Origin of the sequence: Nocardia salmonicida NBRC 13393, assembly GCF_001613085.1 — a bacterium.
GTDB classification, from domain to species: domain Bacteria; phylum Actinomycetota; class Actinomycetes; order Mycobacteriales; family Mycobacteriaceae; genus Nocardia; species Nocardia salmonicida.
Map to the genome: position 1 here is coordinate 111,726 of NZ_BDBR01000013.1, position 108,858 is coordinate 220,583.

Annotated in this window: 105 protein-coding genes (1 of these 105 cut by a window edge); 60 read left to right on the top strand and 45 right to left on the bottom strand. The window is 67.9% G+C overall.

The annotated features are described in order from the left end of the window. Positions 1-31, bottom strand: partial view of a VOC family protein gene (locus tag NS1_RS16235; protein ID WP_056824502.1) — the 5' end (the start) only. Its footprint begins 437 nt before the window's first position; 31 of the gene's 468 nt are visible here — the first part of the coding sequence; its start codon is at positions 29-31; its stop codon lies beyond the left edge, outside the window. Positions 32-93: 62 nt separating this feature from the next. On the opposite strand from NS1_RS16235, the gene NS1_RS16240 reads away from it, so the two are divergent. The 3 genes from NS1_RS16240 (at position 94) to NS1_RS16250 (ending at position 2,215) form a co-directional block, all read left to right on the top strand. Next, complete coding sequence (locus tag NS1_RS16240) at positions 94-933, top strand: helix-turn-helix domain-containing protein (RefSeq protein ID WP_062985532.1); 840 nt, start codon at positions 94-96, stop codon at positions 931-933. A 129-nt stretch (positions 934-1,062) separates the two neighbouring features. After that, positions 1,063-1,494 carry a hypothetical protein gene (locus NS1_RS16245; RefSeq protein WP_062985534.1) on the top strand — a complete coding sequence of 144 codons (432 nt, stop codon included), beginning with the start codon at positions 1,063-1,065 and terminating at the stop codon, positions 1,492-1,494. Between the two features lie 268 nt (positions 1,495-1,762). Continuing rightward, positions 1,763-2,215 carry a universal stress protein gene (locus NS1_RS16250; protein ID WP_062985536.1) on the top strand — a complete coding sequence of 151 codons (453 nt, stop codon included), beginning with the start codon at positions 1,763-1,765 and terminating at the stop codon, positions 2,213-2,215. Between the two features lie 76 nt (positions 2,216-2,291). Here the strand turns inward: NS1_RS16250 and NS1_RS16255 are convergent, their stop codons facing one another. Next, positions 2,292-2,672, bottom strand: coding sequence for a cupin domain-containing protein (locus NS1_RS16255; RefSeq protein WP_062985679.1), 381 nt, complete (start codon positions 2,670-2,672; stop codon positions 2,292-2,294). An 11-nt stretch (positions 2,673-2,683) separates the two neighbouring features. Then, on the bottom strand, positions 2,684-4,120 hold the full coding sequence (locus NS1_RS16260; RefSeq protein WP_062985538.1) for an MFS transporter: 1,437 nt from the start codon (positions 4,118-4,120) through the stop codon (positions 2,684-2,686). 66 nt (positions 4,121-4,186) lie between these two features. Here NS1_RS16260 and NS1_RS16265 point away from each other — a divergent pair, with 66 nt between their 5' ends. After that, on the top strand, positions 4,187-4,843 hold the full coding sequence (locus NS1_RS16265; RefSeq protein ID WP_062985539.1) for a TetR/AcrR family transcriptional regulator: 657 nt from the start codon (positions 4,187-4,189) through the stop codon (positions 4,841-4,843). A 20-nt stretch (positions 4,844-4,863) separates the two neighbouring features. Here NS1_RS16265 and NS1_RS16270 read toward each other — a convergent pair whose 3' ends face one another. From NS1_RS16270 to NS1_RS16280, 3 genes are read right to left on the bottom strand one after another with little or no spacing between them, the layout of a single operon-like run. After that, positions 4,864-7,149, bottom strand: a complete 2,286-nt coding sequence (locus NS1_RS16270) for a HelD family protein (protein ID WP_062985541.1) — start codon at positions 7,147-7,149, stop codon at positions 4,864-4,866. 44 nt (positions 7,150-7,193) lie between these two features. Continuing rightward, positions 7,194-7,529, bottom strand: a complete 336-nt coding sequence (locus NS1_RS16275; RefSeq protein ID WP_056824476.1) for an antibiotic biosynthesis monooxygenase family protein — start codon at positions 7,527-7,529, stop codon at positions 7,194-7,196. Between the two features lie 13 nt (positions 7,530-7,542). Continuing rightward, on the bottom strand, positions 7,543-8,919 hold the full coding sequence (locus tag NS1_RS16280; RefSeq protein WP_255284557.1) for a diguanylate cyclase domain-containing protein: 1,377 nt from the start codon (positions 8,917-8,919) through the stop codon (positions 7,543-7,545). Positions 8,920-8,967: 48 nt separating this feature from the next. Between NS1_RS16280 and NS1_RS16285 the strand changes: the two genes are divergently transcribed. Then, complete coding sequence (locus NS1_RS16285; protein WP_255284558.1) at positions 8,968-10,161, top strand: beta-ketoacyl synthase N-terminal-like domain-containing protein; 1,194 nt, start codon at positions 8,968-8,970, stop codon at positions 10,159-10,161. Between the two features lies 1 nt (position 10,162). Here the strand turns inward: NS1_RS16285 and NS1_RS16290 are convergent, their stop codons facing one another. Next, complete coding sequence (locus tag NS1_RS16290) at positions 10,163-11,986, bottom strand: sensor histidine kinase (protein ID WP_062985543.1); 1,824 nt, start codon at positions 11,984-11,986, stop codon at positions 10,163-10,165. Between the two features lie 139 nt (positions 11,987-12,125). On the opposite strand from NS1_RS16290, the gene NS1_RS16295 reads away from it, so the two are divergent. Next, positions 12,126-12,908 (top strand): sigma 54 modulation/S30EA ribosomal C-terminal domain-containing protein, encoded by a 783-nt coding sequence (locus NS1_RS16295; RefSeq protein ID WP_062985545.1) that lies wholly within the window; start codon positions 12,126-12,128, stop codon positions 12,906-12,908. Between the two features lie 4 nt (positions 12,909-12,912). On the opposite strand, the gene NS1_RS16300 is transcribed toward NS1_RS16295, so the two are convergent. Beyond that, entirely contained in the window at positions 12,913-13,545 is a 633-nt protein-coding gene (locus NS1_RS16300; protein WP_056824462.1) for a response regulator transcription factor, read from the bottom strand. A 320-nt stretch (positions 13,546-13,865) separates the two neighbouring features. Here NS1_RS16300 and uvrA point away from each other — a divergent pair, with 320 nt between their 5' ends. Beyond that, positions 13,866-16,856, top strand: a complete 2,991-nt coding sequence (gene uvrA, locus NS1_RS16305; protein ID WP_062985547.1) for an excinuclease ABC subunit UvrA — start codon at positions 13,866-13,868, stop codon at positions 16,854-16,856. Positions 16,857-17,319: 463 nt separating this feature from the next. Here the strand turns inward: uvrA and NS1_RS16310 are convergent, their stop codons facing one another. Then, a complete protein-coding gene (locus NS1_RS16310) occupies positions 17,320-17,661 on the bottom strand; it encodes a DUF1844 domain-containing protein (protein ID WP_056824843.1) in 342 nt (113 codons plus the stop codon). A gap of 335 nt (positions 17,662-17,996) precedes the next feature. Here NS1_RS16310 and infC point away from each other — a divergent pair, with 335 nt between their 5' ends. From infC to NS1_RS16330, 4 genes are all read left to right on the top strand, one after another. Then, entirely contained in the window at positions 17,997-18,728 is a 732-nt protein-coding gene (infC, locus tag NS1_RS16315) for a translation initiation factor IF-3 (RefSeq protein ID WP_062985683.1), read from the top strand. Between the two features lie 29 nt (positions 18,729-18,757). Continuing rightward, a complete protein-coding gene (gene rpmI / locus NS1_RS16320; protein WP_056824456.1) occupies positions 18,758-18,955 on the top strand; it encodes a 50S ribosomal protein L35 in 198 nt (65 codons plus the stop codon). Positions 18,956-19,070: 115 nt separating this feature from the next. Further along, positions 19,071-19,457 carry a 50S ribosomal protein L20 gene (gene rplT / locus NS1_RS16325; RefSeq protein WP_019046423.1) on the top strand — a complete coding sequence of 129 codons (387 nt, stop codon included), beginning with the start codon at positions 19,071-19,073 and terminating at the stop codon, positions 19,455-19,457. Positions 19,458-19,492: 35 nt separating this feature from the next. Beyond that, positions 19,493-20,290: a TrmH family RNA methyltransferase gene (locus NS1_RS16330; protein ID WP_062985684.1), complete on the top strand. Its 798-nt coding sequence runs from the start codon at positions 19,493-19,495 to the stop codon at positions 20,288-20,290. A 3-nt stretch (positions 20,291-20,293) separates the two neighbouring features. Here NS1_RS16330 and NS1_RS16335 read toward each other — a convergent pair whose 3' ends face one another. After that, entirely contained in the window at positions 20,294-20,782 is a 489-nt protein-coding gene (locus NS1_RS16335) for a MarR family winged helix-turn-helix transcriptional regulator (protein WP_218019930.1), read from the bottom strand. Between the two features lie 94 nt (positions 20,783-20,876). Between NS1_RS16335 and NS1_RS16340 the strand changes: the two genes are divergently transcribed. Next, positions 20,877-21,743 carry an NmrA/HSCARG family protein gene (locus tag NS1_RS16340; protein ID WP_062985685.1) on the top strand — a complete coding sequence of 289 codons (867 nt, stop codon included), beginning with the start codon at positions 20,877-20,879 and terminating at the stop codon, positions 21,741-21,743. A 13-nt stretch (positions 21,744-21,756) separates the two neighbouring features. On the opposite strand, the gene NS1_RS16345 is transcribed toward NS1_RS16340, so the two are convergent. Continuing rightward, complete coding sequence (locus NS1_RS16345; protein WP_062985551.1) at positions 21,757-22,329, bottom strand: TetR/AcrR family transcriptional regulator; 573 nt, start codon at positions 22,327-22,329, stop codon at positions 21,757-21,759. A gap of 98 nt (positions 22,330-22,427) precedes the next feature. On the opposite strand from NS1_RS16345, the gene NS1_RS16350 reads away from it, so the two are divergent. Then, the gene (locus NS1_RS16350; protein WP_062985553.1) at positions 22,428-23,861 is read left to right on the top strand and encodes a DHA2 family efflux MFS transporter permease subunit; all 1,434 of its coding nucleotides are present in this window, start codon (positions 22,428-22,430) and stop codon (positions 23,859-23,861) included. Here NS1_RS16350 and NS1_RS16355 read toward each other — a convergent pair. Further along, positions 23,840-24,310: a hypothetical protein gene (locus NS1_RS16355; RefSeq protein WP_218019931.1), complete on the bottom strand. Its 471-nt coding sequence runs from the start codon at positions 24,308-24,310 to the stop codon at positions 23,840-23,842. The genes NS1_RS16350 and NS1_RS16355 overlap by 22 nt on opposite strands. Positions 24,311-25,080: 770 nt before the next feature. Here NS1_RS16355 and pheS point away from each other — a divergent pair. The 10 genes from pheS (at position 25,081) to NS1_RS16405 (ending at position 37,187) form a co-directional block, all read left to right on the top strand. After that, positions 25,081-26,142, top strand: coding sequence for a phenylalanine--tRNA ligase subunit alpha (pheS, locus tag NS1_RS16360; protein WP_062985691.1), 1,062 nt, complete (start codon positions 25,081-25,083; stop codon positions 26,140-26,142). A 19-nt stretch (positions 26,143-26,161) separates the two neighbouring features. After that, on the top strand, positions 26,162-28,663 hold the full coding sequence (gene pheT, locus NS1_RS16365) for a phenylalanine--tRNA ligase subunit beta (protein ID WP_062985555.1): 2,502 nt from the start codon (positions 26,162-26,164) through the stop codon (positions 28,661-28,663). Positions 28,664-28,793: 130 nt separating this feature from the next. Continuing rightward, the gene (locus NS1_RS16370; protein ID WP_063816160.1) at positions 28,794-30,176 is read left to right on the top strand and encodes a TerD family protein; all 1,383 of its coding nucleotides are present in this window, start codon (positions 28,794-28,796) and stop codon (positions 30,174-30,176) included. After that, a complete protein-coding gene (locus NS1_RS16375; RefSeq protein ID WP_255284560.1) occupies positions 30,173-30,931 on the top strand; it encodes an alpha/beta hydrolase in 759 nt (252 codons plus the stop codon). Before NS1_RS16370 ends, NS1_RS16375 begins: the two co-directional genes overlap by 4 nt. Positions 30,932-30,970: 39 nt before the next feature. Then, a complete protein-coding gene (locus NS1_RS16380; RefSeq protein ID WP_062985559.1) occupies positions 30,971-31,471 on the top strand; it encodes a PspA/IM30 family protein in 501 nt (166 codons plus the stop codon). A 45-nt stretch (positions 31,472-31,516) separates the two neighbouring features. Further along, entirely contained in the window at positions 31,517-32,542 is a 1,026-nt protein-coding gene (locus NS1_RS16385) for a hypothetical protein (protein ID WP_062985561.1), read from the top strand. 376 nt (positions 32,543-32,918) lie between these two features. Next, on the top strand, positions 32,919-35,717 hold the full coding sequence (locus NS1_RS16390; protein WP_062985563.1) for a sensor histidine kinase: 2,799 nt from the start codon (positions 32,919-32,921) through the stop codon (positions 35,715-35,717). Positions 35,718-35,744: 27 nt separating this feature from the next. Continuing rightward, positions 35,745-36,173: a roadblock/LC7 domain-containing protein gene (locus tag NS1_RS16395; protein WP_056824424.1), complete on the top strand. Its 429-nt coding sequence runs from the start codon at positions 35,745-35,747 to the stop codon at positions 36,171-36,173. Then, a complete protein-coding gene (locus NS1_RS16400; RefSeq protein ID WP_056824421.1) occupies positions 36,170-36,610 on the top strand; it encodes a DUF742 domain-containing protein in 441 nt (146 codons plus the stop codon). The genes NS1_RS16395 and NS1_RS16400 overlap by 4 nt, the downstream gene beginning before the upstream one ends. A 10-nt stretch (positions 36,611-36,620) precedes the next feature. Next, positions 36,621-37,187 (top strand): GTP-binding protein, encoded by a 567-nt coding sequence (locus NS1_RS16405; protein ID WP_056824418.1) that lies wholly within the window; start codon positions 36,621-36,623, stop codon positions 37,185-37,187. A gap of 18 nt (positions 37,188-37,205) precedes the next feature. Here the strand turns inward: NS1_RS16405 and NS1_RS16410 are convergent, their stop codons facing one another. From NS1_RS16410 to NS1_RS16440, 7 genes are all read right to left on the bottom strand, one after another. Beyond that, complete coding sequence (locus NS1_RS16410) at positions 37,206-38,735, bottom strand: hypothetical protein (RefSeq protein ID WP_063816161.1); 1,530 nt, start codon at positions 38,733-38,735, stop codon at positions 37,206-37,208. Continuing rightward, positions 38,732-39,358 carry an AF_1327 family membrane protein gene (locus NS1_RS16415; RefSeq protein WP_062985567.1) on the bottom strand — a complete coding sequence of 209 codons (627 nt, stop codon included), beginning with the start codon at positions 39,356-39,358 and terminating at the stop codon, positions 38,732-38,734. Before NS1_RS16415 ends, NS1_RS16410 begins: the two co-directional genes overlap by 4 nt. A gap of 95 nt (positions 39,359-39,453) precedes the next feature. Further along, positions 39,454-40,833 (bottom strand): lipase family protein, encoded by a 1,380-nt coding sequence (locus tag NS1_RS16420; protein WP_062985569.1) that lies wholly within the window; start codon positions 40,831-40,833, stop codon positions 39,454-39,456. A gap of 79 nt (positions 40,834-40,912) precedes the next feature. After that, positions 40,913-41,554: a TetR/AcrR family transcriptional regulator gene (locus NS1_RS16425; protein WP_062985570.1), complete on the bottom strand. Its 642-nt coding sequence runs from the start codon at positions 41,552-41,554 to the stop codon at positions 40,913-40,915. A 16-nt stretch (positions 41,555-41,570) separates the two neighbouring features. Beyond that, positions 41,571-42,380 carry an ABC transporter ATP-binding protein gene (locus tag NS1_RS16430; RefSeq protein ID WP_062985571.1) on the bottom strand — a complete coding sequence of 270 codons (810 nt, stop codon included), beginning with the start codon at positions 42,378-42,380 and terminating at the stop codon, positions 41,571-41,573. Further along, positions 42,380-43,462, bottom strand: a complete 1,083-nt coding sequence (locus tag NS1_RS16435) for a FecCD family ABC transporter permease (RefSeq protein ID WP_062985572.1) — start codon at positions 43,460-43,462, stop codon at positions 42,380-42,382. Before NS1_RS16435 ends, NS1_RS16430 begins: the two co-directional genes overlap by 1 nt. Beyond that, on the bottom strand, positions 43,459-44,490 hold the full coding sequence (locus tag NS1_RS16440; RefSeq protein WP_157125231.1) for a FecCD family ABC transporter permease: 1,032 nt from the start codon (positions 44,488-44,490) through the stop codon (positions 43,459-43,461). Before NS1_RS16440 ends, NS1_RS16435 begins: the two co-directional genes overlap by 4 nt. 83 nt (positions 44,491-44,573) lie before the next feature. Between NS1_RS16440 and NS1_RS16445 the strand changes: the two genes are divergently transcribed. From NS1_RS16445 to ppc, 4 genes are all read left to right on the top strand, one after another. Next, positions 44,574-45,641 carry an ABC transporter substrate-binding protein gene (locus NS1_RS16445; RefSeq protein WP_062985574.1) on the top strand — a complete coding sequence of 356 codons (1,068 nt, stop codon included), beginning with the start codon at positions 44,574-44,576 and terminating at the stop codon, positions 45,639-45,641. 54 nt (positions 45,642-45,695) lie between these two features. Beyond that, entirely contained in the window at positions 45,696-46,253 is a 558-nt protein-coding gene (locus NS1_RS16450) for a sugar O-acetyltransferase (RefSeq protein ID WP_056824392.1), read from the top strand. Positions 46,254-46,329: 76 nt separating this feature from the next. Then, positions 46,330-46,752 (top strand): VOC family protein, encoded by a 423-nt coding sequence (locus NS1_RS16455; protein ID WP_062985575.1) that lies wholly within the window; start codon positions 46,330-46,332, stop codon positions 46,750-46,752. Between the two features lie 66 nt (positions 46,753-46,818). Beyond that, a complete protein-coding gene (gene ppc / locus NS1_RS16460; RefSeq protein ID WP_062985577.1) occupies positions 46,819-49,590 on the top strand; it encodes a phosphoenolpyruvate carboxylase in 2,772 nt (923 codons plus the stop codon). A gap of 3 nt (positions 49,591-49,593) precedes the next feature. Here ppc and NS1_RS40820 read toward each other — a convergent pair whose 3' ends face one another. From NS1_RS40820 to NS1_RS16475, 4 genes are all read right to left on the bottom strand, one after another. Then, on the bottom strand, positions 49,594-49,761 hold the full coding sequence (locus tag NS1_RS40820) for a hypothetical protein (RefSeq protein ID WP_165610252.1): 168 nt from the start codon (positions 49,759-49,761) through the stop codon (positions 49,594-49,596). Positions 49,762-49,866: 105 nt separating this feature from the next. Continuing rightward, a complete protein-coding gene (locus tag NS1_RS16465; RefSeq protein ID WP_062985579.1) occupies positions 49,867-50,274 on the bottom strand; it encodes a RidA family protein in 408 nt (135 codons plus the stop codon). A 5-nt stretch (positions 50,275-50,279) separates the two neighbouring features. Next, complete coding sequence (locus NS1_RS16470) at positions 50,280-51,050, bottom strand: IclR family transcriptional regulator (RefSeq protein WP_062985581.1); 771 nt, start codon at positions 51,048-51,050, stop codon at positions 50,280-50,282. Further along, on the bottom strand, positions 51,047-52,081 hold the full coding sequence (locus tag NS1_RS16475) for a sugar kinase (RefSeq protein ID WP_174562659.1): 1,035 nt from the start codon (positions 52,079-52,081) through the stop codon (positions 51,047-51,049). Before NS1_RS16475 ends, NS1_RS16470 begins: the two co-directional genes overlap by 4 nt. Before the next feature lie 158 nt (positions 52,082-52,239). Here NS1_RS16475 and NS1_RS16480 point away from each other — a divergent pair, with 158 nt between their 5' ends. Genes NS1_RS16480 through NS1_RS16495 form a run of 4 tightly spaced genes read left to right on the top strand, consistent with a single transcriptional unit; the run spans position 52,240 to position 57,232 of the window. Beyond that, complete coding sequence (locus NS1_RS16480) at positions 52,240-53,532, top strand: type III PLP-dependent enzyme domain-containing protein (RefSeq protein WP_444980730.1); 1,293 nt, start codon at positions 52,240-52,242, stop codon at positions 53,530-53,532. A gap of 9 nt (positions 53,533-53,541) precedes the next feature. Then, on the top strand, positions 53,542-55,155 hold the full coding sequence (locus tag NS1_RS16485) for an N-acyl-D-amino-acid deacylase family protein (protein ID WP_062985700.1): 1,614 nt from the start codon (positions 53,542-53,544) through the stop codon (positions 55,153-55,155). Beyond that, positions 55,152-55,793 (top strand): bifunctional 4-hydroxy-2-oxoglutarate aldolase/2-dehydro-3-deoxy-phosphogluconate aldolase, encoded by a 642-nt coding sequence (locus NS1_RS16490; RefSeq protein ID WP_084503767.1) that lies wholly within the window; start codon positions 55,152-55,154, stop codon positions 55,791-55,793. Before NS1_RS16485 ends, NS1_RS16490 begins: the two co-directional genes overlap by 4 nt. A gap of 11 nt (positions 55,794-55,804) precedes the next feature. Then, complete coding sequence (locus tag NS1_RS16495) at positions 55,805-57,232, top strand: GntP family permease (protein ID WP_062985587.1); 1,428 nt, start codon at positions 55,805-55,807, stop codon at positions 57,230-57,232. Positions 57,233-57,310: 78 nt separating this feature from the next. Here NS1_RS16495 and NS1_RS16500 read toward each other — a convergent pair whose 3' ends face one another. After that, positions 57,311-57,859 (bottom strand): TetR/AcrR family transcriptional regulator, encoded by a 549-nt coding sequence (locus tag NS1_RS16500; protein ID WP_062985589.1) that lies wholly within the window; start codon positions 57,857-57,859, stop codon positions 57,311-57,313. 99 nt (positions 57,860-57,958) lie between these two features. Here NS1_RS16500 and NS1_RS16505 point away from each other — a divergent pair, with 99 nt between their 5' ends. Next, complete coding sequence (locus tag NS1_RS16505) at positions 57,959-59,056, top strand: FAD-dependent monooxygenase (RefSeq protein ID WP_062985590.1); 1,098 nt, start codon at positions 57,959-57,961, stop codon at positions 59,054-59,056. A gap of 32 nt (positions 59,057-59,088) precedes the next feature. Here NS1_RS16505 and NS1_RS16510 read toward each other — a convergent pair whose 3' ends face one another. Next, a complete protein-coding gene (locus NS1_RS16510; protein ID WP_062985592.1) occupies positions 59,089-60,075 on the bottom strand; it encodes an MBL fold metallo-hydrolase in 987 nt (328 codons plus the stop codon). Positions 60,076-60,122: 47 nt separating this feature from the next. Between NS1_RS16510 and NS1_RS16515 the strand changes: the two genes are divergently transcribed. After that, complete coding sequence (locus NS1_RS16515) at positions 60,123-60,521, top strand: MerR family transcriptional regulator (RefSeq protein ID WP_062985594.1); 399 nt, start codon at positions 60,123-60,125, stop codon at positions 60,519-60,521. On the opposite strand, the gene NS1_RS16520 is transcribed toward NS1_RS16515, so the two are convergent. Further along, complete coding sequence (locus NS1_RS16520; RefSeq protein WP_062985596.1) at positions 60,499-61,497, bottom strand: helix-turn-helix transcriptional regulator; 999 nt, start codon at positions 61,495-61,497, stop codon at positions 60,499-60,501. The genes NS1_RS16515 and NS1_RS16520 overlap by 23 nt on opposite strands. Before the next feature lie 63 nt (positions 61,498-61,560). Here NS1_RS16520 and NS1_RS16525 point away from each other — a divergent pair, with 63 nt between their 5' ends. The 8 genes from NS1_RS16525 (at position 61,561) to NS1_RS16560 (ending at position 68,612) form a co-directional block, all read left to right on the top strand. Further along, on the top strand, positions 61,561-62,049 hold the full coding sequence (locus tag NS1_RS16525) for a pyridoxamine 5'-phosphate oxidase family protein (protein WP_062985603.1): 489 nt from the start codon (positions 61,561-61,563) through the stop codon (positions 62,047-62,049). A gap of 94 nt (positions 62,050-62,143) precedes the next feature. Then, a complete protein-coding gene (locus NS1_RS16530) occupies positions 62,144-62,656 on the top strand; it encodes a cation:proton antiporter domain-containing protein (protein WP_062985606.1) in 513 nt (170 codons plus the stop codon). A 17-nt stretch (positions 62,657-62,673) separates the two neighbouring features. After that, complete coding sequence (argC, locus tag NS1_RS16535) at positions 62,674-63,732, top strand: N-acetyl-gamma-glutamyl-phosphate reductase (RefSeq protein WP_062985608.1); 1,059 nt, start codon at positions 62,674-62,676, stop codon at positions 63,730-63,732. Beyond that, a complete protein-coding gene (gene argJ / locus NS1_RS16540) occupies positions 63,729-64,955 on the top strand; it encodes a bifunctional glutamate N-acetyltransferase/amino-acid acetyltransferase ArgJ (RefSeq protein WP_062985610.1) in 1,227 nt (408 codons plus the stop codon). Before argC ends, argJ begins: the two co-directional genes overlap by 4 nt. Then, positions 64,952-65,866 (top strand): acetylglutamate kinase, encoded by a 915-nt coding sequence (gene argB / locus NS1_RS16545; RefSeq protein ID WP_062985611.1) that lies wholly within the window; start codon positions 64,952-64,954, stop codon positions 65,864-65,866. The genes argJ and argB overlap by 4 nt, the downstream gene beginning before the upstream one ends. Further along, positions 65,863-67,065: an acetylornithine transaminase gene (locus NS1_RS16550; protein ID WP_062985613.1), complete on the top strand. Its 1,203-nt coding sequence runs from the start codon at positions 65,863-65,865 to the stop codon at positions 67,063-67,065. The genes argB and NS1_RS16550 overlap by 4 nt, the downstream gene beginning before the upstream one ends. Continuing rightward, positions 67,062-67,994: an ornithine carbamoyltransferase gene (gene argF, locus NS1_RS16555; RefSeq protein WP_056824336.1), complete on the top strand. Its 933-nt coding sequence runs from the start codon at positions 67,062-67,064 to the stop codon at positions 67,992-67,994. The genes NS1_RS16550 and argF overlap by 4 nt, the downstream gene beginning before the upstream one ends. Positions 67,995-68,108: 114 nt before the next feature. Further along, on the top strand, positions 68,109-68,612 hold the full coding sequence (locus tag NS1_RS16560; protein ID WP_056824335.1) for an arginine repressor: 504 nt from the start codon (positions 68,109-68,111) through the stop codon (positions 68,610-68,612). A 6-nt stretch (positions 68,613-68,618) separates the two neighbouring features. Here the strand turns inward: NS1_RS16560 and NS1_RS16565 are convergent, their stop codons facing one another. Further along, positions 68,619-69,182, bottom strand: coding sequence for a TetR/AcrR family transcriptional regulator (locus NS1_RS16565; protein WP_255284562.1), 564 nt, complete (start codon positions 69,180-69,182; stop codon positions 68,619-68,621). Between the two features lie 126 nt (positions 69,183-69,308). Between NS1_RS16565 and NS1_RS16570 the strand changes: the two genes are divergently transcribed. Next, positions 69,309-70,724, top strand: coding sequence for an MFS transporter (locus NS1_RS16570; protein ID WP_062985615.1), 1,416 nt, complete (start codon positions 69,309-69,311; stop codon positions 70,722-70,724). A 52-nt stretch (positions 70,725-70,776) separates the two neighbouring features. On the opposite strand, the gene NS1_RS16575 is transcribed toward NS1_RS16570, so the two are convergent. The 4 genes from NS1_RS16575 to NS1_RS40825 form a co-directional block, all read right to left on the bottom strand. Next, complete coding sequence (locus NS1_RS16575; protein WP_062985617.1) at positions 70,777-71,598, bottom strand: aldose epimerase family protein; 822 nt, start codon at positions 71,596-71,598, stop codon at positions 70,777-70,779. Positions 71,599-71,664: 66 nt separating this feature from the next. Next, entirely contained in the window at positions 71,665-71,820 is a 156-nt protein-coding gene (locus tag NS1_RS40055) for a hypothetical protein (protein ID WP_156677664.1), read from the bottom strand. A gap of 62 nt (positions 71,821-71,882) precedes the next feature. Continuing rightward, positions 71,883-72,014, bottom strand: a complete 132-nt coding sequence (locus NS1_RS41680; protein WP_255284563.1) for a hypothetical protein — start codon at positions 72,012-72,014, stop codon at positions 71,883-71,885. 30 nt (positions 72,015-72,044) lie between these two features. Beyond that, positions 72,045-72,185: a hypothetical protein gene (locus NS1_RS40825; RefSeq protein ID WP_165610251.1), complete on the bottom strand. Its 141-nt coding sequence runs from the start codon at positions 72,183-72,185 to the stop codon at positions 72,045-72,047. Between the two features lie 270 nt (positions 72,186-72,455). Here NS1_RS40825 and NS1_RS16580 point away from each other — a divergent pair, with 270 nt between their 5' ends. Both NS1_RS16580 and argH read left to right on the top strand, forming a co-directional pair. After that, entirely contained in the window at positions 72,456-73,658 is a 1,203-nt protein-coding gene (locus NS1_RS16580) for an argininosuccinate synthase (protein WP_056824327.1), read from the top strand. A gap of 105 nt (positions 73,659-73,763) precedes the next feature. Further along, positions 73,764-75,182: an argininosuccinate lyase gene (gene argH, locus NS1_RS16585; RefSeq protein ID WP_062985619.1), complete on the top strand. Its 1,419-nt coding sequence runs from the start codon at positions 73,764-73,766 to the stop codon at positions 75,180-75,182. Positions 75,183-75,204: 22 nt separating this feature from the next. Here argH and NS1_RS16590 read toward each other — a convergent pair whose 3' ends face one another. From NS1_RS16590 to NS1_RS16600, 3 genes are read right to left on the bottom strand one after another with little or no spacing between them, the layout of a single operon-like run. Further along, positions 75,205-77,580, bottom strand: a complete 2,376-nt coding sequence (locus NS1_RS16590; protein ID WP_062985621.1) for a PEP/pyruvate-binding domain-containing protein — start codon at positions 77,578-77,580, stop codon at positions 75,205-75,207. Continuing rightward, positions 77,571-78,563: a TIGR03617 family F420-dependent LLM class oxidoreductase gene (locus NS1_RS16595; protein WP_062985623.1), complete on the bottom strand. Its 993-nt coding sequence runs from the start codon at positions 78,561-78,563 to the stop codon at positions 77,571-77,573. Before NS1_RS16595 ends, NS1_RS16590 begins: the two co-directional genes overlap by 10 nt. 10 nt (positions 78,564-78,573) lie before the next feature. Next, entirely contained in the window at positions 78,574-79,689 is a 1,116-nt protein-coding gene (locus NS1_RS16600; RefSeq protein WP_062985625.1) for an Rv3169 family protein, read from the bottom strand. Between the two features lie 49 nt (positions 79,690-79,738). Between NS1_RS16600 and NS1_RS16605 the strand changes: the two genes are divergently transcribed. Beyond that, on the top strand, positions 79,739-80,362 hold the full coding sequence (locus tag NS1_RS16605; protein WP_062985703.1) for a TetR-like C-terminal domain-containing protein: 624 nt from the start codon (positions 79,739-79,741) through the stop codon (positions 80,360-80,362). 45 nt (positions 80,363-80,407) lie between these two features. Here the strand turns inward: NS1_RS16605 and ilvA are convergent, their stop codons facing one another. Beyond that, positions 80,408-81,631: a threonine ammonia-lyase gene (gene ilvA, locus NS1_RS16610; protein ID WP_062985627.1), complete on the bottom strand. Its 1,224-nt coding sequence runs from the start codon at positions 81,629-81,631 to the stop codon at positions 80,408-80,410. A 59-nt stretch (positions 81,632-81,690) separates the two neighbouring features. Further along, on the bottom strand, positions 81,691-82,869 hold the full coding sequence (locus NS1_RS16615) for a serine hydrolase domain-containing protein (RefSeq protein WP_062985629.1): 1,179 nt from the start codon (positions 82,867-82,869) through the stop codon (positions 81,691-81,693). 106 nt (positions 82,870-82,975) lie between these two features. On the opposite strand from NS1_RS16615, the gene NS1_RS16620 reads away from it, so the two are divergent. The 3 genes from NS1_RS16620 to NS1_RS16630 all read left to right on the top strand — a co-directional run bounded on the left by NS1_RS16620 (position 82,976) and on the right by NS1_RS16630 (position 85,998). After that, positions 82,976-83,698 carry a GntR family transcriptional regulator gene (locus tag NS1_RS16620; RefSeq protein WP_062985631.1) on the top strand — a complete coding sequence of 241 codons (723 nt, stop codon included), beginning with the start codon at positions 82,976-82,978 and terminating at the stop codon, positions 83,696-83,698. Positions 83,699-83,782: 84 nt separating this feature from the next. After that, positions 83,783-85,270 (top strand): NCS1 family nucleobase:cation symporter-1, encoded by a 1,488-nt coding sequence (locus tag NS1_RS16625; protein ID WP_062985633.1) that lies wholly within the window; start codon positions 83,783-83,785, stop codon positions 85,268-85,270. Beyond that, on the top strand, positions 85,270-85,998 hold the full coding sequence (locus NS1_RS16630; protein WP_062985635.1) for an aspartate/glutamate racemase family protein: 729 nt from the start codon (positions 85,270-85,272) through the stop codon (positions 85,996-85,998). The genes NS1_RS16625 and NS1_RS16630 overlap by 1 nt, the downstream gene beginning before the upstream one ends. Positions 85,999-86,006: 8 nt before the next feature. Here the strand turns inward: NS1_RS16630 and NS1_RS16635 are convergent, their stop codons facing one another. After that, positions 86,007-86,360 (bottom strand): hypothetical protein, encoded by a 354-nt coding sequence (locus tag NS1_RS16635; protein WP_062985637.1) that lies wholly within the window; start codon positions 86,358-86,360, stop codon positions 86,007-86,009. Positions 86,361-86,546: 186 nt separating this feature from the next. Further along, positions 86,547-87,107, bottom strand: a complete 561-nt coding sequence (gene idi, locus NS1_RS16640; RefSeq protein ID WP_235569911.1) for an isopentenyl-diphosphate Delta-isomerase — start codon at positions 87,105-87,107, stop codon at positions 86,547-86,549. 614 nt (positions 87,108-87,721) lie between these two features. On the opposite strand from idi, the gene NS1_RS16645 reads away from it, so the two are divergent. Beyond that, positions 87,722-90,679 carry an AMP-binding protein gene (locus NS1_RS16645; RefSeq protein WP_062985705.1) on the top strand — a complete coding sequence of 986 codons (2,958 nt, stop codon included), beginning with the start codon at positions 87,722-87,724 and terminating at the stop codon, positions 90,677-90,679. 89 nt (positions 90,680-90,768) lie between these two features. Here the strand turns inward: NS1_RS16645 and rffA are convergent, their stop codons facing one another. Together rffA and NS1_RS16655 are read right to left on the bottom strand one after the other, a co-directional pair. Continuing rightward, positions 90,769-91,905, bottom strand: a complete 1,137-nt coding sequence (rffA, locus tag NS1_RS16650) for a dTDP-4-amino-4,6-dideoxygalactose transaminase (RefSeq protein WP_056824291.1) — start codon at positions 91,903-91,905, stop codon at positions 90,769-90,771. Then, positions 91,902-92,942, bottom strand: a complete 1,041-nt coding sequence (locus tag NS1_RS16655) for a glycosyltransferase (RefSeq protein WP_218019935.1) — start codon at positions 92,940-92,942, stop codon at positions 91,902-91,904. The genes rffA and NS1_RS16655 overlap by 4 nt, the downstream gene beginning before the upstream one ends. A 260-nt stretch (positions 92,943-93,202) precedes the next feature. Between NS1_RS16655 and NS1_RS16660 the strand changes: the two genes are divergently transcribed. From NS1_RS16660 to NS1_RS16670, 3 genes are read left to right on the top strand one after another with little or no spacing between them, the layout of a single operon-like run. After that, a complete protein-coding gene (locus tag NS1_RS16660) occupies positions 93,203-95,446 on the top strand; it encodes a hypothetical protein (protein ID WP_062985640.1) in 2,244 nt (747 codons plus the stop codon). After that, positions 95,443-95,880 (top strand): GtrA family protein, encoded by a 438-nt coding sequence (locus NS1_RS16665; protein ID WP_062985652.1) that lies wholly within the window; start codon positions 95,443-95,445, stop codon positions 95,878-95,880. The genes NS1_RS16660 and NS1_RS16665 overlap by 4 nt, the downstream gene beginning before the upstream one ends. Positions 95,881-95,889: 9 nt before the next feature. Further along, positions 95,890-96,114, top strand: coding sequence for a Trm112 family protein (locus NS1_RS16670; protein ID WP_056824282.1), 225 nt, complete (start codon positions 95,890-95,892; stop codon positions 96,112-96,114). An 88-nt stretch (positions 96,115-96,202) separates the two neighbouring features. Here NS1_RS16670 and NS1_RS16675 read toward each other — a convergent pair whose 3' ends face one another. From NS1_RS16675 to NS1_RS16695, 5 genes are all read right to left on the bottom strand, one after another. Beyond that, a complete protein-coding gene (locus NS1_RS16675; protein WP_062985653.1) occupies positions 96,203-96,838 on the bottom strand; it encodes a TetR/AcrR family transcriptional regulator in 636 nt (211 codons plus the stop codon). Positions 96,839-96,872: 34 nt separating this feature from the next. Continuing rightward, positions 96,873-97,634 (bottom strand): ABC transporter permease, encoded by a 762-nt coding sequence (locus NS1_RS16680; RefSeq protein ID WP_062985654.1) that lies wholly within the window; start codon positions 97,632-97,634, stop codon positions 96,873-96,875. Further along, positions 97,631-98,365 carry an ABC transporter ATP-binding protein gene (locus tag NS1_RS16685; protein ID WP_062985655.1) on the bottom strand — a complete coding sequence of 245 codons (735 nt, stop codon included), beginning with the start codon at positions 98,363-98,365 and terminating at the stop codon, positions 97,631-97,633. Before NS1_RS16685 ends, NS1_RS16680 begins: the two co-directional genes overlap by 4 nt. A 72-nt stretch (positions 98,366-98,437) precedes the next feature. Then, positions 98,438-99,949 carry a multicopper oxidase family protein gene (locus NS1_RS16690; RefSeq protein ID WP_062985656.1) on the bottom strand — a complete coding sequence of 504 codons (1,512 nt, stop codon included), beginning with the start codon at positions 99,947-99,949 and terminating at the stop codon, positions 98,438-98,440. Between the two features lie 91 nt (positions 99,950-100,040). After that, positions 100,041-100,931 (bottom strand): oxidoreductase, encoded by an 891-nt coding sequence (locus tag NS1_RS16695; RefSeq protein ID WP_062985657.1) that lies wholly within the window; start codon positions 100,929-100,931, stop codon positions 100,041-100,043. 95 nt (positions 100,932-101,026) lie between these two features. Here NS1_RS16695 and NS1_RS16700 point away from each other — a divergent pair, with 95 nt between their 5' ends. From NS1_RS16700 to tyrS, 8 genes are all read left to right on the top strand, one after another. Next, entirely contained in the window at positions 101,027-101,584 is a 558-nt protein-coding gene (locus tag NS1_RS16700; protein WP_062985658.1) for a TetR/AcrR family transcriptional regulator, read from the top strand. Positions 101,585-101,674: 90 nt separating this feature from the next. Continuing rightward, positions 101,675-102,853: an NAD(P)/FAD-dependent oxidoreductase gene (locus NS1_RS16705; protein WP_062985659.1), complete on the top strand. Its 1,179-nt coding sequence runs from the start codon at positions 101,675-101,677 to the stop codon at positions 102,851-102,853. Between the two features lie 14 nt (positions 102,854-102,867). Beyond that, entirely contained in the window at positions 102,868-103,746 is an 879-nt protein-coding gene (locus tag NS1_RS16710) for an RNA polymerase sigma-70 factor (RefSeq protein WP_062985661.1), read from the top strand. 73 nt (positions 103,747-103,819) lie between these two features. Then, positions 103,820-104,965, top strand: coding sequence for a low temperature requirement protein A (locus tag NS1_RS16715; RefSeq protein ID WP_062985662.1), 1,146 nt, complete (start codon positions 103,820-103,822; stop codon positions 104,963-104,965). A gap of 43 nt (positions 104,966-105,008) precedes the next feature. After that, positions 105,009-105,623 carry a DNA-3-methyladenine glycosylase gene (locus tag NS1_RS16720; protein WP_062985707.1) on the top strand — a complete coding sequence of 205 codons (615 nt, stop codon included), beginning with the start codon at positions 105,009-105,011 and terminating at the stop codon, positions 105,621-105,623. Between the two features lie 107 nt (positions 105,624-105,730). Next, on the top strand, positions 105,731-106,153 hold the full coding sequence (locus NS1_RS16725) for a DoxX family protein (RefSeq protein WP_056824812.1): 423 nt from the start codon (positions 105,731-105,733) through the stop codon (positions 106,151-106,153). A 204-nt stretch (positions 106,154-106,357) separates the two neighbouring features. Further along, on the top strand, positions 106,358-107,206 hold the full coding sequence (locus NS1_RS16730; RefSeq protein ID WP_062985663.1) for an alpha/beta fold hydrolase: 849 nt from the start codon (positions 106,358-106,360) through the stop codon (positions 107,204-107,206). A gap of 28 nt (positions 107,207-107,234) precedes the next feature. Then, positions 107,235-108,521: a tyrosine--tRNA ligase gene (tyrS, locus tag NS1_RS16735; RefSeq protein WP_062985664.1), complete on the top strand. Its 1,287-nt coding sequence runs from the start codon at positions 107,235-107,237 to the stop codon at positions 108,519-108,521. The last annotated feature ends 337 nt before the right edge of the window (positions 108,522-108,858 follow it).

Sequence of the window (108,858 nt, forward strand, 5' to 3'; positions counted from 1 at the left end):
CCTCCGGAATGGGCGCAACGGGATTGGTCATGACTACGATCCTGCTCCGGCGCTGACGGCCCGTCTTGTAAGAACGCGACAGATCGGCCGGTGATGACGGCGGCGCCGGATCCCGGTGATGTGAAAGGAATTCTGCACCCCGAGGAGCAGGCCAGACACCGATCGCTGAACCGGCTCGGGGTCGGGCCCGCGCTGGCCGAGTTCGCGGACCGATATTGGGTGGTGCGCTGGGATCTGCGCGGGCAGCCCAGTTATTCGGCCGAGGTTCTGTCGTTTCCGTGTGTGAATGTCACCTTCGAGCGCAGCGCCACCCGCACCGGCGGCTTCGTCAACGGTGTGTGCACGACGAAATACGTGCGTGAACTCGCCGGGGAAGGTGAGACTTTCGGTATCCGGTTCGCCCCCGGCGGCTTCGGTGCCTTCACCGGCATGGATGTGGGAGCCCTGCGCGATGATTCGGCGCCGCTGGGCGCGGTGATACCCGAGGCGGCGGGGCTGGCCGAGCGGGTGCTGGCCGAACAGTCCGACGAGCGCAGACGGGTCATCGTCGAGGAATTCTTCGCGGGCCGCGGTCGCACCGATGATCCGCACTACGGGCTGGTGACGCGCATCGTCACGGCCATGGCCGAGGATCCGGAGCTGACCAGGGTCGACCAGGTCACCGATCGTTTCGCGATCCCGATCCGCACCCTGCAACGGCTGTTCCGCCGCTACGTCGGGGCAGGCCCGAAATGGGTGCTGTGCCGGTTCCGATTGCAAGACGCCGCAGACCTACTCGCGCGCGGCCGCCCTGATCTCGCGGTACTGGCCGCCGAGCTCGGCTATTTCGACCAGGCGCATTTCAGTCGCGAATTCACCGCCGAGATCGGGATGTCACCGATGGAATACGCCCGTAGCGCACAGGCGGTGAGCGTGGTCCCCACCGCGCGGTGATCGTGCGTACAGACCCCAGAAGTAGGGGGTCTGAAATATTGGCATTCCAACTAAAGACGGCGGCGTTCGTCGATAGTGTCTGCGCATTCGCAGCGGCAGTTGCTGCGTGGAGAAGTCAGGACATCAACAGTGACAACATCTTTCGAACGGATCTCGCGTTTCGGCGCCGCTCTCGCGACCGCATCGGCCGCCATGGCCTTGCTCGCACCGGGCGCGCACGCCGATATCTCGGACGGCCAATGGGTCAGCGTATCGAGCTCCGATCCGCAGGTCGGCTGTTCCTACACCCTGGTCGCGGTCAACGTCGTCGGCTACAGCTCCGGCAATACCGGCGCCCCGGTGACCTTCTATGACAACGGCGTGGTGATCGGCACCGTCGAGGTCCCGACGATCGGCCAGACCAAGACCGCGTGGCGTCCTACCGCCGCCGGCGCGCACGAGGTGACGGCGAAGGTCGACAGTTATAACCGGTCCTGGTGGCTCACCCCCGCCTCGGTGACCGTCGCCCCGAATACCGGTACCGGAAGCGCCGCCTGCGGGCTCCCGAGTTTCTCCGGCTGATGTGATCAAAGTCCCAGGCGCACTGCGGTGTTGATTGTGTTGTGATAGGCCACAATTTCCTCGACCTGCGGTCTTATTGCCGCAGGTCGATCTTCTCCACTGTCGCGAAGGCCACCGTGACCACGGGTAGTGGCGTCAACACTCCCGGTGTGATCTGTTGCGATTTCTGATAAATCGGCCTGATTTGGCGTTAGGGTCGAGCCAATTGCCGCGCTGACGCTCGATTCCCGAGTGGTTCGGTGCTGGCACCGACCAAGTTGGAGGAGAGATGACCGCCTACCGGACCATTGTCGTCGGTACTGATGGCTCGGATTCGTCGTACGTGGCGGTGGAGAAGGCCGCGGCGCTCGCCGGGGACGCGGGGGCAACTCTCGTGCTGGCCTGCGCCTTCTTCCCGACCGATGATCGCGACGTCGCCGCTGCCGCCGATGTGCTCAAGGACGAGGCCTACCAGGTCCGTGGCTCGGCCCCGACCAACGAGATCCTGCTTGTCGCCCGGGAGAAGGCCGTGGCCGCCGGTGCGAAGAACATCGTCGATCGCGCGATCGTCGGTGAGCCGGTGGATTCGCTGCTCGACCTCGTCAACGAGGTGGACGCGGACCTGCTCGTCGTCGGCAACCGAGGCCTCAACACCCTCACCGGGCGCCTGCTCGGCTCCGTCCCCTCGGACGTAGCCCGCAAGTCCCGTTCGGACGTGCTGATCGTGCACACCGTCCGCTAGTTCGCAGTCGGTACCGCACAAGGTCGAGGGCGCCGGGAAACCGGCGCCCTCGACCTTTTTCGGCGGTAGCCACCGGTCAGCCTGCGACGGGCTCCTGCCGGGTACCGCCGCGCAGCCCGATCGACATGATGTCGGACGGCTCGTCGAGTTCGATTCTGTGCCAGCGGTTGCGCGGCACGAGGAACGCGGTTCCCGCCGTGAGTCGCACCGCGGTTTCCGTCTCGCCCGGACTTTCCGGTCGCAGGTAGAGCCGCAGCGAACCGGCGAGGCAGCACACCGCTTCCTCGCTGGATGGGTGCATCTCCCACTGGTCGGCGTGGACGTCGGCGTCGGTGTCGACATGGAAGGTGGCCAGTTGCCAGCCGCCCGACTCGGCGGCCATCCGGCGCGGGCCCGATCGCACCGCGCCCTCCGGCTGGAAGTGCAGGGCGCGGGCGAACAGATCGATGGGTGTCATCGGAGTTCCTTTCACGGGGTCACCGCGGGAATGTCCTCGCGGACCGGGTTTTCGGTGCGGTCGAGCCGGGTGGGTAGGACGGTGGCCGCGACAAGCGCGGCGGCGGCGAACAGCACAGCGGCGATCGCCAACGCGAAGGCGTAGCCGTTGTTGAGCGCGACCGGATCGGCGCTCGCGCCGGTACGACCCGCCGCGAGGGTGGCCAGTACGGCGACGCCGACGCTGCCGCCGAGTTGGCGGGCGCTGTTGAAGGCGCCGGAGGCCATCCCGGCTTCACCGGGTGCCACGCCGCTGACGGCTGCCACCGCGACGGGCGCGAGGCAGAGTCCGAGCCCGAAGCCGCCGACGATCGATGGGCCGAGGACATCGGTGAGGAATCCGCCGTCGGGGCTGATCAGTGCGAACCAGCCGATGCCGACGGCGGCCAGTAGACCGCCCCCGACCAGCAGTGGCTTGGGGGAGAAGTGGACGGCCATGCGGGTCGCGGCGAGGGTGCCCACGATGACGCACAGCGAGAACGGGATGAAAGCGGCCCCGGTGGCTCCCGCGCTCATGTGCAGCACCCGCTGCATATACAGCGACACCAGGTAGAAGGCGGAGAACTGGCCCGCGGCGGCGCAGAAGACGAACAAGTTGGCACCGCTCACCCAGCGGTTGGTGAAAAGACCCAGCCGCAACAGCGGGTTCGCCGGGCGTGTCTCGGCCACGAGGAAACCCGCGAGGAGCGCTGCCGCTACGGCGAGGGTCACGCCTGTCTCGGGAGACGCCCAGCCGTAGTGATCGGTGCGGATCACGCCGGTGACGAGTAGTCCGATACCGCTTGTCGCCAGCACCGCGCCGGCGATATCGAGCGGGGCCCGCGTACCCGTCGGTGCGTCGGCGGGTACGCCCCGGACCAAGGCGAGCAGCGCGATCGCGACGATCGGGATATTGACCAGCATCACCCAGCGCCAATTCGCGTACTCCGTGAGTAGTCCGCCGACGAGCACGCCGAGCGCGCCACCCGCGGCGTTGACCCCACCCCAGACGCCGAGCGCTCGGACGCGGGCGGGCCCTTCGGGAAAGGTCGTGGTGAGCGTGGCGAGTGCGGCCGGTGCGATGGCCGCGGCCCCGATGCCCTGCGCGGTGCGCGCGGCCACCAGCTGCCATGGCTCCTGCGCGAATCCGCCTGCGAGCGAAGCGATCGCGAAGACGAGCAGTCCGCCCGTGAACAGCCTGCGCCGCCCGTACAGGTCACACGCCTTGCCGCCGAGCAGCAGGAAACCGCCGAAGGTCAGGGCGTAGATGTGCACCACCCAGGACAGGTCGAGCGGTGCGAAGCCGAGCGCTTCGCCGATCGACGGAAGCGCCACATTCACGACCGCCATATCGAGGGCGATCACGAACTGTGCGATGGCGACCGCGGTCAGCGCGGTGCCCGGATGAGGGGGAAAAGTGTTTTTATACACGTATAAAAACTAACGTCGCCGCGGCCCCTTGTCCATACCCCGCCTTCGCATGGGCAAGATGGGGCCATGCCCACCTCGCAGTCGGATCAACCAGCGCGTACCGGCAGACCCGCGCGCATGTCCCGCGCGGACATCGTCGCGGCGGCGCACCGGGTGATCGCCGCCGACGGCGTCGAGAAGCTGACGATGCGCAGGCTCGCCACCGAACTCGGCTGCACGCCGATGGCGCTCTACCACCACGTTCGCGACAAGCAGGACCTGCTGCGCCTACTCCTCGACGACTACGCCGACGCGATCGCCTGGCCGGAGCTCCCGGACGACCCGCGGCAGCGAATCCTGGTGGCCGCCACCGCGATGCGCGACGCCCTCTCGGCCCACTCCTGGATCGTCGACGTGCTCGCCGACGGCGACCTGCTCGGCCGCTCGGCGCTGTGGTTCCCCGAGACCATCATCGACGCGGCGATGACCGCGGGCCTTCCCTTGGAGCGCGCGGTGGCCGTGTATCGCACCATCTGGCACTACACGGCGGGCGAGCTGATCGTCACCGGCCGAGCGGTGCGGCGCGCACAGGAGGGGCCGACCTACCGCGCCGAGGTCTTCGCGAACCTCGACCCCGAGCAGCTGCCCCGGTTGGCCGAGATCGGTTCCCGCTGGACCGAATTCGACGCCGACAGCACCTACGCCGCCGGACTGGAGGCGCTGGTCACCGGCTTGCTCGCGTGACGACGCTCCGGTCGTGACACCTAGCCCAACGAGGACAGCACCTCGGGAAGCTGCTCGGTGTGCACCACGGCCAGCCGCTGGGTCGCGCGGGTCAGCGCGACATACAGGTCGTTGAGTCCGCGCGGGGATTCGTCCAGGATCGCCTGCGGCTCCACCAGGTACACGCGGTCGAACTCGAGGCCCTTCGCGTCGTGCACGGTGAGCACCTGAACGGATTCGCCTGCCAGCGCGGACAATTCGGGCACCCAGGCCGCGGGCGCGAGGACCGCGGCGGTGCCAGGACCGTGCTCGGCTTCGAGCAATCGTGCGACCTCGCTCACGACGTCGGCGGGCGGCACCCGGTAGGCGCGTGGGGGATTGCCGGTCTCGCGAACCGATCGCGGCACCTCGGTGCCCGGATCGATCGCGGCGAGCACGTCGGCCGCGACCGCCATGATCTCGGCGGGGGTGCGGTAGTTCACCGTGAGCTCGGTGAGCTTCCAGCGTTGTGCCACATAGGGTTCCAGTACCCGCTGCCACGACGACGCACCCGCCGGATCGCCGGTCTGGGCGACATCGCCGACGACGGTGATCCAGCGATTCGGGATGCGGCGCATCACCATTCGCCACGCCATCTCCGAGAGTTCCTGCGCCTCGTCGACGATCACGTGACCGTAGGTCCAGGTCCGGTCGCCCGCGGCGCGTTCGGCGGTGGTCTGCCGGTTGCCGAATTCCTGGCGCTGAGCCAGCTGGGAGGCGTCGATGAGGTCGTAGGCCATCAGGATCTCGGGGTCGAGTTCGTCCTCGATGTCCTGTGGCGCGGAACCGGTGAGGATGTCGAGGGCGTCCTGGGCCTCCTCGATCTGGGCCCGCCATCGGCGACGTGAGCGTTCGCGTTCCTCGGTGTCGTCGACGCCGAGCAGTTCGGCCAGCTCGTCGAGCAGCGGGGCGTCGGCCGCGCCGAACATGCCGTCGTCGGAACGCACCAACTCGGCGCGATCCTGCGCGCTCAGCGTCTTGGCCGCGCGGTCGAGGCGGGCCGGGTCGGCGAGTAGGTCCGCGAGCACGTCCTGGGGCGACAGCACCGGCCACAGCGCGCTGATCGCGGCCTGCACGTGCGGGTCGGCGCGCATCTCGTCGCCGATCTCGCTGAGGTCGGCGGAACTGAGCAGGCTCGTGCCGCCGGACAGATCGGCGCCCATGGTCGCGGCGAGCTGATCGGTGAGCGCGTCGATCACCGACGACGCGAAGATCGGCCTGGCCAGGTTGTGCGGGCGCCGCGAGGAACGGGCCCGCCCGCGCGCCCTGGTCGCGATCTTGCGATCCAGGATCACCGGATAGCCGTCGAAAGCGAGGCGAACCGGCTCCGACGGCACTTCCTGACGGTCGCGCACCGCCTGCTTGAGCACCTCGAGCATGTCGAGGGAGCCCTTGATCTCCCCGGCGCGCAGCGAATCCTCGCGCACCGCCTTCACACCCGGATACAGGTCGCCGATGGTCGACAGCAGCACGCCGGTCTCACCGAGTGAGGGCAGCACCTGACCGATGTAGTCGAGGAAAGTGGCGTTCGGGCCGATGATCAGCACGCCGCTCTTGGCCAGCTGCTGACGGTAGGTGTAGAGCAAGAACGCCGCGCGGTGCAGCGCGACCGCGGTCTTGCCGGTGCCCGGCCCACCCTGTACCACGAGCACGCTCTTGTGCTCGGAGCGGATGATCGCGTCCTGCTCGCTCTGGATCGTCTCGACGATGTCGTTCATGTGCCCGGTGCGCGCGGCGTTGAGCGCCGCCAACAGCGCGCTCTCGCCGCCGACGCCGTCGTCGGTGCCGACCACACCGTCGCGTCGGGCGGCATCGAGATCGAGGTATTCGTCGTTGATCGCGGTCACCGCGCGATTGCGCGAGCGGATGTGCCTGCGGCGGGTGACGTCTTCGGGGTTGGCGGTGGTGGCCAGGTAGAACGGGCGGGCCAGCGGAGCGCGCCAATCGAGCAGCAGCGGCTCGTAGTCGTTGTCCTCGTCGAGGATGCCGAGCCTGCCGATGTAGCGCGCCTCGTCCTCGGTGCCCTCGAGATCGATCCGGCCGAAGCACAGGCCGTGCTCGGCGGCGTCGTATTTGGACAGATCCTCGTTGTAGAGCTGGGTGAACGACTCGCGCTCACTGCGCGCCTGCGGCGTGCCGCCGGCTTCCAGCAGCACGGTCTTGAGCCGGTTCTGCGCGTACTCGCGCATGGCGTCGAGCCGGTCGTAGAGCACCGAGAGGTACTGCTGCTCCTGTTCGATCTCGCGGTTGTCCGCGGCGGGGGAGACGTCGGCGAGGCGGTCGGGCAAAACAGGACTCCTTTGTCACCGCGTTGAGAACAGAGTTGTCGAGTCTACGTGTCCGCCGGCGTAGCCGCCGCGACCGGGAAGACTTCGTCACCGAGGACCGGGGTGAAGTGTTCGACCACCGGGAAAGGCTCGTAGAAGTGGTGCAACAGCGCACGCCAGCGCTGATATTCCGGCGACTCACGGAATCCCACGGTGTGGTCGGTCAACTGTTCCCACCGCACCAGCAGCAAATAGGCGTCGGGCCGCTCGACACAGCGCGACAACGACAACCCGCCGAAACCGGGCATTCCCGCGATGATCGGAGACGCCTGCGCGAAGGCCGCCTCGAAAGCGGCGGCGGCACCGGGGCGCACGGGGAGCAGCACGTGTTCGACGATCACGCCGACCAGTCTGTCAGGAGGCGTGGGTGTTGTTCGAGCGTCGATTCTGACCGAGACCGAGCTCACGATGTGCCGATGGCTTGTCGCGGTACATCGCCAGGTCGGCGTCGTGCAGCACGGCCTCGGGCGTGCGGTTCTCGTGTGGGCCGAGCTCGGTGATGCCGACCGAGGCGCTCACCTCGAGGCGGTGACCGCTGGCGATGATCGGGTCCGACATCGTGACGCGCAGCCGCTCCACCAGTGCGGGCAGATCGGCGCGCTGCGGATGGCCTGCCAGCAGCACCAGGAATTCGTCGCCGCCGAGCCGTCCGACCAGGTCCTCGCTGCGCAGTGCCTGTTGCAGCCGTTGGGCGACGATCTGCAGCACCGTGTCACCGATGGCGTGGCCAAGGGTGTCGTTGATCGCCTTGAATCCGTCGAGATCGATGAACAGCACCGTGGTGACCATGCTGCCGCCCTCGTGTGCCAGCGCCGAGGCCAGCTGCGACAGGATCAGGGAACGATTGGCGAGCCCGGTCAGTGCGTCGTGGGTGGCCTGGAACTCGAGCTGGCGCCTGCTGGCCCGATACGCGGTGATGTCGGAGAACGAGGACACCCCGGAGGAATCCGGACTTTCCGGGTTGAGCAAGCGACAGTTGCACGACACCCATACCTGGTGTCCGTCGGCGCGCTCGACACCGAAGACGAACTGGGTGACCACCTCGCCGGTCGCGAGGGTATGCGCCATCGGATGCTTGCCCGGCGGCAACGGCTGCCCGGCGCTGTCGAGCATCTTCATCGGCAGATCACCGAAAAGCCGCCCGATGACCTCCTCGGAGTCGGCGATGCCGAATATGCGTTTGCCCGCGGGGTTGATCGACTCCAGGCGACCCCGACGATCGACGACGAGTACGCCTTCCTCGAGCTGGGACACCACGGTCGTGAAATACGCTTCCGCCCGCCGCGCCGACGCCTCGGCCGCCCGCTGCGCGGTGAGGTCGTGGACCACCACCTGGTAGGCCGGTTCGCCCTGCCACACGGTCAGGACCGACACCGTCTGGACCGGGACCGTCCGCCCGTCCACCCGGACGAGGTCCATATCGGCGGGCGGCGATGCCGAACCCTCGGCGGTGAGCTGGTCGATCCGGTCGAGCATGGCCGCCACGGAATCGCGGTGGACGAACACGGTGATCGACAAGCCGATCACGTCGTCGGCCGAGCAGGCGCCGAGCAGGCGCACCATGGCCGGATTGACATAGACGATCGTCTCGGACTCGTGCACGCAGATGGCATCGGGAGTGTGTTCGACCAGCGACCGGTAGCGCTGCGCGAGCTGCTCGGCGCTCGCCGCGTCGGTCCTTCCTTCTCCCACTGCGAAACCCCCGATCTCGGCCTGGTCTGCGAACGGCATAACCCGGACTAGTCTGGTGATCCTTCATGAAAATCCGCGAGGAGCGATATGGCACCGGATGTGCTCACGGGCGGCATGACCCACCGCACCGATTCTATGTCGCTCGCGGGCATCGGTGTCGTCTCGAGTTACGGGTGGGGTCGCGAACTACTGTGGCAGGGATTGATGGGGGGGAAACCGGCCGCCCGTTTGTACCCCGGTTACGGGCCCGGACGCGATCAGCATGCCTGGGTCGGGCGGATACCCGACGGTGGTGACGCGGCGCACGGAACCGGTCTGTTCGGGCGTGCCGTCTATGCCTCGGCCGCCGAGGCGATCGACGACGCGCAGGCTCGTGGCTGGCGCCGCGAAGGCCGCACGGTGGGCCTCATTCACGCGTTCACCCTGGGTGATGTCGCCGACTGGCGCGATTTCTACCGTCGTGACGACGGCCATCGGCGCTCGCGCGATTACCTGCGGCTGCTGCCGTCCACACCCATTTCGGTGGTGATGCAGGAGTTCGGCTTCCACGGGCCTGCGATGAACGTGTCGGCGGCGTGCAGTTCGGGCAGTGTCGCCCTGCTGACGGCGAAGATGTGGCGTGACGCGGGTCTGGTCGACGATGTGCTGTGTGTCACAACCGACCTCTCGGCCACCCCGGACATGCTCGAGCATTTCGTCGGCCTCGGCGCCGCGATCGCCGATGCCGAACCGTTCACCGCCTGCAGGCCCTTCCAGGAGGGTTCGCTCGGTTTCACCATGGCCGAGGCGTCGGTGGCGCTGCTGCTCACCGACGCGGTCGAGCTGCCCTACGCGCGGCTCCTCGGCGGCGCGATGACCAACGACGCCTTCCATGTCGTCTCGGTCGATCCCGGCCACGCCCAGATCATCGCCTGCGTCCAGCGCGCACTGGCCGACGCCGGGATCGAGGCCGCCGACGTGGCGTACTACAACGCGCACGGCACCGGTACCAGGCAATGCGACGCCGCCGAACGCGACGTGATGACCACCGTCTTCGACGACCGGCCCGCCATCGCCGCGCTCAAACCACTCACCGGGCACAGCCAGGGCGCGTGCGCGGCGATCGAGGTCGCCACGATCGCACTGTCCTATGAGCGTGGCATCGCCGCGTCGGCGCCGATCGTGGCGCCCGCGCACCCGCGACTGCTCAACGGCCCGACCCCGCTGATCGACGGCCCCACGGTGAAGCTGTCGATGGGAATGGGCGGCAACAACGCCGCCGTGATCCTGGCCCCCGCCTGACTCAGTCCTCGCCCGTCTCGGGTCCGGCCGCGAGGGCGAACCCGCCGGTCGTCGGCGCGTCCTGGGGCAGTGGCACCGCCCAGCGCAGCTGCGTGCCCGGCATCTCGGGGTGATTGCCGTCGGCGTCGGGGCGCTCGGCCGGACCGATCTCGAAATTCCCGGCCGCCTCCTGCGCGCGTTGTTCGAGATTGCGCAGCCCGCTGCGGATGACGTGGGCGGGGATGCCCCAGCCGTTGTCTGACACCGTGATCACCAGATCGTCGGCCACCTCGATCACGATGGCGACGGTGTCGGCGCCGGAATGGCGCACCGCGTTGCTCACCGCCTCGCGCACCACCGCCTCGGCGTGGTCGGCCAGCTGCGGATCGAGCACCGACAGCGGGCCCGACACCTGGATCGTCGCGCGCAGGGCGATGTCGGCGGTCTGGCGCCGGATCGCGACCTCGAGGCGCTGCTGCAGTCCCTCACTGTGGCCGGAACTGCCCGCGTGCAGATCGAAGATGGAGGTGCGGATCTCCTGGACCACTTCTTGCAGATCCATGATCACCGTCGAAAGCCGTTGCCGCACTTCGGGAACCACCGCTTTGGGCATGGTCGCCTGCACGGTGAGGCCGATCGCGAACAGTCGCTGGATCACATGATCGTGCAGGTCGCGCGCGATCCGGTCGCGGTCGGCGACGAGGTCGAGTTCGCGCATTCGCTGCTGCGCGTCGGCCAGCCGCACCGCCAGCGCGGCCTGATCGCAGAACGCCGCGGTCAGCTCGAGCATCTCGTCGGAGTACGGTGCGAAACCCGGCGGCCGGAACGTCACCAGGACGCCGAGGGTGGCATCGGGCGTGCACAGCGGCAGCACGAGAGCCGGTCCGGCGCCGGGTAGTTCGGCCACGGGGAACTCGACGCCGAGCGTCACCTTCGACACATCGTCGAAGCGCAGTGGCGTCCGCCTGCTGAACGCGTCGCCCACCACCGTCCCCGCGATCGGAATGGTCTGCCAGTCCTGGCCCGCGTCGGGGCCGGTCCACTGCGTGACCACCAATTCGCTGATTTCGCCCGGTAATTCGTCGGGCACCGGCACCGAGGCGAGGAACGCCTGATGCGATCCGGTCAGCCCGCGCGCGTGATCGACCACATGGCCGAGCACCCGGTCGGATTCGGTACCGGCCAGGAATTCCGTCGCGATATCGCGGGTGGCCTCGATCCACGCCTGCCTGGTGCGCGCCTGCTCGTAGAGCCGCGCGTTGTCGACCGCGATCCCCGCCGCGGCCGCCAGCGCCAGGACCAGGACTTCGTCTTCCTCGGTGAACGGCTGTCCATCGGACTTTTCGGTGAGATAGAGGCTGCCGAAGACTTCGTCCCGAATGCGTACGGGCACACCGAGAAACGTGTGCATCGGCGGATGTCCCGCCGGAAAACCGATCGAGGATTCGTGCTGGGTGAGATCGGCCAGCCGCAGCGGCGCCTTGTGTGCGAACACCGCGCCGAGTACGCCGTGGCCGGCGGGTAATCGCGCGATCCGGTCGCGGATCTGATCCGGCATGCCCTCATCGATGAACTGCGCGACCTGCTGATCATGGCCGCGCACCGCCAGCGCGCCGTAGCGGGCGTCGACGAGGTTCATCGCGGTCCGCACGATGGTGCGCAGGGTTTCGTCCAGGTCCAGACCAGCGGTGACCGTGAGCATGGCCTCGACGAGGCCGTCCATCCGATCGCGCGAACCGATCATCACTTCGACCCGATCGGCGACCTCGCCGAGCAGGCTGCGCAACATCTGCCGCGACACCGTCTGGTCAGCCGAATAGCGGCCGCCCCGACCGTCGTTCGCCATCGCAGTACCCCGTATTCGCAGCTCCTCGAGTGAGTCCATTCGAAGTCTAGTCCGCAATGAGGGGACTTTCGGCCCTTCACTCGCACCGGCGGTAGTGGTGGCATTGGGCACCGGGAATTGGGATCGAGAAGTGGGGCACATGATGAATTCGTTGTCGAGCACCCAGCACTGGACGACCGCCGCGGACCCGGAGCTCGCCGTGACCACCCGCGGCGAAGTGCCGGCCCAGGATGTCACCCGTGCTGTTCGCGCCATCACCCGCGTGATGCGCAGGCACCACCTCGACAGTCCGGCCAGGGTGCGCGTCACCGCGCCGCAGGGCTACGACGAGCCGACTCTGGTGCAGGCCAACATCCGTACCAACGACACCTTCACCCGCGTCCAGGTCACCGGGCCCGGCGGTTTCGCGGTCACCTTCGCCGCCGAACGGCTCGACCGCCAGCTCGCCCGGCGCGCGGGCAAGGAAGCGCGCGGCGCGTGGCCCGATCCGGCCCGTCGCCCGCTGGCCCAGATCACCGAGACGCGGCCGATCATCCGCCGCAAGGATTGTGCCCTGATGACCGGCACCCCGCTGGAAGCCAGCACCGTCCTGGACGCGATGGATTACGACGCCTACCTGTTCACCGACGCCGACACCGGCGAGGACGCCATCGTCACCTGGGCGGACCCACACGGCGTCGCGCTGGCGAGGCAGCGGCACACCGCCGCGGCGGACTCGTCGGCCGAGCTGCCGCTGACCGCGAGCGCGATGCCGGTGCGGGTGGTTCAGGACGCGGCTCCCATCTTCGCCGAGGACGAAGCCTCCGACGCGTTGTGCGCCGCCGGGCTGCCCTACCTGTTCTTCACCGACAGCCACTCCGGCCGCGGGAACCTGCTCTACCGCCGCTACGACGGGGACCTGACCATCGTCGTCCCGTCCTGAGCCGTCACGGCTCGCGCAGTTTCGTCGCCAGGACGGCGGCCTGGGTGCGGCGCTCCACACCCAGTTTCGCCAGCAGCCGCGACACGTAGTTCTTGACCGTTTTCTCCGCGAGGAACATGCGCGCGGCGATCTGCCGGTTGGTCAGGCCCTCGCCGAGCAGTTCGAGTAGCCGGCGTTCCTGGTCGGTGAGCCCGGCCAGTGGCCCGGAGGGTTCGGCGCTGCGGCGCAGCCGGGCGCGCAACGCGTCGGCCGCTCGGGTATCGAGCAGCGAGTGGCCAGCGCCCACCTGTTTGATCGCGTCGGCCAGTTTCATCCCATCGATGTTCTTCACCACATAGCCGCTGGCGCCGGCCAGGATGGCGTCGAGCATGGCGTGCTCGTCGGAGAACGAGGTCAGGATCAGGCAGTGCAGGTCGTCGAACTCCGCGAGCAGGTTGCGGCACAGTTCGATGCCGTTGCCGTCGGGTAACCGCACGTCGAGGACCGCGACGTCGGGGCGGGCCTCGCGGATGCGCACCATCGCCTCGGCGACGCCGCCTGCCTGACCGATCACAGTGAGTTCTGGATCACCCTCAAGCAGGTCGATCAACCCTCGCCGTACGATCTCGTGGTCGTCGACCAGAAATACCTCGAGCACGCCGGCTCCTTCATCATGTCGAACGATCCCCACCTGTCGTCAAACATAATCCGCATCGCCGAAATCGTGGGCGTAGAGCCGAAACTCGACGACAACGACCCGACCCCGAGGAGGGTTCGCCGCGCAACGGCCGTCCCGTCGATCAGGTGTCGTCGCGAGGCGACGAGGGAGCAAGCGACAGTGCCTGATCGACGGGACCGACGGGGCCGCGAACGCGAGCGCACCAGCGCTCCAGCCAAACCTGTCGGACCCCCGGCCTAGCATTGTCGACGGGGGATTATGTCCGATCGGCGGATGACGATGGAGAAGGGATTCACCAGGTGGCGGAACGCCTCACTGTGCGCGGAGCTCGGGAACACAACCTGAAAGGTGTAGACCTGGATTTGCCGCGCGACAGCCTGATCGTGTTCACAGGTCTGTCCGGTTCCGGGAAGTCGAGCCTGGCGTTCGACACGATCTTCGCCGAGGGGCAGCGCCGCTACGTCGAATCGCTGTCGGCCTACGCGCGACAGTTCCTCGGTCAGATGGACAAGCCGGATGTCGACTTCATCGAGGGCCTCTCGCCCGCGGTGTCGATCGACCAGAAGTCGACCAACCGCAACCCGCGGTCCACGGTCGGCACCATCACCGAGGTCTACGACTACCTGCGCCTGCTCTACGCCCGCGCGGGCACGCCGCACTGCCCGGTGTGTCACGAGCTGATCGCCAAGCAGAGCCCGCAGCAGATCGTCGACCAGGTGCTCGCCATGGACGACGGCCTCAAGTTCCAGGTGCTCGCGCCGGTGGTGCGCACCCGCAAAGGTGAGTTCGTCGACCTGTTCGACCAGCTCAAGACTCAGGGTTATTCGCGCGTGCGGGTCGACGGTGTGGTGTATCCGCTCACCGATCCGCCGAAGCTGAAGAAGCAGGAGAAGCACGACGTCGAGGTGGTCATCGACCGCCTCTCGGTGAAGGCCGCCTCCAAACAGCGCCTCACCGACTCGATCGAGACCGCGCTGCGGCTGGCCGACGGCATCGTCGTGCTCGACTTCGTCGACCGCGACGAGCACGCGCACGACCGCGAGCGCCGCTTCTCCGAGCGCCTGGCCTGCCCCAACGGCCACCCCCTCGACATCGAAGACCTCGAGCCGCGCTCGTTCTCCTTCAACTCGCCCTACGGCGCCTGCCCCGACTGCACCGGCCTCGGCATCCGCAAGGAAGTCGACCCGGAACTCGTGGTGCCCGATCCGGACCTGAGCCTGGCCGACGGCGCGATCGCCCCGTGGTCGCGCGGGCAGACCGCCGAGTACTTCAACCGATTGCTCTCCGGCCTGGCCGAAGCGGTCGGCTTCTCCATGGACACCCCGTGGCGCGATCTGCCCGCGAAGGCACGCAAGGCCGTGCTGGAAGGCAGTTCCGACCAGGTACACGTGGCCTACACCAACCGCTACGGCCGCAAGCGCTCCTACTACGCCGATTTCGAAGGCGTGATGCCGTTCCTGCAGCGGCGCATGGAGAACACCGAGTCCGAGCAGATGAAAGAGCACTACGACGGCTACATGCGCGATGTGGCGTGCCCGGTCTGCAACGGTTCACGACTGCGCCCGGAGATCCTGGCCGTCACCCTGGCCGCCGACGGCACCGACAAGTCGATCGCCGAGGTCAGCGAGCTGTCCATCGGCGACTGCGCGCACTTCCTGAACTCGCTCACGCTGGGGGAGCGCGAGACCGCGATCGCCGGTCAGGTGCTCAAGGAGATCCAGGCCAGGCTCGGCTTCCTGCTCGATGTCGGCCTGGAATATCTGACGCTCTCACGCGCCGCCGCGACCCTGTCCGGTGGTGAGGCCCAGCGCATCCGGCTGGCCACCCAGATCGGTTCGGGCCTGGTCGGTGTCCTCTATGTTCTCGACGAGCCCTCGATCGGCTTGCACCAGCGCGACAATCGCAGGCTCATCGAGACGCTGCTGCGCTTGAAGAAGCTGGGCAACACCCTGATCGTCGTCGAGCACGACGAGGACACCATCCGCGCGTCGGACTGGGTGGTCGACATCGGTCCGCTCGCCGGCGAACACGGTGGCCGGGTGGTGCACAGCGGCACCTACGCCGAACTACTCGACGTGCCCGAATCCCTCACCGGCGCTTACCTTTCGGGCCGCGAGCAGATCGAGCTGCCGCTGGTGCGCCGCGCGATCGACAAGAAGCGCAGGCTCACCGTCGTCGGCGCCACGGAGCACAATCTGCAGAATGTCGACGTGGCGTTCCCGCTGGGTGTGCTCACCGCGGTTACCGGTGTCTCGGGCTCGGGCAAGTCGACCCTGGTCAACGACATCCTGGCCACCGTCCTGGCCAACAAACTCAACGGCGCCCGCCAGGTGCCGGGCAGGCACACCAGAATCAACGGTCTCGACAACCTCGACAAGCTGGTGCAGGTCGACCAGTCGCCGATCGGTCGTACCCCCCGCTCGAATCCGGCCACCTACACCGGCGTCTTCGACAAGATCCGCACCCTGTTCGCCTCCACCACCGAGGCGAAGGTGCGCGGCTATCAACCCGGCCGGTTCTCGTTCAACGTCAAGGGCGGCCGCTGCGAGGCCTGCTCGGGCGACGGCACGCTCAAGATCGAGATGAACTTCCTCCCGGACGTCTACGTCCCCTGTGAGGTCTGCCACGGCGCCCGCTACAACCGGGAAACCCTCGAGGTGCACTACAAGGGCAAGACCATCGCCGAGGTCCTCGACATGCCGATCGACGAGGCCGCCGACTTCTTCGAGGCGATCACCTCGATCCACCGCTACCTCAAGACCCTCGTCGAGGTCGGCCTGGGTTATGTGCGCCTCGGCCAGAGCGCGCCGACCCTGTCCGGCGGTGAGGCCCAGCGCGTGAAACTGGCCGCCGAACTGCAGAAGCGGTCCATGGGGCGCACTGTCTACATCCTCGACGAGCCGACCACGGGGCTGCACTTCGAGGACATCCGCAAGCTGCTCAAGGTGATCAACGGGCTGGTCGACAAGGGCAACACGGTGATCGTCATCGAGCACAACCTCGATGTCATCAAGACCGCCGACTGGGTCGTCGATATGGGCCCCGAGGGTGGTTCCGGCGGCGGCACCGTGGTCGCCACCGGCACCCCCGAAGACATCGCCGCGGCGTCGGACAGCTACACCGGCCAGTTCCTCAAGGAGGTACTGGCCGCGCCCGCACCGAAGAAGCCCGCGGCGAAGAAGACAGCGCCGAAGAAGGCTGCCGAGAAAGCCGCCCCCGCGGCCAAGAAGGCACCGGCGGAGACGGCCGCGGCCAAGCGGTTGGCCCGAAAGGCGGCCGCGCTGCGCTGAACCGGGCTACCTTCCTTCGAGACATCCCGGAAGGGACTTTCCGAAAGCACCACGAAGTGAAACAGTCGTAGGTAACATTCGCCTCACCGTCCCCGGAATGCCGGGTCGTAGCGGTTTGTCGACGGCTCGATCGTCGTGTAGTTCGAAAGGAACGTCCTCATGGATGAAGCCACCACGGCGCTCATCGCCCAGATTCTCGGTTTCCTCGCCGGCGGGTCATCGTTGGCTTACGAGCCCACCAAGCCGACCGTCTGACCTGGATCGAAAGGAACGCCTGTAATGGATACCGGAAGCGCAGCCCTGCTCGCCGCACTCGCCAATATGATCTCCTCCGGATCGGCGGTGTCGGTCACCCCCGGTGGCCCCACTCCGACCCCCGTGGTCTGAGTCGCGACGTTCGTTCGCAGCACAGAAAAGATCCGCCGACGCTCTGCGTCGGCGGATCTTTTCGTTGGCAGAACTTTCAGTGCACCGGGCCGGTGTACTTCTCGCCGGGGCCCATTCCCGGCGCGTCCGGCACCGATGACGCCTCGCGGAAGGCGCGCTGCAGCGCCTGCAGGCCCTCGCGGATCGGACCCGCGTGCGGGCCGAGGTACTCCACCGACGCGGTGACCAGCCCGGCCAGCGCGGTGATCACCCGGCGTGCCTCGTCGAGGTCGACGCCCGCACCCGAATCCGGGGTCTCCTCGGCCAGGCCCAGCTTCTCCGCGGCCGAGCTCATCAGCATCACGGCGGCCCGGCTGATCACCTCGACGGCGGGGATGTCGGCCAGGTCGCGCACGGGAGGATCGAGCTCGTCAGTCATGCTGATCAGGCTATAGCGAGCCGGATTCCGGATGCTCGCGCCAGGTGCGATTCGGTCATAGCCCAACGCCATGCTAGGCTGTTCGCTGACGACCGCCCCTGGATGTGTCATGCATCCGTGGGGCAGATAAGTGGAGCCCGACTCCCACCGTTACCGGCGAGCAATCGTTCGGATAAACGGTCCCGGTCACCCGCTCATTGTGGTGGGTTTCCCGTGTGCCTGGCACGCGGGGGTCGACAACCGAGCCTGTGAGGGCTTCGGCTGTGGGCGATCGGTCGACATCGGGCCCCGTGGCGGAGAAATACCGCACCGGGGCTTTCGTGTTGAAACAGGGGTTGCAGTTATTGCGTGCGGTCGTTAAGACGACACCGCTTGACCTAGGAGGCCCCATCAGCACTGAGACCCGCATCAACGATCGCATCCGTGTTCCCGAGGTTCGTCTCATCGGACCCGGCGGCGAACAGGTTGGGATCGTGCGTGTTGAAGATGCACTACGCGTCGCGCTCGAAGCCGACCTCGACCTCGTCGAGGTAGCACCCGATGCCCGTCCGCCGGTCTGCAAGATCATGGACTACGGCAAGTTCAAGTACGAGACCGCGCAGAAGGCGCGCGAGTCCCGTAAGAACCAGGTCCAGACCGTGATCAAGGAGCAGAAGCTCCGTCCGAAGATCGACGACCACGACTACGAGACCAAGAAGCGCAACGTCGTTCGCTTCCTCGAAGCCGGGTCCAAGGTCAAGGTCACGATCATGTTCCGCGGTCGTGAGCAGTCGCGTCCCGAACTCGGCTTCCGGTTGCTCCAGCGTCTGGGCTCCGACGTGGCCGATCTCGGGTTCGTCGAGACCTCGGCCAAGCAGGACGGCCGCAACATGACCATGGTCCTCGCTCCTCACAAGGGCGCGAAGACCCGGGTGAAGGCCCAGCAGGACTCCTCGGCGCCGGCGGCGACACGTCAGCCGCTGCCGACCGATCCCGCCAGCGCCGAACCGGCCGCGCTGGTCGAGACGGCCGCACCGGTCGAGCAGGCCGCGCCTGCCGAGCAGGCTGCGCCGGCCGACCCGCAGTAAACGATTTCAACGACTAGATAGAGGAATCCATGCCGAAGAACAAGACCCACAGCGGCGCCAAGAAGCGATTCAAGGTGACCGGCCGGGGCAAGCTGCTTCGCGAGCAGGCGAACCGTCGCCACCTCCTGGAGCACAAGTCCTCTCGCCGGACTCGTCGTCTGGAAGGCACGGAGTCCGTCGCTTCCGTCGACGTCCCCCGCGTGAAGCGGCTGCTCGGTCTCGCCTGACCTTCGGGTCAGCTCGACCGTCGCAACCCGACGATTCCGCGGCCGGGACAACCGGACGCCGACAACTACCGAATTCGGGCGCCGCCGCGCCCCCAGATGATCAAGGACTACCAAAGTGGCACGCGTCAAAAGGGCCGTCAACGCTCAGAAGAAGCGCCGTTCCATCCTCGAGGCCTCCAAGGGCTACCGGGGCCAGCGTTCGCGCCTGTACCGCAAGGCCAAGGAACAGCAGCTCCACTCGCTGACCTACGCCTACCGTGACCGCAAGGCGCGCAAGGGTGACTTCCGCAAGCTGTGGATTGCTCGTATCAACGCCGCCGCGCGTCTGAACGACATCACCTACAACCGCTTCATCCAGGGCCTCAAGGCCGCTGGTGTCGAGGTGGACCGCAAGATCCTCGCCGAGCTCGCGGTCTCCGACGCCGAGGCCTTCGCCGGCCTGGTGGCTGTCGCCAAGGCCGCACTGCCGGCCGACGTCAACGCCCCGGCCACCGCTGCCTGAGCTTGACCACACATAGCGATCTGTCGGAACGACCCGTGGACGCGCTCTCCGAGCGCAACCCGCGGGTCGTTTCCGCTGTCAAGCTCCAGCGCGCGGCCCAGCGCCGCAAGTCCGGCCTGTTCCTCGCCGAGGGCGCCAACGCCGTGTCCGCCGCCTTGGAGACCGGTCGCGTCCGGGAGATCTTCTATTCGCTCGCGGCCGCCGGTCGTGAGAACGCGCTGATCGCCGGTGCCGCCGCCGACGGCGTCCGCACCACCCTGGTCAGCGATCGCGCCGCCGAACATCTCGGCGAAACCGTCACCGCGCCCGGCCTTGTCGCGGTGTGCGAACTCGTCGACGTGCCGCTCGGCGAGATCCTCGACCGTGGCCCGCGCATGCTCGCCGTCCCCGTTGAGATCGCCGAACCCGGCAACGCCGGCACCCTGATCCGGGTCGCCGATGCCGTCGGCGCCGACGGTGTGGTGCTGGCGGGCGAGACCGTCGACCCGCACAACGGCAAATGCGTGCGCGCCAGCGCGGGCAGCCTGTTCCACGTCCCCGTGGCCCGCAGCCGCGATATCACCGCGACGCTCGACGCGATCTCCGCCGCCGGCGTGACGATCCTCGCGACCGCCGCCACCGGCGAGGTCGACCTCGACGCCGCCGACGACATCCTCAGCGGACCGGTCGCCTGGCTCTTCGGCAACGAGGCCCACGGCCTCGACCCCGCCGTCGCCGCCCGCGCCGATCACCGCATCCGCATTCCCATCCACGGCCGCGCCGAAAGCCTGAATCTGGCCGCGGCAGCGGCTATCTGCCTCTACGCGAGTGCCCGCGTCCAGCACGCGAAGTAGTACTCACGACGGTGCGCTCCGGCCCCGGAGCCGTTCGATCTGGGTGTGGCTGAGCTGTTCGGCCTTGCGCATGTGCTCGGTGATCACCGCGAGCTCGTCCTCGGTGTGGGTATCGAGTAGCGCTTGCCAGCCTTCGCCGAGGTCGTCCCATACGGCGGTGACGCGGGCGACGCGCTCGGGCACGGGGGAGACCAGGACTCGTCGGCGGTCCTCGGCGTCGGGTTCGCGCAGCACATAGCCGTTGCGTTCGAGTCGATCGACCAAACGGGTGGCGGAGCCGGTGGTGAGCCCGGTCATGTCGGCGATCTGTTTGACGGTCAGTGGCCGCGGCTGCGCGGTGAGCAGGCTCAGGCATTGCAGATCGGTGGGGTGCAGGCCCAGATGGTCGGCGACAGCCTGGTTGAACAGGACGTACGAGGCCATGTACTGCCGCGAGACGCGCGACAACTCCGCATAGCGGGCACGTCGACTCTGCTCTGTAATCCGGATCACCCTCTTAATTAGCTGCGCGGCGCAGTTAAATCGGTTAGATTGCTGCATGGCACAGTTAATGCGCCACACAGCAAATCATACCGGAGGAAACATCGTGCTCACCATCGCCGTTACCGGCGCCACCGGCGCGCAAGGCGGAGCCACCGCTCGCGCCCTGCTCGCCTTGGGTCATCGCGTCCGCGCGCTCACCCGATTTCCAGAAGGCCCTACCGCCGCCGCGCTCGTCGCTCTCGGTGCCGAGGTTCACTACGCGGATTTCGACCACCGCGATTCTCTCGACGTCGCTCTGACGGGCGTCGATTCCCTGTTCGCCGTGACCACGCCGTTCGATACCGACACCATGGTCGAAACTCGCCACGGCATCACCCTGGTCGACGCCGCCGTCGCCGCGCGCGTCGGCCACATCGTCTTCACCTCCGCCGCGCACGCCGATCGTGCCACCGGAATCCCGCACTACGACAGCAAATTCGCGATCGAAGAGCACCTGCGGGCGAGCGGCGTTCCGTGGACCGTCATCGCGCCCGCCGCCTTTATGGACAACTACGCCACCGGCTGGACCCTGGACGGCCTCCGTGACGGCACCTTCGCCTGGCCGATGCCCGCCGACCAGCCGCTCACCCTCATCTGCGCCGAGGACATCGGCGCTTTCGCCGCACTCGCGCTCGATCGTCGCGCGGAATTCACGGACCGCCGCATCGACCTCGCCGCCGACGAACTCACCCCGGACCGACTCGCTGCCGCGCTGGCCGTTGCCATCGATCGCCCGATCGCGCACCACGAAGTCCCGATCTTCGTCGTTCGCCGCCACTCCGAAGATCTGGCCGCCATGTTCGAATACTTCGCCACCGTCGGACTCGATGTCGACGTCACCGGCCTGCGCCGGGATTACCCCGATGTCGCCTGGCACTCGTTTGCCGACTGGGCGGGCGCGCAGAACTGGCCTGCCCTCCTCGCGCATTGACCGGTCGCGGGCTTCAGCACTCGGGGGTGGTGACGCTGCGCAAGTCGGTGAGGATTTCGGTGGCCCAGGGGAGTGGGATCGCATTGCTGCCCGCGACCTGCATGGCGGTCATGATGGTCAGCAGCATGCCGGTGGCGACGAAGCGGCGCGATTCCGCCGTGTCGGCGCCGGTGAGTTCGCCGATCAGGCGGTATATGCGCCCGAACCGCTCGCGCATGTGGTCGCCGATCGCCGGGTCCGCACTGGCGGCGACGCCGTGGAGCAGGATCAGGGGGAGTTCGCGTTCGGCCAGGAACACGTCGAAGCCGTGGCCGAGGGTGCGCAGTGCCTCCGGGGTGTCGGCGCCGGGGGCGATCTCGGCGTCGCGGAAGACCTGTTCGATGCGGGTGCAGACCTCGAGCAGGCAGGCGAGGAACAGTTGCTGTTTGGTGCCGAACAGTCGGATCACGTAGGGCTGCGAAACCCCCGCGAGCCGGGCGATCTCGTCGGTCTTCGTTGCGGCATAACCGGATTCGGCAAAGGCTTGGATCGCGGCTTCGAGTACTTGCGCGCTGCGTTCGGATGCGGTCATCCGGGTTCGCGTCATGACGTCACTGCCTCCTCGATCGTTTGCCTCTTGACATGTTATCAGCCGATGCATAACCATAGGAGTAGTTATCAGTCAATAACAACTAAGGGTGCGGCATGACGCAAACACTCGAATCCGGCGACGCGCGAGCGGCCGAAGCGCCTGCGAGTTCCGGGGCGAAGACCAAACCGCTCGGCGCGGTCATCGCCGCTGTCGGCATTCCGATGTTCATGGTCACGTTGGACAACCTCGTCGTGACGAACGCCCTGCCGGTGATCAAAGCGGAACTCGGAGCCTCGCTTTCGGACCTGCAGTGGTTCATCAACGCGTATACGTTGTCCTTCGCCGCGCTGCTGTTGTCGGCTTCGGCCCTCGGTGACCGGATCGGCCGCCGCCGGGTGTTCCTGGCCGGTATCGGCATCTTCGTCGTCGCTTCCGGCGTGTGCGCGCTGGCGACCGAACCATGGATGTTGATCGCGGCTCGTGCGGTGCAGGGCGTCGGTGGTGCGGCCGTGATGCCGTTGTCGCTCACCTTGCTCGCCGCCGCGGTGCCCGCGACGATGCGCAGCGCCGCGATCGGCATCTGGGGCGGCATCGCCGGTCTGGGTGTCGCGGTCGGGCCCGTTGTCGGTGGTGCGGTGGTCGACGGCCTGAACTGGCAGTGGATCTTCTGGCTCAATGTCCCGATCGGTCTGCTGGCGCTGCCGTTCGCCGCGCGCATGCTCGCTGAATCACGGGGCGCCGCACGGAAACTCGACTACCTGGGCGTGCTGCTCTCGGCCGGTGGCGTGCTCGCGCTCGTGTGGGGTGTCATCCACGGTGCCGACGACGGCTGGACCGCACCGCAGGTGCTCACCGCCCTGATCGGCGGTGTCGCGCTGCTCGTTGCGTTCGTCGCCTGGGAAACCTACGTCACCGACCCGATGCTCCCGCTGCGCATGTTCAGATCCCGCGGTTTGAGCCTGAGCTTCATCGTGTCGTTCGGCTTCTCGTCCGGTGTCTTCGGCTCGATCTTCTTGCTCGCTCAGTTCTTCCAGGTGGTGCAGGGCTACTCGCCGCTGGAATCGGGCATCCGCACGATGCCGTGGACGATGGTTCCGATGGTCGTCGCGCCACTGGCCGGCCTGATCGTCGACCGTGTCGGCGCCCGCACGCTCATCGCGATCGGCCAGCTCTGTTTGGCGGTGTCGCTCGCCTGGATGGCGATGATCACCACCGCCGACGTCCCCTACCTGGCCTTCGTCGCCCCCTTCGTCCTCGGCGGCATCGGCATGGGTCTCACCTTCGCCCCCTCGTCCACCATCGTCATGGCCAGCGCTTCCCCCGCTGACCAGGGCATGGCATCGGGCATCAGCAGCACCGTCCGCGAAGTGGGCGTGGCCATGGGCATCGCCGTCCTGGCCTCGGTGTTCGCCTCCTACGGCTCCTACACCGACCCCCAGTCCTACGTCGATGGGCTGGTTCCCGCCGTGTGGGTCGGCGCCGCTCTAGTCGCCTTCGCCGCGGTGGTAGCGGTTTTCCTTCCGCGTCACAGCAAGCCCGCGGAATAGCCACCGACCGCAGTCGGCTGCCCCGGCCGACTGCGGTTCGGCTGAACGACCACCTGCTGGGCATCGTCATAGATGACGGTTCCCGGCGCGTCGGACTCCCGTCGCTCCCACTCGATCCCGTGGGCGTCGAGAATCGCGAGATAGCCACCGACGCGCTCGATCATCGACACCGCGCTCGACTTGAACCACGAGGAAGCCCCCGGATGCAGTTCGCGGTCGTACACGCGCGGATCCACATCGCTCGGATTCGTCAGATTCTCACTGAACCAATCATTGCCCGAGCGCCGGAACCGGACCTCCTCGGCGCTCAACTGCCCCTCCATCCACAACCCGTTGACCAGCCCGAACACGCCTGGATAGCCGCCGTGCCGATTGGGCTGGGCACCTTGGAACCGAACATAGGCCGAACCGGCAGGCGATCCGCCCCGACGGTCGCCGATCCCCGTCACCCGACACCATCCGGGTGCTGCCCCTGTTCCGGGGCGGCCTCGCGCCGTTCGGGACGACGCGCACACAAACTCTCCACACGCGGAGACGAATGTCGCCCCGCGGGCCGTATCCCGAAGCCACACAACGCAAGACCGCTCCCAGGAGCGGTACGCCGGGCACGCCGCCCCCGCGGCGGCGTTGGATCGCAGGTCTGTTCAGCCATCGAGTCGTCCTGTTCTCGAGTCGAACACGCTGGTGTGTTTGATCATTTGGACGCGCCCCGAACCCATTCGGTTCCCTCCGATTCCGATCGCTTTCCGATTGCTCTGAGAAACAGTCGATTTCGCGCCGGTTGCCACAGGCCGCACGGAACTCCCGCCCTTGGGACAGGTGAGCAACACGATGTGGTCGCGGGATTTCGGCTACTCCGCCGACTCGGCCGAGAACTGCTCGTCGTCGACCTGCTGGGAGCCGGTGCGGAACCATCGGGGTCCGTAAGCTCGACGGCTATCGACCGAGTCGCCCATTCGACGGCGGGCAGAGTGCGCGTCCACAGATGGGCGTGTCAGTTCGGCGGCGTGGCGGCCAGGACCCCCGAGCGCGAGTCAGTCGATCATCGTCCTGACCTGGACTGGTCGGTCCGGCCTCGGACCCGTGGACCAGCGACGATCGGCTCGCGAGTAATCCGGATGAATCGCGGGAACCCCATCCCATAGGATTTACGCAGCACCGATGCGGGATGGCAATGACGCGCCCGCGAACCGATCCCCAGGGGAGAGTCGAGAAGATCGTGGCCGACGACAACAGTGGAGTCGAGCAAAACGCCTCTTTGACCGAGGAGGCACTCGCGGCAGCGGCGGCGGAGGCCGAGAAGGCGTTTGCCGCGGCGGCTGATCTGGACGCGCTGGCGGTCGCCAAGACCGACTTCATCGGCGGCAAGTCGCCGATCGCGCTCGCGCAGCGTGGGCTGGGCAGTGTGTCCAAGGAGGAGAAGGCCGAGGCCGGTAAGCGGGTCAACCTCGCGCGCAAGCGGGTGTCGGAGGCGTTCGAGGCGCGCCGTGCCGCGCTCTTGGCAGAGCGCGATCAGGCGGTGCTCATCTCCGAGAAGATCGACGTCACGCTGCCCGCCCGTCGTCAGCCCGTCGGCGCCCGGCACCCGATCACCGTCATCTCCGAGCAGATCGCCGACTTCTTCGTCGGGATGGGCTGGGAGGTCGCCGAGGGTCCCGAGGTGGAGACCGAGCACTTCAACTTCGACGCGCTGAACTTCCTGCCCGATCACCCGGCGCGCACCATGCAGGACACCTTCCACATCGCCCCGGAGGGTTCGCGCCAGGTGCTGCGCACGCACACCTCCCCGGTGCAGGTGCGGTCCATGCTCGAGCGCGAGGTGCCGATCTATGTCGCGTGCCCCGGTCGCACCTTCCGCACCGACGAGCTCGACGCTACCCACACCCCGGTGTTCTCCCAGGTGGAGGGTCTGGCGATCGACAAGGGCCTGACCATGGCGCACCTGCGCGGTGTCCTCGACGCGTTCGCGCAGGCCATGTTCGGCCCCGAGACCCGTACGCGCATGCGCCCCAACTACTTCCCCTTCACCGAGCCGTCGGCCGAGGTCGACGTGTGGTTCCCGAACAAGAAGGGCGGCGCGGGCTGGATCGAGTGGGGCGGCTGCGGCATGGTCAACCCGAAGGTCCTGATCGCCAGCGGCATCGATCCCGAGGTGTATTCCGGGTTCGCGTTCGGTATGGGCATGGAACGCACCCTGCAGTTCCAGACCACGATCGCCGACATGCGCGACATCGTCGAGGGTGACGTGCGGTTCACCCTGCCCTTCGGTATCCGGTCTTAGAGAGAGAGCGAAACGTCAAGTGCGAGTAGCACAGTCCTGGCTGACCGAGATCCTGCAGCGCACCACCCCCGAGTGGTCGGTGTCGGCGGAAGAGCTCGACGCGGGCTTCGTCCGGGTGGGTCTGGAAGTCGAAGAGGTCGACAAGCTCGAGCCCATCGGCGGTGACATCGACAAGCCGCTGGTCGTCGGTCGCGTCGCCGAGATCACCGAGCTCACCGAGTTCAAGAAGCCGATCCGCTTCTGCAAGGTCGATGTCGGCAACCCCGAGTTGCAGGAAATCGTCTGTGGCGCACGCAATTTCGCGGCCGGCGACCTCGTCGTGGTCGTGCTGCCCGGCGGTGAGCTGCCCGGCGGGTTCAAGATCTCCTCGCGCAAGACCTACGGTCACACCTCCAACGGCATGATCTGCTCGGTCGCCGAACTCGGCATCGGCAAGGATCACGACGGCATCCTGGTGCTCGAGCCGGGTTCCGCGCAGCCGGGCGACGACGCGAACGTGCTGCTCGGCACCGATGACACCATCATCGAACTCAACATCACTCCCGATCGCGGCTACTGCTTCTCGGTGCGCGGCCTGGCCCGCGAACTGGCCTGCGGCTTCGACCTCGAATACGCCGACCCGGCCGTGCGCACGCTGCCCGAGGCCGAAGAGCTCGCCTGGGCGGTGCGCCTGGACGACGATTCGGACTGCACCCGCTTCGGCGCGCGCCGCGTCACCGGGATCGACCCGAACGCGGTGAGCCCGCTGTGGTTGCAGCGCAGGCTGATGCTGTCGGGTATGCGTCCGATCTCCCCGGCCGTCGACGTCACCAACTATGTGATGCTCGAGCTCGGTCAGCCGCTGCATGCCTTCGATGCGGCGAAGCTGCACGGCGGCTTGGTCGTTCGCTCGGCGCACAAGGGCGAGACCCTGCGCACTCTCGACGACACCGAGCGCACCCTCGACGCCGAGGATGTGGTGATCGCCGATGATTCCGGCGTCATCTCCCTCGCCGGTGTCATGGGCGGTGCGAGCACCGAGGTCGGGCCGGAGACCACCGATGTGGTCCTGGAAGCCGCCGTCTGGAACCCGCTGCGGGTGTACCGGACCTCGCGCCGCCACAAGCTCTCCTCGGAGGCGGGCAAGCGGTACGAACGGGTCGTCGATCCCGAGATCAATATCGCCGCGCTCGACCGCGCCGTGACCCTGCTCGCCGACATCACCGGCGGCACCATCGAATCCGCGCTCACCGACATCCGGGTGCCCCTGGAGCCGGTCGCGCCGATCGCGATGGACATCGACCTGCCCGACCGCGTCGCCGGCGTCACCTACCCGGCGGGCACCTCCGTGCGCAGGCTGGCCCAGATCGGCGCCGGCGTCGAGATCGAGGTCAACGACGCGGGCAAGACCCAGCTGCTGGTGACCCCGCCGAGCTGGCGCCCCGACCTCACCCAGCCCGCCGACCTGGTCGAAGAGGTCCTGCGGCTGGAAGGGCTCGAGCAGATCCCATCCATCCTGCCGACCGCACCCGGCGGCCGCGGTCTGACCGCGCAGCAGCAGCGTCGCCGCGCGGTGAGCCGGGCACTGGCGTTCGCCGGCGCCGTCGAGGTGCCGCCGCCCGCCTTCCTGCCCGGTGGGGTGTTCGAGGTGTGGGGTCTGGACGCCGACGACCCGCGTCGCAACACCACTCGCGTGCTGAACCCCCTCGACAGCGACCGCCCCGAACTGGCGACCACGTTGCTGCCGGGACTACTGGAAGTGGCCATCCGCAATATCTCCCGCGGTGCGCGCGACCTGACCATCTACGGCATCGCCCAGGTGGTGCTGCCCGGCGCGCAGACCCACTCGGTCGAGGCGCTGCCGGTGGATCGTCGTCCCACCGACGAGCAGATCGCCGAGCTCAAAGCCTCGCTGCCGGCCCAGCCGGTGCACGTGGCCGCGGTGCTCAGCGGCAAGCACGACCCGCGTGGGCCGTGGGGGCCGGGCCGTGCGGCCGAGGCCGCCGACGCCTTCGCGCTGGTCGACGACATCGCCGACGCGGCCGCAATCGTCATCGAACGCCGATCCGCCAACTACCTGCCGTGGCATCCCGGCCGCTGCGCCGAACTGCTCGTCGACGGTGTCGTCGTCGGTCACGCGGGCGAACTGCATCCGGCCGTCCTGGAGCGCGCCGGTCTGCCGCCGCGCACCTGCGCGCTGGAAGTCGATCTCGACGCCCTGCCGCTGACCGAGTCCCTGCCCGCCCCGACGATCTCGGCGTTCCCCGCCGTCCTGCAGGATGTGTCGATCAGCGTCGAGAAGACCGTCCCCGCCGCGCAGGTGGAAACCGCGCTCCGCACCGGCGGTGGCGATCTGCTCGAAAGCATCGCCCTGTTCGACGTCTACGAAGGCGCCCAGGCAGGCGAGGGCCGCAAATCCCTCACCTACGCCCTGCGCTTCCGTGCCCCCGACCGCACCCTCACCGAAGACGAGGCGAGCGCCGCTCGCGATGCCGCCGTCGCCTCGGCCGCCACCGCGGTCGGCGCCGAACTGCGCGGCTGATCCGTACTCGACACCCGAAGGCCGTCCGGTTCCACCGGGCGGCCTTCGTCGTGTGTGATTGTCCCTCGCGCCGGAATGCGGGGGAGTAGGGGCGACGGGTCGGGCGCGGGATAGGTTGGGCGGTGTGTCGATGATGAAAGGCGCCAATGTTGCGGTGCCTGCCTCCGCGGTCCGCGTCGAATTGGGTTGGCAGTCGGGGCAGGGCGTGCCCGATGCCGATGCCTCCGCGCTGTTGCTCGCCGGGGCGAAGGTGCGCTCCGATGACGACTTCGTGTTCTACAACCAGGCCGTGCATCCTTCGGGGGCCGTTCGGTACGAAGGAAAACAGCAGGGGCAGACCGTTGTCGACGCCCTGTCGGTGAACCTCGCGCAGGTCGAGCCGCAGATCGAGACGATCGTGCTCGCCGCCTCCGCCGACGGGGGAACGTTCGGGCAGTTCCGTGGGCTCTACATCCGGGTGATCGATACCGCGAACGGTGCGGAGGTCGCGCGCTTCGACAGCAGCGGGGCGACCACCGAAACCGCCTTCGTGCTCGGTGAGCTGTACCGACGCCAGGGTGCGTGGAAATTCCGCGCCGTCGGTCAGGGGTATGACAGCGGCTTGGCCGGGCTCGCTACCGATTTCGGCATCTCCGTCGACGATGCCCCCGCCGCGCCGCCCGCACCCCCGCAGCCGCAGGGACAGCCATACGCCTCGGGCCAGCCGAACCAGCAACAGTCCTACGCACCGCCGACGCAGCCGTTCATCCCAGCGCCCCAGCCGAACCGGCCGAGCACCCCACCTCCGACGCCGCCGACTCCCACGTTCCCGCCGAATCAGTCCCAGCCGTACCCGCCGCCGCAGCAGCACCCCCAATTCGCCCCGCCCCCACCACCTCCGGTCAATCTGGCCAAGGTCTCGCTCACCAAAGAAGCCCCGTCTGTCTCCCTGACCAAACACGGCGCCACCGGCGGCGTCCTGCGCGTGAACCTCAACTGGACCTCGATGGCCGCCACCGGCCGTCTCTTCGGCAAACTCCGCGGCAAGAACATCGACCTGGACCTGTGCTGCTTCTTCGAACTGGTCAACGGCGCCATCGGTTCCGTGCGAGCCCTCGACCGCCGCTTCGGCGCCCTGTACGAACCGCCGTTCATCCACCTCGACCAGGACGACCGCACCGGCGCCAGCATCACCGGCGAGAACCTGTCGGTGAACCTCGACTACACCCAGTTCATCCGGCGCATCCTCGTGTTCGCCTCGATCTACGACGGTGCCAGCGATTTCCGCAATGTGCACGCCACCGTCACTTTGAACACGGTGAATTCCGCGCCCATCGAGATGACGCTCGACGGCTGCACCGACAACTCCCGCGATGCGGTGCTGTTCGTACTGGAGAACGTCAACGGCGAGTTCGTGGTACGTCGCGAAGGCGCCTTCGTCCGACCGCCCGCCGGTCAACCGGGTGGTGGCGTCGTGGAGATCGCCCGCCTCTACCACTGGGACTTCGGTTTCCAGGCGGGTCGCGGCAAGTGATCCGCCACCCCGCGACACGCGTCCTCAACGCACTGGTCTACCACCCCGAGAAACACCTCGCCCAGACCCCGGCGGCACTGGGGCTGGACTACCGCGATCTGACCATGCGCACCGCCGATGGCATCGAGGTGCACGGCTGGTTCGTGCGCGCCGCGCGCCCGCGCGGCCACATCCTCTACGCGCACGGCAACGCGGGCACCATCGGCGACCGCGTCTCGATCATCGCGCTGCTGGTCGGAGCCGGTTTCGACGTCCTGGCGTTCGACTACCGCGGCTTCGGTCGCAGCACGGGCACCCCGAGCGAACAGGGCACCTACCTCGACGCCAGAGCCGCCCGCCAAGCCTTGCTCGACCAACCGGAAGTCGATCCCGATCGGGTCTACTATCTGGGCAAATCCCTCGGTGGCGGGGTACTGCTCGAACTGGCGGGCGAATATCCGCCCGCGGGCATGATCCTCATGTCGACGTTCAGCGGCATGCGCGCCGCCGCGCGCTCGGTCTACCCGTTCCTGCCCGCTCCGCTGATCCCGAACGCGTATCCGAGCCTGCGGCGCATCGCGAACCTGCGCGTCCCGGTGCTGATGATGCACGGCGACCGCGACGAACTCCTGCCACTGCGCCACGCCGAACGCCTGTACGCGGCGGCACAGGACCCGAAACAGCTGATCGTGGTCCCTGGCGCGGGCCACAACGATGTGATCGACACGCTCGGCGCCGAGTGGGCCGAGATCATCGCCGACTGGGCGGCGCGATAACGCTGGTCGGCGGTCGCTGATGCTGCGTAGCCTGGCGGTATGAGCGAAACGAGCGAACTCCTCGGCCGGATGGCCGCGCTACCCGACCACGAGCTGGTTTCGGTGCTGCGCGCCGCGGTCGCCGGACGTCCCGGGCTCGTCGCGGTCGCCGCCGCACTGGCCCAGGCCGACATCGGTCATGCCGATACCGGATCACCTGTGACTCTGGACACCGACGTCGTCGACGCGGATGTGGTGCCCGTCGCATCCGGGCAGGTAGGAGGCGCGATCCCGGTACCGCCGGTACCGTCCGGACTGCCGGTGACCGGCGCACCTGCCGCCACCGGCGGATATTCCACTTCCGGAGTGCCGACATTCGACTCGGTTCGGGATAAGGTCGAGCAGCGTTTCGGCACCGCGCAGGGAATGGACGAGCTCGACCGGCAGACTCCCGCGGGTCGCAGCGTCGACGAACAGTGGGAGGCGCGGGAAAAAGCCGCGCGTGAGCGGCTGGATCAGATCCGGAAATCGGTGCAGGGCAACGATTCCGGCGACAAGTAGCCACGCGTCCTCCCCTCGAGCAACGACCGTGATGGGTGGACACAAATGACGCAGGCGCGCCAGATTGCCGACCGACTGCTCGACGCGCAGGTGGAATTCCTGCTCGCCGAGGTGACCGGTGACCGGTTTGCCGAGGTGATCGCCCGGGACGTGGCCGCCGTGCTGGCCGTCGGTGAGACGATTCGGTTCGGCGACGTGGTCTCCCTCGAGCAGGGCGAACAGACGGTGGCCACGGTGTTCGACCGCATCGGCGGCAGCCCCGTGATCGCCGATACCGTCGGCATCTTCTCCGACGCCATCTACGACCACATCGCGTCGAACACCGAATACACCCTCGGCGACGTCGTCGACCGCGAACCGGTGGAAGCGCTGCTGGAGAAGATCTTCGGCATGCACCAGGCCCAGGAGCGGATCCTGGACCGGCTCACCGAGAGCCCGCTCGTCGCCACCGTGGCCTCGCGTTTCGTCGACAAGCTGATCGGCGACTTCATGCAGGCCAATCGTGAACGCGCCGAGAAGATTCCGGGCGTCTCCTCGCTGATGTCGCTGGGTCAGACCGCGGCCAATCGGGCCAAGAAGGTCGCGGCCGACAGCACCTTCGTCGGTGACCTCGCGGGCAAGGGCGCGCTGTTCGCGCTCAAGCGCACCAACAACGCGATCCGCGACATGCTGCGTGACGCCCCGGTGCACTCGGCCGCGATGGAATTCTGGGACCTGCACGCCGACGAGCCCGTCGCGGGCCTGCGTGAATACCTCACCCAGAAGGACCTCAACGAGCTGGTCCAGATCTGCTACGAGATCGCGGTGACGACCAGGGAGAAGGAGTACTTCGGCCTGCTCGTGCGCGAGTGCGTCGAGGTGTTCTACACCAGGTACGGCAACCACACCCTCTCGGCGATGCTGCCCGAACTCGGTCTCGACGCCGACGACATCAGTGCCGAGATCCTGCGCTACGGTCCGTCCGTCATCGAGTCCGCCAAGCGCAACGGGGTGCTGGCCGGGCTGATCAGGGAACGCCTGGAGCCGTTCTTCTACTCGGATCAGGTGCTGGGAATTCTCGGCGGCGAGTAATTCCACGAATACCGTTCGGCAATGCGCATTGATCGACACGACTTCACTTCTCGATTTGCATGGCATCGTCGCAACCGGTATAGAGTCGGCACTGAATTGCGCCTTCTGATCGGCCGCGCCAAATGTGTTGCGCGTCACGATCTCTGGTGACCCGTATGTATCCGGCAGTGAACCGGTCGGCCAACTCGCTGCCGATACGACTGTGAGCATTCGGCTACACAAAGCCCGCTGAATTTCCGGCATGTTTAGATCAGCGCACGAATTGCTGCTTTACACCGTTCCGCATTGACCGCGCACCGCGCGGAGTGCAAGTTTGCACCTGTCTTTCCGTAGGCCACCGTGACCGACGTTGCGGTGGCATTGCAAAGGAGTAGGTGTGCGTGCACGTTCCCGGCCGAACCCGACCGGAACCCGATCGGACGGCGGCGCTGGAGGGCAGCGGCCCGGCGTCGCGCTGATCCGGCCGCGCACCATCTCCGGTCAGCTCGCCCGGATCCTGGTGGTGTCGCTGGTGTTGGTGCTCGCGCTGCTCGGGCTGACCATGTCGACCCAGGTCAGCGCCTACCGTCGCAGCGGGGAAACCGTGGACGCCGTGGCGGTCGCGCTGGCCGCGCAGGACCTCGTGCAGCAGGTGCAGCGCGAGCGAGGTCTGAGCAACGGTTTGCTCGGCGGTGATCAGCGCCTGCGTCAACCCGTCACCGACCAGCGCGCGGGCACCGACGCCGCCCTGCGCGCCCTGGTGAACGCCGTCGTGGGCGACCCGCCAGGTGCGGGGGAGGTGCGCTCGGCGCTGGGCCATCTGGCGGGGCTGCCCGCGATCCGCTCCCAGGTCGACAATCGTAATGTCACCCGGCAGGCGGCGTTCCAGTTCTACACCGACGGCATCGACGCGCTGAACCGTCTCTCGCTCGGTCTGGACCAGGCGCGTGACCCGGCCGTCCGGCACGGCCTGCAAGCGCTCTACGCCCTCGGCGACGCGAAGGAATTCACGGCCCGTGAGCGCGGGTTCCTCAACGGCGTCTTCGCCGCCGGGGAATTCGCGTCGGGGGAGTACGTGCAGTTCCTCGACATCCGGGCGGCCCGCAATGCCGCGCTCACCGCCTTCGGCCACGACGCGACGCCCGCCCAGCAGGCTCGTCTCGACGCGGTGCTCGCGAGTGAGAACGCCACGCGGGCAACCGAATCGGAGAACATCGCGATCGCCTCGACGCTGGGTCCGCTGATCCAACCGGTCGACCCGGCCGTGTGGTGGGCACAGATGACGGCGGTCATCGACGAACAGCGAACCGTGCAGCAGGTCATCGGCGACGACGTCGGCGCGCGGGCGGAGAAACTCCGTCTGGACGCCGCGCTGATGCTCGCCGCTTTCGCCGCGGCCGCGCTGTTGGCGATCGCGGCCGAGTTCGCGCTCGTCCTCGCCAGCATCAGGGCTATCGTCCGCCCCTTGGCCCGGTTGGCCACCGAGGCCGATGATGTCGCCTCCACGCGACTGCCCGAGGTGATCGAGGCCTGGCACAGCGCCGCCGACGCCCATCCCGATCCGCCCGCGCCGGTGCGCACGCCGCGCGGTGCGAGCGTCGAGATCGCCGCTGTCGCGAGCGCTTTGGATCGGGTGCAGACCACCGCGTTCGACCTCGCCTCCGAGCAGGCGCTGGTGCGGCGCAACACCACCGAATCGATGGCGAACCTGGCCCGCCGCAATCAGAACCTGGTGCGGCGTCAGCTGGGATTGATCAGCGAGTTCGAGCGCGAGGAACTCGACCCGAAAGCTCTGTCGAACCTGTTCGAACTCGACCACCTGGCCACCCGTATGCGGCGCAACGCCGAAAGCCTGCTGGTGTTGGTCGGCGAGGCCAGCCCGCGCCGGTGGGCCGAACCGATCGCGCTCACCGACGTGATCCGGGCCGGACTGTCCGAGGTCGACGACTACCGGCGAGTGGTGCTGCGCCGGATCGACGACATCGCGGTGACCGGCGCCGTTGTCAGCGAACTGGCCCACATTCTGGCCGAACTCATCGAGAACGGGCTGGCCTTCTCCCCGCCCGATCTCGAGGTCGAGGTGTACGGCCGCAAGGTCGCGGGCGGCTACCTGCTCGCCGTTGTCGACCACGGCGTCGGTATGCCCACCGAACAACTCGCCGAAGCCAACGCCCGGCTGCGCGGGGAGCAGGACTTCATCGTCGCCTCCACTCGCTACCTCGGCCATTACGTGGTCGGTCGGCTGGCGGGTCGCCTCGGCATCGACGTGGAACTGAACACGTCACCGGTCAGCGGCATCGTCGCCCGCTTGCTCCTCCCGCCGTCGCTGCTCGCCGACGAAAAGGCCGGGCAGACAGCCGACTCCAGAAACGGCGCCAACCGAGGCTCCGGAGTGGGTACCGGCTCGGCGGACCTCGTGGCGCTGGAGCGCGATGCCACCGTCGTGGTGGACGCGCAGTCGTCCGGTTCCGGGGTGTACGAGGCAATGCCGACGCGCAACGGTGCGGTCGCCACCGGCAAGAGCACGGTGGCGATCGCCGGGCGTGGCGATGCCGCAGGCCACTCGGTAGGGCAGGCCCGCAATGGCGTCACGGTCGGCTCGACGACGCCACGACACCACGAGATCCCCGCCGGTGTGGCAGGTTCGGGCTCCTCCCACGCCCTCCCCGGCGACGGCACCACGTGGTCCGGCACCAACGGCCGATCTCGGCACAGCCGCACCGTGGAATTCGGACCGAGCAGTGGCAACGGTCAGACCTCGGTGAACCATTCGTCCAACGGCTCTGCCTACGCGCAATTCCTCAGCAGCACAACAGAATCCACGCACTCACCGCGCGACGGTGCGGTCCGTAACGGATCGTCGGCCGACGATCACTACAGCGCGGTGATTCCGGAGCGTTCCGAGGGAGCAGCCCGAGGCCACAACGGCTCGACGGTAGAGCAGCCGCGTGAGCTACCCGCCGGTGCCCCCGCCGTCGAACGCACACGCAACGGCCTGGTCAAACGCAGCAAACGCACCAAGGTCACCGGCGCACCGGAGCGACCCCGCCGCGATCCGGCCGTCGAGCAGGCCCGTCCCCCGGTTGCCGAACGGACCCCCGACCAGACCCGCAGCATGCTCTCCTCGTTCCGCACCGGCCACGAACGCGGCGGCGAGACCGACTCTGCCGCCACCCCACTCGATCCCACCCGCTGACGATCGGACCAGACCCAAGGAGACCCGGTGACCACCCACCTACCGACCACTGATCCGCACACCTTCAACTGGCTGCTCGGCAATTTCGTCCGCAACACCGACGGCGTACGCGACACCGTCGCCGTCTCCTCCGACGGATTGCTGATCGCGATGTCGGACGGCCTCGACCGCACCGGCGCCGACCGGCTCGCCGCGATGGTGTCGGGTCTGTCCAGCCTCGCCCGCAGTGCCTCGCGCAGTTACGATTTCGACGGTCTGAAGCTGATCATGATCGAGATGAAGCGCGGCTTCCTGCTGGTGTCGGCACTGGGCGACGGCAGTTGCCTCGGCGTGATCGCCGACGGCGGCTGCGATGTCGGCCTGGTCGGCTACGAGATGGCCGTCCTCGCCGAACGCGCCGGATCACTGCTCGACCCGCTGCTGATCAGCGAATTGCGAGAGTCGTTGCGCAGATGAGAGATCCCGATCTCCCGCGGTTGCCCGACCCGCGCATGATCCCGATGAGCCGGCCCACGGGCTGGCGTGGCCCCCTGCCGTCGGTGCCGGTGACCCCCACCGCGCACGACGATGTCGACGACCGCTTCGTTCGCCCGTTCGTGCTCACCGCGGGCCGCACCGTTCCGGTGCTGGACGGCCTGCGCATCGAAACCCTTGTCCAGGCGCCGCCGTCCGCGCTGTCGGCGCCGCTGCGGTTCGAGGAGCGCACCGTTGTGCAGCTGTGCCTGACACCGCATTCCATCGCCGAAATCGGGGCCGCCCTGCGGGTTCCGATCGGCATCGCCAAGGTGATCGTCAGCGATCTGGCAGCGGCGGGGCATGTCACCGTCCGTGACGCGCCCGAACTGTCGACCGCCGCCATCGAGAGGATCCGCGACCTTGTCCGCGCACTTTAAGGCACCAGCAATGCCGTCCTCGGTGAAGATCGTGGTCAGCGGCGGCTTCGGCGTCGGGAAGACCACCTTCATCGGCGCCATCTCCGAGATCGAGCCGCTGGTCACCGAGGCCTCGATGACCGAGGTCTCGCTCGGCATCGACGATCCCGGTCATCGCGCCGAAAAGACCGCGACCACAGTGGCTTTGGACTTCGGCCGCATCACCCTCGAGCAATCCCTGATCCTCTACCTGTTCGGGACGCCCGGCCAGGACCGGTTCGTGTTCCTGTGGGACGACCTGGTCGACGGCGCCCTCGGCGCGGTCATCGTCGTCGACACCGGGCGGGTGGAGGACTGCTATCCGGTCCTGGACTACTTCGAAGAACACCACACGCCCTTCGTCGTGGTGGTCAACCGCTTTGCCGACGCCACCCGCTTCGACCTCGACGAGGTCCGCGAAGCCCTCGGCCTCGACGACTGGATCCCGGTGCTGGACTGTGATGCCCGTGACCGCGACTCCGTCCGTGATGTCCTCGTCGCGCTCCTCGAGCAGGTCCTGCTGCACCGCGTCCAACCTCGCCACCGGGAGGTGAGCTGAGCACACCCCGGGGTGTGCTCAGCGCCGATTCAGGGTGAGATCCGTCAGGGCCAGATGGAACCGCGCGTCGGTGACATCGACCGAGGTATCGGTGAACCTGTGCCCACCCAACGTGTTCCGCACGAAATCACGGACGGCGGGCGGCTGCGTATCCAACGTGGCCAGCAGTTCCTGCGACACCTCGACGGTCCCATCGAAGAACCGCGGCTGACCGGTGATCCCGGGCTGCTGCGGCGTCTGCCGTAAGCCGTCGACGGTGTGCAGCACGATGTCGAGCCCGATCCCGTCATCGAATTCGAGCCGCAGCGGTGTGGGGGAGACGGCCGGATCGAAGGACTGGATCCGCGCGGTCCACCCCTGGGACGAGACGCCCTGGTAGTCGTAGGGCGAGACGGGACCGAGCGTCTCCTGCGCGCGGTTCACCGGCGAGTTCTCCAGCACCGCACCGGATAGCGGTTGATCGGTGGCGACGAAGGTCCACGACTCGTCGGTGAGCGTCTTGTGCCAGAACCCGGTCCTGCCACCGGCGCGACCTTCGACGCGCAACTCCCGCGCCGCCGAGCCGGGCCCGGTCCGGTGAACGGAGATGCGGTCGGTGATCTCGCCGGGCACCTTCGGCTGCGCGATCCAGTCCGGTGCGGGCAACTGGATGGCCGCGAAGCGGGGGTCGATGCGCTCGGAGAGCATGTCCGGCGCTTCGGGCAGGCCCCGCTGGTCTTCGTAGGAGTAGCGGAAGAAGACCTTGTCCGCGCCGGAGATGTCGAAATCGTAGAGGCGCGTGTAGAAGTCGCCGAACCGGTTGACCACCATCGAAGTCGACGCACTGGTGGACAATGCGACGGCCTGGAACCGCCCACCGAGCGGAGTGCCCATCTCGTAGCTGTGATCCACCGGCAGCCACGGGTCGACGTACTGGATCCGCTGACCGCCATGGGTCAGCGCGAACACATGCGACACCTTCGCGCCGCCGACCGGATGTTCGTTGCCCGCGGTATCGGTCCACCGGTGATCTTCGTTGGGCGAGAGCACCGACCACGACCAGGTCGACGCGCCGGGCGGCAAGGTGTTGCCGGGGCCGGTCCACAGCGGAGTGCCGTAGCGGCTGCTCCAATTCCACGCCGCGGGGGCGCTGAGCGCGTGATCCATCGTGATGAACCGGCCGTCGCGGTCGATCATCATCACTTCGTCGTCGTCGGCGGAGACACCGGCGATCGTGCCTGCCAGACAGCCCGGCAGCGCGACGGTGCGCCAACCACCGAGAGCGGCAGCCTCTTTCACGTAGACCTGACCGTCGCGGGCGGCGAACGTCCAGCGCCGGTTGAACGACTCGGTGGTGGTGCGCAAGTGCACCTGCTCGGGGAGCGCGACCGTCGCAGAGGTGAAAGCCGCCAGTCCGGCGGTGGATTCGTCGACTGTCACTTCCGGCGTGCCGACGGTACCCACCGGCAGACACGCCGGATCGGCGACAGCCGCCGATTGTGTTGTCACCCCGGCGAATACCAGTCCGGCCGCCGCGATCAGCGCCGAACGCCGGAGCCCGCGCCTCACAGCCACCCCGCCGCGCCGAAACCGATGAGGGCGATCGCGTCGATCCCGAAGATCGTGCCGACCACGAGCGCCTTGCTTCGCACGCTCGCCAGATCGTGCACGAAGAAGCACACCGCGAAGAACGGCACGTACCCGATGATCCAGATCAGGAACGGGAAGCTCGGCTGCCACCACGACCAATCCCAGGTGAGGACCCCCGCCTTGTTCAGCAGCACCTCCACACCCACCGCCGCGATCGAGTTGATCGCGACGAGCACCGGTCGGTTCGGCAACCCGAAGATCCGGGTCTCCCTGGGCGGCAACATCTTCGCCGCCGCGATTCCCATGATCGCGAACATGAAGCAGATCTCGATATTCAGCCCGATCAGGATCTGATAGGCCGTCGGTCCGCTCGCCGCCCAGACCGGCGCCCGCTCGGTGAAGTGGAAGACCAGCGCGTTCCAGATCTCGTTGAACCAGTCCATGCCCCACAGCGCGAGTCCGGCGAACAGCACATTCCAATTACGCCGCTCGACCTCGACCGCGTAGAGGTAGATGACCAACAGCAACAGCGGAATGACATACCACTTGAACTGGCTCGCATCGCGAAGAATCTCCAGCGCGGCCCGGGCGTTGTCGGTCAACGGGGCACCTCCTGCTCATGATCGACGAACTCGGCGAGTATGATACAAATCAACATCAAACGTCAATGTGTATCGCCGAGTTGACGAGTCAGCGGCTACCCGAGCGGCATGCCGAACAGGGAAGCGAACTTCGCGGCGAGCGAGTCGCCGAGGAAATCCAGGGCGCCGGGGGTGGCGGCCATGGTGCCCGCATCGGAGATGGTGCAGCCGGTGGGGGCCGCGATGCCGTCGAGGCGGTCGCGGAGCCAGATCAGCGCGGCCGGACCGCCGACCACTTCCGCGACGATGTGTTCGCTGGCATGGTCGCGGGTGTAGGTCAGCGACGTGTTCGGAGCACGGCAGTAGGTGTCGACCAGGGTGTCGGTGGCGGCGAGCGGCAGGATCTCGTCCCAGGCGGAATGCCAGAGGAACAGCGGCATATCGGGGACCGACTTGCCCATGCGGGTGTCGGCGATCATGGCCGCGACCGGCGGATCATCGAGGGGATTGCCGTCGGAGCCGATCATGCCGGTCAGATTCAGGAACGGCAGCAGTGCCGACTGATACTGCACGCACAGTGGGGATTTGATCGCGGTCAGCGCTTTGCCGAGCGGGTCGAGCCGCTCGTCGAGATAGGCGGCGAAATCGGGGTACTCGCGGGTGAGCCCGAGAACGGCGGCGAAGACGAGACCCGAGGTGAGCTGGTTGTTCGCCATGCTCAACGCGGCACTGAGATCGGCGCCGACGCCGCCTTCGGCCGCGCCGACGATGTTCAGTTCGGGCGCGTAAGTGCTGCGCAGTTCGGCGGCATGGCCGGTCGCGATGGAACCGCCGGAGTAGCCGTAGAGCCCCACCGGCGCGGTCGGTCCCACCTCGAGCGGGGCGAAGCCGGTCGCCGCACGAATGCCGTCGAGGGTGATCCGGCCTGCCAGCGGTCCGGCCGCGTAGGCCGAATTCGGACCCTGATGGTCCGGGACGACCACGGCCCAGCCCTGCGACAGCGCCGCTTGCGCGAACAGGAATTCGGCGGGCACCACGATCTGGCCCGCCACCGCGGCCACCGAAAGATGTTGCAGCGCATAGGACGGCGCGCAGTAGCCCGCGGTCGAGTCCTCGGCCAGCTGCACCGACAGCAGCTTGCGCGGCGAGGGGGCCTGCCCGCGCGGTTTGATCAGGGTGGCGACCGCGGGGATCGCCTCGTCACGACTGTTGTTGGATCGGTAGGACACCTGCCAGGCGTCGACATCGATCGGCAGCAGGCCGAAATCGGCGATCCGAACCTGTCGGACCGCGATGATCGCGCCCGGCGCCGTCGCCGCCACCACGTCGGCGGGCGGCAGGTAGAAGCCCGGATCCAATTCGGGCGGCAGCGGAATCACCGGCGGGGGCGGCGGGGCCGCCGGCTCGGCCGATACCGGCCCGGCCGTCACCACTGTTGCCGCCGCGAGCAAGCCGGTGGCAAGGGCGAGCCATCGCTGAACGAAGGGAGATCTCATCGCGCACAGTCCTCACATCTATTGAGACTCCTTCGTCTCAATTGCGGCAACTATGGCATGAGTGTGGCGTGGATCGCAATCAGCTGCCGGCAGGTGCCGCCGAGATCAGGCTGTTCAGGATGGTGGAGAAGACATCGACCAGCTCGTCGACGGGCGGTCGAGGGTCGTCCAGGCTCCATTGGTGCACGGCGCCGTTCACGGCGCCGATGAACGCCGCCATCGGCACCCGCCATCCGCCGGGCGGCATCCGTACCCCGTCGCGCCCGGCCGCGATCGCGGCGACCACCTCGCCCCATCGATCCCTGACCTGCGCCCGATACTTCTCGATCTCGGGACTCACCCCGACGATGTCGACGAAAGCGACTTTGGCACAACGGATATCGTCGGTGATCGCCTTCGCGTACGCCTGCACCGCCGCATCGATGAGTGCGCGCACATCGTCGGATTCCGCCGCCGCCAGCGCCTCGGCCACCGCAGCCCCCGCCTTGTCCTGCACGGCGTCGTACACCGCGACGAGCAGTTCCTCGCGCCCGGCGAACTGTTCGTAGAACTGCCGACGCGACAACCCCGCGACCGCGCACACATCGGTCAGCGAACTGTTGGCGTACGACTTCTCCGCGAACACGGTCAGTCCCGCGTCGATGAACAGCGCTCGGCGCTCGACCTGTCGTTCGGCCACCGAGGTGCCGGTGTAGTTGTGTCGTGTCCGCCCAGATGTCACCCCATGACCCTACTGTTCAGCGTTCGGGCGAGATATCGGTGTCGACGGGTCCGATCGGGACCACCAGCGGGGTCCCGGTGACCGGGTCCTCGATCACCTTCGCGCGTAGCCCGAAGACCTCCGCCACCACTTCCTCGGTGAGAACTTCGGCCGGCGTTCCCGCGGCAACCACCCGGCCCGCGCGCATCGCGACCAGCCGATGGGCGTAGCGCGCCGCCAGATTCAAGTCGTGCAGCACCATCACCACCGTCCGGCCCGCTTCGGCGTGCAGGCGCCGGACCAGGTCGAGCACCTCGATCTGGTGGGCGAGGTCGAGGAAGGTCGTGGGTTCGTCGAGCAGCAGCAGGTCGGTGTTCTGGGCCAGCGCCATCGAGATCCAGGCGCGCTGGCGTTGCCCGCCGGACAGCTCGTCGAGTGAGCGATCGGCGAACTCGACCATGTCAGTCCAGGTCAGGGCTTCGTTGATGGCGGATTCGTCGTCCTCGGACCACTGGCGGTACCAGCGCTGGTGCGGATGTCTGCCGCGCGCGACCAGGTCGGCGACGGTGAGACCTTCGGGGGCGAGCGGTGATTGGGGCAGGATGCCGAGCACGCGCGCCACTTCCTTGGTCGACATGCGGTCGATCCGCTTGCCGTCCAGCTGGACGTGGCCACCGGTGGGGCGCATCAGCCGCGCCATCGCGCGCAGAAGCGTGGATTTGCCGCATCCGTTGGGTCCGATCACCGCGGTGACGGTGCCACCGGTGATATCCAGGTCGAGACCGTCGACGACGGTGGTCGGTCCGTAGCCGAGGGTCAGCTCGCTGGCCTGTAGCCGAACGGTCATCACGCGCCCGCTTTCCCGGCACGGTTGCGCCGCATCAACAGATAGATCAGATAGGGCGCGCCGAGGACTGCGGTGATCACCCCGACGGGGAGTTCGCCTGCGGGCAGCAGGGTGCGGGCGACGAGATCGGCCGCGACGGTGAAGGCCGCGCCGAGCAACACCGAGGTGAGCAGCGGGGGTTGCGCCGAACCGGTCAGGCGCAGCGCCACCTGCGGCACCGCGAGCGCGACGAAGATGATGGCGCCCGCCGAGGCGGTGGCGACTCCGGCGAGCAGCACCGCCAGGACCAGCAGCGCCAGGCGGGCGGCGTTGAGCCGCACGCCGAGCGAGCGGGCGGTGTCGTCGCCGAAGTGCAGCGCGCCGAGCAGGTGGGTGCCCGCGAGCACCACCGGCACCAGCACGGCCAGGGCGATCGCCACCGGTGTCACCTGAATCCAGCTGCTGCCGTTGAGGCTGCCGGTCAGCCAGGTCACCGCTCGCGTCGCGACATCGACGTCGCCGACGCTGAGCAGCCAGAAGGTCACGCTCGAGAGCAGCGAACCGGCGCCGAGGCCGACGAGCACGAGCCGATAGCCTTCGATCCCGCCTCGCCAGGCCAGCACGAAAACGCACAGCGCGGCGAGCAATCCGCCCAGCATCGACGCCACGGGCACCCCGATCTCGGCGGCGGCGCCGCTGATCTGGCCGCGGCTGCCGGACAGGGCGATCACCGCGACCGCGGCCACGCTAGAGCCCGCGGTGACGCCGAGAATATCGGGACTGGACAACGGGTTCCGGGCGATACCCTGGGTGATCGCGCCGGACAACGCGAGTGCCGCGCCGACCAGCGCGCCGGTGAGAATCCGGGGCAGCCGCAGATCCAACACCACATAGGCGAGGCCGTCGTCGCCGCCACCGGTGAGTACTGCGAGCACGTCCCACGGCGTGACCGGGCCTCCGTCGGGCATCGTGTAGGTGCCCAGCGCGAGCGCGACGCAGGCCGCCGCGGCGAGTATCGCGAGTCCGAGCAACAGGACCGCCGTCGTGCGTAGTCGCAGTTGCCATGACACCGGTCCCAGCCGGACCGCCCGGACCGTACTCATATGCTCACCAGCTTTCGGCGGCGGACCAGCACGATGAAGAACGGGACGCCGACGAAGGCGAGCATGATGCCCGCGGGCAGTTCGCCCTTGTCCAGGACCAGCCGTCCCGCGATGTCGGCGACCAGCACCATGACCACGCCGAGCAGCCCGGCGACGGGCACCAGCCAGCGGTAGTCGGGCCCGGTGATGCCCCGCGCCAGGTGCGGAACGACGAGCCCGACGAAGCCCAACGGCCCGGCGATCGCCACGACCGCACCGGTCAACAGCACGATCGAGCCGATGCCGACACTGCGCGCCAGGAAGACGCGATGGCCGAGGGCGCGGGCGGTGTCCTCGCCGAGGCCGAGCGCGTTGAGCGCGGAGGTGTTGGCCAGGGCGAGGACGATCCCGACGAGGACGAACGGTGTCGCCTTGCCGAGTACGTCGAGGTCGGACCCGACCAGCGAACCGGCCTTCCAGAAGCGATAGATGTCGGTGACGTCGGTGTCGAACAGCACCACCGCCGAGATCAGGCCCTGCAACAGGTAGCTGACGGCGGCGCCGGCCAAGGCGAGGGTCACCGGCGTGGGTCCGCCTCGGCCCGTCGCGCCGATGACGAACACGGTGATGGTGGCGATCAGCGCACCGGCGAAGCCGAACCACACGTAACCGAACAGGCTCGAGATGCCGCCGATCATCACCGCGAGGACGATGCCGAGAGCCGCACCCTGGGTGATACCGAGCAGCGCCGGATCGGCCAGGGGGTTTCTGGTGTGCCCCTGGATCACCGCCCCCGCGATGCCGAGCGCGAGACCGGCGAGGACGCCGAGCAGGGTGCGCGGCAGGCGAAGGCCGTTGACGATGGCGCCGGTCTCGGTGTCGGTCGTGCCGCCGAGCGCGTGCAGAACATCAAGGGGAGCAATGAATTTCGAACCGATGGCCAAACTGAGCAGAACGGCCGCGAAGACCGCGGCCAAGAGTCCGGCGATGAGTAGCAACCGGCGAGTCCGCGTGTTGGCGAACACGACTCCGGGCGGCGATGCGGGCACTATCCCTCTTCATAGTTGGTAATTAGGTAAGGCTTCGCTAGGTTAGCAACCCTAAAGAACTCTGAACCACTCGGGAGACCTCGATGAAGACCCCACTGAGCCGTCGGCTCGCCGCCGCCGCGGCAGTCGCCGCCGCCGTACTGAGCCTGTCCGCGTGTGGCCAGGACCGGTCGGCCACCGGCGCCGCCGGTAGCGATTGCGATACCGCGAGCAACCTCGACGGCGGGGCCTACCCGCGGACCATCGAGGCAGGGGCGGTCAAGGACAAGGCTGGAGCGAATGTCGGCACGGTGGTGGACCCGGCCACCATCACCACCCGGCCGGTCCGGATCGCCGCTCTCGACCAGACGTTCGTCGACGCCGCGCTGGTGCTGAACACCGAAGTGGTCGCGTACACGACGTACCAGTCCATGGGCGAGAAGTTGCCCGCGTTCCTCGGCGCGGCCGCCCAGACCTGCGGCGGGCGAGCGGTGAACATCGGCAACCTGCAGACCCCCGATATCGAGAAGCTGGCAGGCGCCCGACCGGATCTGATCGTGTCGGCGAAGGTGCGTCACGAGAAGCAGTACGAGCAGTTCAAGGGCATCAAGCTCGGATCGGGCACGGTCCCGGTCGTGTTCAGTCAGACCACCGGCGCCACCTGGAAGGAAAATCTCCTGCTGCTCGCCAAGGCGGTCGACAAGGAGAATCTCGCCGAGGCCAAGCTCGCGGCCTACCAGGACCGTGCCGCCAAGATCGGCGCGGCGATCAAGGAGAAGAACGGCGGCAACGCGCCCACCGTGTCGCTGCTGCGCTTCCTGCCCAAGGAGGACCGGCTGATGCAGCGGGTCAGCTTCGTCGGCGACATCTTCGCCGACACCGGCCTGAACCAGCTCGACAAGTCCGACGATCCGAAGAACGACTTCTCGATCACCCTGAGCCCGGAGCGTCTCCTCGACGCCGACGCCGACTACATCTTCCTCACCAGCAACGGCGAGGACGCCGCCGCCCAGCGCAAGGCGGCTGCCGCGGCCAACCCGCTGTGGAATCAGCTGCGGGGCAAGGTCACTCCGGTCGACGATCTGGTCTGGCTGACCTCGGTCGGCCTCACCGGCGCGCACGCGGTGCTCGACGACATCGCGACGACCTTCGGGGTCGACCCGGCGAAGTAAATCGCCGCAAGCAGCGCACTCGGGCCCTGTTCGCCCACCCCTACACTCGGCGGGGTGGGCGAACAGAAGCAGCGGATGCTGGCCGGGGAGCTGTATCGGGACAACGATCCAGAACTCGTGGCCGAACGGCAACGGGCGCAACGATTGTGCGACGAGTTCAACCGCACCGGGCCCGACGAGACCGGGCGGCGGACCGAGTTGCTGGGCGATCTCCTCGGCAAGCTGGGGGAGGGGTCCTGGATCATGCCGCGGTTCCAGTGCGACTACGGCTACCTGATCGAGATCGGGGCGAACAGCTTTCTCAACTACGACGCGATCCTGCTCGATTGCGCGCCGATCACCATCGGGAACGACTGTTCGATCGGGCCGCGCTGCCAGTTGCTCACCGCGCTGCATCCGATGGAGGATCACGAAAAGCGCAGGCAGCGGTGGGAATCCGCAGCGCCGATCCGGATCGGTGACAACGCGTGGTTCGGCGGCGGGGTGATCGTGTGCCCCGGCGTGACGATCGGGGACGATGTGGTGGTCGGCGCGGGCAGCGTGGTGACCCGCGATCTGCCGGACCGGGTGTTCGCGGCGGGAAATCCGGCGCGGGTGATCCGGCAACTCTAGGTTTGCTGGCTACTCTGGACGGCAGGCGCCGACGACGTCGGCGCGCGCCCATCCGTGCCCGACCAGAGGAGACCGTATGCGCCACGGCGAAGATCTCTCCCTCACCCATGTCATGCTGCTCGTGGGTAACCAGGACGAGGCTCTCACCTTCTATCGGGACCTGATCGGCCTTCAGGTCCGCACCGACATGCCGTTCGGCGACAACACGCGCTGGCTGACGGTCGGTCCGGTCGACCAGAAGAACCTGGAATTCGTGCTCGAGGTCCCGGAGATGGCCCCCGACGCCGCCTACCGGGCGGCCGCGCAGGCGCGCATCGACGGCGGCGCCCAATCCACGATCATCTTCGCCACCGACGACGTCGACGCCACCTTCGCCCGGATTCGCGACGCCGGGGCAGAGGTCGCGCAGGAGATCGTGAACCAGCAATACGGCCGCGATTGCGCGTTCCGTGACCCGTGGGGCAACCAGATCCGCTTCACCGCCCGCCAGCGCGGCTGAGCGCGACATGCGGGGCGGGTGCGGCGTCGGGTCGCGCCCGCGGGCCCGCGGCAATACTGTCTGACCATGGGCGAATCGCGAATCGAGATGGAACCCGAAGCAACCCGGCCGCTGCGCGAGGACATCCGCTTCCTCGGCGGCATCCTGGGCGACACCATCCGTGACCACGAGGGTCCCGAGGTGTTCGACCTGATCGAGCGCGTCCGGATCGAGGCGTTCCGGGTGCGCCGCGAGGAGGTCGAGCGCAGCGCCGTCGCCGATATGCTCGACGGCACCCCCACCGAGGTCGCGATTCCGCTGATCCGGGCGTTCAGCTACTTCGTGCTGCTGGCCAATCTGGCCGAGGACATCCAACGTGATCGCCGCCGCGCCGCGCACGTGGCGGCGGGTGAGCCGCCGCAGGATTCCTCGCTGGCCGCCACCTACGACAAACTCGACGCGGCCGGACTCGACGGTTCGGTGGTGGCCGATCTGCTCACCGACGCGCTCGTCTCCCCGGTGATCACGGCGCATCCGACCGAAACCCGCAGGCGCACCGTCTTCGACGTGCAGTCCAAGATCACCGAGCTCATGCGCCTTCGTCGCCGCCTCGAGCCCGGGGAGCCCGGTCTCGACGAATCCGAACTGCGGATCCGGCGCGAAGTGCTCACCCTGTGGCGCACGGCGCTGATCCGGTTGGCGCGCTTGCGGATCCAGGACGAGATCTCCGTCGGGCTGCGCTACTACGACCTGACTCTCTACGACGTGATCCCCGCGATCAACGCGCAGGTACGGGCCGCACTGCGGGCGCGCTGGCCGGAGAAGGAGCTCCTGCCGCGCCCGATCCTGCGGCCCGGATCGTGGATCGGCGGCGACCGCGACGGAAACCCGTTCGTCACAGCGGACGTCGTGCACACGGCAGCCGAACAAGCCGCCGCCTACGTTTTCGGCCGATACCTGGACGAGCTGGTCGAACTCGAGAAGACCCTGTCGCAATCGGCGCGGCTGGTGCAGGTGTCGCCCCTGGTGGCGGAGCTCTCGGCCGCGGGATATCCCGACCCCGGCCTGTTCGCCGACGAACCGTATCGCCGTGCGCTGCACGCGATTCGGGGTCGGCTCAGTGCCACCGCCGAGCAGGCGCTGGGCGAACTGCCCGAGCAGGGCCTCGATGCCGGCGCCGCCCCGTATCCGACACCCCAAGCCGTCCTCGACGACCTCGATGCGATCGATGAGTCCATGCGCGCCAGCGGCGACGGACTGCTCGCCGACGACCGCCTCGCCGCCCTGCGCCACGCCATCGAGACCTTCGGTTTCCACCTGCAGGGCCTCGATATGCGCCAGAACTCCGAGGTGCACGAACAGGTCGTCACCGAACTGCTGGCGTGGTCGGGTGTGCACCCCGACTATCCGAGCCTGTCCGAGGCCGAGCGCGTGGAGTTGCTGGCCGCCGAATTGCGCACGCGCCGACCACTTCTCGGACCGACCGCGCAGCTGAGCGAACTCGCCACCAAGGAACTGGGGGTGTTGGGCGCCGCCAAGGAGGTCATCGATACCTTCGGCGCCGCCGCCATCCCGAACTACATCATCAGCATGTGCACCTCGGTCAGCGACATGCTCGAAGCGGCGTTGCTGCTGAAGGAAGCGGGCATTCTCGATCCGGGTGGCTCCGACACCGCGCCCAGCTGTCCCGTCGGCATCGTCCCGCTGTTCGAAACCATCGAGGACCTGAGCGCCGGTGCGGCGACGCTGGCCGCGGTGCTGGAGGTTCCGGTTTATCGCGAGTTGGTCGAGGCGGCGGGCATGCGCCAGGAAGTGATGCTCGGCTACTCCGATTCCAACAAGGACGGCGGATATCTCGCCGCGAACTGGGCTCTCTACCGCGCGGAACTCGACCTGGTGGAGGTGGCGAGGCAAGCGGGAATCCGGTTGCGGCTGTTCCACGGTCGCGGCGGCACCGTCGGTCGCGGTGGCGGCCGCAGCTACGACGCCATCCTGGCGCAGCCCGCGGGCGCGGTGCGCGGATCGCTGCGGCTGACCGAGCAGGGCGAGGTGATCGCCGCGAAGTACTCCGAATCCGGTGCGGCACATCGCAATCTGGAATCGCTGATCGCGGGCACGCTCGAATCGACGCTCCTGGATGTGGAGGGCCTCGGCGACGACGCCGAACCGGCCTACGAACTGCTCGACGACCTCGCCGCCCGCGCGCGCGCCGCCTATGCGAACCTGGTGCACGACACCCCGGGCTTCGTCGAGTACTTCCGCGAATCCACTCCGGTCGCCGAGGTCGGCGACCTCAATATCGGCAGTCGCCCCGCCTCCCGCAAACCCACCAACTCGGTCTCGGACCTGCGCGCCATCCCGTGGGTGATGGCCTGGAGTCAGGCCAGGGTCATGCTGCCCGGCTGGTACGGCACCGGCACCGCCCTCGAAGACTGGGTCGGCGACGACCCGGCCCGCCTCGCGCGTCTCACCGACCTCTATCAGCGCTGGCCGTTCTTCAATACCGTGCTGTCGAACCTGGCCCAGGTGATGGCCAAGAGCGACCTCGACATCGCCGCGCGCTACGCCGAGCTCGTCTCCGACAAAACCCTGCGCGCCGACATCTTCGCCATGATCGCCGACGAACACGCCCGCACCATCCGCATGTACCTGGCGGTCACCGGATACACCGAACTCCTCAGCGACAACCCGTCACTGGCCGAATCGATCCACAACCGCTTCCCCTACCTGGAGCCGCTGAACCAGCTCCAGGTCGACCTGCTGGCCCGGCTGCGCGGCGGTGACGATTCCGAACTGGTGAAGCGGGGCATCCTGCTCACCATGAACGGCCTGGCCACCGCCCTGCGCAACTCGGGATAACACTCAGAGGCAGACGCTGATGGTGAACGGTCCGACCGGGATGCCGGTGCAGATCGACACCGAGCCGACGACCGGCTGCGCGGGGGCGGCCGAGGCGGTTCCGGCGCCGATCGCGGTCACGGAAAGGGCGAGGCCGGCGACGGCGAGCGGGCGGGCGAACTTGGCGAACATAGGCTGATCCTCGGGTAGAACGGGGTGGACACCCCCGTGTGGGGGCGCCCCATCACAACACGCACGCACCGACGGCGTCCATGACATGGTGGGAATCGCCGTGGCTCAGTCGGTTACAACGGCGATCGCATCGATCTCGACCAGCATCTCCGCGCGGGGCAGGCCGGTGAAAACGGTGGTGCGCGAGGGCAGTACGCCGTTGCTGGTGTGCTCGGTGACGAACTCGCCGTACGCCTCGTTCATGATCGCGAAGTCCTCACGCTTGGTGAGGTAGACCCGCAGCATCAGCACATCGTCGAAGGTGGCGCCGGAGGCGTCGATGATCGCCTTGACGTTCATCAGGGTGCGGGTGGTCTGGGCGGCGACATCGCCCTGGTGCAGGTACTCGTTGGTCTCGGGATCCACCGGGCCTTGACCCGACACCTGGACGAACGGGCCCTTGCGCACGCCCTGGGAGAAGGTGTGGGCGGGCGCCGGGGCGTCGGAGGTGCGCACGGCGGTCTTGTCGGACATGGGGTTCAGCCTTTCCTCGTGGGGACGTCTCGACGGGGGTCCCAGCCGAGTTCGGTGGAGATGGCATCGGCCGTCGCCCTGACCTGCGGCAACAGGGCCAGCACTTGATCGTGGTCGAGCAGCACATCGGGAACCGAGACCGACACGGCGGCGACAACGGAGCCGATTCCGTCGCGCACGCCGACGCCGATGCAGTTGACGAAGCTCTCGTGTTCCTCGTGATCTTCGGCGAACCCCTGCGCGGCAACGAGATTCAGTTCGGCCAGATACTGATCGGGGGTCCGCAGCGTGCGGGTGGTGAACGGGTGGAAGTCCAATCGCGCTGCCACCGCGGGCCATTCGTTGCGGGGCAGCGCGGCGACGAGCACCTTGCCGACGGCGGTGCAGTGCAGCGGCGCGGGCCTGCCGATGCGCGAGTACATCCGCACCGCCTGCTCGGCGTCGACCTTGTCGATGTAGACAGCGTCGCCGGATTCGTAGGCGGCCAGGTGCACGGTCTGCCCGGTGGCCGCGCCCAGCGCGCTCAGGTGCGGGCGGGCGACCGTGCGCACATCACGGTTCTCCAATGCGCGACTGGCCAATTCGAACATCCGGGTGCCGAGCGAGTAGCGGTGCGCGTTGTCGCGCACGACGAACCGATCGGCCTGCATGGTCTGCAGGAGCCGCAGCACTGTCGACTTGTGGACGCCGAGCCGGACTGCCAGCTCGTCGAGGGACTGCGAGCTCTCGCCGAGGGCGATGAGAATGGACAGGGCCCGCGACACGCTTTGACTCATGCGCTGATCGTTTCATCCAGAGCCGCCGGATAGCGCAGCGTGGCCCAGATATCGTCCGGGAGCAGCGCGAGGCGCTGAATATCCTCCGGCGGTGGCAGTTTCGCCGCATCGCCGGTCGCGGTGAGCGCCGCCGCCGCGCACAGATGGCCGTACCGCAGGCGCGTGCGGAGGTCCGCGCCGTGCAGCAGGGCGGCGAGGTAGCCGCCGGCGAAGGCGTCACCGGCGCCGATGCGTTCGGTGATCGCCAGGGTCAGCGCGGGCGCCTCGATCGAGAACTCGCCGTCGAAGCCGGTGACGGTGTGCTTGTCGTTCTTGACGATCAGCTGGGCGGGCTCGGGGAACAACGCGCGCAAGGCGGCCGGGTCGCCGGTGCCGAAGATCTCCTCGGCCTCGTCGGCGCCGAGGAACGCCACATCGGCGCCGCGAATGTGCGCGTCGAGTTGGTCGGCGGCCTCGTCGACGCGCGAACCCCACACCGCCGGACGGTAATTCAGGTCGAAACTGACCAGTCCGTGCCGTGGCCGGGCGAGCAGGGCACGGGTGAGCTCGGTCGCCGACTCCGACAGCGCCGGGGTGATGCCGGTGAAGTGCACGAGATCGGCGCTGTCGAGTAGCGATACCTGGGCCGCGAGGTCGGCGGTGGACAGCGCGCTGGCGGCCGAACCCGTGCGGTAGTAGTGCATCCGGCTGGCGTCGGCGCCCAGGTCGTTGGCCGCGCCGGAGCCCGCACCGCGTTCCTTCACGTAGAGACCGGTCGGCCGCGTCGGATCGACGGCGACCGACTCGACGTCCACCCCCTGCGCGCCGAGTTCGGCAACGAGATATCGCCCGAAGCCGTCGTCGCCGACCCGTGAGAGCCATGCCGCCGACACGTCGAGCTGGGCCAGCACCACGGCCACATTGGCCTCCGCGCCGCCTGCTCCGCGCTCGAACCGCGCGGACTGTTCCAGGGGCCCCGCGCCCGCGATCAGTACGGCCAGTCCCTCGCCGACGGTGACCGCCCTGGGCCGAGTGGTTGTTGCCTGGGTCACCTCGTTCGCCCTTTCGTGCTTGCGGTCACTGCCCTCGGGATGCACAATAACGAGCAGAAACGCTCAGCGCAACCACCGTTGCATATTACGCAATGTTGATCCGACATGATCGATCGAGCCGCCACCCCGGGTTCGGTCGAGGAGAAAGGGATGCTGTGATCATCGACAACGACGTCGTCGACGCCCTCGCCGACGAGGTGCTCGGACCCCAGGACAAGAGCGCGCCGCCCGCGGCGTGGGGGAGCACCGTGCGCGAATACCTCGACGGCGCACCGCGTCTGGATCAGTGGCAGACGCCGTTGCTCACCCTCGACCGCGGCAGGCTCGACGCGAACCGTGACCTCATGGCCGAGTGGACCACCGTCGCGGGCGTCGCGCTCGCCCCGCACGGTAAGACGACGATGGCGCCGCGGCTGTGGCGCGAGCAGCTCGTGGCCGGGTCGTGGGGGATCACCCTGGCCACCGCGTGGCAGGCGCAGCTCGCGCGCTCGTTCGGCGTCGGCCGGATCATGCTCGCCAATACGCTGATCGACCCGGTCGGATTGGCCTGGGCCGCAGCGGAATCGGCGCGGAATCCCGACTTCGAGGTGTACTGCTGGGTAGACGGCGTCGCCACCGTCGAACTGATGGACAAGATCCTGCGCGATACCGCCCCTGGTCCGCGCGTGCGGGTGCTGGTCGAACTGGGCGGACCGCACGGCCGCACCGGCGCGCGCACCCGTGCCCAAGCGCGCGCGGTCGCCGCTGCCGTCGGCGCGAGTGAGCGGTTGAGCCTGGCCGGTGTCGCGGGCTACGAGGGCGCACTGGCCCACGATCGCAGTACCGAGGGCGTCGCGGCCGTGCGCGGCTACCTCGGCGAACTGGCCGCGCTGCACACCGAACTCGCTGCGGCGGGCGCCTATTCGGGTTCGGCGGTCGTCACCGCCGGGGGCAGTGCCTACCCCGAACTCGTGGTCGACGAACTCGCCGGACTGGCCGATCCCGAGGGGGCGCGCGGCGTGGCGACCACCGTGGTCCTGCGCAGCGGCGCCTACCTCGTGCACGACGACGGCTTCTACGCGGGGATCTCCCCGCTCGCCGCGCCCGCGAAGGAACCCGGCCTGCGTTCGGCCATGCACGGCTGGGCTCGGGTGGTCTCGCGACCCGAACCGGAACTGGCCCTGCTCGACGGGGGCAAACGCGATTTCCCCTTCGACGAGGGCCTGCCGGTGCCCCAGCAGGTCATCGGCGGCACGCTCCCGCCGAACGCGGTGGTTACCGCGCTGAACGATCAGCACACCTTCCTGCGCATGCCCGGCGCGGATCCGGCCGATCTGCCGGTCGGCTCCGTCGTGCGGCTCGGCCTCTCGCACCCCTGCACCGCGTTCGACAAGTGGCGCCGCATCCCCGTGATCGACAGCGCCGACGCGCCCGACCCGCGCGTGGTCGACCTGATCCGCACCTACTTCTGACGGATGACCATGACGCACTTGCTCTTCCGTGACATCGACATCGTCGACGGCACCGGCGGCCCACGTATCCGCGGCGACATGCTGGTCCGCGAGGGCCGCATCGCCGAGATCGCGCCACCGGGCACCATCGAAGCCGACGCGAGAGTCGTCGCGGTGCGACCTGGATCGGTCCTTACGCCCGGATTCATCGACATGCACGCGCATTCCGATCTGTATCTGCTCACCCATCCCGACCACTTCCCGAAGATCACCCAGGGGGTCACCACCGAGGTGCTCGGCCAGGACGGGCTGTCCTACGCGCCCATCGACGAGGCCGCGCTCGCGGTGGTGCGCAAGCAGATCGCGGGCTGGAACGGCAACCCGGCGGACTTCGATTTCAGCTGGCGCACCGTCGCGCAATACCTGGACCGTCTCGACCAGGGCATCACGCCCAACGCCGCCTACCTCGTCCCGCAGGGCACGCTGCGCATGCTCGTGGTCGGCAGCGAACAGCGCGTCGCCACCACCGCCGAGATCGATCGGATGTGCGCGCTGCTGGCCGAGGGTTTCGACCAGGGCGCGGTCGGTATGTCCAGCGGGCTCACCTATACCCCCGGAATGTATGCCGACACAGGCGAACTCGCCGCGCTGTGTGGCGTGGTCGCCTCCTATGGCGGCTTCTACGCGCCGCACACCCGCTCCTACGGCGCGGGCGCGCTCGAGTCCTACGCGGAGATGATCGGCCTGGCGAAGGCCACCGGCTGTGCGCTGCACCTGACCCACGCCACCATGAACTTCGGCGCGAACCGCGGCCGCGCACCGGAATTCCTCGCGATGCTGGCCGCGGCCCGCGCCGACGGCTGCGACATCACCCTCGACACCTATCCGTATCTGCCCGGCTCGACCACCCTGTCGGCGTTGCTGCCCAGCTGGGCGATGTCGGGCGGCCCCGACGCCGCACTGATTCGACTCGACGATCCGGCCGAGCGCGCCAGGATCACCGCTGATGTCGACGTCAACGGCTCGGACGGCTGCCACGGTGTCACCGTCGAATGGGAGACCATCCAGATCAGCGGCGTCGGCGACGACGCGCTGTCGGACATGGTCGGCCGCACGGTCGCCGAGATCGCGGCCGCGCGCGGCATCGCCCCGGTGGACGTGTTCTTCGACCTGCTGCGCCGCGACCAGCTCGCCACCACGATCCTGCAGCACGTCGGCCACGAGGAGAACGTGCGCGCCATCATGGTCGACCCCGGCCACATGGGCGGCAGCGACGGTCTGCTCGTCGGCGCCCGACCACACCCACGCGCCTGGGGCACCTTTCCGCGCTACCTGTCGCGCTACGTCCGGGAACTGGGCGTTCTCGGCCTCGAGGACTGCGTGCACCACCTCACCGGACGACCGGCCGCGCGACTGCGCCTGGCCGACCGCGGCCTGATCCGGGCCGGTTACGCCGCCGACCTCGTCGTCTTCGATCCGGCGACGATCCACGACACGGCGACCTTCGACCACCCCCAACAGCAGGCACGCGGTATCGAGCACGTGCTGGTCAACGGCGAATTCGCGCTGGAGAACGGCACCGCGACGGGCGTGCGCGCCGGACGCGCCCTGCGTCTGGACACCACGAAGGAGGAAACTCGATGAACCCGATGCTCAGCTCGTCGTCGGAGGCCATGGACGTGATCCGCGCGGACCGGGCCCTCACGGTGGTCCGCGCCCCTGATATCCCCGACCCGGCCGCGCTCGCCGCGGCGCTCGCGGGCGCCGGGCTGCGGGCGGTCGAACTGACCTTCACCACCCTCGGGGTGCTCGACGCGATCGGCAAGGCCACCGCGGTCACCGACGCCGTGATCGGCGTCGGCACCGTGACCACTCGCGAGCAGGCCGAAGCGGCTATCGAGGTCGGTGCCCGGTTCCTGGTGACACCCGCGCTGCGCCCGGAGGTCGCGGAAGTGGCTGTAGCGCAAGCGATTCCGGTGATCATGGGTGCGTTCACGCCGTCGGAGGTCCTCGCCGCGGCGGAGATGGGGGCAGCCGCGGTGAAGATCTTCCCGGCTCGCGCGCTCGGACCGCAGTACATCAAAGATCTCCTCGGGCCGTTTCCGCACATGTTCCTGATCCCCTCCGGCGGCGTCAGTTCCCACAACGCCCGCGACTTTCTCCGAGCGGGCGCGATCGCCGTCACCGCGGGCACCGAAGTGGTGGCCCCGTCCGACGTCGAGGCCGCGCGCTGGTCCCACATCGGCTCCAAAGCCGCGCATTTCGTTCATTCGCTTGATTGAGAGGTTCTTCCATGGGCGCCACCATCGACTGGTTGCGCACCACCACCCCCGGGTTGCTGGTGCTGTGCGGTCTCGCGATCGCTGTGCTACTCATCGCCATCATCAAGGTCAAACTGGAGCCGTTCATCGCGCTGCTGTTGACCGGACTGCTGCTGGCGCTGGCCGCCGGACTGCCGATCTCCCAGATCGTCGGTACACCGCTGAAAGCCGGTGAGTCACTGCTGGAAACAGGCTTCGGCGGCATCCTCGGCCACATCGCGGTGATCATCGGTCTCGGCACCGTACTCGGCGCGATCCTCGAAAGATCCGGTGGCGCCGACGTTCTCACCGACAAGCTGCTGAAGATGTTCGGCGAGAAGGGTGCTCCCGTCGCGATGGGCCTGCTCGGCCTCATCTTCGGTATCCCCGTGTTCTTCGATATCGGCATCTTCGTGCTCGCGCCGCTGGTCTACGTCGCGGCCAAGCGCGGTGGGCGATCGCTGGTCCTCTACGCCATGCCGATGCTCGCGGGTCTGTCGATGACGCACGCGTTCCTGCCGCCGCATCCCGGTCCCGTCGCGCTCGGCGGGCTGCTCGGGGTGAGCCTGGGCTGGCTGATCCTCATGGGCTTCGTCTGCGGCATCCCGGGTTTCCTCGCCGCGGGCATCGTCTGGGGCTCCTATATCGGCAAGCGCGTGCAGGTTTCGGTGCCGGAGGAGTTCGTGCGCTTGGAGCCCGAGCCGGAGCCTGCTGAAGGTTCGGGCGGGACCGCGGTGATCACGAAGTCGCCGCCCTCGGTCGGGTTGATCGGTGGCATCATCGCGATCCCGCTGGTCTTGATCCTGGGCGCCACCTTCGGCTACCAGCTCCTCGACACGGATTCGGCGCTGCTGCAGGTGCTCACCTTCTTCGGCACCCCCGCGGTCGCGCTGCTCATCACCGTGCTCGTCGCGTTCTATCTGCTCGGGATCCGGCGTGGTTCGACGGTGCAGGAACTGAGCACCATCACCGCCGAATCGCTCAAACCGGTCGGCATGGTGCTGCTGGTGGTCGGTGCGGGCGCCTTCTTCGGCAAGGTCATCTCGGCCACCGGCATCGGCACGGCGCTGGCCGACACGATGTCGGCGGCCGGTCTGCCGATCATCGTGCTCGCCTACCTGATCAGCTGCGGACTGCGGATCGCGCAGGGTTCGGCGACGGTCGCCATCGTCACCACGGGCGGCATCGTCGCCCCGCTGGTCGCCGAGCAGGGCTACTCGCAGATGTCGATCGCGTTGATCGCCATGGCGATCGCGGCGGGCTCGATCATCCTCAGTCACGTGAACGACGGTGGCTTCTGGATCATCGCGAAGTACTTCAACATGACCGTCAAACAGACGCTGCAGACCTGGACGGTCCTGGAAACCATTCTGTCCGTGGTGAGTTTTACGGTCGCGGCCTTGCTGTTCTCGATCGTCTGACCACTGCTCACCGAACGGGGGTTTCCGCCTGGACGAAAGTCGGGGAATGCCGGACGCTACTCGACCGGTCGGCGTCGATCAGTCGAGTAGCGCCCGCGTGAGCCGGGCGAACGCTTCGCGGGGGTCCTTGCCGTCCTCCGCGCCGGTCAGCCGGTGGACGACCGCGCCGTCGAGGTAGTCGACGAGGATGCCGGCATCGGTCGCGGCCACACCGACAGCAGCTGCCATCTCGACCGCCCAGGCCCGCAGCCGCTGGTGCCCACGATGCAGTGATTCGGCGAGCGCGGGCATCGTCTGCGACTCGCCGAACAGGGCCAGGCGTGCCTGGGTGCGGATGCGGTCGGTGGTGGTCGCATGAGTGACGAACAGGGCGAGACCGTCGATGAGGTGCTCGACGGTAGCGGGGCCGAGTGCGCGGTTCAGCGTCTCCCAGTCGGCGTGATCGCGTTGCTCGAGGCGTTCGGCGAGACCGCAGAGCAGCGCCTCACGAGTACGGAAATAGTTCGATGTCGAACCCGGCGGCAGATCGGCGGCCCGGTCGACCGCGCGGTGAGTCAGCGCACGCGACCCGCCGGTGCCCAGTACCTCGATAGCGGCGTCGAGGACCTGTTCGCGTTTGGTAGACACGTGTCGATACTACGCCCGTAGTGAATCGCACTACATTCGTAGTGTTGGCCACTACAGCCGTAGTACGGTCACGGAGGTACCTGAACTAGGGAGTGTGCGATGTCCACAGCAATCGTCGTCGGTGGCGGAATCGGCGGCATGGCCGCGGCGCTCGCGCTTGCGGGGAGGGGCTGGTCTGTCGAGGTGTTGGAGCGAGCGCCGGAGGTCGCGGAGGTGGGATCCGGGATTTCCCTGTGGTCCAACGCCTTACGCGCGCTGGATGCTCTGGGCGTCGGCGACACGGTCCGTGCGCAGGGCATGGCGGAGGTGTCGGCCGGAATTCGAGACGACCGTGGGCGATGGCTCTCGCGCACCGACGTGGCGACGCTGCGCGAGCGTTTCGGAGCTCCGGTCGTGATCCACCGTGCCCGGCTGTTGGACATTCTGCGCGCGGCGCTCGATGAAGGCATGGTGCGCACCGGCGTCTCGGTTCGCGAAGTGACCACCGACGGGACGGTGGTCCACTCCGCGGGCACTTCCTCGGCTGATCTGGTCGTCGGTGCCGACGGGATCCACAGCGTCGTCCGGCGTGCCGTCTGCGGCGACGTCGCACCGCGCTACGCCGGCTACACCGCCTGGCGCGCGGTGGTCGACATCGACGAGGCGCTCACCGAATTCGGTGAAACCTGGGGTCGGGGCGCGCGTTTCGGTATGGCTCCGCTCGCGGACGGCCGCGTCTACTGCTTCGCGGTCTACAACGCCGTCGAGAACGCCACCGGCAGCCTCGCCGAAGTCCGCGATCTCTTCCAGAACTGGCACCATCCGATCCCGGCCCTGCTCGCCGCCGCCGACCCGGACACGGTGCTGCACAACGACATCTACGACCTCCCCGCGCTGCCGACTTTCACCGCGGGCCGCATCGCCCTGCTCGGCGACGCCGCCCACGCGATGACGCCGAACCTCGGCCAGGGCGGCTGTCAAGCCCTCGAAGACGCGGTGGTCCTCGGCCGGCTGGCAGGCGAGCCCGACGGCCTCGCTCGCTACGACCGAGCACGTCGCCCCCGGACCGAGATGGTCACCGAGCGCTCCGCCCGGATCGGCGTCGTCGGCCAGCTGTCCGCGCGGCCCCTGGTAGTCCTCCGCAACACGGCACTGCGCCTGACTCCCACATCGGCCCAGCTCCGTGCCATGACAGAGATTCTCGACTGGACCTGTTGAGCCGCGGTCGGTGTCGGCGAACCCCGACTGCCTCAGATCCGGCTCGATCGGGAGGTGTGTGGGTCCTGCGTCCACGCGCACGCCGCCTGATGGTCGTGACTGGGAATGATGCGGACGGCGCCGCGGATCGCGTGAAGGCGGTGGACGGTTCGCCACGTCTCGGTGCGGTCGTTGTCGGCCAGCATGCCCGGATAGCCCGACTTCTGTCGTAGCTCCTCGACCTGGAGGTTGTGCCAGATCGCGTCGCCCGCGAGCAGGACCGGGCCGCGCTCGGTGCGCAAGAGCAGGCCGACGCTGCCCGGCGTGTGGCCGGACAGGTCGACGAGCACCACGGCGCCGTCTCCGAACAGGTCGTGGCTGCGGGAGAAGGTGAGAACAGGCGGACCGTCGAGCTCGTAGACATCGAGAGGTCTGTCGCGAACAGCTCGCCGCACGCCGCCGACCGGTGCCACCGGACCTTCCATCGCCCAGTCGTGCTCGAGCCGGTGGAGCCGCACTGGCAACTCGGGCAGATCGAGGAGCCCGGCGATATGGTCCCAATGCAGATGCGTCGGTAGGGCGAAGTCGATGTCATGGGCGGCGATTCCACTGCGGTGCAGAGAGTCTCGGATATCGATGATGTCACTCGGTGGTGTCACCGCGACTCGCAGAACGCGGGGGAGCTCGGCCACCGCCTGGTCCTGAACATCCGCGCAGATGCCGGGGTCGACGAGAAAGGTCGCCGTCGGATGCCGGACGACGAAGGCCGTCATCGCGGATTCGATCCGGCGCGGGGCGAACACGCCTTCGACGACGGCCGCCGTCGGTACCCGCTTGGCATTCTGCGCCAGAACCGTCAGTTCGACCGTCGTCGTGCCGCGGGGGAGGCCGTTGTCGGGCAGCGAGGTCAGGAACCTGTGGTCGGGTCGGCGTGGTCGCAGGGCGCCCGTCACCGCCGACCCCACCGACCGGCAACACCGCCACAGGTCCGGCGACGCGACCGGGTCGATCAACTGCGTCCGATTGTCGTTGTTTCCCATGCGAACTACGCTAAAACTTCAGGTCCACCTGAAGTAAAGGGGCGAATGTGTCGAATACCGCCGAGTCGCGCCGCATCGGCGATGTCGCCGCCGAGTTGGGTGTCGCCACCCACGTCCTGCGTCACTGGGAAGACGTGGGCGTACTCGTTCCGCCTCGCGCGCCCGGCGGACAACGGATCTATGGCGGCGACCTGATCGTCCGGGCCCGTCTAGTCCAGCTCTGTCAACGGTCCGGGCTGTCGCTGGCCGAGATCAAAGATCTGTTCGCCGCCCGCTCTCGCACCCGCCGCGTGGCGGTCTTCGCGGATAAACAGGCCGAATTGCGCACTCGCGTCGACGACCTCACCCGAACCATCGACTTTCTCGCCCATGTCCTGCGCTGCACCCACCCGATCGTGGACGAGTGCCCGGACTGCGTCGAGTTCAGCCGGTCGGCTCAGCGGTGAGCGGCGTCGGTCGGTGATAGCGCGCGAGCATGGCGGCGGCAGTCGCGGTCATGGTCGCGCGGAGTTCGGGTGGGTCGAGGACTTCGACGTGGGGTCCCAAGGGGAGTAGGGCATGGGCGAGGACCTCGTAGGACTCGGCGGGAATCGTGATGTCGGCCCAGCCGTCGGCGTCGGGTGGGCCCGCGGAGGCGAGGGCCTCGCGCACCGCGGCCGGGTCGTTCATCAGACGCAGCAGGCTCAGGTGTGCGGTGGAGATCCGGCAGCGGGCGCTGACGCGCAGCATCGATCGCGCGAACTGCTCGGCTGAGTTCTGCCAGTGCGCGGCGAGGTCGAAATCGGCGGGGCGGGTGAAGGATTCGCCGGTGGGTTCGGCGGTGGCGATCCGGCTGGCCCGGTACGAGCGGATGTCGGAGAGCTCGCGGGCGATCAGGTACCAGGTGCCTGCCTTCATGACCAGGCCGAGTGGGTCGAGGGTTCGTTCCACCGTGCGGTCGCGACGGTGGTAGGTGATCGCGAGGCGGCGGTCGTGCCAGAGCGCATCGGCAACCGTGGCGAGCGTGGGGGTTTCGTCGGGGCGCGCGAACCAGCCGGGCGCATCGATATGGACGCGTTCGGCGATGCGGGTGGCCCGGCCGCGTAGTTCCGGCGGGAGGGCGGCGAGCATCTTCAGTTGGGCGGTGGCCAGCACGGTGCCGAGGCCGAGGTCGGCGGCGGCGCCTGGCAGGCCGGCGAGCAGGACGGCGTCGGCTTCGTCGGAGGTGAGGCCGGTGAGTCGGGTTCGGTAGCCGTCGATCAATCGCACACCACCACCGCGCCCCGGTTCGCTGTACACCGGAACACCCGCCTCCGACAGCGCCTCCACGTCCCGATACACCGTGCGCACCGAGACCTCGAGCTCCTTTGCCAACTCGCTCGCGGTCGCCCCGCCGCCTGCTTGCAACAGCAGCAGTAACTGCACCAACCTGCTCGCCCGCATATTCGCGAGACTAGCCGCAAAACCTGACACGAGATGTCAAGGTTTGGTCGTACCGTACGAGATATGACCACGTGGAGCCAGTTCACCGAAGAAGCACCGAGCGTCGCCGCCCTGTTCTCGCGTCGGCACCAGGCCACCGGCAAGCTGTGCATGCTCGCCACCCTGCGTGCCGATGGATCGCCACGAATCAGCCCGATCGAACCGGTGATCTTCGAAGGCATGCTCGTCCTGGCCGGCATGCCGAACACCCGAAAATTCGACGACCTCGCCCGCGACCCGCGCTTCTGCCTGCACACCGCCACCGTCGACACCATGGTCGCCGACGGCGACGCGAAACTCTTCGGCACCGTCACCGACCTCCAGGATGAAACCGTCCACGCCCGCTTCGCCCAAAAGCTGTTCGACGACAGCGGTTTCGACATCCGCGGCCAGAAGTTCGACCACTTCTACATCGCCGACCTCACTGGCGCCTCGACGGTCGAAGTCGTCGACGACCGCCTCGACATCACCGTCTGGAAACCCGGTGCGGGCGAAACGATCGTCCACAAATGAGCTGATCGAAGGCTGCCTGGTGCAGTGAGTGGGGTGAGGATCGGCCGCGCGCGGTTTCGCGGATCGGCGGTGGCACTGTGCCACGATGACCTGCATGGATCTGCTCGCTTCCGCTGGTGCCGGCGATCCCTCGCCGATCGTCTCGCTGTTCTGGATCGCGCTCATCGCGGTGGTCGCGCCGCTGCTGTCGCGGCTGGTGCGCGGGTATCTGCCGGATGTGGTGATCCTGCTGGTGGCCGGGGCGGTGATCGGGCCGCATGTGCTCGGGTGGGCGAGTAGCGCGGGCGGCGTCGACCTGGTCAGCGAGTTGGGGCTGGGGATGCTGTTCCTGCTGGCGGGCTACGAGCTCGATCCGCTCATGCCGCGCGGGGACAACCTGCCGACCGGTCGCGAGCGGGTCGAATTGGCCCTCTACGCCGCGACAGGCCTGCCGATTATCGTCGCGGTGACCCAGGTCGCCACCCAAACCGGCTTGTTGAAAGCCGATGTCGCCTCGATCCTGGTCGCGGCGGGCGCGATGACCGTTCTGGTGTTTCCGCTGGTAGCGCGTCTGATCGGGCCTCGGAGGCGAAGTCGGTCACACCCGCTCATGAATGAGATTGCATAGTCGTGCATAATCATCACATGGTTGATTCGTCGGGAGGACCCGTGTTGCGGGTGGCGGTTGCCGGTGCGAGTGGATACGCCGGTGGCGAAGTGTTGCGTCTACTGCTCGGGCATCCCGAATACCGAGCCGGGCGCCTCGAGATCGGGGCGCTGACCGCGGGTTCCAACGCGGGCACCGCGCTGGGCGCGCTCCAGCCGCACCTGCTGCCGCTGGCCGACCGGATCCTCGACGAGACCACCCCCGAAATCCTGGCCGGTCACGACATCGTGTTCCTCGGCCTCCCGCACGGCCAGTCCGGCGCCATCGCGGCCGCCCTGTCCGACGAGACGGTCATCATCGACTGCGGCGCCGACTACCGGCTCGCCGACGCCGCCGCCTGGGAGAAGTACTACGGCAGCCCCTATGCGGGCAGCTGGCCCTACGGTCTGCCCGAACTGCCCGGTGGACGGGCGAAGCTCACCGGCGCCCGGCGGATCGCGGTGCCCGGCTGCTATCCGACCGTGTCGAGTGTGGCGCTGGCCCCGGCGATCGCCGCCGGGATCATCGAACCCGCCGTGAATGTCGTTGCCGTGAGCGGCACTTCGGGTGCCGGTCGCAAGCTCGATATCGGTCTGCTCGGTTCCGAGGTGATGGGCAGCGTTCGGGCCTACGGCATCGCGGGCGCGCACCGGCACACCCCCGAGATAGCGCAGAACCTGAAAGCCGCGGGCGGCGTGGATGTCTCGGTGTCGTTCACCCCCGTGCTGGCGCCGATGCCGCGCGGCATCCTCGCCACCTGCACCGCCCCGGTGACCGTCGATGCCGCGCAGGCGCGCGCCGTCTACGAAAAAGCCTATGCCGACGAACCTTTCGTGCACCTGCTGCCCGAAGGCGTACTGCCGCAGACCGGTTCGGTACTCGGCTCCAACGCCATCACCCTGCAGGTGACCGTCGATGTCGACGCGGGCCTGCTCGTGGTGATCGGCGCGATCGACAACTTGACCAAGGGCACCGCGGGCGCCGCGGTGCAATCGATGAATCTGGCCGTCGGATTCGACGAGACCGCAGGACTTTCCACCGTAGGAGTGGCACCGTGACTACCCCTGATCCGCAGACCCCGGACCACGGCAAACTGATCCACACCCAGGGCGTCACCGCGCCGCTCGGCTTCCGCGCGGCGGGCATCGCGGCCGGTATCAAGGCCAGCGGCAAGCTGGACCTCGCACTGGTGCTCAACGAGGGCCCCGAGTACTCGGCCGCCGGTGTGTTCACCAGCAACCAGGTCAAGGCCGCGCCGGTGCTGTGGTCGCAGCAGGTACTCAAGACCGGTCACGTGCGCGCGGTGATCCTGAACTCCGGTGGCGCGAACGCCTGCACCGGCCACGGCGGCTTCCAGGACACCCACAAGACCGCCGAGGAACTCGCCGCGGCACTGAGCAATTGGGGCACCGAGACCGGCGCGGGCGAGATCGCGGTCTGTTCCACCGGTCTCATCGGTGACCGCCTGCCGATGGACAAGCTCGTCCCCGGCATCACCGAGATCGTGCACGAGATGGGCGGCGGCATGTCGGGTGGCTCCGATGCCGCCCACGCCATCATGACCACCGATACCGTGCCGAAGGAGTCGGCGTTCCACAGCGAGGACAAGTGGAATGTCGGCGGCATGGCCAAGGGCGCCGGCATGCTCGCGCCGTCGCTGGCCACCATGCTCGTCGTGCTCACCACCGACGCCGTCGCCACGCCCGACCAGCTCGATTCCGCGCTGCGCAAGGCCACGAAGTACACCTTCGACCGGCTCGATGTCGACGGCTCCTGCTCCACCAACGACACCGTGCTGCTGCTGGCCAACGGCGCCAGCGGCGTGGCGCCGTCGCAGGAGGATCTCGACGCCGCGGTGTTCACCGTGTGTGACGACCTGGCCGCCCAGCTGATGGCCGACGCCGAGGGCGTCACCAAGCGGGTCCAGGTCACCGTCGCCGGCGCGGCCTCCGAGGGCGAGGCGCTCACCGTCGCCCGCGCGGTCGCCCGCGACAGTCTGGTCAAGACCGCGTTGTTCGGCTCCGACCCGAACTGGGGTCGCGTGCTCGCCGCCGTCGGCATCGCGCCGGTGACCCTCGATCCGAACCGGATCGCGGTGTCGTTCAACGGCAATCCGGTCTGCGTCGACAGTGTCGGCGCGCCCGGTGCCCGCGAGGTCGACCTGTCCGGCGAAGACATCGACGTGCTGATCGAGCTGAATGTGGGCGAGGGCACCGCGATGGTGCGTACCACCGACCTCTCGCATGCCTACGTCGAAGAGAACTCGGCGTACAGCTCATGAGTAGCAGTGCGGTGCACAACCTTTCGGCGTTGGACAAAGCGCACGTGCTCGCCGACGCGCTGCCGTGGCTGCAGAAGTTCCGCGACAAGATCGTGGTCGTGAAGTACGGCGGCAATGCCATGGTCGACGACGAACTCAAGGACGCCTTCGCCACCGACATGGTGTTCCTGCGCACCGTCGGCGTACATCCGGTGGTCGTGCACGGCGGTGGCCCGCAGATCAACGCCATGCTGAAAAGGCTCGGTATGGCAGGCGAATTCCGCGGCGGCTTCCGCGTCACCACCCCCGAGGTGATGGACGTGGTGCGGATGGTGCTGTTCGGTCAGGTCGGCCGTGAGCTCGTCGGGCTGATCAACGCGCACGGCCCGTACGCGGTCGGCATCTCCGGTGAGGACGCGCACCTGTTCACCGCCACCCGGCGCACCGTCGCCGTCGAGGGCGTCGCCACCGACATCGGCCTGGTCGGCGACGTCACCGAGGTCAACCCCGGCGCCGTGCTCGACCTGATCGACGCGGGCCGCATCCCGGTGGTCTCCACCATCGCCCCCGACGCCGACGGCGTGGTGCACAACATCAACGCCGACACCGCCGCCGCCGCGCTGGCCGAGGGCATCGGCGCGGAGAAGCTCGTGGTGCTCACCGACATCGAGGGCCTCTACACCGACTGGCCGGACCGCTCCTCGCTGACCAGTCAGATCGACGCCGACGCGTTGGCGAAGTTGCTGCCGCGCCTGGATGCGGGCATGGTGCCGAAGATGGAAGCGTGCTTGCGCGCCGTGCTCGGCGGGGTCCCCAGTGCTCACGTGATCGACGGGCGCGTGCCGCATTCGGTACTACTGGAACTGTTCACCGGAGAAGGAATCGGAACCATGGTGACCCCCGCCGGGTCGCCGGATGGAACGCAATCATGAGCGAAGTAGAGAAGCTGCAGCAGCGGTGGTCGGCCGCGATGATGGACAACTACGGCACCCCGAAGGTCGCGCTGGTGCGCGGCGCCGGTGCGGTGCTCTACGACGCCGATGGCAAGCGCTACATCGACTTCCTCGGTGGCATCGCGGTCAACAGCCTCGGCCACGCCCACCCCGCCATCCTGGAAGCGGTCACCCAGCAACTGGGCACGCTCGGCCACGTGTCGAACCTGTACGCCAGCGAGCCCGTGATCGAGCTGGCCGAGAAGCTGCTGGCCCACTTCGGCGACGGTGAGGGCAAGGCGTTCTTCTGCAACTCCGGCACCGAGGCCAACGAGGCCGCGTTCAAGATCGCGCGGCTCACCGGACGGTCCAAGATCGTCGCCGCCGAGGAGGCGTTCCACGGACGCACCATGGGCGCGCTCGCCCTGACCGGTCAGCCGGCCAAGCGGACGCCGTTCGAGCCGATGCCGCCCGGCGTCGTGCACGTGCCCTACGGTGACGCCGCCGCGCTCGAAGCCGTGGTCGATTCCGACACCGCCGCGGTATTCCTCGAGCCCATGATGGGGGAGAGCGGTGTGGTCGTCCCGCCGTTCGACTACCTGGCCAAGGCGCGCGAGATCACCTCGCGGGCCGGGGCGCTGCTGATCCTCGACGAGGTGCAAACCGGAATCGGGCGCACCGGAACGTTTTTCGCGCACCAGGCGGCGGGCATCGTGCCCGACGCGATCACCCTGGCCAAGGGCCTCGGTGGTGGGCTGCCGATCGGTGCCGTGCTGGCCCAGGGCCGGGCCGCCGAACTGCTCACGCCGGGTCTGCACGGCACCACCTTCGGCGGCAATCCCGTCTGTGCCGCGGCGGCTCTGGCCGTGCTGCGCACGATCGACTCCGACAACCTGCTGACCCACGTGGAGTGGGTGGGCAAGAAGCTCAGCGACGGCATCGCGCTGCTCGAGCATCCGGAGATCGACCACGTGCGTGGGGCGGGTCTGCTCATCGGCATCGTGCTGAAGAACAACATCTCCGCCTATGTCGACGAACGGGCGCGCGAGGCCGGCTACCTGCTGAACCCCGCCAAGCCCGACGTGATCCGGTTGGCGCCGCCCCTGGTGCTCACCGAAACCCAGGCCGATAATTTCGTCGCCGACCTGCCCGAGATCCTCGACAAGGCCGCCGCCGATGCTAAGGGAGCGACCAAGTGACCCTGCGTCATTTCTTGCGCGACGACGATGTGACCCAGGCCGAACAGGCCGAAATTCTCGCCATCGCCGCCGCATTGAAGAAGGACCCCTTCCTGCACCGGCCGCTGGACGGCCCGCGCGGGGTCGGCGTGATCTTCGAGAAGAACTCCACCCGCACCCGCTTCTCGTTCGAGCTCGGCATCGCGCAGCTCGGCGGGCACGCGGTGGTCGTCGACGGCCGCGACACCCAGTTGGGTCGTGAGGAAACCCTCGGCGACACCGGCAGCGTGCTCTCGCGCTACGTCGACGCTATCGTGTGGCGGACCTTCGAACAGGCCCGCCTCGACGAGATGGCCGTCACCGCAACGGTTCCCGTGGTGAACGCGCTGTCCAACGAGTTCCACCCCTGCCAGGTGCTCGCCGATCTGCAGACGATCAGCGAGCGCAAGGGTTCGCTCGCCGGGCTGAACCTCACCTACTTCGGCGACGGCGCCAACAATATGGCGCACTCGCTGTTGCTCGGTGGCGTGACGGCGGGCATGAACGTGACCGTGGCCGCGCCCGCGGGCTTCGAACCGCTGCCGTGGATCCTGGACGCCGCCGCCAAGCGGGCCGCGGAAACCGGTGCGACCGTGTCGGTCACGGGTGACCCGGTGGTCGGCGCGACCGGCGCGGACGTGCTCGTCACCGACACCTGGACCTCCATGGGTCAAGAGAACGACGGTCTCGACCGCGTCGGCCCGTTCCGTCCGTTCCAACTCAACACGGAGCTGCTCGCCCACGCCGCTTCGGAAGCGATTGTGCTGCACTGTCTTCCGGCACACCGCGGCGAGGAGATCACCGACGAAGTGCTCGACGGCGAACACAGCGTGGTCTGGGACGAAGCCGAGAACCGCCTGCACGCCCAGAAGGCGCTGCTGGTGTGGCTGCTCGCGAAAGCCGCCGCGTGAGACCGCGAACCGGGGCCGGCGTGGAGGCCGGGCGATGAGCGAGCGCAGCGAGCGGCCGGAAAACACAGCCGCCCGTGCGGTCATGCCGGAGCCGAGCGACAGCGAGGCGCAGGCATGAGCGCACCCGAGAAGGGCTCGCCCGCCATCGCCCGCACCCGCGCCGGCCGCCAGTCCCGCATCATCGAACTGCTGACCTCGCACTCGGTCCGCAGTCAGACCGAACTCGCCGCCCTGCTGTCGGCCGAGGGCATCGAAACCACCCAGGCCACCCTGTCGCGTGACCTCGACGAACTGGGTGCGGTGAAACTGCGCGCGGCCGACGGCGGCGCGGGCGTCTACATCGTCCCAGAGGACGGCAGCCCCGTGCGCGGGGTCACCGGCGGCACCGGCCGCCTGTCCAAACTCCTCGGCGACCTGCTCGTCTCCACCGACGCCAGCGGCAACCTCGCCGTCCTGCGTACCCCGCCCGGCGCCGCCCACTTCCTGGCCAGCGCCCTCGACCGCGCCGCCCTGCCCTACATCGTCGGCACGATCGCCGGCGACGACACCATCGCCGTCATCGCGCGCGAGCCACTCACCGGCGCCGAACTGGCGGCGAAGATCGAAGACCTGGCCTGAGTGCCGCTAGCGCTGGGCGCGGAGGCCGGCCAGCGCCACGTCGGTGAGCAGTGGGGCGGACTCCGGGGCGGCCTGGCAGCCCGCGCCGATGCCGTGGCCGAGGCGCAGGATGTCGCGGGGGCTCACCTCGGGGCGGATCGCGCCTGCCTCCTGCGCCGGGATCAGAACGCTGCCCGCGGCCTCGGCCAGCATGGTGGAGCAGGCGGTGAAAGTGTCCGAGGTTCGGTCGATGGCGGCTTTGAGAGTGGTTGCCAGGCCGTGCTTTTCGAGAATGTAGGTGACCAGTTCGCCGAACCAGGCGTCGAACGCGTCGAGGGGGGCGTGCGTTCGGCGTAGTTCGCCTGCCCGTGCGGCGAGTGTCTCGATATTGGCGCGATACACCGCTTCCATCAGCGTGGTGCGATTCGGGAAGTGGCGATACAGCGTTCCGGGACCGACCCCCGCGCGCCGCGCGATGTCGTCCAGCGGTGCGTCGGTGCCGTGCTCGGCGAACGCGTCGCGGGCGCAGTCGACGATGCGCTCGTAATTGCGGCGTGCGTCGGCGCGCATCGGCCGCGACGGTGCGTCCACGAGATCCTCCACTGGAAACGGATGAAGTCTCCGTTTAGTCTTGCGGAACCGGAGACTTTCTCCCTATGCTAACTCTGTCATAAACGGAGAGTCTCTCCGTTTGAGTTCCTTGTTGATGGAGCGTTCTTGACTACCCTCACACTCTCCGAAATCGACCGGGTCGAACGCGTTCGGCCACGGATCGTCCTGGTCACCCTGCTGACCTGCCAGCTCATGATCATTCTCGACATCACCGTGATGAATGTGGCGCTGCCGCACATCAGGACCGACCTGGAGTTCAGCGCGACCGGCCTGTCCTGGGTGATGAACTCCTACACGCTCGTCTTCGGCGGCCTGTTGCTGCTCGGCGGCCGCGCGGGCGACCTGTTCGGCAGGCGCACCATGTTCATCGCGGGCGTGGTGCTGTTCACCGTGGCCTCGCTGGCCGGTGGCCTGGCGCCGTCGGCCGGGTGGTTGCTCGCGGCCCGCGTGCTCCAGGGCATCGGCGGCGCCATGGCCGGGCCGAATACCCTTGCGCTGCTGACCACTACGTTCACCGAGCCCAAGGCTCGAATCCGGGTGCTCGCCCTGTTCTCCGGGATGTCCAGCGCCGGATTCGCGATCGGCTTGATCGTCGGCGGGTTGCTCACGGAATGGTTCGGCTGGCGCTCGGTGCTGTTCATCAATGTGCCGTTCGGCCTGGTCATCGCGGTACTCGCACTGCGGTACCTGCCCGACTTGCCGCGTCGCGCCGCCCGGCTCGACCTGCCGGGCGCGGTGACGGCGACCGCGGGCGTGGCCGCCCTGGTCTACGGTTTCATCAGTGCCGCCTCGCACGGGTGGGGCGCGGCGGGCACCGACATCTGGCTCGCGGTCGGGGTGGCCTTGCTGGCGGCCTTCATCGCGATCGAACTGCGTGCGCCACAACCACTTCTGCCCCTGCACCTGTTCGCCGATCGCAACCGCGCCGCTGCCTATCTGAACATGTTCCTCGGGCCGATGGCAGGCATGTCGATGTTCTTCTTCCTCACCCAATATCTGCAGGATGTGCTGGGAATGAGCTCGCTGGCAACGGGTTTCGCGTTTCTGCCCACGGCGGTGCTGATGTTCACCATGATCCGGCTGATCCCGCGGCTACTGGCGCGACTGGGCCCGAAGCCGGTGACGCTCACCGGCTCTGTCGCGATGGTCATCGGACTGGTACTGCTGACCCGGCTTTCGGAGAACTCCGGCTATTTCCCACTGCTGTTCGTGGCGATGGTGGCGATGGGCTGCGGTATCGGGCTGGCTTTCTCACCGCTGAACGTGATCATCATGTCCACGGTCTCGCCCGACGAGGCGGGTGCGGCGGGCGGGGCCCTGCAGACCATGCAGCAGACCGGCGGCGCGCTGGGCTTGGCCATCCTGGTGACGATCTTCGGCACCGCCGCGCGCGACGCGGGCGGTTCACCGACCCATGCCCTGGTCGGCGGCATGACCGCCGCCTTCGCGGCCGCCGCCGTCATCGCCGCCCTGACCTTCCTGGTCGCGCTCACCTTCCGCAGCGTCCGCTCGCCGCGGTGAGCGCACGCGACCTGTGCCGAGACGGATTCACCGTAATCGGCTGGGGGCCGGGCTACTCGGGCTGCGGAGTCGTTCGGTTCCGCGACAGGCGTTGCCATGTCCAGTCGACGCGGACATCGAGCGGTGAGTCGGGTGTAACCACCCGTGGTTCGGTGTTCAGGCCGTTGGGTGGGCCGGACTGGGCCTCCACCGACAGGGATTGTTCCGGCAGTGTCCAGACGACCACGTCGTGGACCGGGCTGGTGATGGTGAACTCCAGGAAATCGGGCCAGGTGAGGCGGGCCAGGACGCCGTTAGGCATGCCGAAGCAGTCGTCCCACGGTGGCGGCGTCGGCACGATCTTGCGACCGGTGGGCAGGTAGTCGTCGCCGCGTTCGTACTGCCATGCCGGGTCGAAATCGAGCCGCACCGGCCCGGTCGCGGGCGGGACTTCGCGCAGGAACCACGGATGCCAGCCGCCCTGGGCGGGGAAGGCGTCGTGGTCGGTGGCGATGCGCATCGCCAGGGTGAGGCCGGTGTCGGCGAGGGTGAACGTCTGGGTGACCGTGCCCGCGAACGGCCACGGATCGCTGAGACGATGGCTGATCGTCGCCTCGGTCGGCGAGGCCGCGACCACCTCCCACGCTCCGTCGCGGGCGGTGCCGTGAATGCTGTGCGGCGGGTTGTTGATCGGCATCTGATACGTGTGGTCGCCGACCGTCAGTTCGCCGTCGCCGAGCCGACCGGCCCACGGCGCCATGACGAAACAGCCGGTGCCCGGATCCTGGCGGAGCAGTTCGGTGCCGTCGACGGTGAGGCTGTGGATCGCGCCGCCGTCGCCGGGGGCGATCGTGAGACCTGCGGAACCCGCGTCGAGCCGAACATCGTCGGTCATGATTCGCACACTAGCCGCGCGGCGGTGCCGTCAGCGGTAACTCACGCCGAAAGCGGGGATACGCCGTCAGTTGAACGGGTACTGCCCACCGCCCGCGCCGCCACCGCGGTTGTTCGGAACAGCGATGTCGATGATGTCCTGGACCAGCTCGACGACTGCCCTGCCGACATCGAGAACACCGTTGCCGAGGGTCGAGAATTCCTGCGCGATGTAGTGGAGCATCTTGTTCGTCCTCACGTGTGGCGAGCCGAATAGTGCTCTCCCAGAGTGCCACAGGTGAGGTGTCAGGAGTTGAGGAAGTTCAGGATCAGCAGGGTCAGTGGGGCGGTGATCTCGAAGACGGCACGGCCGACATAGAGGCCGAGGGCGGCGCCTGCCTCGTAATTGTCGGAGAGGAACTGCAGGACTTCATCCATGATGTGCTCCCTGGATTCGAGGTCGGTGAGTCAGGCGAAGAATCCCTGGAGCAGGGGAGTGCCGAGGTCGATGACGGCCTTGGCCACCGTCAGGCCGAGGTTCCCGAGTCCGATGACCACCGTTCCGATCAGGTCGTAGTTGGCCTCGGCGAAATCACGTAGCGACTGCATGATGGCTCTCCTCAGGTCCCGACCCAATGGCTATCTGCTGTGACCAGCGTCTCATAGCTGAGCGTACTCGCCTAGGGTGGCGATGGTGTCGTCGCAGGTGATCGGCTATTTCGCTGTAGTCGGCCCGAGGCCGTACCCCCCGGTTATGAATGAGATTGCATCATCATGCATAATCATTTGTAGCAACGGCGTGGGCCGACCGGCGGCCGGAGCATCCATACTGCTCAGGGCAGCCCTTTTACGTACCAGACTTCGAGGAGCACAACAGACATGTCCGATCGCGTCGTACTCGCCTACTCCGGTGGGCTTGACACCTCCGTCGCCATCAGCTGGATCGCGAAGGAGACCGGTTCCGAGGTGGTGGCCGTGGCCATCGACCTGGGCCAGGGCGGCGAGGACATGAGCGCGATCCGACAGCGCGCACTGGACTGCGGCGCCGTGGAGGCCATCGTGGTCGACGCGCGCGACGAGTTCGCCGACGAGTACTGCCTGCCCACCATCCAGGCCAACGCCATGTACATGGGCCAGTACCCGCTCGTCTCGGCCATCAGCCGGCCGCTGATCGTCAAGCACCTCGTCGAGGCCGCGAAGTTCCACAACGCCACCACCGTCTCGCACGGCTGCACCGGCAAGGGCAACGACCAGGTCCGCTTCGAGGTCGGCATCGGTGCGCTCGCGCCCGACCTCGAGGTGATCGCCCCGGTCCGTGACTACGCCTGGACCCGCGAGAAGGCCATCGCCTTCGCCGAGCAGAACAGCCTGCCGATCAACGTCACCAAGAAGTCGCCGTTCTCCATCGACCAGAACGTGTGGGGCCGCGCGGTCGAGACCGGGTTCCTCGAGGACCTGTGGAACGCGCCCACCAAGGACGTCTACGACTACACCGCCGACCCGACGGTGAACTTCGAGGCGCCCGACGAGGTCATAATCACCTTCGAGAAGGGTGTGCCGGTCGCCATCGACGGTCGCCCGGTCTCCGTGCTGCAGGCCATCGAGGAGATGAACACCCGCGCGGGCCGTCAGGGTGTGGGTCGTCTCGACATGGTCGAGGACCGGCTCGTCGGCATCAAGAGTCGCGAGATCTACGAGGCGCCGGGCGCCATCGCGCTGATCACCGCGCACCAGGCCCTCGAAGCCGTCACCGTCGAGCGTGAGCTGGCCCGCTACAAGCGGCAGGTCGAGCAGCGCTGGGGCGAGCTGGCCTACGACGGCCTGTGGTACTCCCCGCTCAAGCGCGCGCTCGACGCCTTCATCTCCGACACCCAGCAGACCGTCACCGGTGAGATCCGGATGGTGCTGCACGGTGGGTCCGCGGTGGTCAACGGCCGTCGCTCCGAGCAGTCGCTCTACGACTTCAACCTGGCCACCTACGACGAGGGCGACACCTTCGACCAGTCGCTGGCCAAGGGCTTCGTGCAGATCCACGGCCTGTCCTCGAAGGTCGCCGCCCGCCGCGACCTGAACCAGAAGTAATAGGCGCAGAGTCACCCTCGTAGTCTCGACACCGGCCGGTCCCCACGGATCGGCCGGTGCCGTCATCATCCATGCCCGCCATTCCGACCGGAGGAGACATCGACCATGACCCACAGTGGAACCAACGAAGGTGCCCTCTGGGGTGGGCGATTCGCTTCCGGTCCGGCCGAGGCGATGGCGGCATTGAGTAAGTCGACCCACTTCGACTGGGTGCTGGCTCCCTATGACATCCGCGCCTCCAAGGCGCATGCCCGTGTACTGCACAAGGCCGGACTGCTCGCCGACGACGACCTGCCCGCCATGCTGGCCGGTCTGGACGGGCTCGCCGCCGATGTCGCCTCGGGCGCCTACGGCCCCGCCGACTCCGACGAGGACGTGCACGGCGCACTCGAGCGCGGGCTGATCGAGCGGGTCGGTACCGAACTCGGCGGTCGACTGCGGGCCGGTCGTTCGCGCAACGACCAGGTGGCGACCCTGTTCCGGATGTGGCTGCGTGACGGTGTGCGTCGCGTCGCCGCCGGTGTGCTCGACGTGGTCGACGCCCTCGTCGCCCAGGCCGCCGCGCACCCCGACGCCGTGATGCCGGGCAAGACCCACCTGCAGGCCGCCCAGCCGGTGCTCCTCGCGCATCACCTGCTCGCCCACGCGCATCCGCTGCTGCGTGATCTGGAACGTCTGCGTGATTTCGACAAGCGCGCCGCGATCTCGCCGTACGGTTCGGGTGCGCTGGCCGGTTCCTCGCTCGGCCTCGATCCCGAGCAGATCGCCGCAGAGCTTGATTTCACTGCCTCCGCGGCCAATTCGATCGACGCGACCTCCTCGCGTGACTTCGCCGCCGAGGCCGCGTTCGTGCTGGCCATGATCGGTGTCGATCTGAGCCGGATGGCCGAAGAGGTCATCATCTGGAGCACACCGGAATTCGGCTACATCACCCTGGCCGATGCGTGGTCGACGGGCTCGTCGATCATGCCGCAGAAGAAGAACCCGGATGTCTCGGAGCTCACCCGTGGCAAGGCGGGTCGTCTGATCGGTAACCTGACCGGCCTTCTCGCCACCTTGAAAGCCCAACCGCTGGCGTACAACCGGGACCTCCAGGAAGACAAAGAGCCTCTGTTCGATTCGGTGGCCCAGCTCGAACTGCTCCTGCCCGCCATCGCGGGCCTGGTCGGCACCCTGACCTTCCACACCGACCGCATGGCCGAACTCGCACCCGCCGGGTTCACCCTCGCCACCGATATCGCGGAATGGATGGTGCGCCAAGGTGTTCCGTTCCGGGTCGCCCACGAGGCGGCCGGTGCGTGCGTGCGCGTCGCCGAGGCGCGCGGTGTCGGTCTCGACGAGCTGACCGATGAAGAGTTCGCCGCCGTCGACCCCGCGCTCACCGCCGGTGTGCGCGAGGTGCTCACGGTTCAGGGCTCGATCGCTTCGCGTAACGCCCGTGGTGGCACCGCCGGTGTGCGTGTGGCCGAACAGCTCGACGAGGTCCGCAACACCGCCGAGGATGCCCGCGCCTGGTTGAGCTGATCGCCAGGTCGCGGGCCTGGTGTCAGGGCGGTCCGAGCCGGGTGACCAGACCTCGGTCCCCGTCTACCCGAACCCGGTCTCCGGTGCGCAGCACCGTCGTGGCCACCAAGGTGTTGACCACGCACGGGAGACCGTATTCGCGCGCCACCACAGCGCCGTGCGATACCGAGCTGCCGATGTCGGTGACCAGCGCGCCGATGACGGTGAAGTACGGCGTCCACCCCACGTCGGTGACCGGAGCGACCAGGATCTCGCCGGGCTGCACTTCTCGCGCGTCGACGATCGACTTCGCCACGCGCACAATGCCTTCGACGCTGCCCCGGCTCGCGGGCCTGCCCACGATCTGGTTGTCGGTGATCGCGTGCGGCGGCGGAGCGAGCCGCGGGGCAGGCCTGCCCACCGATACGTCGTCGAACTCGAGGGAGTTCTGGTACGCCAGTGCTTCTCGGCGCTGCAGCGCGCACTGCACGAGGTCGGCGATGTCATCGGTGCCGACGACGCGAGCCAACTCGGCACGGTCGAAGAAGAAGACGAGGTCGGCATCGGGCAGTCGCCCCGACTCGACCAGCACCGCTCCCAGATGGCGGTAGCCCAGCTTCAGCGCGTGCGCCATCAGCGCCATCTTCGACTTCGTCTTCTCGCGTCCGCGGGCGCCGCCCTGCGCCAGCCGGGCGAGAAACCTGATGGTCGCCGATCCGGGCGTCCTCTCGGGCGCGGGCAGCGGTGCGCGGTGAGCCGGATCCAGTGCCGAGCGCAGCATGACCTGCATCATCGCTCCCAGCCCGCCGGGGTCTTCGGCCCAGGACGGATCGCGCATGCACAGCTCGCGGTACCCGCGGTGACCGTGCCGAGCCGAGAACTGTCGCAACGCCTCGCCGCCGGGGTCGCTCGCCGTCCGCAGCTCGATCACCGCGTCGGCAGGCTCCGCCGCGAGAAACCTCTCGGCAGCCGCATGATCGGCGGCGATGGTTCGCACCACCGCGTCGAGCTCCTCCACCATGAGCGCGCTCTCGACATCGGCCGCGCCGGCCATCAGCCGGGTGGCCTCGGCGCGACCCTCGTCCGCGTCGAGCCCGTTCTCGACCGCCTGTTTGGTCAGCACGCCCTCGAGAATGTTGGCCGCGACAGCCGCGCGGGACGAGGACCGCACATGAGTCAGCGTGATGTCGCAATACTCGTCGACACCGAACTCCAACTGGCGCAGTATTTCTCGCGGGTCGTCGCCGGTCGGGATCCGGAATCCGGCGATCTTGTCGTCCAGACGGCGGATCGCGGGCCCGGCGGACAACGCGTGCGTGGTCAGTCGGATCGTGTTGACGAGTCTGCGGGCGAACGGTTTCGGCGGTTCGGCCTTCAGTTCCTCGACGACCCGGCCGCAGATCGACGTGGAGAACTGCTCCAACGAGTTGCCGAGCAGGCCCGAGCTCAGCGCCGTGCCTTCGGTCAGGTTCAGGAACATGTGCCCGTAGAAATAGCCGACCTGCAGCCACGGCCGCTCGTACCTCGGCTGCGCCCGCGCCACCACCTGCGTCATCTGCATCGCGTAGTCGATGGCATAACCGGACACCGAGGCGGTCAACGGGCAGAAGGCCCCCGGCATCATCTCGCCGATGTTGCAGCGTGTGTACACGTGGTCGGCGTCCGCGAGCGGCGAATCCATCTCGTTGAGGTCACCGGGCAGGGTGGTGATCGGTCGAGCCTGCAGCCACCACAGTGTGCCGGAGCGGTCGATCGCCCACTCGAGGTCCATCGGCCTGCCCCAGTGCCGCGCGGCGCGCAGCGCGTCGGACCGAATCTCGGCGATCTCCGCCGGCGACAAGACAGGGACCGCGCCGACCTCGCACACGGCGGTATCGCCGTGGGAATCGAGGACGATGTGGTCGGACGATGCCGTACCGTCGACCAGCGCTTCGCCGAGCCCCGCGATGGCGTCGATCACCATGAGGTCGCGTCGGCCGGTCGCCGGATCCGCGGTGAACACCACGCCCGCGGCACGCGCGTCGACCATCTGCTGCACCACCAGATGCATAGTGGCGGGAGCTTTTTCGCTATAGGACGCGACTCGCCGGGAATGGACGGACGCGGCGCACTCGCGCACGGCCGCGGCGAAGGCATCGACGGAGTCGACGCCGAGCACGGTGTCGTACTGGCCGGCGAAGGACTGGTCGTCTCCGTCCTCCCCGACCGCGGAGGACCGGACCGCCACGGAAGTCGCGCCGGTGGTCAGCTCCGAGAACCGCTCCGTCACAGCGTCGATGCCGTCCTGTGCGGAAGCGTCGGCGATGACGAATCCGACCGGCACAGCGAGTCCGAGACGGCGCAGCTCGGCCAGCCCGGCCGCCTTGCCGCCGTAGCTGTCGTCGACCACCTGGTCGAATTCGATCGTTGTCAGCGACATGGGGATCCTTTCAGCGCGTCGACGATCTCGGCGAGCGCGTCGACAGCGATGGGCCCGGGCTGATAGAGACAGAGCCGGTCCGACACGCCGTCGACCCGATCGCGGATATGCGCGGCCACCTCGGCCGGGGTGCCGCACGCGGCGATGGTGTGGAGGATGTCGTCGTCGATCAGGGCGGCCATCTCCCGCCACCGGCCCTGCTTGGACATCGCGTTGAGCTCCGGCTGCAGATCACCCCAGCCGTGGGCGTCGAGCACCGGCCGGTAGGCCGGGGTGGAACCGTAGAACGCCAACAGCATCCGGGTCGAGGCGTGGTCGTCACCGACCGAGACGATGATCTCCGGCACGACCTCGAAGTCGTCCTCGGAACGGCCGGCGGCCGACAGGCCGGCCCGCACGGCCGGCAACGTCGTCTCGTGCAGGAACCGTTTCGTCCCGAACGGCATCACCAGCAGACCGTCGGCCACCTCCGCGGTGGCTTGGGTCAACCGCGGCCCGAGCGCACCGAGATAGATCGGTGGCGGACCGTACGGGTTCGGCCCCGGGACGAAGGTCGGCGTCATCAGGGTGTGCCGGTAGTACTCACCGCGAAAGTCCAGTCGCACACCGTCGTTCCAGGTGGCGAAGATCGCGCGCAACGCCCCCACCATTTCCTTCATCCGCGCGACCGGGCGGTCGAACTCGGCCCCGTAGCGCTTCTCGATCTGCGCGCGCACCTGCGTGCCCAGACCGAGGATGAACCGCCCCTCGGTGAGCAGCTGCAGATCGTTGGCCTGGTGTGCCAACTGAATCGGATTGCGGGGCAGCGCGATCGCGACGTTGGACATCACGTCGAGCCCCTTGACCGCTGATGCGAGCACCAGCGGCGTGAACACGTCGAACGGTCCTTCGAAGGTGAACACCCCGGATGCGCCTGCCTCCCGGAGCACGGTCGCGCGTTCGACCGCATCCGTCGGCCCGTAGAGCGCTGTCATGATCTTCATGGCGCTGTGCCTATTTCGCCACGTCGGTCCAGTCGGAGAAACCCGACGGATAGTGCGGTCCGATCACGCCGTGCTCGAACAGGCCCGCGCCCTCGCGCGTCTGCCCGTCGGCTTCTGTGCACACCGCCCGGCCCACGTGGTCGATGAGACTGAACGGCGCTCTGGCCATGACCTCCGGATCCGTCATGTCGTAGCTGACGCGTTCCGCGAACGGTCCGTCCTTCCAGGTGCCGTGTGCCCACGAGGAGTCGCCGCCGTAACCGGAGCCGAACGCGATGGGCGCGAACAACGTCGATTCGACGTCGAGTTCGATCCGATCACCCGCCCGGTTCATGAACTCGACGTGCGCGCCCGTCGGTATCCGCGTTCCGGGCCGGTAGTGGATGGTCGCACGCACACCGTCGAGCTGCTCGACGCGACCGTCGCGCCAGCGACGGGTGCAGTCGTAGAGGCTGCGGTGACCATCGGGATCCTCCTGCAGGATCAGGAACAGCTGGTAGTCGTCGAACGCGAGCGGCAGATAGAGCCACCACATGCCGCGGAACGCGGCATCCGGGCGACCGGCGGGTTCGGGCGCGCCGATCGGGCGGATGCCCCACGAGCGATCACGGCTCGCCACGCTGGTGTCGTGCTCGACCGCCAACCGTTCGCCGTCGACCTCGATCCAGCCCTCCCATGTACCGACCTGGGCGAAGCGGCACGCCTGCAACGTCACTCGCCGCTCGGTCAGCATCTCGTGCGGCCGCTCCAGCGCGGCGGGGAACAGCCCGCGCCAGGTCAGATCCGCGGCGACGCCCTCGGTCTCGGCCAAGGTCAGGCGTAGCTCCTGCAAGGGTTCGACGACGTCGATCCGGTAGCCGTTGACGTGTTGGTGCAGGCGGTCGTCGTCGATGGCGTCGCTCAGCCGCACTGCGGTCTGGGTGTCACCCCGGCGGACGACGAAGTAGGCGTCCTTGACCCCGAGCCGTGGGTAATAGCCGATCCCGGTGAGCGCCATGAAGCGCCCGTCCCGGTCGAGCACGTTGAAGTAGGACCGATCGTAGAAGTTCCGATCGGAGGCGCCCGGCCAGGTGAGGGGCGCCGCCACCTGATGCAGCGGGTACTCGTCGAGCGGGCTCAGATTCACAGGGAGTCCTCAAATATGATGCATGCCGTATTGGAATTATGATGTGATCATGACAACAGAAGGCGGGAGCGAAGGCAAGAGGTCTGCGCCATCCACCCCGGGGCGCCCACGCGACAGCCGGATCGATGCCGCGATCATCGCGGCCACCAGGGAGCTGATTCTCGACACGGGTTACCCCGCGCTGTCGCTGTCGGCGATCGCCGCGCGCGCCGGGACAACCACGGCCGCCATCTACCGGCGGTGGTCGAACAAGGCGCAGCTCGTCCACGAGGCTGTGCTGTCCGCCGAAGTCATCGCGCCACCGGATGTTTCGGGCGGCGATATCCGCGCGGACATCCGGGCACTGGTCGAGACGGTCCGCACGATGTTCGACAGCCCCGAGGTGCGCTCGGCGCTACCGGGATTGATCGCGGACACCGTCGCCGCCCCCGAAGTGCACGCAATGATGATCGACCGACTGACCGGCGACCTCGCCGCCTTCGAATCCCGCTTCGGCCACGAACGTCGCGCCGATGATCAACTCCCCATGCTCGCCGAAGTCGTAGCGGGCACCGCGATCTTCCGCATCCTCATCCGCCACGACGCCGCCCTCGACGACACCTGGGTGGACCAGATGACCGAATTGATCACCGACCGCTGGCCTCCGGACCGGGCGTCCGAGGGCTGCGGCTAGCGTGCGCTCGTGGTTGCCGGAAACCAGGTGGGGCGCGCCGGGTTCCTAGAGCTCCGCGTGGACGCGGAAACCCGCGGCACGCAGTGCGTCCAGGACGTCGTCGCGGTGCGCGGCACCTCGGGTTTCCACGGTGAGTGACACCTCGACCTCGTCGACGGCCAGCCACGGACCCGTGCGCGAATGCACGACGTCGACCACGCTCGCGCCCGCGCGCCCGACCACGGCGAGCAGCGCGGACAGGGCTCCCGGTCGGTCATCGATCGTGACGTGCATGGCCAGGTAGCGGCCCGCGGCGCTGAGACCGTGGCCGATCACGCGGGTGAGCAACAGCGGGTCGATATTTCCGCCCGACAAGATGGTCACCACCGGGCCGGGCAGATCCTGGAGAACGGCGGTGAGCAAGGCGGCGACGCCCGCCGCACCCGCGGGCTCGACGACGAGTTTGGCCCGTTCGAGGCAGAGCAGCAGGGCTCTCGACAGGGCGTCCTCGTCGACGGTGACGATCTCGGACACCAGCTCGGCGACATGGACGAACGGCACCGCACCGGGTAGCCCGACCGCGATACCGTCGGCCATCGTCGACATCCGCGGCACTCGAACCGGTCGGCCCGCCGCCAGCGAATCCGGCCACGCCGCCGCCTCGGCCGCCTGCACGCCGATCACCCGGACATTCGGCGCCAACGCGTGCAGTGCCACCGCGACACCCGCGAGCAGCCCACCGCCGCCGGTCGGCACGACGACCGTGCCGACATCGGGAACCTGCTCGAGAATCTCCAGCGCGACCGTCGCCTGACCGGCGACGATGTCGGGATGGTCGAAGGGATGGATCAGGGTCGCGCCGGTCCGATCGGCGAATTCCTGTGCGGCGACCAGGGATTCATCGATCGTGTCACCCACCAGGTGCACGTCGGCGCCATAGGCGCGCGTAGCGACCAGCTTCGGCAGCGAGGCCCCGACCGGCATGAACACCGTCGAGGCGATCCCCAGCTCACTCGCCGCCCATGCCACCCCTTGCGCGTGATTGCCCGCGCTGGCCGCCACTACACCCCGCGCCCGATCCGCCGCGGGAAGATGCGCGATCCGGTTGTAGGCCCCGCGTGGCTTGAACGACCCGGTTCGCTGCAAGTTCTCGCATTTGAGCAGCACCTGCGTGCCCGCCCGCTCCGACAACACTCGCGACCTCACGGTCGGCGTCCGCCGGATCACCGGCTCCAACAGTCGCGCGGCTTCCTCGATCCGCCCCAGCCCAACGGTCTCCATCCGCCACATAGTGCCAGGCCCGACCGGTACGAGGCGTCGGTTACGGGCCCGGCTCGAAACGGGCAGGGTCAGGTGCGTAGTTCGGTCTTGGCGATGTTGTGAGCGATGGTGCCGAGGCGGGTGAGGCGGGCATCACCCAGCGGGGTGAGTCTGCCGCCGAGACGGTTGGTGACGAAGGCCAGGGACAGGCCGGTCTCGGGGTCGGCGAAGGCGCCGGAGCCGCCGAGGCCGAAATGGCCGAAGGCGGAGATGGGGTCGGCCTTGGAGGGTTTCATGGGAACGCCGTGGAAGCCGAGGGCCCACGGAATACGAAACGCCAGGACATAGTCGGGGGTGAAGACCTGGCGGGTGGCGAAGCGGGGAATCGAGTCGGGGGACAGGATGCGGGTGCCCTCGAGCTCGCCGCCGTTGGCGAGGGCGGCGTAGAGGCGGGCCAGAGCGCGCGCGGAGAAGACGCCGTTCACCCCGGGCATCACCGAATCATGCACGCGCGCATCGACGATCAGGTCGGCGAAACCGCGCGGGGTGGTTTCGGCGGCGGCGCTGAAGCGGGTACGGGTGAGCAGGTCGGAGCCGGTGTCCCAGTCCATGCCCGCGGCGCGCAGGCGCGGGAAGGTGGTGGCGATGCGGTGGCGCTGGTCGTGCGGCACCCGGAACCAGAGTTCTTCGGCGTCGAGGGGTTCGGCGAGCTCGGTGCGCACCACATCGACGAAATCGCGGCCGGTGACCCGCGCGACGATCTCGGCGGCCAAGTGCCCGTAGCTGATGCCGTGATAGCCGCTGGTGATCCGGTGCCGAGGGTCGGGAGCGGCAGCGGCCAGGGCGGCGGTGACGGCTTCGTCATCGAGGAAACTCTCGATCGGGCCGGGCAGCAGACCGCGCAGACGGTGCAGGCCCGCGCGGTGGGTGAGCACATCACGCACGGTGATGTCGGCCTTGCCCGCGGCGGCGAACTCCGGCCAGTACTCGGCGACGGGACTGTCGTAGTCGAGCTGCCCGCGATCGGCCAACTGGTGGATCACCGTGGAGGCCACGCCTTTTCCGGTGGAGAAACCCAAGGCCACCGACTCCGCCGTCCACGGCACACCCGGACTCGCATAGCCCGCCCACACATCCACCACCGGCTCGCCGTGCAGATAGACACACAGCGCGCCACCGCCGTGTGCGGGTTTGCGGAACAGATGGTCGAAGACGGCGACCAAGCGGACGAAACGGCGATCCACCGACTGTGTTGTGGTAACTCCCATCACCCGAGCATGCCATCGCACACTGGGGACCGGTCGGTACGGTGATCGTTTCCCAACTGTCACATCGGGCAGCCCGCGCGCAATACACCGGCCATAGCATGTTCGCATGTCCTCGAGACGACGATCGGCGCTGCTCGCAAGGCTTGTGGTCGATGAGCCAGGCCGACCGCAAGTGATCCTCGGCGAACTGCGCCGGGTGATCCTCGACGGCGCCGTACCGCCGTGCACCGTGATCCCGCTACGTGAAGTCGCCGAGCTGTTCGGGGTGAGTCATATCCCGGTCCGTGAGGCGCTCAAGACGCTGATCGGGGAGGGGCTGGTCACCCACCGCCCGCAGCGCGGTTACCAGGTGGCCCAGCTCACCGCCCGTGAACTGCGCGAAATGTACATCGTGCGTGACACTTTGGAGACGGCGTCGCTCGCCGCGGCCGCGATGCACGCCGACGAGCCCGAACGCGCGCACCTGCTCGCGGTGAACGACCTCCTCGAACGCGCCATCCTCGACGACGATCCCGAGGCATACCAGCGGCAGTCCCGCAGCTTCCATGTGGCGCTGACGCGGCCGTCACGGATGTTCCGGCTGCTGCACATGCTCGAAGCCGCGTGGAATGTCACCGAGCCGGTGCAGTCGATGGTCCATATCGACCGGCTCGACCGCGAGCGCCTGCACATCGACCACATCGCCATGCTCGACGCGTTCCTCGCGCGCGATATCGACCGCCTCCTCGTGGCCGCCGAGGAGCACCACCGGAGGCTGGAAACGGTGGTCGCGACCCTGCCGACCGATACCGGACTGCTCGCGCCGGAAGATATATCTTCGGTGCAATAGGCGCGAAATTCCCGGGAAACCGCAGGGCAACTGCTGATACTTACCGTCAGTTCAGCAGATGTACCCTTTCGGACGGGAACGATCATGACCGACACCATTACGTCCTCGGCGGTTCTCGCCGGCGAACCTCCCACTTATGATCCGCGGCTGACCAACGATGATCTGGCGCCGCTGCGCAAGCAGAATTGGGGCACTTACAACATCTTCGCGTTCTGGATGTCGGACGTGCACAGCGTGGGTGGATATGTCACGGCGGGAAGCCTTTTCGCGCTCGGTCTGGCGAGTTGGCAGGTGCTCGCCGCGTTGCTCCTCGGCATCACCATCGTGTATTTCTTCTGCAATCTGGTGGCGAAACCGAGTCAGATGACCGGTGTGCCCTATCCGGTGATCTGTCGCAGCGCGTTCGGCGTGCTCGGCGCGAACGTCCCCGCGATCATCCGTGGGTTGATCGCGGTGGCCTGGTACGGCATTCAGACGTTCCTCGCGTCGGCGGCCTTGGATGTCGTTCTGGTGAAACTGTTTCCGGGGCTGGCGCCCTACGCCGTCACCGCCGACTACGGGTTCCTCGGCCTGTCGGCCCTGGGCTGGGGCAGCTTCCTGCTGCTGTGGGTGGCGCAGGCGTGCGTGTTCTGGCGCGGCATGGAATCGATCCGCAAGTTTATCGACTTCTGCGGTCCCGCTGTGTATGTCGTCATGTTCCTGCTCTGCGGCTACCTCATCGCGAAGGCGGGCTGGAGTGCCATCGATCTGAACCTCGGCGATGTGAAATACACCGGCTGGGCGTCGGTGCCGGTGATGCTCGGCGCGATCGCGCTCGTCGTGTCGTATTTCTCGGGTCCGATGCTCAACTTCGGCGACTTCTCCCGATACGGCAAGAGTTTCGCCGCGGTGAAGAAAGGCAACTTCCTCGGGCTCCCGGTGAATTTCCTGGTCTTCTCGGTACTGGTCGTGGTCACCGCCTCGCTGACCTTGCCGGTGTACGGCGAACTGATCACCGATCCGGTCGCCACCGTCGCCGAGATCGATTCCACCTTCGCGATCGTGCTCGGCGCACTCACCTTCACCATCGCCACCATCGGGATCAATATCGTCGCCAACTTCATCTCACCGGCTTTCGATTTCTCGAACGTGAGTCCGCAGCGGATCAGCTGGCGGGCGGGCGGCATGATCGCGGCGGTCGGTTCGGTGCTGATCACGCCCTGGAATCTGTACAACAATCCCGACGTCATCCATTACACCCTCGAGGTGCTCGGCGCCTTCATCGGCCCGCTGTTCGGGGTACTGATCTGCGATTACTACCTGGTGCGCAAACAGAAGGTGATCGTCGACGATCTGTTCACGATGTCGGAGACCGGGACCTATTACTACACGAAGGGTTACCACCCGGCCGCGATCATCGCGACCGCCGTCGCCGCCGCTGTCGCGGTGTTCCCGGTGCTGGCCAACAGCTTGCCCGGCATGCACACCGCCGCCCAGTACAGCTGGTTCATCGGCTGCGGCATCGGCTTCGTCGTCTACTACCTGCTGACCGGCGCCAGGCGCGCGGCCGCTGCCGAGGAGGTCGGTGTCTGATGCGCATCAGGGTCGTCAACCCGAACACCACGCGGGCGATGACCGACACGATCGAGCAGTGTGCGCTGGCCGTCGCGGGCCGGGGCACACTGCTCGACGCGGTCACCTCCCAGATCGGGCCCGCTTCGATCGAGAGCCACTACGACGAAGCGATGAGCGTGCCCGGCCTGCTCGCCGCGATCCGGCAGGGCGAGGCCGACGGCGTGGACGGGTATGTCATCGCCTGCTTCGGTGATCCGGGATTGGACGCGGCACGGGAACTGGCGGCGGGACCGGTGATCGGGATCGCGGAGGCGGCCATGCGCACCGCGAGTCACCTGGGTCGCGGATTCAGTGTCGTCACGACGCTCGACCGCACCATCGGGCGGGCGGCGGATCTGGCGCGACACTATGGGATGCAGCGGTTCTGCCGGGGAATTCACGCGTGTGAGATACCGGTACTCGCACTCGATACCGACCCGGACGCGCGCAAGATCGTCACCGAGGCGTGTCGGGTGGCCGTCGCACAGGACGGGTCCGACGCTGTGGTGCTCGGGTGCGCGGGAATGGCCGATCTGTGCGCGCACATCCGCGACGAGATCGGGGTGCCGGTGATCGACGGTGTCGCGGCGGCGACGTTGACCGTGCAGTCGCTGTTGACGATGGGCCTGCGCAAGTCGGGTAGGGGAGAGTTCGCGACACCGCCCGCGAAGACCTACGTGGGTCTGCTGGAATCCTTCGGTTCGTGAAGGCCGATTCAGACGCCGGCGGTCTCGGTGGCCAGTGCGTTCAGCACCGCGTCGAGATCGTCGACGTCGACCACCAGGCGGGTGAAATCGGGCCCGTCCAGGTCGATGCGCACCGCGCTGCCGCCGAAAGTGGTGTCCCAGAACTCTTTGCGGCCCTTGCCGCGGTAGACGCCCGCGGCGATCACGCCGGGGAAGAAGGTGCCAGGGGCGCGGATCCACGGGGGCCGCAGGTCCACTTCGGCGCTGACGATCTCGGTGATCGCGGCGCGGTCGATCACGACCTGCTGGCGTAGGGCGAGTAGGCGATGCCCACCGAGCACATTGACCGTCACCGTGTCGTCGTTGATCTCGACCTCGACCATCGTTACCTCACTCGCCGTCGTGCGGACCGTTCGGTGTTCAGCTTTGTCGGACGGCCTGTTCACGGACTGTGGTGAGCCTGTGAGTTAGCCAAGGAATCAGAAGCATCAACTGATATAGATATGCGCATCTATCTGGTCGCCCGCTATAGGGCGCGGAACGAAAAAAGATCGCACGGACGGGCCAGGTCAGGGGTGGTGGGCCTGTCCGGCGATCTCGAGCACCTGCGCCAGCCATGGCGTGAACTTGCCGGGGTTCTCCGCCAGATCGGCACGCACGGCCTGCGGAGCGATCCATGCCCAGTGCGCGATCTCGGCCGGGTCCGGCCGCGGGGCCGGATCGCCGACGACACCGATCAGGACGTGGTCGTATTCGTATTCGACGCGGCCGGTCGTCTCGTCGCCCGCACGGTAGGTGAACGCACCGACCTCGGTGAGCTCGGCCGCCATCCCGAACTCCTCGCGCAACCGGATCGCGGCCGCCTCCGTCACCGCCTGACCCGGCGTCGGATGCCCACAGCAGGTGTTGGCCCACTGCAGCGGGAACCTGGTCTTCACCGCTGCGCGCTGCTGGAGCAGGACGTGCCCGTGCCGGTCGAACAGCAGCACGGAGAAGGCGCGGTGGAGCGTGCCCGGTGGCCGATGAGCATCGGCCACCGAGCACGCTCCGATCGCCACACCCGCGTCGTCGACCAACTCCACAGGCATTGCTTCACGGTCGGTCGACGGGTCGGCGAGCTGTTCGGTCACCTGGCCACCTTATCGGCGACGATCATCGGGTACTGGAAGCTGCCCTCTCTGTACCCGGTGATACAGGGCTGCTCAACGGTCATGGCATTTGTCCTCACCTGGGGAGCGGCACGGCCGATCGACCTGTTCGCGAGGGGTGCGCGACAGGCTGAAGGGTGGGTAACAGTGCGAAGCGAATGGTCCTGCGCGGAAAACCGGGCTGGTGAAACGGTGTTGCACGAAATCTGATGCGTGTCAGTACGTTCCGGACGTCAACGATGGTAGGTGCTCGAAGTGGCCGCACGTCGGGTATTCGGTAAAACATGGTGATGACCGGGAGATCCGTTGTGTGGGAAGCGATTGCGGGCACGGTGGTGGTCGGCTGATCGACGTGACGAGTCGGCTCCGGTCGCCTGGGTCATCCGTTTCGGGGCGATCTCGGGTGTGACGGCGAACCGTTCGAGAGTTGTGACCGCAGCGTGATCGGCCGTTGAGCGGGGCATGTGATTCGAATCGCTGGAACATGCGGCCTGTCACAGCCGACACATAATAGAGGTCTGGTGTGGTTAGCTCATGTGAGCACATCGGGGTGTGTGAGATGTGTCACTATAAGCAGGTAAGGCCAGGTGGGAACGGTGGATATCAGTCCAAAAGGTGTGGTCGGTTCGGTGCAGCGGTTGCTGGCTACCGCGCAGAACGGGCTGGAGGTGATCCGCTTCGGCGGATTGTCACACGATGTCGAGTCCTCGCCCTTCGAGGTCGTCGAGCGTCGCCGCATGTATCGGCTACGGCACTACTTCCCCGACGATTCGACGCCGGGCCGTCCGGTGGCGCTGCTGGTGCCGCCGTTGATGGTGAACGCCGACATCTGGGACGTCAACGCCGAAGGCGGCGCGGTCGGCATCCTGCATGCCAGCGGAATCGACTGCTGGGTCATCGATTTCGGCTCACCCGCGACCGAGGAAGGCGGCTGGGAACGCGACCTGGCCGACCACGTACTCGCGGTGAACTCCGCCATCGACTCCGTCTGTGAGGCCACCGGCGCGCAGGTGCACCTGATGGGGTACTCCCAGGGCGGCATGTTCGCCTACCAGACCACCGCCTACCGCTACGGCAAGGGCGTGGCCTCCATCGTCACCTTCGGTAGCCCCGTCGACATCGTCAACGGGATGCCGTTCGGCCTGCCCTACGGTCTGGTTTCCGAAGTCGCCGATTTCCTCGCCGACCACGTGATGCACCGGCTGCCGATCACCGAATCGATGGTGCGCATCGGTTTCCAGATGCTCGATCCGGTGAAGACCGCCAAGTCGCGCATCGACTTTCTGCTGCAACTGCACGATCGGGAAGCGTTGCTGCCCAAGGAACGTCAGCGCCGCTTCCTCAACAGCGAGGGCTGGGTGGGGTATGCGGGCCCGGCGGTGGCCGATCTGCTCAAACAGTTCGTCGCCCATAACCGGATGATGCTCGGCGGCTTCGTGATTCGCGACCACCCGGTGTCGCTCGCCGAGCTGAAGTGCCCGATTCTCGCGTTCGTCGGCGAGGTCGACGACATCGGTCAGCCCGCCGCGGTGCGTGGCATCGTGCGGGCCGCGCCCAATGCCGAGGTATACGAAGCCAGCTTGGTGGCAGGCCATTTCGGGCTCGTCGCCGGTTCGACGGCCACCAATCACACGTGGCCGATGGTGCGCGACTGGGTCACCTGGATGGACGGCAACGGCACGTTGCCCGAGCAGATCGTGCCCATGCAGGAACACGTCGCGAGCAACGCGCCGCGCACCGCCGCCACCCGGATGGTGCACACCGCCGCCGGGTTGGCCGAGGCGGGCGCGGGCGTCGGTAAGGCGCTGGAAGGCATCGCGGGCAACACGATTCGCGGATCGATCGAGATGGCGGGCGAGGCGGCGCGTGCGCTGCCTCGGCTGACGCGGCTCGGGATGATCCAGCCGCACACCCGTATCTCGCTCGGCAAACTGCTCAGCGAGCACGCCTCCCGCGCGCCGCAGAAGGACCTGGTGCTCTTCGACGACCGGGCGCACACCAATGCCGCGGTCGAGGAGCGCGTCGACAATGTGGTGCGCGGCCTGATCTCCGTCGGCATCCGGCCCGCGATGCGGGTCGGCGTGATGATGGAGACGCGACCGAGTGCGCTGGCCTCGGTGGCCGCGCTGTCGCGGATCGGCGCTGTCGCGGTGTTGCTCGCGCCCGGCGCCGAACTCGACCGCGCCATCGAGCTGACCGGCGTGCAGACGCTGATCACCGACCCGGAGAACCTGCGCTCGGCCGCCGCGACCGCTGCCAGGGTGCTCGTGCTCGGCGGCGGCGACAGCCGTTCGCTGGCGGTGGCCACCAGTGACCGGGTGGTCGACCTGGAGCAGATCGACCCGGCGAAGGTCAGGGTGCCCGCGTGGTACCGGCCGAACCCGGGTCTGGCGCGCGAACTCGCGTTCGTACTCGTGCTCGGCTCCGGCGACCGCCTCGAGGCGAAGTACATCACCAACCATCGCTGGGCGCTGTCGGCGTTCGGCACCGCTAGCGCGGCCGATCTCGACCGTCGCGACACCGTGTACTGCCTTGCGCCACTGCATCATTCGTCGGGGCTGTTGGTGAGCCTCGGTGGGGCGATCGCCGGTGGCAGCCGGATCGCGCTGGCCAGGCCGGTGGACATGGACCCGAACCGCTTCGCCGAAGAGGTGCATCGCTACGGCGTCACGGTCGTCACGTACACCTGGACCATGCTGCGCGATCTGCTCGACGCCAAGGTCTTCCCCGCGGGCCACAACCACCCGATCCGCTTGTTCATCGGCTCCGGTATGCCCGCTGGACTCTGGCGGCGCACGGTCGAACAGTTCGTCCCGGCCAGGGTGCTCGAGTTCTACGCCTCGATCGACGGTGACGTGGTGCTGGCGAATGTCACCGGCGCCAAGATCGGCTCCAAAGGCAGGCCCGTGCCCGGCACCGCGCGCGTGGAACTGGTCGCCTACGACCCGATCAGCGAACAGATCCTCGTCGGCGACGACGGATTCGCGCGCCGCTGCGCCGACAACGAACCCGGCCTGCTGCTCGGCAAGGCCGTCGACGGTGGCGACATCTCCGACGGCGGCCTGCGCGGCGTATTCCGGGCCGGTGACGCCTGGTGGCCGACGGAGAATCTGTTCCGGCGCGACAGCGACGGTGACTACTGGCTGGTGGACCGGCGCGACACGGTGATCCGCACGGCACGCGGCCCGGTGTTCACCCAGCCGATCGTGGACATGCTCAACGACATCACCCCGGTCGACATGGAGGTCGCGTTCGGGCTGAAGACCGCGGCGGGGGTCATCGCCGCGGCCGCGCTGAGCGTGCGTCACGGGTTCCGGATCGAACCGGGCGATGTCACCGAGGCGATGCGCGGGCTGGAGAGTTCCCAGCGTCCCGACCTGGTCTACGTCGTCGACGAGATCCCGCGTAGCGCCAGCTTCCGCCCCTCGGCGTCGGCGGTCCAGGCCGCGGGTCTGCCCGAGGCGGGCCCGGGCACCTGGATCTACAACCGGGAAACCGAGACCTACGAGGTGCTCACCGACGCGGTCGCGGCGGTGCTGTTCGGCGGGAGCTGACCGGCGACCGCGGCGGGGTATCCCGGCCGCGGTCCGTTGCACGACAAAGGCCGCCCGGCGCAACCGGGCGGCCTTGTTCGTAGAGAGGGCTACACCCGGTATTCGGTGACCGCGTCGACGACCCGACCGAGCTGGGCCTCGCTGAGCAACGGCCACAGCGGCAGTCGCACGATCGTCGCCGAGAAGTTCGCCGAGCGCGTGCACGGCACCGGGGTGCGGCCGTACTTGAGGCCGGCCGGGCTCGAGTCCAGCGGAATGTAGTGGAACGGCGCGACGATGCCGCGTTCGGCGAGGTGGGCGATGATGCCGTCGCGGCTGTCCTCGGTGGGCATGCGCAGGTAGAACAGGTGCGCGGTGTGGCCCGCGTCGGCGGGCACCGTCATCGGGCGCACGTCGTTGCGCGCGGCCCACTCGGGCAGCGCGGCCGCGTAGGTGTTCCACACACGGTGACGGTTGGCCTGGATGGTGTCGAACTCGGCCAGCTGGGCGTCGAGTACGGCGGCGTTGAGTTCGCTGGGTAGGTAGCTCGAACCGATATCCTGCCATGAGTACTTGTCGACCTGACCGCGCAGGAAGCGAGCGCGGTCGGTGCCCTTCTCCCGCATGATCTCGGCGCGACCCATCAGGATCTCGTCCGAGAGCAGCAGCGCGCCGCCCTCGCCGCAGTGCACGTTCTTGGTGTCGTGGAAACTCTGCGTGCCGAGGGTGCCGATCGTGCCGAGTTGCCTGCCACGCCAGGTGCCACCGAGGCCGTGGGCGTTGTCCTCGATGATCGCGACGCCGTGCTGGGCGGCCAGGGCGAGCAGCGGTTCCATGTCGGCGGCGACACCGCCGTAGTGCATCACCACGATGGCCTTGGTGCGGTCGGTGATCGCGGCGGCCGCGGCGGCGGGGTCGATATTGCCGGTGGACTCGTCGATGTCGACGAACACACAGGTGGAACCACGCAATGCCATCGAGGTGGCCGCGGAGGTGAACGCGAAACTGGGGACGATCACCTCGTCGTCGGGGCCGAGTTCGAGCAGCAGCGCGCCCAATTCGAGTGCGTGCGTGCACGAGGTGGTGAGCAGCGCGTGGTCGGCGCCGGTGATGGCCTTGATCTTCGCGGTCGCCGACTTGGTGAATTGACCGTCGCCATGACTGTGATCGGAATCGAGCACGGTCATCAGATTGGGGCGTTCAGCGGCAGCGCGGAACGGCCTGCTGAAGATGATGCGGTCGCTCACTCGCGGTGGCCCTTCTCCGTCGCGGCTGCCGGTACCACGGCGTCGACTAGATGGTTCACGGCCGGCACCTGCATCGTATCCGGGCGCGGTGTCGGGGTTTGCACCGTCAGGTAGAGCGGCTTGCCGACCAGGATGTGCAGTGCGACACCGAGATACTCGGCGATCAGTCCGAGCGAGAACAGCATCGCGCCCGAGCACAGCAGCATCACCACGATGATCGAGGCCCAACCCTCGGGATCGTGGTTGTCCTGGGTGAGCGCCTGCACGATGACCACCCCGGCCATGATCACCCCGGCCAGCGCGAGGGTGACCCCGAGCATGCTCACCAGCCGTAGGCCGCGAGTGCCGCTGCACAGCACCATCTTCCAGAACAGCGAGAACAGGCGGCGATAGTTGTAGCCGGACTCCTCACGGCCTTCGGCGCGCAGCACCACCGGCACCGACACCGTATTGCCGACGACCCAGGTGAGCGCCACGTCGAGGTACACACCGTTGGCCGCGACCTCGGCGAGCTGGCGACCGATGTCACCACGGATCAGCCGGAAGCTCTCGAAGCGTGTCGAATCCGGGAACGCGAACACTGTCGCGAGGACCACTTTGGCGCCGCGCGAGGTGAGATTGCGCAGGAAGCCGTGCGGGCGGGTGTTGGACGGCTTCGAATAGACCAGGTCCGCGCGCGAGGCCAGCGCCGCGTCGAGGAAGTCCGCGATGAACGCGGGGTCGTGCTGACCGTCCTCGTCCATCGTGACGATCCAGTCGCCCTGCGCCGCCGCCATACCGGCGATCGTCGCCGCGTCCTGACCGAAATTGCGGCTCAGCCAGACCGCGCGCACCTGCGGGAAGGAGCCCTCGAGTTCCTGCAGGACGACATCGGAGCGGTCGGGACCGTTGTCGTGGACGAGGATGATCTCCTCGACGGCGAACCGGGCGCCCGCTGCCGTCGTGCTCGGGCCGGTCAGCCGGTCCAACTCGGCGACCAGCGCGGCGATCGTGTCCTCACCCCGATACACCGGAACGACCACCGACACCGAATGCACCGGGCTCGACCCGTTGCGATCGGGCGCGCCCGCACGCACCACGGTGTCGGGCCTGGACAAGGGTGCGGACGGAATCGGCATCGCGGACACTTTCGGTAATTTCGGCGGCCGTGGCCGCGCGGTTCTCGGCCGAGAACCAACGGGAGCAGAGACCCTCAGGTGTGGGCACTTTAACACTGCGGCGTGACACCTCGGTGGAAGCGATCCCGCTGTGCGACGGTGCCGGTGCGGGCGTGTGCCTGTAGGGTCTGGTCCTCGTGGTGGAAAGTAGAACCCCGTCCCGTCGTTCCGTCTATATCTGGGGCCTGATCACCTCCCTCGGAGTGATCGCGGGCTATGGGGCGGTTCTCCTCGCCAACGTTCGGCATTTCTATACCGACGACACCGAATCCCAGTACGTCCCGCTGTGGGTGATGCTCGGAAACCGGCTTCGCAACGGTGATCTGCCGGTGATGGTGCCCGAGCACTGGATGGCCGGAAACTACGCGATCGAGGAAGCCGGGCTGCTGAATCCGCCGCAGCTGCTGATCGATCTGATCGCGCCCTCGGTCGACAATCTGGTGCTGTACGCGACCGTGGTGAAGCTGATCTTCGCGGTCATCCTCGGCCTCGGTGTCTACCGGATCTGTCTGGCCTACGGCTCGCGGGTGCAGTGGGCGGCGCTGGCCGGCGTCTCGATCTCGTTCACCGGGTGGCTGCTGTTCTTCGACGAGGCCAGCTGGATGACGGCGTTCACCGGCACCGCGTGGATGGTGCACGCGTGGGCGTCGGGGGTGCGGTACTCGCGCGGTCGCGGCGGTCCGATCCCGGTGTTCGTCTACCTCTACCTGGCGATCTCGGTGCAGTACATCTTCCCGGCGGTCGAAGCCGGTCTGATGATCGGCGCGGTCGCGATCGGTGAGCTGATCTACCAGCGGACCTGGCGTCCGTCGCTGAAACTGCTGACCGTGGCAGGGCTGGCGGCGCTGGCGGGAGCGGCCACGTATCTGCCCAGCATGCTGTCGGCGAAGGTCACCTGGCGTGGCACCGCCCAGATCAACAACGACCAGTTCCTCACCGTGCCCTGGTCGGAATCGCTGAACGCGAGCCTGCCCTCGACGCTGCCCGCCTTCACCTCGTGGTGGGGTTACGTGCAGCCGCTGCCGGTGGTCTACATCGCCTGGTTCCTGATTCCGGCACTGGCCTTCATCGACTGGGGCAAGGCGCGCGCGGCCTGGCGCGAGCTCAGCGGGATCGCGCTGTTCGCGATCGCGGCGCTGATGTGGACGGCAGGCCCCGGCACGATCGGCCCGCTGCGCTGGCCCGCCCGGGTGCTGCCGATGGTGGCGCTCGGTCTGCTGCTGCTGGTGTGCGTGCTACTCGGGCGGTTCGCGACGTTCAAGGACTGGCGTGCGCGGGGGATCGCGGCGGCAGTACTGATCGGCTTGCTGTGGGTGCGGTCGTTCTCGGCCGACCCACACAACTGGATCGCGCATGTGATCGCGGCCCTGGCCATTGCCGCGCTCGGGGCCGCGCTGGTGTGGCTGGCGGTGAACAAGGGGATCTCGGCGGCCGTCGCGCTCGCGATCATCGCGGTGTCGCCGATCGCCTATGTCCAGGTGGAGCGGGCGCAGCCGACGCCGATGAGCTGGAATCTGCCCAGCGATCGGGCCGCGGCGCGCGCGGCGTTCCCCGAATTCGCGGGGACCACGCTGCAGCTGGGCGATCGCGCACTGATCCAGCCGGGGGAGCGCACCCTCGACGGCGCCTACGGCTCGCTGGTGTTCGGCAACTACGCCAAGGACATCGAGCGCACCTACGTCAGCGGGTACACCCCCAACGGCCACTTCTGGTTCGGCGACATGCTCTGCATGCGCTGGGACACCAGCGTGTGCCCCGACGCCTACCGCCGCGCGTTCGCGGTCGAGCCGTCGACGGGCAAAACGGTTGTCGATCTGATGAACATCGACCGGGTGGTGCTGCAACGCGCGCTCTACCCGGCCGCGCGCACGGAACCGGCGCCGGCGGGCTGGAAGTGGGTCGACTACCCCGGCCACGAGAACTACATCTCGGTCCTCGAACGCGAGGACGGGCTGATCTCCACCCGCAACGGCCGGATCTCGGCGGTCGAGAACGCCACCGCGGTCTCGACCTCGGAAAGCGATACGACCAGCCGCGTCACCGTGAGCTCCGAGACAGGCGGGCGTGTGGTGTTCGCGCGTCTGGGCTGGCCGGGATACCGGGTGAGCCTCGACGGCAAGGACATCCCGTTCAAGGTCGTCGCGAAGAGTTTCGTCGCCGTCGACATCCCGGCTGGGACCCGCAACGGCGACCTCGAGCTGACCTGGCGTCCGCCGGGCTGGAAGATCGGCGGCGCCGCGATCGGCCTCGGACTGCTCGGCCTCGCGGTGTTCCAGTGGCTGTATGTGCGTGGCCGCAAGCCCGACGACGAGCAGGAGCAGCAGGCTCCGGCGGCGGAGTCGATCGCCGACGACGACACCGCGCTCGCGGACGCGGTGCGATGACTGTCGAGGCGGCGGGCGGCGTGCTCGAGACACCGGGTCCGCTGCTGCGCGTCGTGAAACGGCAGGAGCTGGCGTTCGCGATCGTCGGCGGGTTCAACACGCTGCTCGGCATGGCACTCGTCGTGTTCTGGCTGCACGTGCTCGGCGACGGCAGGCCCGGTCTGGCCGTCGTCGCCGCGTACGCGGTGAGCACGATCGTGGCCTTCGTCCTGCACCGCACCCTGGTGTTTCGCGTGCGGGGCCACCTCGCCCGGGACTTTCTGGCCTTCTGCGGGGTGAACCTGGGTGGTCTGCTGCTCAACGTGATCCTGGTGGAACTGGCGGTCACCGGCCTCGGGTTCCCCGCCGCGCCTGCCTCGGTGATCGTCATGGGTCTGGTCGCGGTGCTCAGCTTCTTCGGACACCGCTACATCTCGTTCCGACGGGCGCGGTAGGTTAGGCACATGGCGCACGAATCCACCATCGACGCAACCCTGCTCGGCCTGCTGGCCTGCCCCCAGGACAAGGGCCCGCTGCAGCTGGTGCGCACCGAAGCCGATGTGAGTGTGCTCTACAACCCCCGGCTGCGTCGGGCCTACCCGATCGACAACGGCATCCCGGTGCTGCTGATCGACGAGGCCCGCGACGTCACCGCCGCCGAACACGAATTCTTCGTCGCCGAATCCTGACCGCCCATCCGGTAGCCGCCCCACTACACGGCGTTGCTGCGGTCGTGGACTCCGGCGGTCGGCGAGGTGACGGTGAGCTCGCGCTGTTTCACCAACTGCCGGTGTCGATATCGCCCGTCAGATAGCGCTGGACAACCGGGCCGACCGCGTCGACCACGGCATCGATCGGCATCGAGGCCAGCGGTTCCAGCGAGATGATCTTACGGGCGGTCAACACCCCCACCATCTGGGACGCGGCCAGCGAGACTCTGGCGCGTCCGTCGTCAGCCGGGGTCGCGATGCGCACGCGGACCCGTTCCAGCACCACTTGGAGCAGGAAAGACCGCGCGAGATTCTGATCCCCGCCCGCGAAAATGCTGCGCACCATGGCCACGATGCCGGGGCCGGCGGGGGAGTCCCACACCGCGACGACCGCGCGCACGATGGTCTGCCCGAGCTCGTCGAGCGGTGCGGCGTCGACCGCGAGCAGCGTCGTGTCCGGGTCGACCGGGAAGTCCACCGCGGCGGCGAACAGTTGCTGCTTGTTGCCGAAATAGTGATGCACCAGGGCCGGGTCGACATCGGCATCGGCCGCGATCGCGCGGATGGATGTCTTGTCGAACCCGGTGCCCGCGAACCGCACCCGCGCCGCGTCGAGAATCGCCAGCCTGGTGTCGGCATTGCCCGGCCTGCGCCCCGTGCGACCGGATTTCGCTGTGCCGGAACCGGATTCGCCGTCACTCATGGGTGCTCCTCTCGTCGTTGCCTGGCCTCGGTCGCTAGGGGGTGCGTCGACGCAGAGTAGCCGCGGCGAGGCCGAGCGCCACCACCGCGAACCCGGCGACGACGGCGGTATCGCGCCACATCGCGGCCGTCGGCTCGGCGTGCACCGACACCTGCTGCAGCGCGTCCACCGCGTAACTCAACGGCATCACGTTGCTGATCGCCTCCAGCCATTCGGGTAGCCGGTCGCGCGGAACCAGCAGCCCACACAGGAAGATCTGCGGCGCGACGATCACCGGCATGAACTGCACGGCCTGGAACTCGGTGCGCGCGAAGGCGCTCGCCAGCAGTCCGAGCCCGACCCCGCAGACCGCGTCGACCATCGCGATCAGCATGACCCAACCGGGGCTGCCCGCGGCCTCGAGCCCGAGCAGCCAGAACGCGACTACGCAGGCCACCGCGGCCTGTGCGCCCGCGGCCAGGGAGAACGCGCTGCCGTACCCGGCGAGCAGATCGAGCTTGCTCAGCGGAGTGGTGAGCAGCCGTTCGAGGGTGCCCGATGTGCGTTCGCGCTGCATCGCGATCGCGGTGATGAGGAACATCACGATGAACGGCAGGATCCCGAGCATGGTGATACCCACCCGGTCGAACATCGTGAGCGGGGAGTGCGGCGCGCGGGGCGCGTCCTGATAGATGAAGTACAGCAGGGCCATGAGCAGGGCGGGAACCACCAGGATCATCGCCACGGTGCGGTGATCGTTGCGCAGTTGTCGCAGAATCCGGCCGGTGGTCGCGGTGTAGGGGCGCAGGGTGGTCATCGGTGCTCTCCCATCGTGATCAAGGTCAGGAAAGCGGCCTCGAGGTTCTGTTCGTCGGTGCGCTCGCGCAGTTCGTCTGGGCTGAGCTGGGCGAGCAGTTCGCCGTCGCGCATCAGCAGCAGCTTGTCGCAGTGTTCGGCTTCGTCCATCACGTGACTCGACACCAGCAAAGTCGTTCCCGCCGCGGCCAATTCGCGGAACTGCTTCCACAACTCCACGCGCAACACCGGATCCAGGCCCACTGTCGGTTCGTCGAGTACGAGCAGCTCGGGCTTGCCGACGAGCGCGCACGCCAGCGACGCCCTGGTCTTCTGCCCACCCGAGAGCTGATCGCCGAGCTGATCCGCGTGATCGGCCAAACCGACTGCGCCGAGCGCGGATTCGGTGTCGTCCCGGCCGCGCCCGTAGAGGGCGGCGTAGTAGGCCACGTTGTCGCGGACGCTGATGTCGGCGTAGATGCTCGGCGCCTGGGTGACATAGCCGACCCGACGGCGTAACCCGGCGCTCCCCGCGGGTTCCCCGAGCACGGTGACGGTGCCCGACTCCACCAGCTGTGTTCCCACGATGCTGCGCAGCAGGGTGGTCTTCCCGCAGCCGGAAGGGCCGAGCAAGCCGGTGATCGAGCCGCGCGGGATGTCCAGGGTCAGGCCGCGGAGGACGGGACGTTTTCCGCGCTGAACGGTCAGGCCCGCGACCTGGACGACGATCGGTGGCGGTGCGGTGTGCGACATGGTCGCCTCAATTCATCGTGTGTTGAATTCACTACGTGATGAATTTAGCGCGACAGTGTCGATGTGGCAAGGTCAGTGGGCGTGTCCAGGGGGTGTTTCGGCCTGCTGACCAGGTTCGACGACGGTGAACTGGCCCATCATTCCGACATCTTCGTGCCACAGGAGGTGGCAGTGATACATGTACGGCGTCGTCGGATCGGCCGGTCCGTCGAAGCGCAGAGCCAGGGTCGTGGCCGTATTCGGTGGCAGGAAAATCGTGTCCTTGGGGCCGGTCAGCTCGGGTGGGGGCGGGGCGCCGTCGTAGCCGAGGACCCGGAACTGCACATCGTGGACGTGAAAGTTGTGCGCCATGCCGTCGATGTTGCGCACGACCCAGGTCTCGGTGGTGCCCCGGGTGACGGTGGTGTCGATGCGGCTCATGTCCATGCGCTCGCCGTTGATGCCGCCGAGGGTGAGGTCGAAGCGACGTTGCACGACCGAGTCCGCGCCGTCGGGAATCGACGGCGGCACCAGGGCATCCGGCAGCGCGGGGGAGGGCCGCAAGGTGGCGGCGGCGCGCAGTTCGAGGACATCGAAGGTGTCGTCGCCGCCGGAGAACCGGTTCGACCAGAAGCCGAGGCCCGCCTCGAGCTTCTCGCTGCGTAACACCGTGCGTTCGCCGGGCAGCATCCGCACCACGATCTCCGCGCGTTCACCGGGGGAGAGACGGATGCGGTCCAGCGTGGCGGGCCGTTCGAGCAGGCCGCCGTCGGAACCGATCATGGCGAACGGGCGGGCGTCGTCGAAGGCGAAGGTGTAGATCCGCGCGGTCGAGGCATTGAGCAGGCGCAGCCGCACCGATTCGTCGCCGACCTCCTGATAGGGAGACAGGGTGCCGTTGACCATGGTGCGATCGCCGAGGAACCCGGTATCGCGGAAGATCGCGTGCGCGCCGTCGAGGCGGCGGCCGCGCAGGCGCATGTCCTGCACGATCACCGGGATGTCGTCGACGCCGTAGGTGCTCGGCAGCGGCAGCTCCGCGCTCGGCACGTCGTCGATCAGGAACATTCCCGCCAGGCCGCGGCGCACGTGGTCCTCGGTCGCACCGTGTGGGTGTGGGTGGTACCAGAGGGTCGAAGCAGGTTGGGCGACAGTCCATTCCGGTGTCCACGACGCACCGGGATCGACCATCTGGTGCGGTCCGCCGTCCATGGCGGCGGGTAGATGCATGCCGTGCCAGTGCACTGACGAGGCCTCGGGCAACTGGTTGCGCACCTGGACCCGCACGCGCTCGCCGCGGGCCGCGCGCAGTGTCGGGCCGAGATAGCTGCCGTTGAAACCCCAGGTCTCGGTGGCGCGGCCGGGCTCGAAGGTGGTTGTCCCGGACTGCATATCGAGCGAGAACGTCCGGGTGCCGTCGGCGTCGACGGTCGACTCGGCCAGCGGTGGAATGACCAGTGGCCGAGTGAATTCTGTCGTCCCCACGGTGGAGACATCGGCGGAGGCCCACGTCCAGCTCACCGCGCCTGCGATCGCGGTGATCAGGGCGAGTACGACAACGGCGACACCGAACAGAATGCGTCGCGGGCGAGCACGAGAAGACATGCTCCGACGGTAGGAAGCCGGACCATCGCCGCACATCGGGAAGCACCCCCATCTTCACCCTGGGAACTACCCCCGAGTGGCCGAGGTCGGTTCAGGTTTCGAATGCGACGCCGGTCAGTTCTTCGGATACCGCCCACAACCGAGCCTGGCTGTCGCGCTGGTGCGCACGCTCGGCGGCCTCGGCCTGTCCCGGGAATCCACCGATCTCGAAAAGACCTGACGGGCCGTAGTATTGGCCGCCCGACGCGGCAGGATCGGTGGCGGCGCGCAGCGTCGGCAGCGCGCCCATGGCGGGCGTACGGCCGAACAGACGAGCGATCGCCAGATTCGGTAGCCGGAACGCAGCGGGCGAGTAGCGGAAGACCTCGGTGCTGGCGCCACCAGGATGGGCGGCGAGCGCTTCGGCTGGGGTGCCCGCGAGCCTGCGGTCGAGTTCGTAGGTGAACATCAGGTTCGCCAGTTTCGACTTGGCATAGGAATTTCCGGTCGTTGCGGCCGGGTCGGCGGCGTCGATCCGGCCGAACCGGTGGCCGATGCTGCTGACGGTGACGACTCGCGCCGCGGCAGCCGCGACGATGCGGTCGATGAGCAGCCCGGTGAGGGCGAAGTGGCCCAGATGATTGATGCCGAACTGGATCTCGAACCCGTCCTCGGTGCGACCGCTCAACCCCGTGACGCCCGCGTTGTTGATCAACAGATCGATCCGGTCGAATCGGCTGCTGATCGTCGCGGCCGCGGCGCGGACCGAAGACAGGTCGGCCAGATCGAGTTCAACGCAGTCGATCGAGGTTCCGGGTGACCGCTCGGTAATTCGCCGGGCCGCGTCCTCGGCCCGGCTCCGGTCGCGGCACGCCAGGACGACGCGGGCGCCGTGTTCGGCAAGCGCGCGAGCCGTTTCGAAGCCGAGGCCGGTATTGGCGCCGGTGACGACGGCGACTCTGCCGGTCAGATCAGGGATATCTGCTTCGGTCCATCTGTTCAATCGACTCACTCCTAAAGGTGAATGCCTGGTTCAGGTTAAAGTGAACCAGTGGTTCATGTTATTCGCAAGACTAGATCTGCGAGGATGGCGGCGAGATGAACGGTCAACCCCTGCGCGCGGACGCGCTGCGTAATCGTCAGGCGATCCTCACCGCCGCACGCGAACTCGTCGCCGCGCGCGGGCCCGAGGTCGGCATGGATCAGATTGCCGCGGCGGCGGACGTCGCGGTCGGCACCCTGTATCGGCACTTCCCGGCCAAGAAGGACCTGATCGAGGCAATCGCTGCCGATCTTGTCGACGGTGTCGGCGAGTCATTGGATGCCGTACTCGAAGCTGTCGAGAACGGCACGAGTTCGGGCCTCGACGCGATCGTCGCACTGTTTCGACGCGTCGTGATCGACCTGCGCCAGGAGCGGCTGTTCCGGCTCGCCGTCACGGGAGTCGCCGACGAGTCGTTGCGTGAGATCCAGCGGCGCGGCCGGGTGGCAGTCGAGCGGTTGGTCGCCGCGGCGCATGGTGACGGCGCGTTGTATCCCGACGTCACCGCCGATGATGTCGTACTGCTGCTGAGTGCCGCGCCGGTCGAGCCGATGTCGGAGGCGGCGCAGCGGCGGTGGCTGATTCTGATGCGAAGGGCGCTCACGCCGCCGTAAAGAGTGATGTGATGCGGGTCACATAAAAGCCTGTCACGTTGGTCGCGGCTCACTTGTCCTATGAACATCCCATCGACAAGGAGCACCGCAATGACCCCCACCACGCACCGCATCGTTGTTCTCGGCGCCGGCTACACCGGCATGCTGGCCGCGATCCGCCTGGCGCGGCGCACCAGGAAGCTGGATGTGGCGATCACGCTGGTCAACCCGTCGGCCCGCTTCACCGAGCGGCTGCGAATGCACCAGATCGCCGCGGGTCAGGAACTCGCGCACCACGACATCCCGGAAATCCTCGACGGTACCGGCATCGAATTCGTCCAGGGCCGGGTCACCGCGATCGACCCCGCCGCCCAGCGCGTCCAGGTCGACGGCGCCGGCGAACTCGCCTACGACGAACTGGTCTACGCCCTCGGCAGCACCGCCGAGACGACTCTCGTGCCCGGCGTCGCCGAGCACGCCATGACCCTCGACGACCCGCGCCGAGCCCACGAATTCGCAGGCGAGCTGGCCACTCTCGCCGCCGAGGGCGGTTCCGTCGCCGTCTGCGGTGGCGGTCTCACCGGCATCGAAGCCGCTGCCGAGATCGCGGAAAGCCACCCCGGTCTGCGCGTCACGCTGATCAGCTCGGGCGAGCCGGGGGCGATGATGGGCGATAAGGCCCGCACGCATCTGAACAAGACACTGGATCGGCTCGGCGTCGTCCGCGAGATCGGCGTGCGGGTCGCCGAAGTGCGGCCTGACGCGGTCGAGCTCGCAGACGGCACAGTGATCGGTGCCGACCTCATCCTCTGGACCACGGGCGTACGGGTCTCGCCGCTGGCCACCGAGGCGGGCATCGAGACCGACTCGCGTGGACTGATCGTTGTCGACCCCACACTGAAGTCGGTGTCGCACCCCACGATTCACGCGATCGGTGACGCCGCCGCCGTCCGCCAGGCATGGGGCCGGGTACACGGCACCTGCCAGAGCGGGCTGCCCACCGCCGCTTACACCGCCGACGTGATCGCCGCCGAACTGCGCGGCAAGAGGATTCGTCCGTTCCGTTTCGGCTACTTCCACCAGCCCGTCAGCCTGGGCCGCCGCGACGCGGTCATCCAGTTCACCAAGGCCGACGACAGCCCACGCCGCCTCTACCTGACCGGCTGGGCCGCGCGCACCTACAAGGAGATGGTCAGCAGCAGCCCCGTGCCGACCTTCAAGGCCAGCAAGAAGATGACCATGAACGTGCAATTGTCCAAGGGCGGTAGCGCAACCCGCGCCGCCGCGTGAAGTAGGTTGACGCCGTGGCCGACCAGGATCCGTTCCTCGAACACCGTCGCCTGTTGTTCGCGACCGCCTATCGCATGCTCGGCACCGTCACCGATGCCGAGGACGTCCTGCAGGACACCTGGCTCAAATGGAACGACACCGACCGCACCGCGGTCGCCCACCCCAGGGCCTACCTGGTCCGCACGGTCACCAATCTCTCGCTCAACCGGCTCACCTCCGCCCGCGCGACCCGCGAAAGCTATGTCGGCCCTTGGCTTCCCGAGCCGGTGCTGACCTCGCCCGATATCGCCGAGGACACCGAATTGGCCGATACCGTCTCCACCGCCATGCTCGTCGTGCTGGAATCCCTCACCCCCGTCGAACGCGCGGTGTTCCTGCTGCGCGAAGTGTTCGGCTACTCGCATGCCGAAATCGCCGAAGCCCTGAACCGTCCCGAGGCTAGTGTGCGCCAGATCGCGCACCGCGCGAAGAGCCACGTCCAGTCGCGCCGCCCACGATTCGATACCGACAAGACCGCTCGCGCCCAGGTCACCGACCGATTCATGGCCGCCTGCGCCGGTGGTGACCTCAACGCCCTGATGGACCTGCTCGCCCCCGATGTCACGTGTTGGTCCGACGGCGGCGGCGTGGTCACCGCCGCACGCCGCCCGCTGCACGGTCCCGACCATGTCGCCCGCTGGATCCTCGGCGTCCTCGCGAAACCGTCGTCCGCGGGCTTCGAACTCACCGCGGCCGACATCAACGGCGAGCTCGGCGCACTGGCCTCCTTCGCCGGAAACCCCGGCGCCGCCTTCACTTTCGATCTCGTCGACGGACACATCCAAAACCTGCGGTTCCAGGTCAACCCCGGCAAACTGGCTGGTCTGTACCGCGGCACCGACCTCCTCGGCTGACGAGCTGACACCGGGCGGAATCGCTCCGCGCGCTGGGTTCGCGGGAACGGGCGGCTGGCCCTAGCATTCTGCCGTGTCAAGCAATCGCACCGATCGGGCCGAGGGCGGCCAGGTCAGGGTCTCCACCCTGGAACTGTTCTTCGACTTGGTCTTCGTTTTCACGATCACCCAACTCACCCACGTGTTCGTCCACCATCCGGGGTGGGAAGCGGCGTTGCAGGTGGCGTTGATGTTCGGCGTCATCTGGTGGATGTACGGCGGGTACGTCTGGCTCACGAACGAAGTCGCCCCGAGCAGTTCCTCGCGCCGGACCTTGCTGCTCATCGGCATGTCGGCGTTCTTCGTGCTCGCCCTCGCCGTGCCGGACGCCTTCCACGGCACCGGTGTCGCGTTCGGCGTCGGCTACGTGCTGGTGACCGCGATCCACACCGTGATGTTCGCCTCGGCCGGCGGAGCATCGGCCAGTCTGGCGATCCGGCGGATCGGCCCCCTCAACGCGGCATCGGCCACCCTCGTCGTCGTCGGCGGATTCACCCACCCGCCACTGCAGTACCTGCTCTGGGCAGCGGCTTTCGCGCTCCAGGTACTGAGCCCCTACCTGGTCGACACCGGTGGCTTCGTGGTGCGGGCGCCGCACTTCTGTGAACGCCACGGCCTGGTGATCATCGTCGCGCTCGGCGAATCGATCGTCGCGCTCGGTGTCGGCCTGGCCGGTGAACCGATCACGGTCGCGCTGATGGCGATGGTGGCTCTCGGCCTCGCGCTCGCATATGTGCTGTGGTGGGCCTACTTCGGCTTCGATGACGAACGCGGCGAAGAAGCGCTCGCCGCGCGGCCGGACCGGGAGCGCGTGCGGCCCGCGCTTGTCGCCTACGACTACGCGCTCTATCCCTTGCTCGTCGGCGTGATCCTCACCTCGGCCGGAATCGCGCTGAGCATCGCGCACGGTGGTGAGCCCGCGAGTTGGGCGGCCGCCTGTGCGCTGTCCGGCGGTGTCGCGCTGTACTTCGCCGGGCAATCCTGGTTCCGCGCGACGCTCGGTCTGCCGGGCTCGGGCAGCAGGTTGATCGGCGCCGTCATCGTCGCCTCGACTGCGCCGATCGGGGTGTATTGGCTCGCGTGGGGGCAACTCGCCGCGCTGGTCGCACTCGCCTACGCAGTGGTGATCGTCGATGACCGGCGCATTCTGCGGGAGGGCAGGCACAGCGCCTACGCCTGACCCGGCAGCCTCGGGCGTCACGGTTCGGGTGAGAATGGCGGTCGTGTCCGCCCAGGAACTGGCCGTCGATCCGCCCACCGCCGCGCACCGGTTGCTCGGTGCTGTCCTGCGATCGGGCCCGGTGGCGCTGCGCATCGCGGAGGTCGAGGCCTACGGCAGCGATCCCGGCGGTCCCTGGCCCGATCCGGCCGCCCATTCCTGGCCCGGACCGACAGCCCGCAACGCGGTGATGTTCGGCCCCGCCGGGCGGCTCTACGTCTATCGCTCGTACGGAATTCACCTGTGTGTGAACGTGACCGGTGGCTACGACGGTGAGGCCGGTGCGGTGCTCGTTCGAGCGGCGGAAGTGGTCGACGGCATCGATATCGCGCGCGAGCGCAGGCCCGCTGCCCGCAAGGACGCCGATCTGGCGAGGGGGCCGGGCAATGTCGGCAGCGCACTCGGCGTCAGCATGTCCGACTACGGAACCGAACTGTTCGACCCCTTCTCCGCCCTGCACCTCGAACTGAAACCACCTGTGCCACAAGAAGATATCGCGTCCGGTCCGCGCGTCGGGGTCAGCGTCGCGGCCGAGGTGCCATGGCGGTTCTGGCTTCCGGCCTCGCCCGCCGTCTCGGTCTATCGGCGTAGCCCACGCGCACCCGAACCGAGGACGTAGCAGCGTGCGGAAAATCCTTTGCCGACAGCGATGAGTTCGCGGGCGATGGTCCGTCTTATCTGGTGAACGCGCTACCGACCGAGCGCGACCGACCCGAAGGACACGAAATGACCACCGCAACCCCCTCCGCGAACTTCTCCGACGCCGCCTACCAGCCCGGCAAGATCCGCAACCGCGTCCTGTGGACCTTGCAGGTAGTGCTCGGCCTGTTCTTCATCATCGCTTCGGGCGGTCCGAAGCTCGTCATCCCGAACACCTTGATGGAGAACGCCCCCGAGAATCTGACCATCCCCCTCGGGCTGCTGATCTTCATCGGAGTCGTCGAGGTGGCGGGCGGTATCGGCCTGATGGTGCCGCGACTCAGTGGTCTGGCCGCTGCCGGACTGTCCGTGCTCACCGTGCTCGCCGCCGCGACGCAGGCCTTCATCGCCGACAAGCCCGCGATGGGAATTTTCCCGCTGGTGCTCGCCGCGATCTTCGCCTGGATCGCCTACGAACGTCGCGCCACCATCACCGCGCTGGTGCGCTGACCTGCGACTCGACACGCTGACGATCGCCGGAGCCCGGGGGGTTCCGGCGATCGTCGGCGTGCCGAGGAGTGTCGGCCGACAAGGCGCTTCGGCCGCGGAGCCAAGATCACCCCGCCGATCTCGTCGGCGAACCCAATTGGGCGAATCGGACCGGAATGCGACGATCGAAGACCACGTCGAAAGACCGTACGAGCAGGAGCGCCCGTGTTCACTTTCCCCAGCAGCGACGGCACCGCCATCCATGTGCGGAGCTGGCTCCCCACGGACGCCGAGCCGCGTGGCATCGTGCAGATCGCGCACGGCATGGGCGAGCACTCCGACCGTTACGGTCATCTCGCCGAAAGACTCGCCGGCCTCGGATTCGCCGTCTACGCCGACGATCACCGTGGCCACGGTCTCAGCATGGGCCCGGTCCCCGGTGACCTCGGCCCCGACGGCTGGAACCTGCTCGTCGCCGACGAGGTCGCGCTCACCGAGATCCTGCGCGAACGCCACCCCGGCCTGCCCGTCACCCTGATCGGCCACAGCCTCGGCTCGTTCGCCGTGCAGCAGTACCTCCTCGACCACTCCGACCTCGTCGACGAGGTCGTCCTGAGCGGCACGACCGCCGTCGACGGGCTGTTCGGCGAGATCGCGGCCGCCGGCGGTGACCTCATCGGCTTCTTCAACGCCGAATTCCAGCCCACCCGCACCGAGGCCGACTGGATCAGTCGCGACGAAGCCCAGGTCGACACCTACAACGCCGACCCCTGGTGCGGTTTCGCCATCGACGACACCAATATGGGTCTGCTCGCGGCCAACGCCCAGACTCGGCTGTCGAACCCGAGCACCGTGCGCACCGACCTGCCGATCTATGTGATGGTGGGCGAGAAGGACCCGCTCAACAACAAGTTGCGCCTGTCCGACCTGCTCGTGCAGCGTTACCGCGACGCGGGCCTGAACGACCTCACCTATCAGGTCTACCCGGACGCCCGCCACGAAGTCCTCAACGAAACCAACCGCGACGAGGTCGAAGCGGATCTGCTCGCCTGGATCACCCGCGCACGCGACTGACGAACCGCATGCGGAAAGATAGGCCAGCGTGACCGGCGACATCTTCGACGAACTGACCTGGCGCGGCCTGATCGCGCAGTCCACCGACCTGGACGAGCTGCGCGCTGCCGCGGCCGCCGCACCCCTGACGCTCTATGCCGGCTTCGATCCGACCGCCGCCAGCCTGCACGCCGGCCACCTCGTCCCGCTGCTCGCGCTCAAGCGCTTCCAGCTGGCCGGGCATCGGCCGATCGTGCTCGCAGGCGGCGCGACCGGAATGATCGGCGACCCGCGTGACGTGGGCGAACGCACCATGAACTCGACCGACACCGTGGCCGAGTGGGCACAGCGGATCAGGGGCCAGCTCGAGCGTTTCGTCGACCTCGGCGAATCGCCGACCGGGGCGGTCATCGTCAACAACATGGACTGGACGGGCCCGCTGTCGACCGTCGACTTCCTGCGCGACATCGGCAAGCACTTCTCGGTGAACGTCATGCTCGCCCGCGACACCGTCAAGCGGCGGCTCGAAGGCGACGGCATCTCCTACACCGAGTTCAGCTACATGCTGCTGCAGGCCAACGACTACCTGCAGTTGCGGCGTGAGCACGGCTGCACGTTGCAGGTCGGTGGCTCCGATCAGTGGGGCAACATCATCGCCGGCGTGGAGCTGAACCGGCGAGTCGACGGCGCGCATGTGCACGCGCTCACCGTGCCGCTGGTGACCTCGGCCGACGGCAAGAAGTTCGGCAAGTCCACCGGTGGCGGCAGCCTGTGGCTCGACCCCGAACTGACCAGCCCCTACGCCTGGTACCAGTACTTCGTGAACACCGCCGACGCCGACGTCGTGCGCTACCTACGCTGGTTCACCTTCCTGAGTCGCGAAGAACTCGACGAACTCGAGCAGGCGACGGTGGAACGTCCGTTCGCCCGCGAGGCACAGAAGCGCCTGGCCGCGGAGATGACCACGTTGGTGCACGGCGCGGACGAGACCCGCGCGGTGGAACTGGCCAGCGGGGCGCTGTTCGGTCGCGGTGAACTGGGTGAACTTCCGCTGTCCACGCTCGGCGCGGCACTGCGCGAAACCGCGGTGGACGGCAAGGTGGCCGAGGTCGTGCCCGGTGAACCGAACACGATCGTCGACCTGCTCGTCGCGTCGGGCCTGTGCGAGAGCAAGGGAGCGGCCCGCCGGGTGGTCAACGAAGGCGGCGCGTCGGTGAACAACCAGCGGGTGAGCGATGTCGAATGGACTCCGTCCGATGCCGACTACCTGCACGGTGAGTGGCTGGTGCTGCGGCGCGGAAAGAAGAACATGGCGGGCGTGCATCGGATAGCCTGACGTCGTTGCGGAGGCCTGAGTCACATGCGTGTGATTCAGGCCGGCGCAGCGGCTGAGCGCACCGCCGTGACCTGCGGAGATCCGGTGTTGTCCAGGCGATTTGACGCGGCGTTATCCGGCGCGTAACTTATTGGAAGTCAGAGCGACACGGACGCCAACCCGGAGCCGAGACGCTAGCCCGAGAGGCTGGCGGGCCAAGGGAAAACGCGGTAGTACGGGGAAAGCGCCTGACGGAGCTGAAGATCTTGTGACCAGGCTTACGATTGACATCGTCTGGACGTGAGGTTAGGCTGGAACAGTTGCCCTTCGGGAGATCCGGAAAGATCCGGTCATTCCG

What these genes read in the sequence shown, in the direction of transcription:
- NS1_RS16525 (WP_062985603.1), top strand. Translation starts at nt 61,561, where the DNA reads ATGACCACGTGGAGCCAGTTCACCGAAGAAGCACCGAGCGTCGCCGCC.
- NS1_RS16265 (WP_062985539.1), top strand. Translation starts at nt 4,187, where the DNA reads ATGCCCACCTCGCAGTCGGATCAACCAGCGCGTACCGGCAGACCCGCG.
- NS1_RS16550 (WP_062985613.1), top strand. Translation starts at nt 65,863, where the DNA reads ATGAGCGAAGTAGAGAAGCTGCAGCAGCGGTGGTCGGCCGCGATGATG.
- NS1_RS16345 (WP_062985551.1), bottom strand. Translation starts at nt 22,329, where the DNA reads ATGACGCGAACCCGGATGACCGCATCCGAACGCAGCGCGCAAGTACTC.
- NS1_RS16240 (WP_062985532.1), top strand. Translation starts at nt 94, where the DNA reads ATGACGGCGGCGCCGGATCCCGGTGATGTGAAAGGAATTCTGCACCCC.
- NS1_RS16575 (WP_062985617.1), bottom strand. Translation starts at nt 71,598, where the DNA reads ATGACCGACGATGTTCGGCTCGACGCGGGTTCCGCAGGTCTCACGATC.
- argH (WP_062985619.1), top strand. Translation starts at nt 73,764, where the DNA reads ATGACCCACAGTGGAACCAACGAAGGTGCCCTCTGGGGTGGGCGATTC.
- NS1_RS16420 (WP_062985569.1), bottom strand. Translation starts at nt 40,833, where the DNA reads ATGAGATCTCCCTTCGTTCAGCGATGGCTCGCCCTTGCCACCGGCTTG.
- NS1_RS16630 (WP_062985635.1), top strand. Translation starts at nt 85,270, where the DNA reads ATGCGCATCAGGGTCGTCAACCCGAACACCACGCGGGCGATGACCGAC.
- NS1_RS16605 (WP_062985703.1), top strand. Translation starts at nt 79,739, where the DNA reads ATGACAACAGAAGGCGGGAGCGAAGGCAAGAGGTCTGCGCCATCCACC.
- NS1_RS16380 (WP_062985559.1), top strand. Translation starts at nt 30,971, where the DNA reads ATGAGCGAAACGAGCGAACTCCTCGGCCGGATGGCCGCGCTACCCGAC.
- NS1_RS16635 (WP_062985637.1), bottom strand. Translation starts at nt 86,360, where the DNA reads ATGGTCGAGGTCGAGATCAACGACGACACGGTGACGGTCAATGTGCTC.
- NS1_RS16595 (WP_062985623.1), bottom strand. Translation starts at nt 78,563, where the DNA reads ATGAAGATCATGACAGCGCTCTACGGGCCGACGGATGCGGTCGAACGC.
- NS1_RS16510 (WP_062985592.1), bottom strand. Translation starts at nt 60,075, where the DNA reads ATGGGAAACAACGACAATCGGACGCAGTTGATCGACCCGGTCGCGTCG.
- NS1_RS16680 (WP_062985654.1), bottom strand. Translation starts at nt 97,634, where the DNA reads ATGACCACCCTGCGCCCCTACACCGCGACCACCGGCCGGATTCTGCGA.
- NS1_RS16255 (WP_062985679.1), bottom strand. Translation starts at nt 2,672, where the DNA reads ATGACACCCATCGATCTGTTCGCCCGCGCCCTGCACTTCCAGCCGGAG.
- NS1_RS16725 (WP_056824812.1), top strand. Translation starts at nt 105,731, where the DNA reads ATGACCACCGCAACCCCCTCCGCGAACTTCTCCGACGCCGCCTACCAG.
- rpmI (WP_056824456.1), top strand. Translation starts at nt 18,758, where the DNA reads ATGCCGAAGAACAAGACCCACAGCGGCGCCAAGAAGCGATTCAAGGTG.
- NS1_RS16310 (WP_056824843.1), bottom strand. Translation starts at nt 17,661, where the DNA reads ATGACTGACGAGCTCGATCCTCCCGTGCGCGACCTGGCCGACATCCCC.
- NS1_RS16285 (WP_255284558.1), top strand. Translation starts at nt 8,968, where the DNA reads ATGGCACCGGATGTGCTCACGGGCGGCATGACCCACCGCACCGATTCT.
- NS1_RS16385 (WP_062985561.1), top strand. Translation starts at nt 31,517, where the DNA reads ATGACGCAGGCGCGCCAGATTGCCGACCGACTGCTCGACGCGCAGGTG.
- argC (WP_062985608.1), top strand. Translation starts at nt 62,674, where the DNA reads ATGGTTGATTCGTCGGGAGGACCCGTGTTGCGGGTGGCGGTTGCCGGT.
- NS1_RS16445 (WP_062985574.1), top strand. Translation starts at nt 44,574, where the DNA reads ATGAAGACCCCACTGAGCCGTCGGCTCGCCGCCGCCGCGGCAGTCGCC.
- NS1_RS16615 (WP_062985629.1), bottom strand. Translation starts at nt 82,869, where the DNA reads ATGGGAGTTACCACAACACAGTCGGTGGATCGCCGTTTCGTCCGCTTG.
- NS1_RS16290 (WP_062985543.1), bottom strand. Translation starts at nt 11,986, where the DNA reads ATGGCGAACGACGGTCGGGGCGGCCGCTATTCGGCTGACCAGACGGTG.
- NS1_RS16700 (WP_062985658.1), top strand. Translation starts at nt 101,027, where the DNA reads ATGAACGGTCAACCCCTGCGCGCGGACGCGCTGCGTAATCGTCAGGCG.
- NS1_RS16580 (WP_056824327.1), top strand. Translation starts at nt 72,456, where the DNA reads ATGTCCGATCGCGTCGTACTCGCCTACTCCGGTGGGCTTGACACCTCC.
- NS1_RS41680 (WP_255284563.1), bottom strand. Translation starts at nt 72,014, where the DNA reads ATGGATGAAGTCCTGCAGTTCCTCTCCGACAATTACGAGGCAGGCGCC.
- NS1_RS16465 (WP_062985579.1), bottom strand. Translation starts at nt 50,274, where the DNA reads ATGTCCGACAAGACCGCCGTGCGCACCTCCGACGCCCCGGCGCCCGCC.
- NS1_RS16490 (WP_084503767.1), top strand. Translation starts at nt 55,152, where the DNA reads ATGAACCCGATGCTCAGCTCGTCGTCGGAGGCCATGGACGTGATCCGC.
- NS1_RS16405 (WP_056824418.1), top strand. Translation starts at nt 36,621, where the DNA reads ATGCCGTCCTCGGTGAAGATCGTGGTCAGCGGCGGCTTCGGCGTCGGG.
- NS1_RS16455 (WP_062985575.1), top strand. Translation starts at nt 46,330, where the DNA reads ATGCGCCACGGCGAAGATCTCTCCCTCACCCATGTCATGCTGCTCGTG.
- NS1_RS16625 (WP_062985633.1), top strand. Translation starts at nt 83,783, where the DNA reads ATGACCGACACCATTACGTCCTCGGCGGTTCTCGCCGGCGAACCTCCC.
- NS1_RS16530 (WP_062985606.1), top strand. Translation starts at nt 62,144, where the DNA reads ATGGATCTGCTCGCTTCCGCTGGTGCCGGCGATCCCTCGCCGATCGTC.
- ilvA (WP_062985627.1), bottom strand. Translation starts at nt 81,631, where the DNA reads ATGTGGCGGATGGAGACCGTTGGGCTGGGGCGGATCGAGGAAGCCGCG.
- NS1_RS16685 (WP_062985655.1), bottom strand. Translation starts at nt 98,365, where the DNA reads ATGTCGCACACCGCACCGCCACCGATCGTCGTCCAGGTCGCGGGCCTG.
- NS1_RS40825 (WP_165610251.1), bottom strand. Translation starts at nt 72,185, where the DNA reads ATGCAGTCGCTACGTGATTTCGCCGAGGCCAACTACGACCTGATCGGA.
- NS1_RS16590 (WP_062985621.1), bottom strand. Translation starts at nt 77,580, where the DNA reads ATGTCGCTGACAACGATCGAATTCGACCAGGTGGTCGACGACAGCTAC.
- NS1_RS16470 (WP_062985581.1), bottom strand. Translation starts at nt 51,050, where the DNA reads ATGAGTCAAAGCGTGTCGCGGGCCCTGTCCATTCTCATCGCCCTCGGC.
- NS1_RS16670 (WP_056824282.1), top strand. Translation starts at nt 95,890, where the DNA reads ATGGCGCACGAATCCACCATCGACGCAACCCTGCTCGGCCTGCTGGCC.
- NS1_RS16675 (WP_062985653.1), bottom strand. Translation starts at nt 96,838, where the DNA reads ATGAGTGACGGCGAATCCGGTTCCGGCACAGCGAAATCCGGTCGCACG.
- NS1_RS16520 (WP_062985596.1), bottom strand. Translation starts at nt 61,497, where the DNA reads ATGCGGGCGAGCAGGTTGGTGCAGTTACTGCTGCTGTTGCAAGCAGGC.
- NS1_RS16690 (WP_062985656.1), bottom strand. Translation starts at nt 99,949, where the DNA reads ATGTCTTCTCGTGCTCGCCCGCGACGCATTCTGTTCGGTGTCGCCGTT.
- NS1_RS16620 (WP_062985631.1), top strand. Translation starts at nt 82,976, where the DNA reads ATGTCCTCGAGACGACGATCGGCGCTGCTCGCAAGGCTTGTGGTCGAT.
- NS1_RS16400 (WP_056824421.1), top strand. Translation starts at nt 36,170, where the DNA reads ATGAGAGATCCCGATCTCCCGCGGTTGCCCGACCCGCGCATGATCCCG.
- NS1_RS16505 (WP_062985590.1), top strand. Translation starts at nt 57,959, where the DNA reads ATGTCCACAGCAATCGTCGTCGGTGGCGGAATCGGCGGCATGGCCGCG.
- NS1_RS16560 (WP_056824335.1), top strand. Translation starts at nt 68,109, where the DNA reads ATGAGCGCACCCGAGAAGGGCTCGCCCGCCATCGCCCGCACCCGCGCC.
- ppc (WP_062985577.1), top strand. Translation starts at nt 46,819, where the DNA reads ATGGGCGAATCGCGAATCGAGATGGAACCCGAAGCAACCCGGCCGCTG.
- NS1_RS16435 (WP_062985572.1), bottom strand. Translation starts at nt 43,462, where the DNA reads ATGAGTACGGTCCGGGCGGTCCGGCTGGGACCGGTGTCATGGCAACTG.
- NS1_RS16280 (WP_255284557.1), bottom strand. Translation starts at nt 8,919, where the DNA reads ATGCCGTTCGCAGACCAGGCCGAGATCGGGGGTTTCGCAGTGGGAGAA.
- NS1_RS40820 (WP_165610252.1), bottom strand. Translation starts at nt 49,761, where the DNA reads ATGTTCGCCAAGTTCGCCCGCCCGCTCGCCGTCGCCGGCCTCGCCCTT.
- NS1_RS16665 (WP_062985652.1), top strand. Translation starts at nt 95,443, where the DNA reads ATGACTGTCGAGGCGGCGGGCGGCGTGCTCGAGACACCGGGTCCGCTG.
- NS1_RS16250 (WP_062985536.1), top strand. Translation starts at nt 1,763, where the DNA reads ATGACCGCCTACCGGACCATTGTCGTCGGTACTGATGGCTCGGATTCG.
- NS1_RS16485 (WP_062985700.1), top strand. Translation starts at nt 53,542, where the DNA reads ATGACGCACTTGCTCTTCCGTGACATCGACATCGTCGACGGCACCGGC.
- NS1_RS16705 (WP_062985659.1), top strand. Translation starts at nt 101,675, where the DNA reads ATGACCCCCACCACGCACCGCATCGTTGTTCTCGGCGCCGGCTACACC.
- NS1_RS16370 (WP_063816160.1), top strand. Translation starts at nt 28,794, where the DNA reads ATGATGAAAGGCGCCAATGTTGCGGTGCCTGCCTCCGCGGTCCGCGTC.
- argB (WP_062985611.1), top strand. Translation starts at nt 64,952, where the DNA reads ATGAGTAGCAGTGCGGTGCACAACCTTTCGGCGTTGGACAAAGCGCAC.
- NS1_RS16430 (WP_062985571.1), bottom strand. Translation starts at nt 42,380, where the DNA reads ATGACCGTTCGGCTACAGGCCAGCGAGCTGACCCTCGGCTACGGACCG.
- NS1_RS16350 (WP_062985553.1), top strand. Translation starts at nt 22,428, where the DNA reads ATGACGCAAACACTCGAATCCGGCGACGCGCGAGCGGCCGAAGCGCCT.
- NS1_RS16495 (WP_062985587.1), top strand. Translation starts at nt 55,805, where the DNA reads ATGGGCGCCACCATCGACTGGTTGCGCACCACCACCCCCGGGTTGCTG.
- NS1_RS16295 (WP_062985545.1), top strand. Translation starts at nt 12,126, where the DNA reads ATGATGAATTCGTTGTCGAGCACCCAGCACTGGACGACCGCCGCGGAC.
- NS1_RS40055 (WP_156677664.1), bottom strand. Translation starts at nt 71,820, where the DNA reads ATGCTCCACTACATCGCGCAGGAATTCTCGACCCTCGGCAACGGTGTT.